The 113,851-nt window shown below is 61.8% G+C and carries 104 protein-coding genes, 4 tRNA genes, 1 pseudogene and 1 riboswitch (2 of these 110 cut by a window edge); of the genes and pseudogenes, 49 read left to right on the top strand and 60 right to left on the bottom strand.

All coding sequences use genetic code 11. From position 1 onward, the window contains the following. The 4 genes from IVB41_RS09415 to IVB41_RS09400 all read right to left on the bottom strand — a co-directional run. Window positions 1-125, bottom strand: partial view of a hypothetical protein gene (locus IVB41_RS09415; RefSeq protein WP_247430143.1) — the 5' portion only. It extends 370 nt beyond the left edge of the window; the window shows 125 of its 495 coding nt (coding positions 1-125); its start codon is at window positions 123-125; its stop codon lies beyond the left edge, outside the window. Window positions 126-259: 134 nt separating this feature from the next. Continuing rightward, a complete protein-coding gene (rlmN, locus tag IVB41_RS09410) occupies window positions 260-1,462 on the bottom strand; it encodes a 23S rRNA (adenine(2503)-C(2))-methyltransferase RlmN (protein WP_035961124.1) in 1,203 nt (400 codons plus the stop codon). Between the two features lie 173 nt (window positions 1,463-1,635). Then, window positions 1,636-2,298: an invasion associated locus B family protein gene (locus tag IVB41_RS09405; protein ID WP_247430139.1), complete on the bottom strand. Its 663-nt coding sequence runs from the start codon at window positions 2,296-2,298 to the stop codon at window positions 1,636-1,638. Between the two features lie 117 nt (window positions 2,299-2,415). Beyond that, on the bottom strand, window positions 2,416-3,255 hold the full coding sequence (locus IVB41_RS09400; RefSeq protein ID WP_247430137.1) for an SDR family oxidoreductase: 840 nt from the start codon (window positions 3,253-3,255) through the stop codon (window positions 2,416-2,418). A 232-nt stretch (window positions 3,256-3,487) separates the two neighbouring features. Between IVB41_RS09400 and IVB41_RS09395 the strand changes: the two genes are divergently transcribed. Then, entirely contained in the window at window positions 3,488-4,462 is a 975-nt protein-coding gene (locus tag IVB41_RS09395) for an NADPH:quinone oxidoreductase family protein (protein WP_247430134.1), read from the top strand. A gap of 169 nt (window positions 4,463-4,631) precedes the next feature. Here IVB41_RS09395 and IVB41_RS09390 read toward each other — a convergent pair whose 3' ends face one another. Continuing rightward, on the bottom strand, window positions 4,632-5,021 hold the full coding sequence (locus IVB41_RS09390; protein ID WP_247357298.1) for a YkvA family protein: 390 nt from the start codon (window positions 5,019-5,021) through the stop codon (window positions 4,632-4,634). A gap of 91 nt (window positions 5,022-5,112) precedes the next feature. Further along, complete coding sequence (locus tag IVB41_RS09385) at window positions 5,113-5,415, bottom strand: 4a-hydroxytetrahydrobiopterin dehydratase (protein ID WP_247284967.1); 303 nt, start codon at window positions 5,413-5,415, stop codon at window positions 5,113-5,115. A 152-nt stretch (window positions 5,416-5,567) separates the two neighbouring features. Here IVB41_RS09385 and IVB41_RS09380 point away from each other — a divergent pair, with 152 nt between their 5' ends. Further along, window positions 5,568-7,013, top strand: a complete 1,446-nt coding sequence (locus tag IVB41_RS09380) for a TAXI family TRAP transporter solute-binding subunit (protein ID WP_027566335.1) — start codon at window positions 5,568-5,570, stop codon at window positions 7,011-7,013. A gap of 104 nt (window positions 7,014-7,117) precedes the next feature. Then, complete coding sequence (locus IVB41_RS09375) at window positions 7,118-8,659, top strand: alkaline phosphatase (RefSeq protein WP_247430131.1); 1,542 nt, start codon at window positions 7,118-7,120, stop codon at window positions 8,657-8,659. A 10-nt stretch (window positions 8,660-8,669) separates the two neighbouring features. On the opposite strand, the gene IVB41_RS09370 is transcribed toward IVB41_RS09375, so the two are convergent. Further along, window positions 8,670-9,071 carry a response regulator gene (locus IVB41_RS09370; protein WP_027566333.1) on the bottom strand — a complete coding sequence of 134 codons (402 nt, stop codon included), beginning with the start codon at window positions 9,069-9,071 and terminating at the stop codon, window positions 8,670-8,672. A gap of 155 nt (window positions 9,072-9,226) precedes the next feature. Here IVB41_RS09370 and IVB41_RS09365 point away from each other — a divergent pair, with 155 nt between their 5' ends. The 6 genes from IVB41_RS09365 to IVB41_RS09340 all read left to right on the top strand — a co-directional run bounded on the left by IVB41_RS09365 (window position 9,227) and on the right by IVB41_RS09340 (window position 15,968). Then, window positions 9,227-9,991 carry a Crp/Fnr family transcriptional regulator gene (locus IVB41_RS09365; protein WP_247430128.1) on the top strand — a complete coding sequence of 255 codons (765 nt, stop codon included), beginning with the start codon at window positions 9,227-9,229 and terminating at the stop codon, window positions 9,989-9,991. A gap of 79 nt (window positions 9,992-10,070) precedes the next feature. Then, on the top strand, window positions 10,071-10,787 hold the full coding sequence (locus IVB41_RS09360; protein ID WP_247430125.1) for a prolipoprotein diacylglyceryl transferase: 717 nt from the start codon (window positions 10,071-10,073) through the stop codon (window positions 10,785-10,787). After that, window positions 10,768-12,198: a radical SAM protein gene (locus IVB41_RS09355; protein WP_247430121.1), complete on the top strand. Its 1,431-nt coding sequence runs from the start codon at window positions 10,768-10,770 to the stop codon at window positions 12,196-12,198. Before IVB41_RS09360 ends, IVB41_RS09355 begins: the two co-directional genes overlap by 20 nt. Next, window positions 12,195-12,464: a hypothetical protein gene (locus tag IVB41_RS09350; protein WP_247357300.1), complete on the top strand. Its 270-nt coding sequence runs from the start codon at window positions 12,195-12,197 to the stop codon at window positions 12,462-12,464. The genes IVB41_RS09355 and IVB41_RS09350 overlap by 4 nt, the downstream gene beginning before the upstream one ends. Window positions 12,465-12,720: 256 nt before the next feature. Continuing rightward, window positions 12,721-14,547 carry a translational GTPase TypA gene (typA, locus tag IVB41_RS09345; RefSeq protein ID WP_247430118.1) on the top strand — a complete coding sequence of 609 codons (1,827 nt, stop codon included), beginning with the start codon at window positions 12,721-12,723 and terminating at the stop codon, window positions 14,545-14,547. 173 nt (window positions 14,548-14,720) lie between these two features. Next, the gene (locus tag IVB41_RS09340; RefSeq protein ID WP_247430115.1) at window positions 14,721-15,968 is read left to right on the top strand and encodes an NAD(P)/FAD-dependent oxidoreductase; all 1,248 of its coding nucleotides are present in this window, start codon (window positions 14,721-14,723) and stop codon (window positions 15,966-15,968) included. A gap of 91 nt (window positions 15,969-16,059) precedes the next feature. Here the strand turns inward: IVB41_RS09340 and IVB41_RS09335 are convergent, their stop codons facing one another. The 4 genes and pseudogenes from IVB41_RS09335 to IVB41_RS09320 all read right to left on the bottom strand — a co-directional run bounded on the left by IVB41_RS09335 (window position 16,060) and on the right by IVB41_RS09320 (window position 19,159). Next, window positions 16,060-16,467 (bottom strand): thiol-disulfide oxidoreductase DCC family protein, encoded by a 408-nt coding sequence (locus IVB41_RS09335; protein WP_247430112.1) that lies wholly within the window; start codon window positions 16,465-16,467, stop codon window positions 16,060-16,062. After that, a pseudogene (locus tag IVB41_RS09330) lies at window positions 16,467-17,787 on the bottom strand (SDR family oxidoreductase). The gene IVB41_RS09335 and the pseudogene IVB41_RS09330 overlap by 1 nt, the downstream one beginning before the upstream one ends. Window positions 17,788-17,795: 8 nt before the next feature. After that, window positions 17,796-18,263 (bottom strand): DUF2269 domain-containing protein, encoded by a 468-nt coding sequence (locus tag IVB41_RS09325; protein WP_027566326.1) that lies wholly within the window; start codon window positions 18,261-18,263, stop codon window positions 17,796-17,798. Beyond that, the gene (locus IVB41_RS09320; protein ID WP_247430107.1) at window positions 18,260-19,159 is read right to left on the bottom strand and encodes a dienelactone hydrolase family protein; all 900 of its coding nucleotides are present in this window, start codon (window positions 19,157-19,159) and stop codon (window positions 18,260-18,262) included. The genes IVB41_RS09325 and IVB41_RS09320 overlap by 4 nt, the downstream gene beginning before the upstream one ends. 262 nt (window positions 19,160-19,421) lie before the next feature. On the opposite strand from IVB41_RS09320, the gene IVB41_RS09315 reads away from it, so the two are divergent. Next, on the top strand, window positions 19,422-19,931 hold the full coding sequence (locus IVB41_RS09315) for a GNAT family N-acetyltransferase (protein ID WP_007598725.1): 510 nt from the start codon (window positions 19,422-19,424) through the stop codon (window positions 19,929-19,931). Window positions 19,932-20,108: 177 nt separating this feature from the next. Continuing rightward, complete coding sequence (ppa, locus tag IVB41_RS09310; protein WP_027566324.1) at window positions 20,109-20,645, top strand: inorganic diphosphatase; 537 nt, start codon at window positions 20,109-20,111, stop codon at window positions 20,643-20,645. Between the two features lie 122 nt (window positions 20,646-20,767). Here the strand turns inward: ppa and IVB41_RS09305 are convergent, their stop codons facing one another. Genes IVB41_RS09305 through IVB41_RS09295 form a run of 3 tightly spaced genes read right to left on the bottom strand, consistent with a single transcriptional unit; the run spans window position 20,768 to window position 22,318 of the window. Beyond that, complete coding sequence (locus tag IVB41_RS09305) at window positions 20,768-21,652, bottom strand: bifunctional methylenetetrahydrofolate dehydrogenase/methenyltetrahydrofolate cyclohydrolase (RefSeq protein WP_247430103.1); 885 nt, start codon at window positions 21,650-21,652, stop codon at window positions 20,768-20,770. Window positions 21,653-21,662: 10 nt separating this feature from the next. Continuing rightward, window positions 21,663-22,007: a DUF167 domain-containing protein gene (locus IVB41_RS09300; RefSeq protein ID WP_247430100.1), complete on the bottom strand. Its 345-nt coding sequence runs from the start codon at window positions 22,005-22,007 to the stop codon at window positions 21,663-21,665. A 20-nt stretch (window positions 22,008-22,027) separates the two neighbouring features. After that, window positions 22,028-22,318: a YggT family protein gene (locus tag IVB41_RS09295; protein WP_007598721.1), complete on the bottom strand. Its 291-nt coding sequence runs from the start codon at window positions 22,316-22,318 to the stop codon at window positions 22,028-22,030. Between the two features lie 188 nt (window positions 22,319-22,506). On the opposite strand from IVB41_RS09295, the gene IVB41_RS09290 reads away from it, so the two are divergent. After that, a tRNA-Ala gene (locus IVB41_RS09290) sits at window positions 22,507-22,582 on the top strand. Window positions 22,583-22,698: 116 nt separating this feature from the next. Here the strand turns inward: IVB41_RS09290 and IVB41_RS09285 are convergent. The 7 genes from IVB41_RS09285 to IVB41_RS09255 all read right to left on the bottom strand — a co-directional run bounded on the left by IVB41_RS09285 (window position 22,699) and on the right by IVB41_RS09255 (window position 30,533). Further along, window positions 22,699-23,511 (bottom strand): enoyl-CoA hydratase, encoded by an 813-nt coding sequence (locus tag IVB41_RS09285; RefSeq protein ID WP_027566321.1) that lies wholly within the window; start codon window positions 23,509-23,511, stop codon window positions 22,699-22,701. A 97-nt stretch (window positions 23,512-23,608) separates the two neighbouring features. Then, a complete protein-coding gene (locus IVB41_RS09280; RefSeq protein ID WP_247430097.1) occupies window positions 23,609-24,403 on the bottom strand; it encodes a glutamine amidotransferase in 795 nt (264 codons plus the stop codon). A gap of 127 nt (window positions 24,404-24,530) precedes the next feature. Then, entirely contained in the window at window positions 24,531-25,310 is a 780-nt protein-coding gene (locus IVB41_RS09275) for an SDR family oxidoreductase (RefSeq protein WP_247430094.1), read from the bottom strand. A gap of 224 nt (window positions 25,311-25,534) precedes the next feature. Continuing rightward, window positions 25,535-26,023, bottom strand: a complete 489-nt coding sequence (locus IVB41_RS09270; protein WP_027566318.1) for a TerB family tellurite resistance protein — start codon at window positions 26,021-26,023, stop codon at window positions 25,535-25,537. Between the two features lie 280 nt (window positions 26,024-26,303). After that, window positions 26,304-27,713 (bottom strand): adenylate/guanylate cyclase domain-containing protein, encoded by a 1,410-nt coding sequence (locus IVB41_RS09265; RefSeq protein WP_247357308.1) that lies wholly within the window; start codon window positions 27,711-27,713, stop codon window positions 26,304-26,306. Between the two features lie 50 nt (window positions 27,714-27,763). Continuing rightward, window positions 27,764-29,131 carry a cytochrome P450 gene (locus IVB41_RS09260; protein WP_247430091.1) on the bottom strand — a complete coding sequence of 456 codons (1,368 nt, stop codon included), beginning with the start codon at window positions 29,129-29,131 and terminating at the stop codon, window positions 27,764-27,766. A 34-nt stretch (window positions 29,132-29,165) separates the two neighbouring features. Further along, on the bottom strand, window positions 29,166-30,533 hold the full coding sequence (locus IVB41_RS09255) for a hydrolase (RefSeq protein ID WP_247430088.1): 1,368 nt from the start codon (window positions 30,531-30,533) through the stop codon (window positions 29,166-29,168). A 183-nt stretch (window positions 30,534-30,716) separates the two neighbouring features. Here IVB41_RS09255 and IVB41_RS09250 point away from each other — a divergent pair, with 183 nt between their 5' ends. Next, window positions 30,717-32,405: an MFS transporter gene (locus IVB41_RS09250; RefSeq protein WP_027566314.1), complete on the top strand. Its 1,689-nt coding sequence runs from the start codon at window positions 30,717-30,719 to the stop codon at window positions 32,403-32,405. A 25-nt stretch (window positions 32,406-32,430) separates the two neighbouring features. Here the strand turns inward: IVB41_RS09250 and IVB41_RS09245 are convergent, their stop codons facing one another. Both IVB41_RS09245 and IVB41_RS09240 read right to left on the bottom strand, forming a co-directional pair. Continuing rightward, on the bottom strand, window positions 32,431-32,643 hold the full coding sequence (locus IVB41_RS09245) for a hypothetical protein (RefSeq protein WP_247430085.1): 213 nt from the start codon (window positions 32,641-32,643) through the stop codon (window positions 32,431-32,433). Window positions 32,644-32,809: 166 nt separating this feature from the next. Continuing rightward, complete coding sequence (locus IVB41_RS09240; RefSeq protein WP_247430204.1) at window positions 32,810-33,151, bottom strand: hypothetical protein; 342 nt, start codon at window positions 33,149-33,151, stop codon at window positions 32,810-32,812. Between the two features lie 253 nt (window positions 33,152-33,404). On the opposite strand from IVB41_RS09240, the gene IVB41_RS09235 reads away from it, so the two are divergent. Further along, window positions 33,405-34,454, top strand: a complete 1,050-nt coding sequence (locus tag IVB41_RS09235) for a polysaccharide deacetylase family protein (RefSeq protein ID WP_247430082.1) — start codon at window positions 33,405-33,407, stop codon at window positions 34,452-34,454. Window positions 34,455-34,527: 73 nt separating this feature from the next. Here the strand turns inward: IVB41_RS09235 and IVB41_RS09230 are convergent, their stop codons facing one another. Beyond that, window positions 34,528-34,917: a hypothetical protein gene (locus IVB41_RS09230; protein ID WP_247430079.1), complete on the bottom strand. Its 390-nt coding sequence runs from the start codon at window positions 34,915-34,917 to the stop codon at window positions 34,528-34,530. A gap of 103 nt (window positions 34,918-35,020) precedes the next feature. After that, the gene (locus IVB41_RS09225) at window positions 35,021-36,790 is read right to left on the bottom strand and encodes a hypothetical protein (RefSeq protein WP_247430076.1); all 1,770 of its coding nucleotides are present in this window, start codon (window positions 36,788-36,790) and stop codon (window positions 35,021-35,023) included. 177 nt (window positions 36,791-36,967) lie between these two features. Here IVB41_RS09225 and IVB41_RS09220 point away from each other — a divergent pair, with 177 nt between their 5' ends. The 4 genes from IVB41_RS09220 to IVB41_RS09205 all read left to right on the top strand — a co-directional run bounded on the left by IVB41_RS09220 (window position 36,968) and on the right by IVB41_RS09205 (window position 41,972). Then, window positions 36,968-37,465, top strand: coding sequence for a hypothetical protein (locus IVB41_RS09220; protein ID WP_155809507.1), 498 nt, complete (start codon window positions 36,968-36,970; stop codon window positions 37,463-37,465). A gap of 558 nt (window positions 37,466-38,023) precedes the next feature. After that, the gene (locus IVB41_RS09215) at window positions 38,024-39,409 is read left to right on the top strand and encodes a hypothetical protein (RefSeq protein WP_247430073.1); all 1,386 of its coding nucleotides are present in this window, start codon (window positions 38,024-38,026) and stop codon (window positions 39,407-39,409) included. A gap of 248 nt (window positions 39,410-39,657) precedes the next feature. Beyond that, window positions 39,658-39,900, top strand: a complete 243-nt coding sequence (locus IVB41_RS09210; protein ID WP_247430070.1) for a hypothetical protein — start codon at window positions 39,658-39,660, stop codon at window positions 39,898-39,900. Between the two features lie 308 nt (window positions 39,901-40,208). Continuing rightward, on the top strand, window positions 40,209-41,972 hold the full coding sequence (locus tag IVB41_RS09205) for a DUF262 domain-containing protein (RefSeq protein ID WP_247430067.1): 1,764 nt from the start codon (window positions 40,209-40,211) through the stop codon (window positions 41,970-41,972). Between the two features lie 913 nt (window positions 41,973-42,885). Here IVB41_RS09205 and IVB41_RS09200 read toward each other — a convergent pair. Next, window positions 42,886-45,054, bottom strand: a complete 2,169-nt coding sequence (locus IVB41_RS09200; protein ID WP_247430062.1) for a DUF5906 domain-containing protein — start codon at window positions 45,052-45,054, stop codon at window positions 42,886-42,888. A 188-nt stretch (window positions 45,055-45,242) separates the two neighbouring features. On the opposite strand from IVB41_RS09200, the gene IVB41_RS09195 reads away from it, so the two are divergent. After that, entirely contained in the window at window positions 45,243-45,692 is a 450-nt protein-coding gene (locus IVB41_RS09195; RefSeq protein WP_247430059.1) for a hypothetical protein, read from the top strand. 75 nt (window positions 45,693-45,767) lie between these two features. Here IVB41_RS09195 and IVB41_RS09190 read toward each other — a convergent pair whose 3' ends face one another. Further along, complete coding sequence (locus tag IVB41_RS09190) at window positions 45,768-47,069, bottom strand: caspase family protein (protein WP_247430056.1); 1,302 nt, start codon at window positions 47,067-47,069, stop codon at window positions 45,768-45,770. Window positions 47,070-47,336: 267 nt separating this feature from the next. On the opposite strand from IVB41_RS09190, the gene IVB41_RS09185 reads away from it, so the two are divergent. Together IVB41_RS09185 and IVB41_RS09180 are read left to right on the top strand one after the other, a co-directional pair. Beyond that, on the top strand, window positions 47,337-47,564 hold the full coding sequence (locus IVB41_RS09185) for an excisionase family DNA-binding protein (protein ID WP_247430053.1): 228 nt from the start codon (window positions 47,337-47,339) through the stop codon (window positions 47,562-47,564). Between the two features lie 433 nt (window positions 47,565-47,997). After that, window positions 47,998-49,233 (top strand): site-specific integrase, encoded by a 1,236-nt coding sequence (locus tag IVB41_RS09180; protein WP_247430050.1) that lies wholly within the window; start codon window positions 47,998-48,000, stop codon window positions 49,231-49,233. 34 nt (window positions 49,234-49,267) lie between these two features. Here IVB41_RS09180 and IVB41_RS09175 read toward each other — a convergent pair whose 3' ends face one another. Further along, a complete protein-coding gene (locus IVB41_RS09175) occupies window positions 49,268-49,537 on the bottom strand; it encodes a hypothetical protein (RefSeq protein WP_247430046.1) in 270 nt (89 codons plus the stop codon). A gap of 553 nt (window positions 49,538-50,090) precedes the next feature. Beyond that, window positions 50,091-50,600: a GNAT family N-acetyltransferase gene (locus IVB41_RS09170; protein ID WP_247430043.1), complete on the bottom strand. Its 510-nt coding sequence runs from the start codon at window positions 50,598-50,600 to the stop codon at window positions 50,091-50,093. A 230-nt stretch (window positions 50,601-50,830) separates the two neighbouring features. Between IVB41_RS09170 and IVB41_RS09165 the strand changes: the two genes are divergently transcribed. The 3 genes from IVB41_RS09165 to IVB41_RS09155 all read left to right on the top strand — a co-directional run bounded on the left by IVB41_RS09165 (window position 50,831) and on the right by IVB41_RS09155 (window position 52,045). Continuing rightward, a complete protein-coding gene (locus tag IVB41_RS09165; protein ID WP_247430041.1) occupies window positions 50,831-51,151 on the top strand; it encodes a recombinase family protein in 321 nt (106 codons plus the stop codon). A gap of 32 nt (window positions 51,152-51,183) precedes the next feature. After that, a complete protein-coding gene (locus IVB41_RS09160) occupies window positions 51,184-51,603 on the top strand; it encodes a zinc ribbon domain-containing protein (protein WP_247430038.1) in 420 nt (139 codons plus the stop codon). Between the two features lie 214 nt (window positions 51,604-51,817). After that, entirely contained in the window at window positions 51,818-52,045 is a 228-nt protein-coding gene (locus tag IVB41_RS09155) for a hypothetical protein (protein WP_247430034.1), read from the top strand. Between the two features lie 176 nt (window positions 52,046-52,221). Here the strand turns inward: IVB41_RS09155 and IVB41_RS09150 are convergent, their stop codons facing one another. The 9 genes from IVB41_RS09150 to IVB41_RS09110 form a co-directional block, all read right to left on the bottom strand. Continuing rightward, entirely contained in the window at window positions 52,222-55,284 is a 3,063-nt protein-coding gene (locus IVB41_RS09150; RefSeq protein WP_247430031.1) for a type I restriction endonuclease subunit R, read from the bottom strand. After that, window positions 55,281-55,904 (bottom strand): retron system putative HNH endonuclease, encoded by a 624-nt coding sequence (locus IVB41_RS09145; RefSeq protein WP_247430028.1) that lies wholly within the window; start codon window positions 55,902-55,904, stop codon window positions 55,281-55,283. Before IVB41_RS09145 ends, IVB41_RS09150 begins: the two co-directional genes overlap by 4 nt. A gap of 2 nt (window positions 55,905-55,906) precedes the next feature. Further along, the gene (locus tag IVB41_RS09140; protein WP_247429976.1) at window positions 55,907-57,226 is read right to left on the bottom strand and encodes an AAA family ATPase; all 1,320 of its coding nucleotides are present in this window, start codon (window positions 57,224-57,226) and stop codon (window positions 55,907-55,909) included. Next, the gene (locus IVB41_RS09135) at window positions 57,223-58,029 is read right to left on the bottom strand and encodes a restriction endonuclease subunit S (RefSeq protein ID WP_247429973.1); all 807 of its coding nucleotides are present in this window, start codon (window positions 58,027-58,029) and stop codon (window positions 57,223-57,225) included. The genes IVB41_RS09140 and IVB41_RS09135 overlap by 4 nt, the downstream gene beginning before the upstream one ends. Before the next feature lie 440 nt (window positions 58,030-58,469). Then, window positions 58,470-60,473, bottom strand: a complete 2,004-nt coding sequence (locus IVB41_RS09130; protein ID WP_247429969.1) for a class I SAM-dependent DNA methyltransferase — start codon at window positions 60,471-60,473, stop codon at window positions 58,470-58,472. Between the two features lie 749 nt (window positions 60,474-61,222). Beyond that, window positions 61,223-61,298 (bottom strand) — tRNA-Thr (locus IVB41_RS09125). A 100-nt stretch (window positions 61,299-61,398) separates the two neighbouring features. Beyond that, window positions 61,399-63,198 (bottom strand): heme biosynthesis protein HemY, encoded by a 1,800-nt coding sequence (locus IVB41_RS09120; protein WP_247429966.1) that lies wholly within the window; start codon window positions 63,196-63,198, stop codon window positions 61,399-61,401. A gap of 36 nt (window positions 63,199-63,234) precedes the next feature. After that, window positions 63,235-64,506 carry a COG4223 family protein gene (locus IVB41_RS09115; RefSeq protein ID WP_247429963.1) on the bottom strand — a complete coding sequence of 424 codons (1,272 nt, stop codon included), beginning with the start codon at window positions 64,504-64,506 and terminating at the stop codon, window positions 63,235-63,237. A 69-nt stretch (window positions 64,507-64,575) separates the two neighbouring features. Then, complete coding sequence (locus tag IVB41_RS09110; protein WP_247429960.1) at window positions 64,576-65,322, bottom strand: uroporphyrinogen-III synthase; 747 nt, start codon at window positions 65,320-65,322, stop codon at window positions 64,576-64,578. 163 nt (window positions 65,323-65,485) lie between these two features. Here IVB41_RS09110 and tsaD point away from each other — a divergent pair, with 163 nt between their 5' ends. Genes tsaD through IVB41_RS09095 form a run of 3 tightly spaced genes read left to right on the top strand, consistent with a single transcriptional unit; the run spans window position 65,486 to window position 67,958 of the window. After that, window positions 65,486-66,559, top strand: coding sequence for a tRNA (adenosine(37)-N6)-threonylcarbamoyltransferase complex transferase subunit TsaD (tsaD, locus tag IVB41_RS09105; protein WP_247429957.1), 1,074 nt, complete (start codon window positions 65,486-65,488; stop codon window positions 66,557-66,559). A gap of 2 nt (window positions 66,560-66,561) precedes the next feature. Further along, window positions 66,562-67,542 carry an NAD(P)H-dependent glycerol-3-phosphate dehydrogenase gene (locus IVB41_RS09100; RefSeq protein ID WP_247429954.1) on the top strand — a complete coding sequence of 327 codons (981 nt, stop codon included), beginning with the start codon at window positions 66,562-66,564 and terminating at the stop codon, window positions 67,540-67,542. Between the two features lie 2 nt (window positions 67,543-67,544). After that, entirely contained in the window at window positions 67,545-67,958 is a 414-nt protein-coding gene (locus IVB41_RS09095; protein WP_247284989.1) for an EVE domain-containing protein, read from the top strand. An 81-nt stretch (window positions 67,959-68,039) separates the two neighbouring features. On the opposite strand, the gene IVB41_RS09090 is transcribed toward IVB41_RS09095, so the two are convergent. Then, window positions 68,040-69,134, bottom strand: coding sequence for an adenylate/guanylate cyclase domain-containing protein (locus IVB41_RS09090; protein ID WP_247430200.1), 1,095 nt, complete (start codon window positions 69,132-69,134; stop codon window positions 68,040-68,042). 101 nt (window positions 69,135-69,235) lie between these two features. On the opposite strand from IVB41_RS09090, the gene IVB41_RS09085 reads away from it, so the two are divergent. Further along, window positions 69,236-69,691, top strand: a complete 456-nt coding sequence (locus tag IVB41_RS09085) for an SRPBCC domain-containing protein (RefSeq protein WP_247357322.1) — start codon at window positions 69,236-69,238, stop codon at window positions 69,689-69,691. A gap of 10 nt (window positions 69,692-69,701) precedes the next feature. Here the strand turns inward: IVB41_RS09085 and IVB41_RS09080 are convergent, their stop codons facing one another. Continuing rightward, on the bottom strand, window positions 69,702-70,871 hold the full coding sequence (locus tag IVB41_RS09080; protein WP_027514897.1) for a DNA topoisomerase IB: 1,170 nt from the start codon (window positions 70,869-70,871) through the stop codon (window positions 69,702-69,704). Window positions 70,872-71,269: 398 nt separating this feature from the next. Here IVB41_RS09080 and acs point away from each other — a divergent pair, with 398 nt between their 5' ends. Both acs and IVB41_RS09070 read left to right on the top strand, forming a co-directional pair. Then, the gene (gene acs, locus IVB41_RS09075) at window positions 71,270-73,216 is read left to right on the top strand and encodes an acetate--CoA ligase (protein ID WP_247429951.1); all 1,947 of its coding nucleotides are present in this window, start codon (window positions 71,270-71,272) and stop codon (window positions 73,214-73,216) included. Between the two features lie 452 nt (window positions 73,217-73,668). Continuing rightward, window positions 73,669-74,184 (top strand): L,D-transpeptidase, encoded by a 516-nt coding sequence (locus tag IVB41_RS09070; RefSeq protein ID WP_027566299.1) that lies wholly within the window; start codon window positions 73,669-73,671, stop codon window positions 74,182-74,184. Window positions 74,185-74,239: 55 nt separating this feature from the next. Here IVB41_RS09070 and IVB41_RS09065 read toward each other — a convergent pair whose 3' ends face one another. Next, a complete protein-coding gene (locus tag IVB41_RS09065) occupies window positions 74,240-74,830 on the bottom strand; it encodes a thermonuclease family protein (protein WP_027566298.1) in 591 nt (196 codons plus the stop codon). 57 nt (window positions 74,831-74,887) lie between these two features. Then, on the bottom strand, window positions 74,888-75,097 hold the full coding sequence (locus IVB41_RS09060; protein ID WP_027566297.1) for a DUF1674 domain-containing protein: 210 nt from the start codon (window positions 75,095-75,097) through the stop codon (window positions 74,888-74,890). 187 nt (window positions 75,098-75,284) lie between these two features. On the opposite strand from IVB41_RS09060, the gene IVB41_RS09055 reads away from it, so the two are divergent. The 3 genes from IVB41_RS09055 to purH all read left to right on the top strand — a co-directional run bounded on the left by IVB41_RS09055 (window position 75,285) and on the right by purH (window position 80,265). Further along, a complete protein-coding gene (locus tag IVB41_RS09055) occupies window positions 75,285-76,631 on the top strand; it encodes an RsmB/NOP family class I SAM-dependent RNA methyltransferase (RefSeq protein WP_247429933.1) in 1,347 nt (448 codons plus the stop codon). A gap of 156 nt (window positions 76,632-76,787) precedes the next feature. Next, a complete protein-coding gene (locus IVB41_RS09050; protein WP_247285459.1) occupies window positions 76,788-78,506 on the top strand; it encodes a heparinase II/III family protein in 1,719 nt (572 codons plus the stop codon). Window positions 78,507-78,565: 59 nt separating this feature from the next. After that, a riboswitch (ZMP/ZTP riboswitch) is annotated at window positions 78,566-78,647 on the top strand. Between the two features lie 25 nt (window positions 78,648-78,672). Then, complete coding sequence (gene purH, locus IVB41_RS09045; protein ID WP_247429930.1) at window positions 78,673-80,265, top strand: bifunctional phosphoribosylaminoimidazolecarboxamide formyltransferase/IMP cyclohydrolase; 1,593 nt, start codon at window positions 78,673-78,675, stop codon at window positions 80,263-80,265. 139 nt (window positions 80,266-80,404) lie between these two features. Here purH and IVB41_RS09040 read toward each other — a convergent pair whose 3' ends face one another. Then, window positions 80,405-81,790 (bottom strand): MFS transporter, encoded by a 1,386-nt coding sequence (locus tag IVB41_RS09040; protein WP_247429909.1) that lies wholly within the window; start codon window positions 81,788-81,790, stop codon window positions 80,405-80,407. A gap of 99 nt (window positions 81,791-81,889) precedes the next feature. Here IVB41_RS09040 and ggt point away from each other — a divergent pair, with 99 nt between their 5' ends. Together ggt and IVB41_RS09030 are read left to right on the top strand one after the other, a co-directional pair. Beyond that, window positions 81,890-83,641: a gamma-glutamyltransferase gene (ggt, locus tag IVB41_RS09035; protein ID WP_247429906.1), complete on the top strand. Its 1,752-nt coding sequence runs from the start codon at window positions 81,890-81,892 to the stop codon at window positions 83,639-83,641. Between the two features lie 111 nt (window positions 83,642-83,752). After that, on the top strand, window positions 83,753-85,048 hold the full coding sequence (locus tag IVB41_RS09030; RefSeq protein ID WP_247429884.1) for an MFS transporter: 1,296 nt from the start codon (window positions 83,753-83,755) through the stop codon (window positions 85,046-85,048). A gap of 9 nt (window positions 85,049-85,057) precedes the next feature. Here IVB41_RS09030 and IVB41_RS09025 read toward each other — a convergent pair whose 3' ends face one another. After that, window positions 85,058-85,723, bottom strand: coding sequence for a glutathione S-transferase family protein (locus IVB41_RS09025; RefSeq protein ID WP_247429880.1), 666 nt, complete (start codon window positions 85,721-85,723; stop codon window positions 85,058-85,060). 150 nt (window positions 85,724-85,873) lie between these two features. On the opposite strand from IVB41_RS09025, the gene IVB41_RS09020 reads away from it, so the two are divergent. The 4 genes from IVB41_RS09020 (at window position 85,874) to panE (ending at window position 89,736) form a co-directional block, all read left to right on the top strand. Then, entirely contained in the window at window positions 85,874-86,470 is a 597-nt protein-coding gene (locus IVB41_RS09020) for a DUF2239 family protein (protein WP_247429877.1), read from the top strand. A gap of 89 nt (window positions 86,471-86,559) precedes the next feature. Beyond that, window positions 86,560-87,909, top strand: coding sequence for an MATE family efflux transporter (locus IVB41_RS09015; protein WP_247429874.1), 1,350 nt, complete (start codon window positions 86,560-86,562; stop codon window positions 87,907-87,909). Window positions 87,910-87,994: 85 nt separating this feature from the next. After that, a complete protein-coding gene (locus IVB41_RS09010) occupies window positions 87,995-88,609 on the top strand; it encodes a 2-hydroxychromene-2-carboxylate isomerase (protein ID WP_247285460.1) in 615 nt (204 codons plus the stop codon). 203 nt (window positions 88,610-88,812) lie between these two features. After that, window positions 88,813-89,736, top strand: coding sequence for a 2-dehydropantoate 2-reductase (panE, locus tag IVB41_RS09005; protein WP_247429870.1), 924 nt, complete (start codon window positions 88,813-88,815; stop codon window positions 89,734-89,736). Between the two features lie 11 nt (window positions 89,737-89,747). On the opposite strand, the gene IVB41_RS09000 is transcribed toward panE, so the two are convergent. The 4 genes from IVB41_RS09000 to IVB41_RS08985 form a co-directional block, all read right to left on the bottom strand. Beyond that, on the bottom strand, window positions 89,748-90,341 hold the full coding sequence (locus IVB41_RS09000) for a cytochrome c (protein WP_247429866.1): 594 nt from the start codon (window positions 90,339-90,341) through the stop codon (window positions 89,748-89,750). Window positions 90,342-90,524: 183 nt separating this feature from the next. Further along, on the bottom strand, window positions 90,525-91,817 hold the full coding sequence (locus tag IVB41_RS08995; RefSeq protein WP_247429844.1) for a sorbosone dehydrogenase family protein: 1,293 nt from the start codon (window positions 91,815-91,817) through the stop codon (window positions 90,525-90,527). Between the two features lie 378 nt (window positions 91,818-92,195). Continuing rightward, complete coding sequence (locus IVB41_RS08990; protein WP_247429824.1) at window positions 92,196-93,182, bottom strand: NAD(P)-dependent oxidoreductase; 987 nt, start codon at window positions 93,180-93,182, stop codon at window positions 92,196-92,198. 76 nt (window positions 93,183-93,258) lie between these two features. Further along, window positions 93,259-93,353, bottom strand: a tRNA-Ser gene (locus IVB41_RS08985). A gap of 119 nt (window positions 93,354-93,472) precedes the next feature. Between IVB41_RS08985 and IVB41_RS08980 the strand changes: the two genes are divergently transcribed. The 6 genes from IVB41_RS08980 to IVB41_RS08955 all read left to right on the top strand — a co-directional run bounded on the left by IVB41_RS08980 (window position 93,473) and on the right by IVB41_RS08955 (window position 101,091). Continuing rightward, window positions 93,473-94,852, top strand: a complete 1,380-nt coding sequence (locus IVB41_RS08980; protein ID WP_247429821.1) for an integrase arm-type DNA-binding domain-containing protein — start codon at window positions 93,473-93,475, stop codon at window positions 94,850-94,852. 521 nt (window positions 94,853-95,373) lie between these two features. Then, complete coding sequence (locus IVB41_RS08975) at window positions 95,374-95,775, top strand: hypothetical protein (protein ID WP_247429818.1); 402 nt, start codon at window positions 95,374-95,376, stop codon at window positions 95,773-95,775. A gap of 65 nt (window positions 95,776-95,840) precedes the next feature. Then, a complete protein-coding gene (locus IVB41_RS08970) occupies window positions 95,841-96,791 on the top strand; it encodes a hypothetical protein (protein ID WP_247429816.1) in 951 nt (316 codons plus the stop codon). A gap of 229 nt (window positions 96,792-97,020) precedes the next feature. After that, window positions 97,021-97,386 (top strand): hypothetical protein, encoded by a 366-nt coding sequence (locus IVB41_RS08965; RefSeq protein WP_247429814.1) that lies wholly within the window; start codon window positions 97,021-97,023, stop codon window positions 97,384-97,386. A 55-nt stretch (window positions 97,387-97,441) separates the two neighbouring features. After that, window positions 97,442-98,257 carry a hypothetical protein gene (locus tag IVB41_RS08960; protein WP_247429812.1) on the top strand — a complete coding sequence of 272 codons (816 nt, stop codon included), beginning with the start codon at window positions 97,442-97,444 and terminating at the stop codon, window positions 98,255-98,257. Between the two features lie 320 nt (window positions 98,258-98,577). Further along, a complete protein-coding gene (locus tag IVB41_RS08955; RefSeq protein WP_247430197.1) occupies window positions 98,578-101,091 on the top strand; it encodes a bifunctional DNA primase/polymerase in 2,514 nt (837 codons plus the stop codon). 646 nt (window positions 101,092-101,737) lie between these two features. Here IVB41_RS08955 and IVB41_RS08950 read toward each other — a convergent pair. The 5 genes from IVB41_RS08950 to IVB41_RS08930 all read right to left on the bottom strand — a co-directional run bounded on the left by IVB41_RS08950 (window position 101,738) and on the right by IVB41_RS08930 (window position 107,320). Next, entirely contained in the window at window positions 101,738-103,162 is a 1,425-nt protein-coding gene (locus IVB41_RS08950; protein WP_247429810.1) for a hypothetical protein, read from the bottom strand. Window positions 103,163-103,274: 112 nt separating this feature from the next. Continuing rightward, window positions 103,275-104,111 carry a restriction endonuclease subunit S gene (locus IVB41_RS08945; protein ID WP_247429808.1) on the bottom strand — a complete coding sequence of 279 codons (837 nt, stop codon included), beginning with the start codon at window positions 104,109-104,111 and terminating at the stop codon, window positions 103,275-103,277. Further along, a complete protein-coding gene (locus IVB41_RS08940; RefSeq protein ID WP_247429806.1) occupies window positions 104,102-105,952 on the bottom strand; it encodes an N-6 DNA methylase in 1,851 nt (616 codons plus the stop codon). Before IVB41_RS08940 ends, IVB41_RS08945 begins: the two co-directional genes overlap by 10 nt. 272 nt (window positions 105,953-106,224) lie before the next feature. Next, on the bottom strand, window positions 106,225-106,950 hold the full coding sequence (locus tag IVB41_RS08935) for a DUF3800 domain-containing protein (protein WP_247429784.1): 726 nt from the start codon (window positions 106,948-106,950) through the stop codon (window positions 106,225-106,227). A 295-nt stretch (window positions 106,951-107,245) separates the two neighbouring features. Beyond that, window positions 107,246-107,320 (bottom strand) — tRNA-Gly (locus IVB41_RS08930). A 275-nt stretch (window positions 107,321-107,595) separates the two neighbouring features. Here IVB41_RS08930 and trxA point away from each other — a divergent pair. Together trxA and IVB41_RS08920 are read left to right on the top strand one after the other, a co-directional pair. Continuing rightward, window positions 107,596-108,519 carry a thioredoxin gene (trxA, locus tag IVB41_RS08925; RefSeq protein ID WP_027566282.1) on the top strand — a complete coding sequence of 308 codons (924 nt, stop codon included), beginning with the start codon at window positions 107,596-107,598 and terminating at the stop codon, window positions 108,517-108,519. A 68-nt stretch (window positions 108,520-108,587) separates the two neighbouring features. After that, window positions 108,588-109,265, top strand: coding sequence for an LON peptidase substrate-binding domain-containing protein (locus IVB41_RS08920; RefSeq protein ID WP_027514858.1), 678 nt, complete (start codon window positions 108,588-108,590; stop codon window positions 109,263-109,265). Window positions 109,266-109,284: 19 nt separating this feature from the next. Here IVB41_RS08920 and IVB41_RS08915 read toward each other — a convergent pair whose 3' ends face one another. The 6 genes from IVB41_RS08915 to IVB41_RS08890 form a co-directional block, all read right to left on the bottom strand. Further along, window positions 109,285-109,878 (bottom strand): cytochrome b/b6 domain-containing protein, encoded by a 594-nt coding sequence (locus IVB41_RS08915; RefSeq protein ID WP_247429779.1) that lies wholly within the window; start codon window positions 109,876-109,878, stop codon window positions 109,285-109,287. Between the two features lie 63 nt (window positions 109,879-109,941). Next, a complete protein-coding gene (locus IVB41_RS08910; RefSeq protein WP_027566280.1) occupies window positions 109,942-110,220 on the bottom strand; it encodes a PepSY domain-containing protein in 279 nt (92 codons plus the stop codon). 177 nt (window positions 110,221-110,397) lie between these two features. Beyond that, window positions 110,398-111,195, bottom strand: coding sequence for an SDR family oxidoreductase (locus tag IVB41_RS08905; protein WP_247429741.1), 798 nt, complete (start codon window positions 111,193-111,195; stop codon window positions 110,398-110,400). A gap of 3 nt (window positions 111,196-111,198) precedes the next feature. Beyond that, the gene (locus IVB41_RS08900; protein ID WP_247429738.1) at window positions 111,199-111,645 is read right to left on the bottom strand and encodes a PaaI family thioesterase; all 447 of its coding nucleotides are present in this window, start codon (window positions 111,643-111,645) and stop codon (window positions 111,199-111,201) included. Beyond that, the gene (locus IVB41_RS08895) at window positions 111,642-112,445 is read right to left on the bottom strand and encodes a crotonase/enoyl-CoA hydratase family protein (protein ID WP_247429703.1); all 804 of its coding nucleotides are present in this window, start codon (window positions 112,443-112,445) and stop codon (window positions 111,642-111,644) included. Before IVB41_RS08895 ends, IVB41_RS08900 begins: the two co-directional genes overlap by 4 nt. Window positions 112,446-112,485: 40 nt before the next feature. Continuing rightward, window positions 112,486-112,836, bottom strand: a complete 351-nt coding sequence (locus IVB41_RS08890) for a hypothetical protein (RefSeq protein WP_027566276.1) — start codon at window positions 112,834-112,836, stop codon at window positions 112,486-112,488. A gap of 107 nt (window positions 112,837-112,943) precedes the next feature. On the opposite strand from IVB41_RS08890, the gene IVB41_RS08885 reads away from it, so the two are divergent. Continuing rightward, window positions 112,944-113,474, top strand: coding sequence for a TetR/AcrR family transcriptional regulator (locus IVB41_RS08885; RefSeq protein WP_247429700.1), 531 nt, complete (start codon window positions 112,944-112,946; stop codon window positions 113,472-113,474). A 61-nt stretch (window positions 113,475-113,535) separates the two neighbouring features. Further along, window positions 113,536-113,733 (top strand): Trm112 family protein, encoded by a 198-nt coding sequence (locus tag IVB41_RS08880; RefSeq protein WP_027514851.1) that lies wholly within the window; start codon window positions 113,536-113,538, stop codon window positions 113,731-113,733. Window positions 113,734-113,802: 69 nt separating this feature from the next. Here IVB41_RS08880 and IVB41_RS08875 read toward each other — a convergent pair whose 3' ends face one another. Further along, window positions 113,803-113,851: the end of a ubiquinone biosynthesis hydroxylase gene (locus tag IVB41_RS08875; RefSeq protein ID WP_027566274.1), read on the bottom strand. Its footprint extends 1,172 nt past the window's final position; only the last 49 of its 1,221 coding nucleotides appear in the window; its start codon lies off the right edge, out of view; its stop codon occupies window positions 113,803-113,805.

Here is a 113,851-nt window from a genome sequence, read left to right as displayed (position 1 = left end):
ACGGGACCGGCGCCGAGATCGGCGAATTCCGGAAACAACAGCGCGACGACGACGATCATGCCGCCGATGAAGCAGGCGGCGAGAAAGCCGATGAAGATGACGATGAGGCGGCCGATCAGGGACATGCAGAGGAAGCCAACGTTACCGTCATTGCGAGCGAAGCGAAGCAATCCAGAGATGCGTCCGCGGAGGCAGTCTGGATTGCTTCGTCGCTGCGCTCCTCGCAATGACGGGGAAGCAACACAGTGCGCCTACCAAGCTAATCCGTCATCGCCATGGCTCGCAGCGTCTGGCGTTCCCTGGCGGAAAGCTTTTCCGTCTCCGACTTGAGCTGGCCGCAGGCGGCGAGGATGTCGCGTCCACGCGGGGTGCGCACCGGCGAGGAATAGCCGGCGTTGAAGACGTATTCGGAGAACTTTTCGATCTGGTCCCAGTCCGAGCATTCATAGGCGGTTCCGGGCCAGGGGTTGAACGGGATCAGATTGATCTTGGCGTGAATGCCCTTGAGCATCTTCACCAGCAGCTTGGCATCGTCGAGCGAATCGTTGACGCCCTTGAGCATCACGTATTCGAAGGTGATGCGGCGCGCGTTCGAGGCGCCGGGATAATCGCGGCAGGCCTGCAGCAATTCCTTGATCGGATATTTGCGGTTGAGCGGCACCAGCTCGTTACGCAGCTCGTCGCGCACCGCATGCAGCGAGATCGCGAGCATCACGCCAATCTCCTCGCCCGCGCGCACGATGTTCGGCACCACACCCGAGGTCGACAGCGTGATGCGGCGGCGGGAGATGCCGATGCCTTCGTTGTCGCCGACGATCAGCAGCGCATCGCGCACCGCGTCGAAATTGTAGAGCGGCTCGCCCATGCCCATCATCACGATGTTGGTGACACGACGCGTACCGTCTTCGCGATCGGCCCAGTCGTTCAGACGATCCCGCGCGACCATCACCTGTCCCACGATCTCGCCGGCAGTGAGGTTGCGCACCAGGCGCTGCGTGCCGGTGTGACAGAAGGAGCAGTTCAAGGTGCAGCCGACCTGCGAGGAGACACATAGCGTGCCGCGATCGGTTTCGGGGATGTAGACGCACTCGACTTCATGCGCCTTTTCGACATTGTCGCCGCTCGGCAAACGCAGCAGCCATTTGCGGGTGCCGTCGTTGGATATCTGCTCGGCCACGACTTCGGGCCGGTCGACGGTGAAATGTTGCGCGAGTTCGGCGCGAATGCCCTTCGAGACCGACGTCATCTCTTCGAAATTCTGGGCGCCACGGAAATACATCCAGTGCCACAGCTGCTGCACACGCATCTTGCGCTGCGCCGGTGCAACGCCGATCTCGCCGAGACGATCTGCAAGCTCGGTGCGCGACAGGCCGATCAGCGAGGGCCTCGCCGGCGGCACATAGGTTTCGAGCGGAGTCTTCTCCACCAGCGTTGCGTTGTGCGGCTCGGTCATCGGTTGCATTGAATAGACCTGGAATTTGTGTTCGTCGTTCCGGGATGGTCCGAAGGACCGGACCCGGAACCGCGAGATTCCGGGTTCGATGTTGCGCATCGGCCCGGAATGACGGGAGAAAACCTGGAACGCGCCCTATATAGCAACCGGAACCGCCGATTGCGACCTTATCGACCGCAGGCTTAACGCCTGCAATCCTGGGAGATCCGGTCAAGCGCCTGGGCGAGGCCCTTCAGCGAGAAGGTGTCGGTCGTCTCGGTCCCCTTGGACGAGATGCCCTTGACCACGAGATCGGCGGATTTGCGCATGGCCTCGACCATCCGCTCTTCCTCGGCCGCGTTCTTGATCCAGAGCCCGTCGCCCTGCGAGTACATGGCGAACGCGGCGCCGCCGACCTCGACCGAGGATTCAGAGCCCGGCTTCAGCGCGTAGCCGATCATGACCGAAACTTCGTTGTTGACCTTCTCCGCCGGGCGGGTGGAGACGAAGGCATAGGCAGGATCGCGCGGCCGATTCGGCGGGTTGGTCTTCGACGACGACGGCTTGGCCAGCGCGAAGCAGACCTTTTTGCCGTTGGGCGCAGCCGAATATGCGCCCCAGGTGCCGAACTGACCGATCAGGATTGGCTCGGCGCCGCCCGCAACCGCCGCGTGCGGGGCCGCCGGCTTGCTCTCGGGCTTGGCAACCGTCTTTCCGGTGGTATTGGCCACCGGCGCGGCCGGTTTCGGCGCGGGCTCTTTCGGTGCAGCCTTGGGCGCAGGTTGCGCCGTCTGCGCCCGCGCGGAATCGGTGATCCCACAGGCCGCCACGCCCGTCATCAAAGCTAAAATCAGCACCCGCCACATGCTGGAGTGGTTCCCTCAATATTGTGACTGGAAGATGGCCCGGTCGCGCATTGTCCCCGCGGCAGGGATAGCCGGGAAAGTCCAATTTGGGAAGGCAGTTAGCGAAGCTCGCGGCGACTAGGCCCTGGATCGCGCCGCACGCTGCTCCGCCCATTGCGCGTCGGTCCAGCGCAACAAATCCTCGGCGCCGGAGCTGCGCAAATGCGCGCCACCGTCGATCACCATCATCTCGCCGTTGATGTAGCCGGCACGGTCGGAGACCAGGAAGCTGGCGAGGTCGGCAAGCTCGCCGTGCTCGCCGGTGCGACCCATCGGGTTGCGCGCGGCCCATCCTTCGTCGCGACCCTCGGGGCGGAGCTGGCCCGAGGCGCCGGCGGTCGGGAACGGTCCCGGCGCGATCGCGACGGTGCGGATGCCCTTCGGGCCCCATTCCACGGCGAGACTTTTGGTCATCGCCAGCACGGCCGACTTTGCCATCGCCGACGGGACGGTGAAGGCGCGGCCGGTGATGGTCGAGGTCGAGAGGATCGAGAGCACGACGCCGCCATGCTTGGCGTCGATCCAGCGCTTGCCGGCGGCAAGCGTGCAATACATCGCACCATGCAGCGTCGGGGCGAGGATCGCATCCGCGGCGCGGAATGAGAGATGCTCGCTCTGCGCAATGAAAGTCGCAGCCGCGTTGTTGACGAGGATATCGAGCGGCGCCTCGCGCCAGATGGCCTCCATCATGCTCTCGACGGCGGTGCCGTCGCGGATATCGCAGGCGATCGTCGTGACCTTGCCGCCGGTCTCTTCGCGCATCTCGCTCGCCGCCGCCTCGAGCCGATCGACCTTGCGGCCGCAGATCACGAGCTCGGCGCCGAGCGCGAGGAAGCGGCGTCCTATCGCAGCGCCAAGGCCCGAACCGCCACCAGTGATGAGGATGCGCTTGTCCCTGAGCAGGCCTGTTTCAAACATGGTTTGAATCCTCCCTTTTCTTCTTCCGTCATTGCGAGCGAAGCGAACCAGTCCAGGCTATTTCCGCGGCACGGATTCTGGATTGCTTCGCTGCGCTCGCAATGACGAGAGGATAGGCCGGTGCGGTCCAATAGCCAAAGAAACCGGATTGTCGCCCGTCCCTAAATCCGGCAGAACCAGCCCAACTATAATTCTGCCACGAAACGCCAAGTGCTCTCAAGAAGGTGCCGCCATGAAAGCCATCCTCTGCTCGCAATATTGCCAGCCCGACGATCTCGTTCTGGCCGACGTGCCGGATCCGCTGGCCGGTCCCGGCGAAGCCGTGATCGCGATCAAGGCTGCGGCGCTGAATTTTTTCGACATCCTGATGATCCAGGGCAAGTACCAGATCAAGCCGCCGTTCCCGTTCTCGCCGGCCGCCGAAGTGGCTGGCGTGATCGAGAGCATCGGCCCCGGCGTGACCGATCTGAAGGTCGGCGATCGCGTCGTTGCCTCCTGCGGCCACAACGGGGCGCGCGAAAAGATCGCGCTGCCGGCGGCATCGATCGTGAAGATCCCCGACAATCTCGATTATGACCGCGCGGCCGGCATCATCATCATCTACGGCACCGCGCTGCATGCGCTGGAAGATCGCGCGAGCCCGAAGCCGGGCGAGACGCTCGCAGTGCTCGGGGCCGCCGGCGGCACCGGACTTGCCGCGTGCGAGCTCGGCAAGCTGATGGGCCTGAAGGTGATCGCCTGCGCCTCGTCGGACGAGAAGCTCGATTTCGCCAAGGCGCACGGCGCAGAACTCACGCTCAATTACGGCAAGGAAGATTTGAAGGAAGGCTTGCGAAAACTCACCGGCGGCAAGGGCGTCGACATCATCTTCGATCCGGTTGGTGGTACGTATGCCGAGCAGGCGCTGCGCTCGATTGCCTGGGAAGGCCGCTTCCTCGTGATCGGCTTTGCCGCCGGCGACATTCCGAAGATGCCGCTGAACCTCGCGCTGCTGAAGGGCTGCGATATCCGCGGCGTGTTCTGGGGCGCCTGGACCCGGCTCAACCCGGAAAAGAACCGCGCCAATCTCGAGAAGCTCGTGAAGTGGACAGCGGAAGGAAAGATCTCCTCGCATGTCGACCGCGTCTTCCCGCTGGCGCAGACGGCGGATGCGCTCAAGGTGCTCGCGGGGCGTCAGGCCATGGGCAAGGTGATTTTGCGTCCGTGAGGGTGTCGGCGCGTAGAGTGTCGCGACATCGTCACCACACACTCAGCTGTCGTCGCCCGGCTTGACCGGGCGACCCAGTACTCCGTCACGAGTGTTGTTGAATCGATAAGCCGCGGCGTACTGGATTCCCCGCCTTCGCGGGGAATGACAGTGGAGGATGAGGCAACAGCTACTGCGCGGCTTCCGCGTCCACCTCATCCACCCCGCGCTTCAGCGCGGCGCGGGCGGCTTCGCGATGCTCGTTCGTGATGTGGCTGGCGACCATGCGGATCGCGGTGGCGAGCACGGCGGCGTCATCGGTGAAACCGAGAATCGGCATCACGTCGGGAACGAAGTCGAACGGCAGGATGAAATAGGCGATCGCCCCGAGCAGCGACGCCTGGATATGGCGCGGCGTCTGCCGGTCGAAGGCGCAGTAATAGGCGGCGAGCAGATCCTCCGCGAACGGCAGTTGCGCGGCGACACGCTTCAGCTTGCGCCAGAAGCGGCGGCGCACGCTCTCACGATCTTCCGCGAGCCGGTCGGCCGGCTCGAAACCAACGCTGTGTTCGGCAGCCATGGTCGACAAACTCCCCGTTCAGCCAAGGGTGGCAGATCGCCGCATCCCGTGCTGAACACAAGATGGGGAGGCGGCAGCGCCTCGCAAGACGTCAGCCTGGTGTCAGCTTGGCGATGGCGTTCATCGCCGTGGCAAGCTCGATGTCGAGCGCGGTGACGCCGCCGGCATCATGGGTCGCCAGCACCACCTCCACCGTCTTGTAGACGTTGCGCCATTCGGGGTGGTGGTCCATCTTTTCGGCGACCAGCGCGACGCGGGCCATAAAGCCGAACGCCTCGTTGAAATCCTTGAAGACAAAGGTCTTCCCGATTGCGTCGCGTCCTTGAACCACGGTCCAGCCCGGTAGTCCGCCCAGCGCCTGCCTGCGCGCCTCCGCCGAGAGCCGTTCTGCCATCGTCGCCTCCGTCCTTCAGGGGAACTTTACCCTAACACCGTGCTGACGCCCCGGGTTCATACGGGATTTCGTCCATCCGCTAACCATGACGGAGATGTAACCCCGCCGGACAAGAAATTTGCTACACTTGAGGGTGTAAATCGCCGGCCGAGATGAAACTGAGCCTCAAGCGACTGTTCGGGAGATCGATGACCGGGGGATTGGACCTGGCCGAAGCGCCCACCCCGCCTTCGCCGCGATCAGCGGCGCGGAAGACGGCGCTCGTGTCTCTGGCACTCGTGCTTGCGATCGTGGGCACGCTCGCCGGCGGCTATTATTTCGCGATGCGGCCGGTGACGCTGAAGATCGCGGTCGGTCCCGCCAACAGCGATGACCTCAAGGTCGTGCAGGCGCTGACGCAGGCTTTCACTCAGAACAAAAGTCTTGTGCGGCTACGGCCGATCCAGACCGACGGCGCCACAGCCAGCGCCGAGGCGCTCGCGGAGGGCAAGGTTGATCTCGCCATCGTGCGCGGCGACGTCGACGTGCCGAAGAACGCGCAGGCGGTCGCGACCCTGCGCAAGAACGTCGTGGCGCTGTGGTCCGTGCCCGGCAAGGGCAAGAAGAAGGGCGCGAAGATCACCAAGATCGCGCAGCTCGCCGGCCATCGGGTCGGCGTGATCGGCCGCACCCAGGCCAACGTCAATCTGCTCAAGGTGATCCTCCAGCAATACGGCGTCGATCCTGCCAAGGTCGAGGTCATACAGTTCCCCGCCAATGAAGCCGCCGAGGCGATCAAGGCCCAGAAGGCCGATGCCTATCTCGCAGCCGGCCCTGTCAACAGCAAGATCACGTCGGACGCGATCGCCGCCACTGCCAAGGAGGGCGGGACGCCGGTCTTCCTCGCGATCGATTCCGCGGATGCGATCGCGCAGAACCATCCGGTTTATGAAGCCTCGGAGATTCCGGCCGGCACCTATGGCGGCTCACCCGTTCGCCCCGACGACGAGGTCAAGACGATCAGCTTTTCACACCACATCGTGGCGCGCAAAGGCGTATCCGAAACCAACATCGCCGCGTTCACGCGCCAGCTTTTTGCCGTGCGCCAGCAACTGGTGACGGAATTCCCGCTGGCGGCGAAGATCGAAACACCCGACACCGACAAGGACGCGGTGATCCCGGTGCATCCCGGCGCGGCCGCCTTCGTCGACGGCGAGGAAAAGACCTTCCTCGACAGATACAGCGATTACATCTGGTGGACGCTGATGGCGCTCTCGGCCATGGGCTCGATCGGCGCCTGGTTTGCGGGCTATTTGAAGAAGGACGAGCGCGACAACAACAACCATCAGCGTGAACGTCTGCTCGACATGATCGCGGCGGCACGCAAGAGCGAGACGACCGAAGACCTCGACCAGATGCAGACCGAGGCCGACGACATCCTGCGCAATACACTGCGCTGCTTCGATCACGGCGCGATCGAGGAAGCCGCGCTCACCGCCTTCAACATCGCGCTCGACCAGTTCCACGCGGCCGTCGCCGATCGCAAGGCGGTGCTATTCAGCCTGCCGCAGAACCTGCAGCGCGCCGGCGCACAGTTCAGGGCCGCCGGCAGCGCGTAAAAGCTTCCGCGCGTAATCGCGGCGTCACATTGTCTCAATATAGCGTCGGACTTCACCGTGGCGGTCGCCTGAGCGATCGTCTCACGCGATATCGAGTCCGTCCCATGAACATCAAATTCTCCCGTCGCCGTTTCCTGACGACCAGTGCCGGCGCGCTTGGCGCGGTCGCAATGCCGCATCTCTCCCGCGCGGCCGACCGGCCGGCCGTGACCCATGGCGTGCAGTCGGGCGACGTCACCGTCGACGGTGGCGTGGTCTGGGCGCGCGCCGACCGTCCCGCGCAGATGCTGGTCGAAGTGGCGACGACGGAGTCGTTCAGGGATGCTCGCGCGCTGCCGCCGATCGCAGCGCTGCCCGAAAGCGACTTCACCGCGAAGATGCTGATCGAAAACCTGCCGGGCGGACAGGACATCTTTTATCGCGTCCGCTTCCGCGACCTTTCGCACACCGCGGTGGTGGGCGAACCGGTGACCGGCCGCTTCCGCACCGCGCCCGCCGACCGCCGCGACGTCAGCTTCGTCTGGGGCGGCGACGTCGCCGGCCAGGGCTGGGGCATCAACCCCGACGACGGCGGCATGTTCACCTTCTCGGCGATGCGCAAGCACCGTCCCGATTTCTTCCTGCACTCCGGCGACACCATCTATGCCGACGGTCCCATCCAGTCCGAGGTGAAGCTCGCCGACGGCAAGATCTGGAAGAACGTCACGATCCCGGAAAAGGCCAAGGTCGCCGAGACGCTGGACGAGTACCGCGCCGCGCACAAATACAATTTCACTGACGACAATCTTCGCGCCTTCAATGCCGAAGTGCCGATCTTCGTGCAGTGGGACGACCATGAGGTGACCAACAACTGGTCGCTTTCGAAGGAGCTGCCGGCGAGCTACAAGGAGCGCGACATCGCACTGCTTGCGGCCCGCGCAGGCCGTGCCTTCCACGAGATGTATCCGATGCGCGAGGGCATCGTCGAGCCCGGCCGCGTTTATCGCCAGATCTCCTATGGTCCCCATCTCGACGTGTTCGTGCTCGACGAGCGCAGCTATCGCGGCCCGAACGGCCCCAACCTTGAAACCGCTTACGACCCGGCCAGCTATTTCCTCGGCCCTGACCAGATCGCCTGGCTCAAGCGCGGCCTGTTGAATTCGCGCGCGACCTGGAAGGTGATCGCCTCCGACATGCCGCTCAGCCTCGTCGTGTCAGATACGGCAAAGGGTGGATCGGAAGCCATTGCGCAGGGCGACGGCCCGGTGCGCGGCCGCGAGTTCGAGATCGCCGACATCCTGCGCTTCATCAAGATGGCGCCGGTCAGCAACACCGTATGGCTGACGGCGGACGTGCATTACGCCGCCGCGCACTATTACGATCCGAACAAGGCCCAATTCCAGGATTTCGAGCCGTTCTGGGAGTTCGTGTCGGGCCCGCTTCACGCAGGCACGTTCGGTCCGAACGCGCTCGACAATACGTTTGGGCCGGAGGTGCGTTTCGTCAAGGCGCCGGGGAAAGACAACCAGAACCTGCCGCCGTCCGCCGGCATGCAGTTCTTCGGTCACGTCAAGATCGACGGCGCTTCCGGCCAGATGACGGTGACCTTGCGCGACCGCGCCGACGTCGCGCTGTGGTCGACCACGCTCGATCCGAAGCAGGCGTGACGCCGTATCGCTAGTCCGCCGCGCGTACCTGGAGCGCCGCCTCCAGCGCGTCGCTCGAACACGGCTTCTGCAATCGCGGTTGCCCGGCGAATTCCGGCGGGATGCGCGCGTCAGCGCCGTAGCCGGTGACGAAGACGAAGGGAATCTTCAGGGCCGCGAGCCGTTCGGCGACCGCAAAACTGTTCTCGCGACTTAATCCCACGTCGAGCAAGGCGAATTCGGGGGCATGCGCCGCGATTGCGGTCAACGCCTGCGCGACTGAACCTACCGTGCGCACGCTCTTCACACCAAATCCGAGCAGGCGATCCTCGAAGTCGATCGCGATGATCGGATCGTCCTCGACGATGAGGACATCGGCGGGACAGTTTGAACCATCGGAAACAGCGGGTGCCATCATCGTAACTTGGAGCATGAGGTTCTCTGACTGGGATACCGGGTCACGACGCCTGTACCTAGCGCGAAGGGTTCCCGGAACGAAACCACCACATCACAGTTGTCAGGTCTGTCTACTTGTGCACACAGGACCTCGTCGGAACTCGCTAATGTGGAGGCGGATGGGAGTTTAAGATGGACGCGCGGACCAGCAACGCCACCGAGATCGATAGCCGGCCGACCAACAATCTGCTGCGGCGCTTGAGCCACGTCGACTACGCGCTGCTCGCACCGCACATTACCGTCGACACGGCCGGGGCGAGCGAGCTGCTCTACAATCCCGGCGACGACGTCCAGGTCGTCCATTTCCCCTGCGGACCATCGCTCGCGACTTTCCTCGTTCCCAATGAGGACGGCCGTGACGTCGAGACCATCCTGGTGGGCCGCGAAGGCGCAGTGGGCGGTATCGTCAGCGAGGGCTATCTGCCGGCCTATACCCGGATCTGCGTGAAATTCGGCGGACCGTTTGCGCGAATTCACGTCAGCAAGCTGGAGGCCGCCAAGCAGCGATCGTCCTCGTTGCGCCATGTCTTCGCTCGCTACGCCGACTGCATGCTGGCGCAGATCTTCCAGTCCACCGCCTGCAACGCCATTCACTCGATCGAGCAGCGCACTGCCAAATGGATGCTGGCGGCGATGGAGCGGACTGGCGACGAGAGCAGCGTGCCACTGACCCATGAACAGCTCGCGACACTGCTCGGTGTCGGCCGCAGCTATGCCAGCCGCGTGCTCCAGTCGTTCAAGGCGGAAGGTGTGCTCGACACGCGGCGCGGATCGATTCTGGTCCGTAACCGCGAGGGCCTGCGCCTGCGCGCCTGCCGGTGCAACGAGGCCGTGAAGATGCACTTCGAGGAAGTGCTGCGCGGCGTCTATCCGACCGAGGAGCGGCAAGCCGGCTAGCCGCCCGCCTCGCTCCTCTTCGGGGATAAGAAGGGGCCGCACTATCCCGCCGGACGGGAACCTGGGCTAATGTCCCCGCATGAGCGGGGCTTTCCTTCACACTCTCTTCGACGTGGCAGCATGGCTGGCTGCGGCCGTGGCGCTCTACTGGCTGTCGCGACAGGGCTTGCAGTTTCCGACGCAATCCTTCGAACGGTCCTACCTCGCCGCTTTGGTGTTCGGTGCAGGCCTCGGCGCCTATCTGTTCGGCTCCGCCAATCTGTGCCTGTCAGGCCAGAGCGGCATCGCGCGCTCCGTGGAAGGTGCGCTCGCCGGCGGCATCGTGGCGATCGAGCTCTACAAATGGTCCGCAGGGATCACCGTCCGAACGGGCGCCCGTTTTGCGCTGCCGCTAGCGATCGGCATCGCGATCGGCCGGCTCGGCTGCTATTTCGCGGGCCTCGACGATTTCACCTACGGCACGCCCACGGCATGGCCCTGGGGCCACGATTTCGGCGACGGCATCCTTAGGCATCCCGTGCAGCTCTACGAAAGCGTCGCTATGGGGGTGTTCGCGCTGCTCTACGTGCTGGCGGTCTTGAACCGGAGCGCGTTTGTGATCACCAATGGTTTCTACCTCGTCCTCGCCTACTATGGTGCACAGCGCTTTCTGTGGGAATTTCTCAAGCCCTACGGCACGCTGATCGGCCCCTTCACGCTGTTTCACCTGCTGTCGCTGTCCATCCTGCTCTACGCCGTCGTCATGCTGGCGACGGCGCCCAAAGCGAGACCCATGCATGAACGCGCCGTTGCGTAAGTCGCGCCCCTACATCTTCTGGGGCCAGACCCAATCTCTCTGCGAGACCTGCCTGAAGCTGGTGCCGGCCAAGATCCAGATCCTCGACAACGAGGTCTGGTACGAGAAGCGCTGCAAGGAGCATGGCGTCCAGTCCACGCTTGTGTCGACGGACGCAGCCTATTGGCGCCTGTGCAAGGATTTCATCAAGCCCGGCGACCGGCCGCTCGCCTTTCAACGGCACACCGAATTCGGCTGCCCCTATGATTGCGGCCTGTGCCCCGACCACGAGCAGCATTCCTGCCTGGCGCTGATCGAGATCACCGAGCATTGCAATCTGACCTGCCCGGTGTGCTTTGCCGATTCCTCGCCGGCGCGGACCAGCTTCACGCCGCTGCCCAAGATCGAGCGAATGCTGGACGCGCTGGTCGCGAGCGAGGGCGAGCCTGACCTGGTGCAGATCTCCGGCGGCGAGCCGACGCTGCATCCGGATTTCTTCGCGATCCTCGATGCGGTGCGCGCCCGCCCGATCCGCCATGTCATGATCAACACCAACGGCCTGCGTATCGCCCGCGAAAAGGATTTCGTGGCGCGGCTCGCCGAGAACAAGCGCGGGCTCGAGGTCTATCTCCAGTTCGACTCGCTCGAACGCGACGCTTTGATCAATTTGCGCGGCGCGGATTTGCGCAAGATTCGTCAGCAGGCGCTGGAAAATCTCGAGCATTACGGCGTGTCGACCACGCTGGTGGCGACCATCAAGCGCGGCGTCAACGATGCCGAGATCGGCGACATCGTTCGCCACGCGCTGACCTGGAGATGCGTGCGCGGCGTCACGCTGCAGCCGGTGCAGGATGCCGGCCGCAACGAGAATTTCGACAAGAACACCGACCGCATCACGCTGTCGGAGATTCGGAAACGCGTGGTCGAAACCGGCGTATTCGGCGACAAGGACATGATCCCGCTGCCCTGCAACCCCGAAAGCATCTCGATCGGTTACGGCCTGCGCAACGGCGAGAAAGTGCTGCCGCTGACCTCGCTGATCCCACAGGAGCAGCTCGTCGCATTGTTGCCCAATACGATAAGCCCGGAGAAGCATCCGGCGCTGAGAGAGAAATTCATCGATCTGTTTTCGCTGTCCTCGGGACCGCTGAACACGAGCGAGCGCGTCTGCGAATTGCTGTGCTGCCTGCCGAGCTTCGAGGTGCCGCAGGGCATCACTTACGAGAACGTATTCCGCGTCACCATCGTGCAGTTTCTCGACCGCTTCAATTTCTGCGTCGGCAACGTCAAGCGCAGCTGCATCCATTTCGTCACCGAGAACGGCGCGATCATCCCGTTCGACACCTACAATCTGTTCTACCGAAACGGAAAGATCGACGGCATCCGCGCCGAACTGGCGGCGCAGTCAACGGAAGGAGCCCTGCAGGCATGAGCATCAGCGACACGCCGCCGCCAGCCCCACCGGGACCGCCTCCTGCTCCGCCGAACAAGCGCAGCGGCTGCCTGACCGCGCTCATGGCGATCTTCGGGATCATCCTGCTGCTGCCCGGCGCCTGTGCACTCCTGTTCGGCGGAATATCCATATCCGACAGAGGCCGGATCGATTCCGACGTCGCGCCCCTGGTGTTCCTGGGCCTGGTCGTGGGGCTGGGCGGGGTCGCCCTGATCTGGGCCGCCATCAAGGGCCGGCGCGGCTGAGCCCGGCTTTTCGCCTAACCCCCGGGAATCCCCGGACAAAATTCAATCAACCAACGGCCAAAGAACACATTGTTTTTTGGCCGTTTTTGCCTATATTGCGCCGCAACGCGTAGGGTGCCCGGTCGATATGCCGGGCTTTCCCTTTTGGGCGGAAAGCGCCCCGTTTCCAGTCTTCAAGCGTTGTTTCGAGAAGAGGTCCCGGTCTGACCGGCGAGATCGCGCTTAACCCATTGTCCGACCGCAAAGAAGCCCACTCATGAACCTTCGCAACATCGCCATCATCGCCCACGTCGACCACGGCAAGACAACGCTCGTCGACCGCCTTCTCCAGCAATCCGGCACCTATCGCGAGAACCAGAAGGTGACCGAGCGCGCCATGGACTCCAACGATCTGGAGCGCGAGCGCGGCATCACCATTCTGGCCAAGGCGGCCTCGGTGCAGTGGAAGGACACCCGCATCAACATCGTCGACACCCCCGGCCACGCCGATTTCGGCGGCGAGGTCGAGCGCATTCTCAACATGGTGGACGGCGCGCTGGTGCTGGTCGACGCCGCCGAAGGCCCGCTGCCGCAGACCAAATTCGTGGTCTCCAAGGCGCTCAAGGTCGGTTTGAAGCCGATCGTCGTGATCAACAAGGTTGACCGTCCCGACGCGCGGGCGACCGAAGTCATCAACGAGGTGTTCGACCTGTTCGCGGCGCTCGACGCCAGCGAGGAGCAGCTCGACTTCCCGATCCTCTACGGGTCGGCGAAGCAAGGCTGGATGGCCGAGAGCCCGGACGGGTCGCACGAAGCCGGCATGCAGCCGCTGTTCGACCTGATCGTGCGCCATGTCGCGCCGCCGACGGTCGAGGAAGGCCCGTTCCGCATGATCGGCACCATTCTGGAAGCCAATCCCTATCTCGGCCGCATCATCACCGGCCGTATCACTTCGGGTTCGATCAAGCCGAACCAGGCCGTGAAGGTGCTGGGCGCCGACGGCAAGACCATCGAGACCGGCCGCATCACCAAGATCCTTGCCTTCCGCGGCATCGAGCGCACCCCGCTCGACGAAGCCGAGGCAGGCGACATCGTCGCGATCGCCGGCCTGACCAAGGGCACCGTCGCCGACACCTTCTGCGATCCGTCGGTCGACACCCCGCTGGTGGCGCAGCCGATCGACCCACCGACCGTGTCGATGTCCTTCATCGTCAACAACTCGCCGCTCGCCGGCACCGAAGGCGACAAGGTGACCAGCCGCATGATCCGCGACCGCCTGCTGCGCGAGTCCGAAGGCAACGTCGCGCTGCGGGTCGTCGAAGCCTCGGACAAGGACGCGATGGAAGTCTCGGGCCGCGGTGAATTGCAGCTCGCGATCCTGATCGAGACCATGCGCCGCGAAGGCTTCGAGCTTTCGGTGTCGCGTCCGCGCGTCGTGCTGCAGAAGGACGAGGCCACCGGCGCCACCCTGGAGCCGATCGAGGAAGTCGTCATCGACGTCGACGAGGAGCATTCCGGCGTCGTCGTGCAGAAGATGAGCGAGCGCAAGTCCGAGCTGATCGAGATGAAGCCGTCCGGCGGCAACCGTTTGCGCCTGGTGTTCTACGCGCCGACCCGAGGCCTGATCGGCTACCAGGGCGAACTGCTCACCGACACGCGGGGCACCGCGATCATGAACCGTCTGTTCCACGGCTACGCGCCGTACAAGGGCGAGATCCAGGGCCGCCGCAACGGCGTGCTGATCTCCAACGACCAGGGCGAAGCCGTGGCTTACGCCATGTTCAAGCTGGAAGATCGCGGCCCGATGATGATCGAGCCGGGCTGGAAGGTCTACAAGGGCATGATCGTCGGCGAGCATACCCGCGACAACGACCTCGAGATCAACGTGCTCAAGGGCAAGCAGCTCACCAACATCCGAACCACGTCGAAGGATGAAGCGGTGCGCCTGACTCCGCCGATCCGCATGACGCTGGAAAAGGCGCTGGCCTATATCGAGGACGACGAGCTGGTGGAGATCACGCCGAAGTCGATCCGCCTGCGCAAGCGGCATCTCGATCCGAACGAGCGCAAGCGCGCGGAAAAGTCCAAGGAAGCGGTGGCTTAAGCTACCGCTCGCAACTCTGTCATGCCCCGGCTCGACCGGGGCATCCAGTACGCCGCGGCTCATCGGTTCGACCACAAATGTCTCTGGAATACTGGATCACCCGCCTGCGCGGGTGATGACAGCTGTGCTTGAGGCGGCTTCAGCACTCTTCGCGAACGTGCTAGAGCCCGCGCATGAGTTCCCTTCCCTCCTCCGTTGACGTCGCGATCATCGGTGCGGGCGCCGCCGGCCTCGGCGCGGCGCATGCGCTGGCAGGATCCGGCCTCTCCGTGGTCGTGCTCGAGGCGCGTAACCGGCTCGGCGGGCGGGCCTGGACGGTGCAGGCCTCGCCCGACGTCACCTTCGACGTCGGCTGCGGCTGGCTGCACTCGGCAGACAACAACTCCTTTGTCGCGGTTGCGAAACAGCTCGATTTCGAGGTCAACAAGGACCTCCCGCCCTGGCGCGAGCGCGCCTATGGCAATGCGTTTCCGAAAGCCGAGCGCGATGATTTCATGCACGCGATGGACGCCTTCTATCAGCGGCTGTGGAAGGTCGCCCTGAAGGGCCAGGATGTCCCCGCGAGCTTGAGCCTGGAGCCCGGCAATCGCTGGAATCCCATGATCGACGCGATCTCGACCTACATCAACGGTTGCGAACTGAAGGACATGTCGACGCTGGACTGGGACGCCTATGAGGACAGTGACCTCAACTGGCGCGTCCGCCGCGGCTACGGCGCTCTGATCGCGGCCTATGGCGCGCCATGCCCGATTGCGCTGAACTGCAACGTCACGCTGATCGATCATTCGGACAAGCGCAACCGCATCGAGACATCGCAGGGCACGCTGACCGCGGACAAGGTGATCGTCACCGTGCCGACCAATCTTATCGCCAATGAGGCCATCCGCTTCTCGCCACCTCTCCCCGCCAAGGTCGATGCCGCGGCCGGCCTGCCGCTCGGGGTCGACGACAAGGTGACGTTGGCGCTCGAGGACGCCGAAGCCTTCCCGAAGGAAGGTAATTTGCGCGGCGCCACGATGCGCACCGACATGGGCACCTATCATATCCGCCCGTTCGGCCAGCCCTGCATCGAAGGCTTTTTCGGCGGCAGCTTTGCACGCGAACTGGAAGACGCGGGCGACGGCGCCATTGCCGCGCAAAGCATCGAGGAGATCGCAGGCTTGCTCGGCAACGACATCAGGCGAAAGCTGAAGCCGCTCTGCGAGTCGCGCTGGGCGCATGATCCGTTTGCGCGAGGCTCCTACTCGCACGCGCTGCCGGGCCACGGCGGTGACCGCGCCGTGCTGGCGGCGCCGGTGGACGGACGGCTATTTTTTGCGGGAGAAGCGACGTCGCCGAATTTTTTCTCGACGGCGCACGGGGCAAGGGATTCAGGGGAGCGGGCGGCGAGGGAGGTGCTGGGCGTTCTGGGCAAACCGTAACCGCACGCTCGTCATCGCGAGCGCAGCGAAGCAATCCAGAATCTTTCCGCAGCGGCAGCCCGGATTGCTTCGCTGCGCTCGCAAAGACGAATTACTCGATCACCCGCGCCCGCAAGTCGGCATCCGGTACGAAGCACGAACCATACTTGCCGAAGATGCGGTAGCGGTTGCGCGCGACGAGGTTGTACATCGGGTCGCGCAACGCTTTCGGCACAGCGAATAGCATGCCCACCCAGATCCAGCCAGGGAGCTGCGACAGCACCGTCAGCGCAGCGTCCGACTTCATGAACACCTCGCCACCACGAATCACAGCATTGGTGTCGGGATCATCCGGATCGATACCGAACGTGCGTGCGAGCCGGGCGCCATAGTCGGACTGGATCGGCGTGAAGCGAAACCTCTTCCCCGTATCGCGCACGGCGACGAAGCGGACCCAGCGCGAGCAAAAAATGCAGACGCCGTCGAACAGGATCACGTCGTCGTCAGGCCATTTTAGCATCAGCGATTGTCCAGCATCAAAAGCGCGACAAGCATCAGCACGATCGCCGGCCCAGTCTTCACCAATGCGCCGAGCGGCTCGATCCAGAGGTCCGGCGTCAGGATCGCGGCACCAAACATATAGCCCAGCGAAGCCAGGATGCCCCCAACGAGTCCGATCGCAGCGGTGCGACGGACGGCAATCAGCACGCCAAGGCTCATATCCATCAGGCTGGTGCCGATGGTGATGGGATCGACCAGCGCCGACGGAAAGTTGTGCGCAGTCAGGATCCCAGCGGCCGCGCGATAGGACACGAACAACGCGATGAAGCCGGATACGATCCAGAACGCGACCAAACTGGCGAAGATCAGCGCCTTGACTAAGAACAGCCGCGCGAACCATTTGTCCTGGATGGTGGCGGGATGGCGCCCCATCGCCTCCGTCAACGTCTTCGGCACGATGCCCGTGGCGGCGATCCATGCCGAAGGATCGCCGCTCACGCCGCGGCGCAGCTCGGCGATGGCCGTGGAGCGCATCGGGCGGCATCCAGCCAAGATAGTTGGCGACGTCGCCGCCTTTCGCACCGAGATCGAGCATGAAGGACGGCATCGCGACGCGCAACCAGCCGGCCGTGCCGAACGCGATACGAAACTGCTCGATGACGCCAGCCATTGTGATCGGTTCGACCTGCATCAGGTCCCAGTTCACGGCCTTCACCGATGCGTCATCGATATCGCGCGCGGCAAGCCAGGCAATGGTGGCGGAAATATCCTCGACAGCAACGGGCTGGAACGGCGTCGCCATCTCCTTCTCCGGCAGGTCGAGCGGAAAGGCCGCAAGCGCGCGGAGCATCGCGCTGCCGCCATAGGCCGACGGCGCGACCACGAAACCGGGCCTCAGGATGGCGTGGGGAATGCCGGAAGCCGCGATCAAACGTTCGGCCTCACGCTTTGTCGTTGCAAACGCGGTTCGATCCTCGCCCGCGGTCCCGGGAATCGAGATGTGCACCAACCGGATCGCACGGCCGCTGCCGCCAATCGCCTGAAGCAATCGTGCGACGAGATCCCGATGCACCGCGTTGGTGTCGCTGCCGGGTCCGTCCTGGAGCACACCGAGGCAGTTCACGACGACATCGACCGCGTGCTCACCGAGGAGGTGCGTCAGCGCGGCTACCTCGAGCGAGAGGATCGGCAGCTCGATGTCCAGCGCGCTCATCTTCTGGGCGGGCGACAGGCTGCGCGCCACCCCGACGACGCGAAATCCCTGCGCGCGAAGATCGTCGGTGACGTAGCGGCCGATCAGGCCGGAGGCGCCGAGCACGAGAATGGTTCGCTGGCTCATGACGTTCCTCAAAACGGTTTTGCGATCATCAGCCAGAGAATCAGCATCGTGGCGCCAAAGCCGGGAAAGCCGAATGCGAACCAGCGGCGGAACAGAACAAAATAGCGCTCCGGAAGCGCGCCACGCTGCTCGGCGGCCTTACGCGCGAGGTCGCGCATCTCGATCTGCATGAAGATCACGGGGATCCAGAACAAGCCAGCAATTGCATAGAGCGCAAGGGAGGCGAGCAGCCAGCGCTCGGCGACCGACGTTGCCGAGAGCATCATCAGCAGGCCGCCCGTGACCGGCTGGAGGATCACGGCGGACAATGTGAAGATCGCGTCGGCGATCACGACTACCGAAGCGGTGCGCGCGATGAACGCCACGTCGTTCGTGCGATGTGCCATCAGCATGAAGAAGGCAATACCGGTTCCGGTGCCGAGGATGACGATAGCTCCGAGCACATGCAGATATTTGATGAGGAAATACAGCGTCATGGCTTCTTGGTCACCACGGGCTTGGGCAGGTTCAACCCACGCGCAAGCTCGGCACTCGCGGCTTTGACGCCGGCCTCGGTTTCGATCATCCAGTGGCCCTCGCTACCGACGGCCGGCGTCGTGCGGAAGTCGACCTTGCCACCGCCACCGCGAAACGCATCGACCAACGCAAGCGAAAATGCCGGTGCAAAGTAGCTGTCATTGGCGGCAACGAGCCACGTGATGGGGATGCGCGCGGCCTTGCCGAATTCAGCCGCCGCGGCGAGAAGCGTATGCGGCGCGCAGATCCGGTTCGGCTCGTCGTTGGCATGGCCGCCGCGGCCCGGCGCAATGGCGATGATGGCGGAGATCGCCTTCGGATCGGCATTCGCGAGCGCCAGCGCGCCCCAACCGCCGGCGGAATGTCCGATCACGATCGCGGCGTCGTTGCGGATAAAATCCTGCTTTCGCACATAGTCCAGCGCGAGCGCGATTTCGTCGGCCGTTGCGCGGCCCGAGCGCACATAGTCCGCCTCGTCGCAGCCACCCTGGTCCTCGACATAACGGCCGCCTGTTACGCCATGGCCGAGCCGTTCCGGCACCAGCACGGCGAAGCCGCGCGCGATGAGGAACGCAGCGAGCGCGCGGTATTCCGGCTGAGACATTTGCGCGCGCCGCAACCCATTTTGCGTCGAAGCATGCGCGATCACCGCAAGCCGGAACGGGCCGGCACCCGGCGGGCGAAACAGCAAGGCATGAGCGGCGATGTCGGTATCCGGCGACGGCACGCGCCATTGCTGACGGCGAAACGGATCGTCCTCCGCTCCGGACGAACCAAAAATGACCTGAGCGCACACAGGCCGCGCAGTCAGCAAGGCCAACAGAGCCAGGAGCACGAGAATGTTGAGGAGCCGCATGAATGGCCGGAGGCGAGAACAGCGACAGTTAGACTAGTAGGAACGAATCAATATCGGCAGACTTTCTGCGTTGCCATTGCCGTTCATTCGTTGCCGCAAAGCAGTTTTGCACCGACGCAGAGCACCCCGGTGCCGTTCGAATCGGCGTCTTGTCTTTTTTCGGTACAACATGGTTCAAATACTGATGCAGAAAGTCCACAGGTTAACCGATAATTAAGGATAGGTCTTGCCGCCGGCGCGGCGACTTGGTTTGATCACGTCCATGAGCACAACCCTGATCGAGGTCCGGCCGGCCAAAGCCGCAGATGCAACTGCGGTGGCGTCCACCCATGACGAAGCCTGGCGCTCCGCCTATCAGGGCATCATTCCCGGCGCCGAACTGGAAAAGCTGATCAACCGCCGCGGTCCGCAATGGTGGGACAGCGCGATCCGCAAGGGCAGCCGCGTCAGCGTGCTGGTGTTCGGCGACAAGATCGCGGGCTACGCCAATTACGGCCGCAACCGCGCCCGCAGCCTGCATTTCGACGGCGAGGTCTACGAGCTCTATCTGCGTCCCGAATTCCAGGGGCTGGGCTTCGGCCGCCGCCTGTTCACCGCGGCTCGCCGCGACCTGATGCAGAGCGGCCTGAAGAGCATGGTGGTGTGGGCGCTCTCGGACAACGATCCGGCCACCGAGTTCTACCGCGCCTTGGGCGGCCGCATGGTGGCACGCTCCTCGGAGCGTTTCGGGCCGAAGTCGCTCGACAAGGTTGCCTTCGCTTGGACCAATTGAGCTGCTGAAGTCCGGCCGGCAGCATTTCCCTTCCGTCGATACCGCTGCCTTTTGAGCCGGTGATCGCCGGATGCATTATTTCACAAAAACGCGATGGATCAGCGGGCCAAGCCCGCGTATGACAGCGCCAAAATCGCTGCCGGGTGCGATTTAACCTCGGCAACAACGGAGCCTTGAATGCGTATCGATGCGATCTCGATCGGGAAAAACGTCCCCCACGACATCAACGTCATCATCGAAGTCCCCGTGGGCGGCGAACCGATCAAATACGAGATGGACAAGGAAGCCGGCACGCTGGTGGTCGACCGCTTCCTCTACACTCCGATGCGTTACCCCGGAAACTACGGCTTCATCCCGCACACGCTGTCCGATGACGGCGATCCCTGCGACGTCCTCATCATCAACACCCGCGCCATTATCCCAGGCGCGGTCATGAGCGTGCGCCCGGTCGGCGTGCTGTTCATGGAAGACGAAGCCGGTGGCGACGAGAAGATCTTGGCGGTGCCCTCGTCCAAGCTCACCCAGCGCTACGACAAGGTGAAATCGTATTCCGACCTGCCGGACATCACGCTCCAGCAGATCCAGCACTTCTTCGAGCACTACAAGGATCTCGAACCCGGCAAGTGGGTGAAGATCCTGCGCTGGGGCGGCCCCGAGGATGCGCACAAGCTGATCCTCGAAGGCATCGATCGCGAGAAGAAGAAGAACGGGTAGGTCTTGTGTCCCGGACGCGGCGCGGCATGAAATGACGCGACGCTGAGCCGGGATCATGGCGCCACCGTACTGGGCCCCGGCTCAGCATCGCACTGCGCTGCGTCCGGGACACGAGAGTGGCGTTACACCGCCGGCTTCGGCAGCCCTGCAATCGCGCAGGCCGCGCGCAACGTGTTCACGAGCAGGCAGGCGACTGTCAACTGACCGACGCCGCCAGGCACCGGCGTGATCGCGCCAGCCACTGCGAGCGCTTCCTGATAGGCAACGTCGCCGACGAGACGCGTCCTTCCGTCGTCCTTCGGGATCCGGTTGATGCCGACGTCGATCACGGTCGCCCCCGGCTTCAGCCAGTCGCCGCGCACCATCTCGGACTTTCCGACCGCGGCGTAGACGAGGTCTGCGCGCTTGACGAGCCCGGGCAGGTCGCGCGAGCGCGAATGCGCGATGGTCACCGTGGCGTTCTCGTTCAGCAACAGCTGCACCAGCGGGCGGCCGACGAGGTTGGATCGGCCGATGACGATGGCGTTCATGCCTTCGAGCGAAGCATGCACGCTCTTGGTCAAAATGATGCAGCCGAGCGGCGTGCAGGGCGACAGCGCCTCGAAACCGCCGGCGAGGCGGCCGGCATTGTTCGGATGCAGCCCATCGACATCCTTGGCGGGATCGATGGCATTGACGACGGCCTCGGTGTTGAGGCCCTTGGGCAGCGGCAATTGCACCAGAATACCGTGCACGGCGGGATCGCGGTTGAGTTTTGCGACCAGCGCCAGGAGATCTGCTTGCGAGACGTCGGCCGGCAGCTTGTGCTCGAACGAGGCCATGCCGGCGGCCTGGGTCTGGGTATGTTTCGAGCGGACATAGACCTCGCTCGCCGGGTCGCTTCCGACCAGGACCACCGCAAGGCCCGGTACCAGATTGTGCTCGCGTTTGACGCGTGCGACCTCGTCCGCGACGCGGGCGCGAAGTTCCGCGGCGATGACTTTTCCGTCGATGATCTTGGCGGTCATGTCAGTTCCCTCAGTCCGTCGATTTGGCTGATGCGAGCTGGCGCAGGGCTTCGCCGAGCCGCGCCGGATCGCCGTCGACCGAGATCTGCTTTAGCCGCGAGGTCGCTCCCGACAGGAGTTTGACGCTGGCCTTGGGCACGCCCAGCGATTTCGCCAGCAGCACCAGAACGGCCTTGTTGGCCTCGCCGCCATCGGCGATGGCGCGCACCCGCACCTTGAGCACGCTGCGGCCATCGGAGAGCTGCTCGATCCCGTCGATGTCGTCGCGGCCGCCGCGCGGCGTCACCCGCAGCGCGATGCTGATTCCTGCGGCCCCGTAACGCCAAGGTTCCTTGATGACAAGGTTCTTTGGCAATCCAGGGCGCTCCAGCCTGCTTAGATCACGTTCGGGTAGATGTAATACAGGATCACCCGCTCGATGAACATGATGAGCAGGATCAGGATGATCGGCGAGATGTCGAGGCCGCCGAGGCTGGGCAGGAAATTGCGAATCGGCGCCAGGACCGGCTCCGTGATTCGGTACAGGAACTCCGCCACCGCCGACACGAACTGGTTGCGGGTATTTACGACGTTGAAGGCGATCAGCCAGGACAGGATCGCGGACGCGATCAGCAGCCAGACGTAGAGGTCGAGCACGATGATGACGATGTCGAGAACGGCACGCATGGCTTTTAAAAACTCTGGCTTCGGTCGGGATTGACGCCTTTTGCTAGATATCGGTTCCCCCCGGCCCAAACAAGGGAAGTCGGTGCCGGGATGGCTAAAACCGGGTTACAGCCGTCCTTGACTTGACCTTGGCGGGGACTTAAATGGCGCCCGGTTGTCGGCCGCATTGACCAGAGCGGCCTACAAAAGGGGCCATAGCTCAGCTGGGAGAGCGCGTCGTTCGCAATGACGAGGTCGGCGGTTCGATCCCGCCTGGCTCCACCAGCCTTCGCTCGCTTCGCGAGCTACGGCTCGGCAAGCCCGGAAGGTCTCTGGCAGCGAAGTAAGCGAAGGCTGCCGCGGCGCAGCCCGAAGGGCGAAGCCGGGCTCCATCCGCCCCCCTACTTCCCCGTAAATCTCGGCGGCCGCTTCTCCATGAAGCTTGCGACCCCCTCCCGGAAATCGCTGCCGTTCAGCGCCACCATCATGTCCCGGTTGGCCGCGATCGTCGCCTCCGCCAGCGTCTGGAACGGCACCTCGTAGAGCTGCCGCTTGATCACGGCCATCGCGCTCGGCGAGACGAAATCGGCGAGGTCGCGCGCATAGGCATAGGTCTCCTCGCGGAGTTTTTCCGGCGAGCAGAGCCGGTTGACCAGCCCGATCCGCAGCGCCTCGTCACTCGAAACGCGCCGCGCCGAGAGCAACAGATCCATCGCGTTGGCGTGGCCCACGATTCGCGGCAGCATCCAGCTGATGCCGTGCTCTGCGATCAATCCGCGCCGCGCGAAGGCTGTCGTGAACACCGTGTTGTCGACGGCAAAGCGCAGGTCGCAATAGAGCGCGTGGACGAGGCCGATGCCGGCGGTCGCGCCGTTGAGCATGGCGATGACGGGCTTTCCGATCGACGGATAGAAGCCATAGCGCGTCTGCCAGTCGGGCCGCCGGTTCATGTCGAAGGGCGGCAGGTTCGACGCGCGCCTGACATCATCGGGATCGAGCCCCTTCAATGCGTCCATGTCGGCACCGGCGCAGAAGGCGCGGCCCGCGCCGGTGATCACGATGACGCGGACATTGTCATCGGCGCTCGATGCTTCCATCGCATGGCGCACGTCGCGCTCCATGATCGGCGTCCACGCATTCATGCGGTCGGGGCGGTTGAGCGTGATGGTCGCGACCTTGTCGCTGACCTCATAGAGAATGTGCTCGTAGGCCATGGCGCTCTCCCTTTGCTTGCCGGCACGCGTTCGCGCGCGCTCGTTGACAATGAGCCTAGCATACAAACGGATGAGAAGAGCTTGCGCTAAGGCGCGATCACTCGGCTGCTTGCGCCAGAACCGGTCGGCGCGTCAGCCAGCCGTCGATGAAGTGATCGAGCCAGGCGCGTTCGGCGGCATCGTAGACGGCACGATCCGCGAAATGATGATGCCGCTGCCGCGCGCCGGGCGCGCTGAGGCCGTCATAGCCGCGCGTGGTCCAACGATGCATCATCGCGTAGGTCACGTCAGGATGAAACTGCACGCCGAAAGCGTTGCCGGTGCGGAACGCCTGCACCGGAAAATCATCGCCTTCCGCAAGCAGTTCAGTGCCGACCGGCAACTCGAAACCTTCGCGATGCCAGTGATAGACCCGCGCCGGCCAATTCGGGCAGAGCCGGTGTCCCGCTTCTGTCGGGCGGATCGGGTAGTAGCCGATCTGGGTCAGCGCATCGGCATGCGGCGCAACGCGAGCTCCTAACTGCTTCGCCAGCATCTGCGCGCCGAGGCAGATGCCGAGGAACGGCCGCTGTTCGCGGAGCGGAATTTCGATCCAGTCGATCTCGCGGCGGATGTAGTCGTCCGGATCGTTGGCGCTCATGGGACCGCCGAAGACCACCGCGCCGGCATGCTGGTCGAGGGTCTCGGGCAGCGGATCGCCGAAGCGGGGACGGCGGATGTCGAGGCGATGGCCGAGCGCGCGCAGCGCATTGCCGACGCGGCCGGGTGTCGAGGATTCCTGATGCAGGATGATCAGAACCGGCAACCGGGTTTCGGAGGCGGCGACGTTCGGCGTCCTTCTGGGGAAGGGCACCACTTCTGCGCCACCAAACCTGTTCGTCCGGAACGACATGGTCTCTGCGAGTGCTATCGGTTCAGACCGCCAGCATAACTAAGCGATCGTTAATTTCGTGTGAGTTTGCGCACACACACGCCCGATAGAAAGCAAGCTCCGGGCCACGACCGACCGAGAGCTCTCTTTAGTGTCTTTGCCTCTGAAACCGGCTGGTAGCCGACAGGATGAAGCCGCGCGGGAAGAAGCGCAGCGCAAATGGCACGATCTTGATGCCCAGACCAGGGAGCACTGCCCGCTTGTTGGCCATCAGGCCGCGATAGGCCTGCCGTGCGACATCGGCGGCAGGAACATTGAGAAGGGCCGTATCATGGCCGAACCCAACGCCGGCGCGCGCCTGGAATTCGGTGGGCACCGGGCCCGGGCAAAGGACGGTGACGCGAACGCCGTGCGGTGCAAGCTCCGCCCGCAAGGCCTCGGTGAAGGAAAGGACATAGGCCTTGGACGCGTAGTAGACGGCCATGCCGGGTCCGGGCAGAAAGCCGGCGACCGATCCGACGTTGAGAAGACCGCCCTTGTTCTTGATCAGCTGATCGGCAAAGCGCAGCGACAGATCCGTCAGGGCCCGGACATTGACATCGACGATGCCGAGCTGCTCGACGCGGTCGCGCTCGATTGCGTCACCGAATACGCCGAAGCCGGCATTGTTGACGAGATTGTCGAGCTCGACGCCTTCAGCGGCAAGTGCGGCCGCGATCTTCTCGCCGGCATCCGCGTCCTCGAGATCGCAGGCGATCACGATCGGCTTCTTGCCGCCCTTGGCGGCGAGCTCGTTCGCGAGCGCCTCGAGCCGGTCCACGCGACGCGCCGTCAGCGCAAGACGATGTCCGTTCGCGGCGAACACACGCGCCAGCTCCGTGCCGATGCCCGCCGAGGCACCGGTGATCAACGTTACCCGCTCAGTCACGATCGAGATCTCTTCAATTGAAGTTTTTTGGCCCCGCAATGCTGGAACGAGAGCATAGGCCGAGCGCGACAGGCAAGCGGCGCTGGCAGCATGGCCACTTGAGCCGGTGACAGGGGCGCAAAACCCCGGGATTTTACGGACGAATCCGGAGTCGAGACGGCCGGGGGCTACATTAAAGTTTCGTCATGTGTCGCCACAACCGCCAATTGGTTGTGCTGGCGAGATTACCCACCGAGTGCGCTGTCCTTGACCTGACCACCGGCACGATCTGCGACCGCGTGCTTCAGGTCGATCCGGTCGCGCTGGGCGATCCCGAGCAGGTCGGAGGCGCGCCAGACCACATTATCCTCGAACTCGGTGACCTGGCCGTCGGCGTAGACCAGCTCCCACATCATCTGGACGACCCGCTTGCGGCCCTCTTCGTCGAGCGAGCGCATCATGATGCTGGTGAAGTGATAGAGGTCGACCGCCTCGCCCTCGACCTCCGTCGCATCCGCGATCAGACGATCGGCAGTGCCGCGATCGAGCCCGAAGTGGCTTTCGATCAGGCTATGCAATTTGCGCTGCTCGGCAGCCGTCGGCTGGCCGTCCAGCGAGATCACGTGAACCAGCAGCGCGGTCGCCGCCAGCCGGTAGTCACTGTCACCGAATGCGCGGTCCTGGGCATGGGGAGCAACAATGTCGGCGATGAATTGGCGCAGGCCGTCGAGCATAAGGTCCTACCGAATCGATGAAGCCGCGGAGCGCGGCCGCTACCAGCATTATATGAGCAGGAAACTCAACCGGCGCAACGTGCGTCAGTTCCGCGCGACGCATTACGTTTCGGCAATCTGGAGCGTTTGCCGGGCTGACGACAGAGGTTTGGCGCAAATTGCCTCCACAACGTCATTGCGAGCGCAGCGAAGCAATCCAGGATCTTTCCGCGATGACAGTCTGGATTGCTTCGTCGCAAGTGCTCCTCGCAATGACGCAGACCATGGTGACCGCCGCCCCTCACGGTATCTCGTACACCACCATCTTGTCGGCGATGCCGCGCAGTGCGGCCTGCTTCTGGATCGGCCTGATCTCGCGCTGCTTGAGGACTTCGGCGACCGCCGGTGCATCCAGCACCGGGCCGGTGATGTGGATCTCCTGCGCGGTCGAGAGGCTCTGCACGCGGGCGGCGATGTTGACGGTCTGGCCGAAATAATCCTGCCGCTCGTTCAGCATCACCGCGAGACACGGACCCTCGTGGATGCCGATCTTGACGATCAGATCGGCAGTGCCGCGCTTTTTGTTGAGCTCGTCCATCGCCGCGCGCATCCGCAAACCCGCTGCGATCGCATGCTCGGGACGGACGAAGGTCGCCATCACGGCGTCGCCGATGGTCTTCACCACCGCGCCTTTCTCGGAGGAGATGATCTCGAGCAGCGCATGGAAATGCGCGCGCACGAGGTCGAAGGCGGCGAGATCGCCGACACGCTCATAGAGCGCGGTCGAGCCCTTCAGATCGGTGAACAGGAAGGTCAGCGAGGTGATCTGGAGCCGCTGGTCGAGACTGAGATTGTCCGCCTTGAAGACGTCGCGAAACGTCTGGTTCGACAGCATCCGCTTGGCGGTAAGAAACGGTTTGCGCTTGCCGATGAGGTGATGGAGTGCCTCGGCCGCGATGAACACCGACGGCAGCACGCGCACGCCGGCCTGGTTTTCCAGCGACAGCCGCAGCGGGCCCGGCCGCATGGTCGTGGTTCCCGTCGGCGCCTGCACCTTGTTGTACATGATGGCGAGCTGCTGACGGTCCTTGGTCGGCTCGCCCTGCACGTCGATGAAATGGGCGGCGTGCGTCACCGGTTCGAAGATGATGATGAAATCGTTCGGCAGTTGCAGCGACATGGTCGCCTTCTCGCCCGCCGGCAGCTCCATCGTATCCAGCGTCACCTCGTTGGCGAGCGTCGCAAACGATTCCTTGTTGAAGTCGACGCCGGAGCTCCAGAACACCTGCTTGAAATACTCCCACACCGGCAGCGTATCGGGATCATGCGCCGCAATGCGCCGGACACGTGAATTGACGGTGAAGGAGACTTCGACCTGATCGTCGACCGAGGTCTTGTAGCCGCAGGCGCAGAGCGCGCAGTGATACTCATCTGGCTTGAGCGCCTTGAGGGTCGAATGCGCGCCCAGCACGCCGCCGCAGCCCGGGCACAACACGTTCCAACCGAGATCGAACAGGCCGAGCCGCGCCGAATGCAGGAACGCCGAGATCACGCGCTCTTCGTCGAGATTGTGCTCTCTGGAGAAGTCCAGGACATTGACGCGGTTGAGCTCATGATCCTCACCGTCTTCGATGAGGCGCGTGATCGCGTCGACCACTTTCGCATCGGCGGTCTGCTTCAGAACGGAAAACTGGGCCTGGATGTCGCTCATGGCGTAACTCTATCTGGTGTGGATCACGCCGTCGGCCAGGCGAATGCCTGTCACCGACGCGTGATGCGGAACAGCGGTGAACGGTCCGGCTGGGTCGTGACGACGCCGAGCGGAATGACAGGGCTGGTATCGGCAAGCTCGACACGGAACGCGCCGATCAGCCGGGCCAGCGCCAGCACGGATTCGGCTTGCGCGAATGGTGCGCCGATGCACACGCGCGGACCCGCGCCAAAGGGCAGATAGGCAAACCGATCGGGCGCTTCCGTCGACATGAAGCGTTTTGGAATGAAAGCGTTCGGCTGATCCCACAGCTTCTCGTGCCGGTGCAGCAGCCACGGCGCGATCATGATGATGTCGCCCTTGCCGATCTCGACGCCGGCCGCGTTGTCCTTCTCGCGCGCGGCCCGGGCGATCAGGAAGGCCGGCGGATAAAGCCGCATTGTTTCTTCGATCGCGGCCCGAGTGAACTTCTGGCGATCGATGTCGGCCATGCTGTCGAGGTGTTCGCCACGGGTCTCGGAGGCGATTTCTTCCTGCGTGTCCGGGTCGAGCGCGAGCAGATAGAGCGCCCAGAATAGCGCGGTCGCCGTGGTCTCGTGGCCCGCGAGGATCATGGTCGCGACTTCGTCGACGAGTTGCTCGTCCGAAAAGCCCTTGCCGGTCTCAGGATCGCGCGCCTCGTCCATGAGATCGAACAGATCGCGCGGCGGCGCGCCGTCCTTTTTGCCCATCTCACGCCGCTCGGCGATCAGCATCGCGACGAATTCGGTCCAGCGCTTGCGGAAACGGGCGCGGGCAAAATCCATCGGGCTCGGCCAAGACAGGGGCAGCACCATGTCGAGCAAGTACGGCCGTCCGAGTCGGGCTCCATACTCCATGACGAAGTTGCGCAAGGTCGGACCATGACGGTCCATGCCGAACGAGAACATGGTGCGTCCGGCGATCTCCAGCGTCATCCGCTGCATGATCTCGCGCAGATCGACCGGCTCGCTCGTTTGCGCGTCGAGCTTCGCGATGGTCTCGTCGAGCACCGCCGTCATGTGCGGAACGAGATTTGCGGTCGCACGCGGCGTGAACGCCGGCGCGAGGGTGCGGCGCTGAAACGTCCACGAATGGCCTTCCGCAATCAGAAGACCGTCGCCGAGCACGGGACGAAGCATGCGGATGCCCGCCGGGGTGCGCGAATAATTCTCGTAATTGCTGAGCAGGACATGCCGGATCGCATCCGGCCGGTTCAGGATAAAACTGTTGCGGAAGAAAAAGCGGCCCTCGATGACGTCTTCCTCGTAGGCGCGCTGCCCCCAGGTCGCGATCATGTTCCGCTTGATCACGGCAAGCCGGCCGAGGAACGACATGTCGTCGGGCGCACGCGGCGGGGTCGGAGGGACGATGGGCCGACGCACGCTGGCGATGTTCATGGCTCGCTCCCGCAGAGGTGACGCAGGCAATTAGCTAATAAGTCAGCTCGGCAATCGCAATCCTGTTCTCGGAGGCAGGCCAGGCGCGTGCCACAATTCGTTCTTCGCTAAATTGGGCCACGATGTTACGCCCGACCTCGCCGGCCGAAAGGCGCAGTGTTGCTGTCGAATCCGTGGGCACACCCGATTTGACGTCCGACGGCTCCTTGCCGTCGAGCAGCACCACGTCCCGCGGCAGGCCGAAATAACCGCGCGGGCGCGACATGATCACGACAGCCCCGGCGTCCTTGTCCGCGGGCCCGAGCGGACGCGCAGCGCGCAGGTGAACGACGTCGGACGAGCGCGGGAAGGGCGAGCGGTAGATGTGCGTCGTCGGCGCATCCGGCGCTGCGAGGGCAAATTCGAGCGACCAGGAAGGTTCGACCTGCGCCGGTCCCCAGCGGCCGTCGGCGCCGGTCTTCGCGCTGTACACGGCGCTACCCTTGCGCTCCCCGGTTTCAGGATCGACGCGAAAGACATCGACGGTTGCACCCGCCACCGGGCGATTGGTCGACACGCCGCCCGGTGTGCCCGTCACGAGGCCGCTCAGCCTGACGCTCTGCTCCGGCGCGATCGCGATGCGCGCGGGCTCGCGGCCGGCGATGAACTTATAGATCTCGCGGAAGGCCCGGGGGTGAAACGCCACCTCGCGATGATCGAGGGCGCCGAGCACGAGGTTGGTGGCCCCCTTCAACTCCGGACCTTCGACGCTGACGCCGGTTGGCGTACCGGGCTTGCCGATGAAACGGCCATCGGCCTGCGCGTATTTGTCCATGCCGTCACTGCGCAAGGTGAGGAAGGCAACACCCGGTGTCACTTCGCTCTCGCCATCGTTCAGGCTGCGCAGGAACGCGCCGCGACCGTTGAACTCGCTGTTGGGCTGGTCGTCGGTCGCGAACACGCCGTGATTGGGCGTGCCGCACAGCACGGCATGGCTGACATCGCCGGCGCCGCCGTTCTTGATCGCGTTTCGGATCGCGTAGCCGCCGCGCGAGCTGCCGACCAGTGCCACGCGGGCCGCGCCGGTGCGGCGCTTCAGTTCGGCTATGGCGGCGGCGAGCTCGCGGCGCTGGTCCTCGGTCGAGGAGCGGCCTGCCTGTTCGACCTTGTCGTCACTTCGTGCATTGGGATCGGTGAAATTGATCGCCGCCATGCGGTCGCGCGCGATACCGTTGGATTCCATCCGCCACAAGGTCGTCATCCAGAGCGCGTCGTAGTCGCCATTGCCCTGCACGAACAGGGTCGGAGGCACCTCGCCCGGCCCGGCAGGTGAAGGCTGAGCCAATGCGCCCGTCCGCAGGCTCGCAACTGCGAAGGGCAAGCTGCCGGCCCCTTGCAAGATCATCCGTCGTGACAGCTTCATCTGTTCCTCCCCGGCAAAACCATCTCTTTGCACCGCTTATACCGGCCTAACCACTGGACAGCGAAGGACTTTCGCAGGCATCACTGAACTTGCCGGAATCGCCCGAAGACCGCTCCAAGACAACTTCAAGACAACTCCAAGACAACTCCAAGACCACTTCTGCCAGCCCATTTGGAAGGGGACATGACCGAGCAGACGAACCGCCAGAAAATTGCGGCCGACGGCATCATGGCGCCGCTGCGGTACACCGTGTTCCGGCGCATCTGGCTCGCCAGCCTGCTCTCCAATCTCGGCCTGCTGATCCAAGGCGTGGGCGCCGCCTGGGCCATGACGCAGATGGCGGCCTCGGCGGACAAGGTGGCTCTGGTGCAGACCGCTCTGATGCTGCCGATCATGCTTATCTCGATGCCGGCCGGCGCCATCGCCGACATGTATGACCGCCGCATCGTGACACTGATCGCACTCATGATCGCGCTGACTGGCGCGACCGCGCTCACGGTCCTGGCCTGGCTCAACTACATTTCCCCGGAAACGCTGCTCGTCTTCTGCTTCGTCGTCGGCAGCGGCAACGCACTGTTCGGTCCGGCCTGGCAGTCCTCAGTCAGCGAGCAGGTGCCGCCCGATGCCCTGCCATCGGCCGTTGCGCTGAACGGCATCAGCTACAACATTGCGCGCAGCTTCGGTCCGGCGGTCGGTGGTGTCATCGTCGCCGCGCTCGGTGCGGTGGCGGCGTTTGCGTGCAATGCGATCCTCTATTTGCCGTTGCTGGTGGTGCTGCTGCTCTGGCGGCGCAACACCGAACCCTCGCGCCTGCCGCGGGAGAAGCTCAACCGCGCCATGGTGTCGGGCTTCCGCTACATCACCAATTCGCCGCCGATCAAGATCGTGCTGTTGCGCACGTTGGTGATGGGCCTGATTGGCGGCGCCATCATGGCGCTGATGCCGCTGGTCGCGCGCGATCTGCTGCATGGCGGCGCGCAGACCTACGGCATCATGCTCGGTGCCTTCGGGATGGGCGCCGTGGTCGGTGCGCTCAACATCCACGAATTGCGCAAGCGCATGAGCGGCGAAGCTGCGATCCGCGCCTGCACCATCTCGATGGCGTTTGCGATGGCCGCTCTTGCCGTGAGCACCGAGCCGGTGCTGACCGCGGCTGCACTGGTGCTCGCCGGCGCGGTCTGGATGGCCGCCATTGCGCTGTTCAATATCGGCGTGCAGCTTTCGGCGCCGCGCTGGGTCGCGGGCCGCTCGCTCGCGGCGTTCCAGGCCTCGATTTCCGGCGGCATCGCGATCGGCGCCTGGGGCTGGGGCCATCTCACGGACTATGCCGGGGTCGAGGTCGCGCTGCTGACGGCCGCCGGCCTGATGCTGATCTCGCCGGTGCTCGGGATCTGGCTCACGATGCCGCGCGTCGGCGCCCGCAACGAAGACGCCGACGTGCTGGCCGATCCGGAAGTCAAGCTGTCGCTCACGGCACGCAGCGGGCCGCTGGTGGTCGAGATCGAATACCGCGTCGCCCAAGAGAACGCCCGCGCCTTTCACAACGTGATGCAGGACGTGCAGCTCTCTCGGCAGCGCAACGGCGCCTATGGATGGTCGATCGCGCGCGACATCGCCGATCCCGAATTGTGGACCGAGCGCTACCACTGTCCGACCTGGCTCGACTATCTACGCCAGCGCAACCGTTCAACCCAGTCCGAACGCGCGCTGCATCAGGAGGCGATCGATTTCCACGTCGGCCCCGATCCGGTGCGGATCCGCCGCATGCTCGAGCGTCCGTTCGGCTCGGTGCGCTGGAAAGAGGAGACGCCGGACCAGGCAGCAAGTGAGGTGCTGCCCGTGGTCGCCACTGCGGCGGGAAGCAGCACGTAGGATTTTGCGAGTCCGTAACGACGTCTTATTGCCCGTGATCCGTCAGCACCTTGTCGCAGCCTTTGGTGAGCCGCGTACGGTTCTGCTTGAGGCAGGCGAGCACAGCCTGATCGCCATTGTTCATCACCGGGCGGCAGAAGCGCGTGACGTCGCGTGCGCAGGCGTCGTGACCGGGCTGCTGCGCTGACGCAGCCGATGCAAACAGGATCAATGGAATGATGAAAGGAAATCTGGTCATCGCGTAATGCCTCTTACCCGGAAGATGTGCGGGCGAAGCTAGAGCGACGATCCCGAGGCCGCAACGGCTTTATTGACAGGCGGGCCTGCGCCGCCGCGTGGCTCCGGCATTCACGCCGGGGCACATCGCGAGGGGAGCGAACCGACGCAACGAGCGATCGTTGCTGTTACTGACTGTCCTGGGCGTCAGCGACCTTGCGTGACGCGCCGCCCTTGGCGAGTTCCTTGTCCATCACGGTGCGGCAACCGGCGCTCAGATCCGAACGATGCTTCATCATGCACGCCGTGATCTTCGGGATGTTCGGGATTTCCGACGAACACAGGCGGAAGGCGTCGCCCGTGCACTGCTGCTGCGCTTCGGACGAGAAGGCGAAGCTGGAGCCGGTCGAGGCGATCGAGAGGATGGCGGCAAAGCCCAGAGCAAGGCTGGTGTCGCGGATCTTGCTACTCAAGGACCTGGTGTTCAGAGACTTGGTGTTCAGAGACTTGGTGTTCAGCGAGTTGGTCATTTGAAGCTCCCATTGGCACCGCTGGAAGCGGGCCCGTTGTTGATGGGATCGACCATGCTCCAGCAAAACAGTTTCCACTGTGATGACGGTCACGGGAGGCCCACCCTCTGTGACTATGGTCACGTTGGCGCACCTCCCTGAAATTCCTTCATATCCGCTGCCGTGTTGGTGTCACGTTAACTGTTCCTTCGCATTAATGGCTCGGCGAGCGGGAAATTCCGCCGGTTTGGTTGCGTAATTGGAAAGAATGGCGATGCGTAATGCGTTGGGCCTGATGCTGGCCAGTGTAGTTGCGGCGGTCGTGATTGCCGCTGGCGGTTGGTTTTATTATTCCTCGCGCGCCGACCAGGCCGCTCCCAAGACAATTGCCGCCCGTGCCGCCGATCCATTGCCGGCACAGGCGAAGCTCGCCGCCAAGGACGACGTCGCGACCACGGCGGCGATTGCGGCCAAGCCGGCAGCCGCCCCGGCGCCCGCACCCGCACCCGCACCGATGCCGGTGCAGCAAAAATCGACCTGCGCCAATCCCAACGCGCTCGGCGTCTCCCGGGTGGTCGAGATCGACACCACCGGCGGTCCGGGCTTCGGCTTCGATCATTTCAAGCAGTTCGACTTCCTCACCGACAAAGAGGTCGTGCTGACCTTCGATGACGGCCCCTGGCCGGTCAACACGCCCGCCGTCCTGAAGGCGCTCGCGGATGAATGCACCAAGGGCCTATTCTTCTCGGTCGGCAAGCATGCGACCTACCATCCGGAAATCCTGCGTCAGGTGCTGGCCCAGGGCCACACGGTCGGCGCGCACACCTGGTCGCACGTTAATCTGAACGGCAAGAAGATGACGGAGCAAATGGCCAAGGACGAGGTCGAGAAGGGCTTTAGCGCAGTGAGATTCGCGCTCGGCACCAACCCCGCACCGTTCTTCCGTTTCCCGCAGCTTCAGCACAATCCGGCGATCGTGAGCTATTTCGGCACGCGCAACGTCGCGATGTTCTCGACCGACATCGACTCCTTCGACTTCAGGAAGGGCGCGACGCCGGAGAAGATCATCGAGACCGTGATGACCAGGCTCGACAAGCTCGGCAAGGGCATCATCCTGATGCACGACTTCCAGAAGCACACCGGCGAAGCCATGCCGGCGCTGCTCGCGCGTCTCAAGGCCGGCGGCTACAAGATCGTGCAGATGAAGGCCAAGACGACCTTCCAGACGCTGCCGGAATATGACGAGGCGCTGCTGAAGGACCTGAAGGTGCCGACCTCGAGCTCGCGTCCGATCGGGAGCGTGGTGCAGACGGTTTCGCAGTAACGCGTCAGTCCGATCCAAACTCTTGCGTCATGGCCGGGCTTGTCCCGGCCATATGCTTTTTGAGAGCAGGCACTTACCAGTAGATGCCGTGGCGATGCAGCTCGCTGATGATGCGGCCTTCGGTCCAGCTGCGCTTGTGCTTCCGCTTGTCTGCCTTGGCCGTCGTCGTCGCGGCGGGTTGGGTCGTCGTCGCGGGCGCTGAGGCCGTGGTGGTCGTCGGTGTGGGTGTGGCGGCCGCCGCAGGCGGAGTGAGCGAAACCGCCGGCGGGCGATCGAGATATTTCGGAGCTTCGGCGGCTGGCGCTGCTTCGCTCACCTGCGTCGGCGCGGCAGCAAGCGCCGGCGCCGTTTGCTGAACCGAAGCCGGCTCGCTCACCGCGGACAGCGACAGGCTGCGCGGACCTCCAGCCTGGGCAGAGGCAGAGACCAGCACCATGGCGGCCACCAGAATGATCTTGCGCATATGAAATCTCCCCGTGTTTGGCGTGAGCTGGACACTAGGAGAGCCGCGCTCGGGGTAATGTGATGCGAATCACGCCGGCGGCATCCCTCGCATCTGTCATTGGCTACCGGCGAACGCTCAGCTCCCGGATCGCAAAACCGAGGTCGCGGGGATCGCCCGGAAAATGCGTGACGGCATTGGTGTCCAATTCGATCACGAGCGTCTCCTCGCTTGCGAATCGATCCAACGGAAATGACAACGGGCCTGCGGGCACGACGCCTTTGTAGATCTCACGTCCATTGATCTTGACCAGGAATTCGTTTCCGGAGATCGGCATGGGCCACAATTCGAGCTTCAACGTGCGCGCCGGCATCAACGGCTTGTTCGGAATCTCGAGGCGCGCGTTCGGCGATGCCCATTGAAGCGCACCGCCAGGGGTCATTTCCTTGCCGAAAAGGCCGCGCGTTGCGATCCCCGGCGGAGCTTCTGCGCCGACCTCAAGCACATTGCGTTGCCCATCCATGAATTCGCGCGAAGACCGGTCTGTGGCCACGGATATCAGCCGCTGCCCCGGATTGGCCGTGAGCCGTCCGGACGCCACCAGACAGTCGAACTTTTCAAAGCCTTCGGGAAAATACGGCCGCCCCGCCCTGTCGGGCCAGGACATGATTCGCGGCGCCGCCCAAGGCACACGAAGCTCCGCTGCGAGCCGGCGCAACAAATTGTGCATCATCGGATTCGCAACATCGATGACAAGTCCGTTGCAGCTCTTGATGTCCGCCGACAGGCGATTGTAGTCCCAGTCGAGAGACGTCGCCTTTTGCGCGTTGACCTGCGCGGCGGCGGTCGGAAGACCCGGAAGACCCGCGCCCACCACTTGCATCACCAGCAGCGGCCGCAATATGCCGAGGCCGAGGTGAACAGCCACGACGACGGCAACGGCGGCAACGGCGCCTGGATTCCACCGCTTCGCAGCCAAGGGAGCCAAGGGAGCAACGACAAGAGTGAAGAGCATCGGCATCGCCATGGCCAGGCCCTTGCCCGCGGCCCAACCATGACCGGCCGCGAGGATGGCAATGGGTACGAGGCATCCGGCAAGGCTGCCTGCCAGGAGTCGAGCAGCGCTTCCGTCCGGATCGGCGCGCCAGATCGTCCACGCTGTTCTTGCAATCCCCCTCAACAGCACGAACAGAAAGCCATAGAGCAGCAATTTCCACGCGACCGCCGCGGCGACGGGCCAACCCGCCGACGGCAGCACCGCATAGAGGCCGAGACCCGCAAGCGCGGATTCGACGGGCAATGAGAACCAGGCGTTCGCCAGTTCTCCGATACGACTGTCGGGACTGGTGATGACAGCGAGAAAGTTCGCGTCGCTGCCAAATAGGTAACGCTGATAGTACTTCCACCAGTCGGGCGGGTTGATCGCTGCATGACTCAGCTGGCGGACGACATAGGCAACCGTGCCGGACCAGAGCGGGATGCACGCGAGCAGCGATATTCCCACACCCGCCGCCAAGCCTGACGCAGCCACGGGCAAGGCCTTGCGCGAGGCGCGTTGCCAGCAGCCCATCGCGGCCGCAACCGCCGCGGCGGGACCGTAGATCGTCAGCGATTCCGGGTAGAGAAAGAACGCGCCTGTCATCAAGGCCGCAAAGACCGCTCCCAACCGCATGATCGAGCCGGGCATCTGCCCAAAGCGATTGTGGTCGAAGGCGAAAGCCACGAATGCGAGCAGCAGCAGGAAGATCGGCTGCGTCGCAAGTTGCGACCATGCGTTGATGTCGAAGACGTACTGCTCGAAGAATCCGATCGTAAGCGCCGCGGCGCACGCAAACCCCAGCCAGCGCCGCATCGAGAGCGCATTGACAAAGACGAACAGCGCCGCAAACAGCATGTTGAGCTGCATGCCGACCATATACGGATAGGCGCAATCGACGACATCGCCGCGACTGATGGCGGCGATTGCCGCATGGATCATCGACACGGCGCCGCGATAGTCGACGAACTTCAGCGCCATCACTGAAATTGGATTGGAGTTCGTCTCGTCGGCGCTCTGGACTGCCAGGGTTGCGTGGTCGAGCACCCGATACGAAACCGAGGAGCCCACGTACAGCATGTGATCGTAGACGTTGGCCTGGAAAACGCGGAAGCGCGCGCCTCCGGTCCAGCCGGGAGCAAGACACACCATCGCAATCGCCGCGACCGCTATCGCCATCGCAAGCCGGCGTCCGAACGATGGCTCGGGCCGCCGACGCAGCGCCGGAAAGCGCATTGCGGCGGCAATGACAAGACCGGCGATTGCCATCGCAAGCAACGTCACCCATGGAGCGACGCCGGAGAGATACAGGACCGCGGTTCCTGCGGCGAGAAGGCCGAAGCCAAGCGGCGGCGCGAGCGCCCAGCGCACAGCAAACTGGTCCGACGGCAGAAGCAGGGAGAACGGAAGACCAATGGCGCCGCTCGTGAGCGCGACGAGCCCAACCACCAGGATATCGTGCATGCTGCCTCGCGCCGCCGCATTGCCTTTAGTTTCGGCCGTCCGGACGCGCTGTCAATCCAAGGCAAATGACCAAAGCGCGCAGCACGCGGGCCGCGAAGCATTGTCAGCTTCATGCATGATTTGGGATATTTCGACCTGGAGCAGAAAACCCTGCAACGTCTCGACTTAGGTCCGTTCCGTCACCAAAATCTTCGGGCCGGACGCTGGGGCGCTGGTGCCGCAAGAGGGATTCGAACCCCCGACCCCGTCATTACGAAGCCCGAATTCGCAGTGTCCCAGACGTGGCCTCAAATTCACGCCAATGCACAATGATTGCGTCTCCGGACGCGTCCGAAAGGGATTCACATATACGTCCCGAATGAACGCGGCGACATTGTAGGGATGACAACGGAATAGGAGCAAACTGAAGAAACAGCAACCGCCCTGTAACCTAGCAATGATCTGCGTAAGCTAGGGAAGGGGGCATCTAAGCTTGCATGACGTAAGTGCATCTCTTGGGCCGCCAAGCGTCGCTCGAAAGCTGGTCGAGCTTCGAGTTCCGGCGATCTCCGTTGCTCAATTTGAGCGGCTGCAGAAAGCGCTTGCCGGGCAATTGTGAATGGCGGACTTCCCGCTTTTGCCTATAATGTGGACGACGACACTGCGCCCCCTATCCTCCCAGCTCGCCACCTGATCCAGCGACAAAAATTTGTTGGCAAAGATGGTGACGTGACTCGCCTAGTTTGGGCCTACCCCGTTGATGGCGACGCGGGACTGGAGTGGCGCAACGAAATCCGGATCGGCGGCTTTGCAGATGTTTGTGCGGTCGAGCACCTGATTTCAATCAATTCGGTGGACTACACGATCATTCCAGCCCAGGTGCTGCTAGGATCTCCCGGAGTAATTCGGCGTCTTTGTTCCGAACATGACGTTCGGATCGGAGAAATGAACCTCACCGCCAAGTCTTACGAACTTGGGACGGCCAACGTGCACGATTTCGTCGAATTTCTTCAAAGTCCCGAGCGTCGCCTCCCTGTTGTTCTCGTTTCACCTTACGTAAATGGCGATCCCTCTCCGCTTGATCGGAATGCCATGGCCCAACGTCTTGCCGGCGTGGCAGTAGTGGTTCATTTCAAAGATCCGGAAGCCACGTGGGATGTAGCTGATGCGGTTGGCAGGAGCATGTCCTGCTTTGATGGAGCAGCTCGCCTTTATTGGCCGGGATTCTCGCCGGACCAAGACCCTCGAAGACATCGTCTCTACTTGGGGGCAAGAATGCGCGAGACAGGAGGGCCTTTGATCGCGCGATCGATCGAACGATCCATCTTCGCCGTAGCTGCCTTTCGGTTTGTCCCTGATCCGCGCCTAAACGACATCGTCCGAGAAGCGGAGCAAAACGAACGTCACCAGCGACTTGAGGTTCAGAAAGCTTCGAGTGGCATCGATTGGGAAGACATCTCTATACACTTAGACGAGGATCTTGCTAACGCCACTCAGAAGATCAGCGATTTGGAATCGGAAATAAGAAATCTCAAGGTCAATCAGCAGATTCTATTCTCTGAACGACTTGAAGAACCCGCGGAAATCGATGCAGCACCTGAACAGGTGGGAGCGCCGACTTCGGTGGAAGAGGCCTGCACTAGAGCGAAGGACTTTATGCACCTCATTGTCTTAGACGCCGCGATCGACGCGGCGCGAAGCAGCCCCTACAAGCGTCCAGCAGACATCTTGGAGGCGCTAATCAGTCTGGACGAAATCGCCGCAGGCGGCATCGGAGGCAACCTCCTTCAGAAATTGAAGGATCGTGGCTGGGGAAAGCGTAGCAGCATGCATATCTCTGCTACCACTAAGGCAAATTACGGCAAGTACTATCAATTCGAGTACGCCGGCAAGAAGCATTACTTTGAGCCGCATATCACCCTCGGTTCGGGTGACGCCAACTCCTGCGCATCCATTCATTTCATCGGAGATCACAAGGTCGGAAAATTCGTCATCGGCCATGTCGGGAGGCATTTGCCAAATACAAACACATGATGCCGAAGCATTGCCGAGCTAATGGCAAGGAGAGCCGAAGCAGCGCCGCAGCGAAGCCATTAGTCCTTCAGCCGGTTCCGCAACGGTCTCGTCCGGCCGTATCGACCAACGGGACAATCCTTACGCCCTTCCGACCCTCAAAGCTCTGGGACCGAACGGACGACTCAGCGTATTGATGAGACTCGCCCGCCTAGCATGATCTCCTAGCGCGGCTTTAGAAATTTCTCGTTCCTTGACGATCCAACTCGATGTTGCTGCGCGACCCGAGCGCAGGAGAAGCTGAGGGCGCGCTCTCGGCGATACGACAACAGGTCAGCACCGACCTCCATCCCCGGTCAGAGCGCGGACTAGTGCAGGATTACCTGACCAAATGGCGTGCCGCTTACGATTATCGTGGCAAAGGCTCCACTTTCGACCGAGCGCAGGAAATTAGTTCAATCTATGAACAGGGAGCTCCAATCGCATCGACGGTGGACGGCCGTTTCAGCTGAATTCATACTGGAAATGCGCAAAATTGTTTCATAATGCAATTATTTCGCACGGCGGTCGGCTAAAGGCTTAAAATCTGGTTGAAACTTTCCTTCAGCGAGTGCGGAGACTTTGGGGAGCACGACTCATCGTGCAAAATGACCGCGTCGTGACCGCCTATCGGCGTTCTGAAAAGCAAGCCGGCAAACTGTTGCGGCACCGATACGCTAAATGCGCCGATGAGAACTAGGAGACCACCCTTTTTTATCTAGTCACGAATTAGACAGATGGCTTTTGCGACAAAGAGCAACCTCTTTTATAGGCGGATACAATGTATAAACCTGGCGGAACGATTGCGGCGGCTCTCAGCCGTATTCAACAAACCGTTTACGTTTTGCCTGCCATCCAACGCGAATTCGTCTGGAAGCCAGACCAGATCGAACGCTTATTCGACAGTTTAATGCAGGGGTATCCATTCGGTACCTTTCTGTTTTGGAAGGTCGATGCGTCGACGAGCGGAAAGTTTAAGTTCTACGATTTCGTTCTCAACTATCATCAGCGCGACGCTGCCCACTGCCCTGAACTACCAGCGCTCCACAATCAGGCAGTGACCGCTGTCTTGGACGGTCAGCAACGGTTGACCGCCCTTAATATCGGCCTTCGAGGCTCGATGGCGATAAAGCAACCCAATAAGTGGTGGACAAATCCTGATGCGTTCCCGAAGAGGACGTTAAGGCTCAACCTTCTTTCATCGGGCCAGCCGGATGAGGACGGGATCATCTTTGATTTCCGGTTTCTGGACGACCTGCAGGCTACCCGAAGCGCTGACGCCTTTTGGTTCAAGGTCCCTGATATACTCGGAATGAGCAGCGGTCCGGCAATGCTGGAGGCCCTAATGGCGCAACAACTCGCCGGAGCTGAACTTCAACGCGCCTACAAGGCGGTTGATCGACTACATCGCGTAATTCATACCGAACCTCTAATCCACTACTATGAAGAAGAAGCACAAGATGTTGAGCGCGTCCTGAACATCTTCATCCGCTTAAATTCAGGCGGGACGGTTCTCTCTTATTCTGATCTTCTCCTGAGCATTGCAGTAGCGCAGTGGGATACGGTCGATGCGCGAGCAGCGATTCACAAGCTGGTCGATGAACTGAATAGGATTGGAACGGGATTTGATCTAAGCCAGGACTTCGTGTTGAAGGCAGGTCTCATGCTCGCCGACATCGCCAGTGTCGGATTTAAAGTTGAGAACTTCACGCGGGCCAATATGGCCACGCTTGAAGCAAATTGGCCGGCTATTCGAACTGCCCTGGTCAGAACTGTAGAACTTGCCGCGAGCTTCGGCCTGAATGGTCAGACTCTTCGCGCGGATAGCGCTCTGCTGCCAGTCGCTTACTACCTTTATTCCCGGTCTGCTCCTGAGAATTACGTTACGCACGGACAATTCGCGAATGACCGGGAGACGATCAGACAATGGCTAGTTCGTTCGCTTTTGAAAGCATCAGGGATCTGGGGCAGCGGCCTCGACACCCTGCTAACGGCCTTGCGCGACGTGATAAAGAACAATTCTAAAACTTCGTTTCCGGCGCGCGCTCTTATGGACGCAATGGAGGCACGCGGCAAGTCTCTCTCATTTGCTCCTGCTGAAATTGAAGATATCCTTTCTATGGAATATGGCGACAAGCGTCTATTTGGACTGCTATCTCTGATGTTCACTTTCGTCGATCTGCGAAACCAGTTCCACATTGATCACATCTTTCCCATATCCCGCTTCACGGCGACACGCCTGAGAAGAGTCGGCATTCCAGAAGCCGACATTGAGCAAATCGCATCATTGGCGAATGAGCTGCCCAATCTCCAACTTTTGGAAGGATCTGCTAATGTTGAAAAGCGGGCTGCCATGCCGACCGACTGGTTGAACGCACGTTTCCCGACCGACGGGGATCGCGACCATTACCGAGCAATTCATCTTCTGGGAACTGTGCCCAGTGAGATTCAAGGATGCGAAGCATTCTGGTCCGCACGCAAAGAGCAGCTTCGTAAAAAGATCTCTGACGTCCTCAATCAACAGCCAGGCGCAGATGCATCCTAATGTACAGATTCATTTCCGTCAGAAAGTTGCTCCCGCCTGAGGAAACGATTTTAGACCGTTCGTGCTATCATAGCTACCGCAGGCGTTTGACCTAGCAATGAAGCACAAGCAACCACAAGGTCGCTACAAGAAGGAGAAGCGACAAACCACCTCGGCAACATTTGCCTGAAAGCGGTCTACTCGGCGCAAAGGGCAACTTCGGGCAGCAGAACAAAAGACAAAATTCAACGATATCAGTAAAGGCGATATACCCGATTCATTCATGTTCCGAGACGCTCGACGGCCCACACCGAAATTGTGGAAGCGGGTGTTTGCCGGCGGATGCAGTTGCCTCCCGAACACGTTCTGGTCAGCTGATAGCGGCTATGCTCATGTGTGCTCCACTCATTCGCGTGCGAGGGATAGCAATCAGCGCGGACAGAATGGGGTATTCTTCATGAGGCACATTCCCGACAGGGAGATCCGCAATCGCACGGGCGCCTCGGACGGTTTGATGAGGCCGGCCGGGGTGCGCGGGGCCGACCGTGCTGCGTCGACAAATCGGAGAGGGGTCGTCTGCCCAGGAAGAGGCGTTCGGAACGGGCTAAGGCCCCTCAAATGCTCCGGGTGGTCGCATGGTCACCCTGGCGGATTGACGTATTTGTTCCGGTTCCCAAAACACCTTGTCACCAACTGCGTCACAGCTCCTCAAGCCGGGTCCAACCGGCTTTCTCCTCTCTCTTACTTCCTCTTCTGACGGGGTGTGACGGAGTGACGGAGCAAGCGGCGGCGGCGAAAGAAGACGCAGCTATCCGCCGTCCTGGTCCGGCACACGCCTCCGACCCCGTCAAGCCCGTCACACTTCGTCAGAATGTCGGTCGGACGGGTTCAGCGGCCCTGTCAGAATCCCACCTCTCCGTCCCCGTCTACGATTTTAGTACTTGCGCTGCGGGTGAGTGTTGAAGCTGGTGTTATCATCATCCTGCCACTCGGACAGTTCTGGGTATTGCCACTTCCATCCCGGGTACTTTTCCTCCCACCGCGCGCGACACTCGGCCAAAGGCGGAAACTGCCAGCCTCGAACCTGACTGTTCCGCCAGGGCGTACACCCCCATTGCTTGAGATGGCTGGCCAAGACCTGCTCATCCAAATGTCGCAGGGCCGTCTGCTCGCGCGCGATGTCGTACAGACCATTTCGCGGATTGCGGCCATCAACGTCCGGTTTGGAGCGCGACAGTGCTCGACTCGGATGATCTACACCGAATCCCTCCGGCAAAAGACCATCTTCGAAAAACTTAAGCAACCAAGCGTCAAGCGGCTTGATGCTGCGCTCCTGTTGCTTACGCAGGGCCTCGGTCATCGGAATGTTGCGTGGGTGCCATCCTCCCACGTCAAGCCGGAGCAGATCGTACAGCAAAGCCGCGTATCCTCCATTTTCCATTTGCTCATACAGCGGCTCGAACCAAGACTTGTCTTGCCGCTTGCCCTCTGACACTTGGAATATGGCATAACGCCGCTCGTGCTCCCCGGCCGGAACTACCCAATCCTCATTCGAAGCCATCAAAACGTGGAGCATGTTTGGAACGGTAACGCCGTCCCGTCCTTTTGCTTCAATAAATAAGGTTGGCTCCGTTATGAGCCGCTTTAGATTCCCTTCTGCGGCCTTGTCACCCGGCCAGTAGGCTTCGTCAGCAAAAAGGAAGCAGACGTCGCGTAGATGTGCATTAAAGCGGCCGGCAAGATGATCTGCAGATGAGATGTGTGTCGCATGCTGTCCAAAAATGCGGACTAAGGCGTTCCCAAGGGTACCCTTGCCAACTCCCCGGCCGCCCTTCAGCACCAACGCTACCTCAGCTCGGTCAGCAGGATGCTGTACCGTCCAAGCTAACCAGTTCAGAATGTATGTTTCCGCATTCGGATCACCTGCAGCGATCACCTCGGTGACATGTTGCCGAAGGCGAGACCAGTCTCCTGGTTTTGGCTCCTCACCCCAATTCTGCCAAAGATTAAGTCGGCCATCTACCACCGCCTGACGTAAATCTGGCCGAAACGTCAGTCCCAAATAAGTTCGACGTTCTGGATGGCTGGTCCACCAGTTTCCGAGGGGGACCGGCTTTCCGTCCTCACCAAAAGTATGCTCGTTCTTGAAGTAATTATGAAAGTCGCCGAAAGACAGAAAGGTTGGTACCGAACGTCTGTGAACTACCGTTCCCTGCTTCAGTTGGTCCTGCGGGTCGAAACGCAGTATGCGTGTCTTCCCACCATCTTGCACGACGCAATACTCGGCATTTAGACGCGCGAGCTGATCATCTGCCGACTGGCTCTTTGGCACATTAAGCACCGAGCGAACAACGCCCGCTACTTCCCGGTTTGACAGCCGTCCATCCGCGAAATTTTCGTGCAACCCAACGTTCCCGTCTACATTTGCCGCGTGAATGGCCGCAGCGACCTCCTTATCGGTTTTGCCAAGCGCTTGGAGCCGACAACCCAGCGCGAATAGCGCGCCATTCCGACCTTCTTCTGCCTTGCTTGAGCGCGTACGTTTGAGTCCGCTTAAGCGCTCCAGGAGCCATGTCCAGGCCTCCGGCACAGTCCGGATTTCGGTCGGCAAATCCGGCAATTTTTCACCGGTGACGGTAAAATACCGCTTGTCGACGTACACCTCGATCTGCGGGCGTTTGCCTTCCACTCGATCTCCCGGCATTTTCGCGACATTGCCGCACGCAAGTTGGGACGGAGCGCCAAGAGCAAAGATTTTGACCCCGGTACCGCTAGGGCTAACTTCGCAGTAACTGCCGAATTTTTGGATCACTTCGTTAGCCCAATTGGTCAACCTGCCGGTTCTTACGTCGCGGCACGCATCAAGATCTATTCCGCCAAGGCCATCTCCTGTGAAGACGATCCCCCAGGAGCTCTTGCGACACTGGTCAAAGTGCCCCCAAGTTTTAGGGTCACTGGACGACGCCCTTGAGCGTTTACCAGGCGTGTACGGCACCTTCCTTGTGTTTTCGTCGTGCCATTCAACCCAGCGACGCATGTTAATGAAATCGCCAAAGGCATTGGCGATGAGGAGTAGTGCGTTCTCGTCAGCATTCGGATTCATGTGTCCTCCAGAATTGGAGGGGCTATAGTCGTCAAAATGCGATAGCGGCCTTCCGCCGCGATGCTTACGATCTTGGCGGAGCGCCTCGACATCAACCGAAATTCTTCCTGACCGTACCCCTTGCGTCGAGCCAAATCGCGCCTACTCTTCCCCGATCCGAGTTTCGCAATTTTAAAAGGAGGAGCGTGATGAACGGGGATACTAGTTGGGAAGTTCAACGTTGGCAGATCGCGATCGAAAAGGATCGCGCAGGGCTGATCAAGCTTCTGCGTTCAGGTGATGCAATGCCGGAAGTTGCGCGCCAAAGGCTTGCTGACGAGTTTGAAAATAAGAGTAGGCACGTCGAAGCTGCTGCAGACGCAGAGCTCTATCAGGAATTCGTTTCCGATTTTAAGAGCTCGCCTCACCGACTCGCGGGCCCGATTACAAAATCTGAAACCGATCGTGCGGTCAAAGTGATGCAAGAGCGTACGAAAGCCGAGGGAAGGGCGAACGTCAGGCCGGATGGAAGAAAGGCAGCAACAATGCTGCGTGACGAACAAACTCGGGCCTACGCTGCCTACTACGGCCTGAACTTCCGACGCTTCAAAAACGTCATGGATGGCAAGGACGGCTCTGCTAACAGAATGAAACGCTAGGCTCCATCAAGGATGGCACATAACGGCTAAAGAGAACTGATGATAGAGGGTCTGGTCTATCATCAGTGCATCAGCTCATTTAATGCTGCAAGTAGAGGACGTCATTCGCCAGTCTCCATAGAAGGCTTTGCTGCCTAGCTCTGTTGAACGTCCTTCCCATTCAACAAATCCCGGCTTTAAGTCATTCTTCATCGTGGCCCGACAGCGATCGCCTGACACAGCAATCGTCAAAGTTTGTATTCTGTCTTTGAATTCTCTGGTTCTCCGAAGGGTGTTTTCATCGACCAGTTGGAAGGTGCCATCGCCCACGGACCCCAACTGGGTGCCGCGATCTGCAAAGCGACCTTTCTGCTGATATGTGTATTCGATCTTCCCGTTCGGGCGAACCGTCATAACAACATTCGCCGAGCTATGAGTCCGGATAGGCTTCGGTCGGTTCCGCTGGCTCGAGAACGAGATATTCATTTTGATATGAGCATCCCGATTGGCTGCGGCCGCAAGTGTTAGTCCAGATCGCGTACCTTCGATACTCCCGCCATCGCGAACGTTTGTTTGGACGGAGGATGAAGACGATTGTTTCAACTCGGACTCAGCTGTGCCAAATGCTGGCTTAGCTCGCGGTGATAAATAAATCTCTTCTTTTGAGAGCGATCCATATACGAACGGCTGCTGCTCGCGCTTTGTTGCGGTCATGACGTCGTCGCGAACCCGACGAAAGAGCAACGAGATCTCCAAACCGGGTGTTTCCAGATGGCGCAGAAGCGCCGCAGTGAACGGACTGTTTCTTCCGTCGCCATCACTTGCTGTTGTTCCGTCGCGGGCAGCGTATGCAACAAGAACGTTATCGGTCGGCTCAGTAGCCACCAATCCTCGCGCCACAGCACGAGTGGCTAGCGAGCGCTTCATTTTGGCTGCAAATGGATTGTTACGGCAGGCGTCCAGAATCACTAACCCCAGCTGTCGGGCTTTGCTTACTTGCTGATTAACTGATCGCAGGCTGACAGCTTCACTCTCGATATCTGCGTCACTGCGCAACTCAGCATCTGTTGGGATGAGCCAGTTTTCTCCTCCTACCTCCATCCCGTGGCCGGCGTAGAAAACGAGCGCCATCGACGATCCTTCAGCATTGCGCCCGAATTCAACGATAGCCTTGCGCATGTCAGCAGCGGTCGCGTTGCTTAGCTGGCTAACTCTAAAACCCAGTCGTTCCAAAACTTGACTTATATCCGCGGCGTCTTGAGTTGGATTAGGTAATGCGGGCACACGTTTGTAGCCACCATTGCCGATCACCAGAGCCACGCGCTCGGCGCTAATCGCGGGGCTCGTCGTGAAAGTCAATGCGAATGCGAATATCCAAAAACTGAACCGTCCCCGCATCTTAGCCCTCACAAACATCGTTCCGAACAGTAGAGAGACAGCGCAGCATAGTTACCATGCCCGGCTCATAGCAGCCAGCGGTAGGCCCTTCTACACTGCACTCCCTTACCCCGGCCAAGACCTTCCTCACCGGAGGAGACAAAATTCGTGGCACGTACGTCGTGTCTGCACTGCTCCTTCCGCCCCGCCCGATTGGAATATGGCGGAAGGGCGGTAGCGTTTTTCGACTTAGCTTCCGCAAGACGCGATCGCCAGGAGCTATTTCTCATGTCCGCAAAAGTATTCACAACCGCGACCAAATCCGAGCAGGTGTCTGAGACACTTCTGACGCTCAATGAAGCCGCCGAGCGGCTGGGCTTACCCTACTGGCAACTGCAACGGGCGGTGCGGCGCGGAACGGTCCCGAGCTACGCTCCCTTCAACAGACGCCGCCTGGTTTATCTGTCCGAACTGAAAGCCTTCGTTGCTGCGAGCCGGCAAGGGGGCTCATTATGAGCGATCTCCGAACCCCCCCACCGCCAGGTGACGATCCAATGGAGGAATTCGATCTCCACGATCTCGCCTCGGCCGCTCTCTCGTTTCTTCCAGATCATCGCCGCTCGTATCCTTGGGTGCTTCAGCTGCCAGGGCAGGTCGTGCTCATCAACAGTTGCTGCTGTTGCGGCGATAGTACGTGCCTAGAAATACACTTCTGTCGGTGAGCGCATTCGTGCGCACACCAAGATCCTCATGGGGTCCGAGTTCGTCAACGGTATAGCGACCCCATCATCAATGGTGATGGGGCACAACCGTCCTCACGGCCATCGGAGCGCCGAGCCGTTCTCTTGGTTACATCGGCGGTTGCAATGGAAAGCGGCTCAACAATTTCGAATTAGTTGTAGCGAGCCCGTCTCCGGATTTTTCTCTGGTTTGGAATGGAGAAAGCAACTTGAGTAGGTCCGTTAACATCACTCGCCGCGAGAGAAGGCGGAAGCTGACCTCGGGCGCAATCGTGGTGCAGACCCGCTGGGTCCTCAACTACCGGGAACCTCGGTCAGGCCAACGGCGTCAACTCTTTTTCGAGAGGCAGAAAGACGCTCAAGCTCGGCGAAATCAGATCATCGCCGAAATCGAGACGAGCTCTTATTCCGAGGAGAGATCCCGAGCCGTCACGATCCGGGAGATCGTCCAACGCTGGCTTGAGAGCCGAGAAGGTGAGGTGAAGCCAGGCACGCTGGACGGCTACCGGCGGGCCGCCGCTAACATCGTCGGCCCGCTCTTGGTGGGTTCGTCGCAGCAGCGGACGCGGTTCAAGCTGACCGGGAAGCAGCCTGAAGGAACGAAGATCATCCCGCTGCTCGGACGTGTTCGGGCCCGTGAGCTCACGACGAGCGACATCCGATCGTGGCACAAGGTATTGACGACGCATGTCGGCGCCTATTCAGCGAACCGTGCGAAGATGTTTCTGGTGAGCGTCCTTTCGCTCGCTGCGGAGGATCTGAACATCCGCCCGCCCGCTATGCCTACCAACCTGGGCCGCGGGAGGACCAAGCTAAAGAAGTCCCTTCTGAGCACGGCGCAAGTGTCCGAAATCATCGAGCACGCGCGGCGAGATCGTGAACGCGGACTATACGCCGCGTTCCCATTCTTGTCAGGCACTCGACCGAGCGAGCAGCTCGGGCTGTTGTGGGAGGACGTGGATTTCGAGGCAAATGTGATCCACATCCGGCGCATGCAAGAGCGTGACGGTTCAATCACGAACTTTACTAAAACCATGGCTGGCGCCCGGGACGTCCCGATGGGGACGGTGCTGCGAGGCCTGCTGCTCGAATGGAAGCTGAGCTGTCCTCGGCGTGATGGCGCGCTCCATCGTGTCTTCCCCGGACTGGGCAATCTTCAACCCTGGCCACTGCCTCGGATTGGTGGCGGGGGTCCGCTGCTCTACTGGAATTTTCGTCGGCGGTTTTGGGCTTCCACCCTCAAGAAGCTGGGTCTACCGCCGGTCACACCACACAGCGCCCGCCACTGGTTCATCTCAGCGCTTCAGGCCCAGGGAATCGAGGTCGGATTAGTTGCCAAGATCGCGGGTCACGCAAACGCAAATGTAACGCTCGGGCACTACACACACGCTGTCAGAGGCGCGGAGAGCGCCGCCGCTGCAATCGAACGAGCGTTTGTCCCATAGATTGCGGAGTTCATGAGGTCCGGCACTGAAAAACCTACTTCGAACTCGCGTCGATTAGCCTAGCAATCAGATCGGCAAGATCGAAATCAATTAGCTCCACCGCGATGTCTTCGAGAAGCGTAGCACTCTCGCCTGATCTTCGGCCCTCGGGCTCGAGTTTTAGTTCGGGCGGCATTGTTTCGAAATATTCTCGTTCAAAGCTGGCTGCCTCCTCGATGATCAACTGAGCTTCATCGAATGCGCGTTTGACGGCAGTCAACAAGTTGACGGCTGTTGATAGCGGCCGGTCTTGGTCCTTCAGCATTGCTGCCCCGGGTGCACCATTGATCGGAAACGATGAAAGCACGACTTCGGTTTAAACGCAATTTTCTGAGACTTTTGATCTACAATCTATTTTGCGAATCGAGACCTACGCTGCAGGCAGAACTCAGACCGCGACGATATACACTCGTGGCCGGGCTTGGTCCGGGACATCAAGTCATCTGGGCCATGCGCCAGCGTCACCGCCGACAGCCGCGACGCTTCGCCTAGATCGTAAGCGTTCCTTTAAAGTCCGACTTCTTCTTCGCGATCTTTTCCCGGATGATGGCGTCGATGCGCAAGGACGGCTGCGTGGTTGCTGGCGCAGTCGTCTCCGACTGGCTGGATTTTCAAGCTCGGCGATAGCGCCAATCACGCGGTGCGCTGGATGCCCGGCGCATCCATCGCATGAAAGCGGCTTTGGAAAAAATGGGTGGCCGGCTCAAGCCATACTGAAAGCGGGCGGAGCCTGTTATCGAGCCGCCTTTGCGCGGACCCCATTGGCGCTTTTCGCGAGATTTGACGAGCCAAACGAAAATGGGCGTTTCAAGCCTAGCTCAGTTGGTCCAGGCGAAAGCGACCTTGTCCAGGGACTTCGGCCCGAACTTTTCGGAGGAGCGGGCGACCATGCGGCCACCGAGCGCGCGATAGAATTCCGTTGCCGGATCATTGTCGGAGAGCGCCCAGATCACCATGCTCTTGAGGCCGCTCTGCAGGAGATCGCGGCGGGCGGCGGTGAAGAGGCGGCGGCCGAAGCCGAGGCCCTGGAATTCCGGGCGCAGATAGAGCTCGTAGATCTCGCCTTCGAAGTGCAGGCTGCGGGCGCGGTTGCGGCCGTAATTGGCGTAGCCCGCGACCTTGTCGCCGAACACAAGCACGCTGACGCGGCTGCCTTTGCGGATCGCGCTGTCCCACCATTGCGGGCCGCGACGGTTGATCAGCTTCTCAAGCTCGGCGCCGGGAATGATGCCCTGATAGGCTGAGCGCCAGGCTTCGTCATGGGTAGACGCCACCGCGATTGCATCCGCAGATTTGGCCGGCCGAACCTCGATCAGGGTTGTGCTCATGCTCCGATCAAAGCAAGTCAGCGCGCGGTCTTCAAGGTCCATCGTTAATTATCAGTTAACCTGTGGTTTTTCGGTATCAGTTTTTGCCGGACAGGGCGCTGGGGTGCCCGCGCGCGGCTTGCCGTCAACTTTCATTGTCCTGAGCTGGACCAATCGGGTCGGATGAGGCGCAAAATCCGTGCGACCTGCACTGGGCGCCGCTCGGCTATGAAGTTCGCGACCGCAAACTGTTGGTTCACGAAGCCGATGCCGAACGAGTCAGAGCGATTTTTTGCCGCTTCGCGCGGCTCAAATCCGCGACCTTGCTAGCGCGGGAACTCGTCGCAGCCAACGAACGCAACCGGTATGGCCACGTGCTGGACAAGGGTGTGCTGTACCGGATCCTCAACAACCGGGTCTACCTGGGAGAGGCGGTTCACAAAGGCACCTCCTACCCTGGTGAGCACAAGGCGATCATCGACCGCAAACTCTGGGATCAAGTCCATGCCATTTTGAAGGTGAGCCCGCGCAAACGCGCCGGCAATGCTCGGCCCAGACCCCCGCTCTGCTAAGAGGCCTTCTCTTCGGACCCGACGGTGCCGCGATGTCTCCAACCCATGCCCGAAAGTCTGGCCGTCTCTACCGCTACTACATCAGTCAGACCGCCATGAAGCAGGGCAGATCAAACTGCCCCGTCAAGCTGGTGCCCGCCGCCGAGCTAGAGCGAATCATCATCGATCAGGTCCGCCTGCTCCTTCGAACCCCTGAAGTCATCGTGCAAACCTGGCGCGCTCTACCTAGGCAATCGGCGGGGGTTAGCGAGGCCGAGGTGCGGAGCGCGTTGATCGGCATTGACGAGCTCTGGGATGAGCTGTTTCCCGCCGAACAGGCGCGCATTGTCGAGCTACTGGTCGAGCGCATCGACATGCATGCAGAGCGATTGGACATCATATTGAAGATCCGGGGCCTAACCTCGCTGACCTCGGAATTGCAACCGAAGCCATTCCAGCAGGCCGCCGAATGAGCCGACCGACCACCCTCACCCTCGGCCCCCTTGGTCGACCGAAGCTCAGTCGCGACGGCAGAACAATGGTCGTCAGCATTCCGATCTCGTTCCGCCGGCAGGGTGGGCGCAAGCGCGTGGTCACGCCCGAAAATGCGGAAACCTGGTCGCCGCCGAAGCCGCAAGTCGACAACACGTTAGTCAAGGCCGTGGTGCGGCCCATCGCTGGCGCAATATGCTTGAATCGAACCTCTTTAGTTCAGTGCGAGAGCTCGCCAAGGCCGAGAAGATCAACGAGTCCTATCTGTGTCGGGTGCTTCGGCTCACGCTACTCTCGCCGGCCATCACCGAAGCCATCCTCAACGGACTGCAGCCCGAAGGGCTTGAGCTAGCGCATCTGTTGAAATCCATCCCAGCCGAATGGGACGAGCAAGAAGCTATGCTTCGCCGGCGACAGCATTAGGCCTACCTGTTCCTGAGAGGACAGGTAGGCTTTGCCCGGCCGGATGCAGACCAAGGGCTCGGATTCGTCCATCGAATGTTATGGAATATTGCACATCCCAGAACGCGATAACAGAGCTGCACAGCCTGGCTTGGCCATTGACAGCCAGGCCCGGGAAGAAAAAGCTACAGTGCTATTCACAAATCTATGCTCTCCGACTCGCTCCTACCGGTAGGAGTTTGACGCGGCACACGAAGTTTCTTGTAGGCTTCTGACGATAGCCACTCGGTCACGACCTTCTGGAATGACTTGTCGTTCATGAAGCGCGCGAAGATTTCTTCGTTTTGGTCTATCCGCTCGACAAACAGCGCCTCAAGGAGATTCTTAAACACGAGTTCGAATCTGTCCCCGGGATTGACGGCCGCTGCCTGCTTCAGCATTGCATCAGAGATAGCGGCTTCCACGATCTGATCAAAGAAAAGCTGATCGGCTTGATTGAAGTCAGTACCAAACCGGTCGTTGACGACATCGATGAGCCGAGAAAGAGCAACCGCCTCCTCATGCGGGACACCGGTTCCGACCTCGGATGGGCCATCGAGGCGGTTGGCCTGGCCATCGCTCAGGCTGATGGAGCCTTCGCTGATCTTCTGCAGGCGGTAGTATTCGAGACGCAGCTCGTCGTCGAACTGGTAAGACTGCCTGGCGCCGCGCTTCGGCAGCTTGGTCGCGAGGTGCCGAAGGAACACGTAAAGGCGTTCGAGGTCCGTATCCTGGTAGGGAATGATCTGACTGAGGAAGCCATAGAGGCTGCAGAAGGCCATCAGTTTACCGCGCCACAGCTCGACTTCGTCAGGCTTTTCCTGCTGAAGCTCTCTGAAACGGGCCACACACGGGTCAAGCGCCGCATTCATCAACTGATGATCGTTCGGACTTTGGCGCTGGCGCGGCTTGAAATAGACTGCGCAGAAGCGCTCAACGTCGGCAGCCACATAGATGCCGTCGGTATCGAGTTCGCTTTTGATCTCATACATTCGGGCCGGGTCGACGTCCTCGCCAACCTCCGCGCCTTCATAGTAGGTCTTGAAGGCCTCGCGGATCTCATCGCGGTCGTTGACAAAATCGAGGACAAAGGTGTCCTCCTTCAGCGGATGGATGCGGTTCAGGCGTGAAAGCGTCTGAACCGCCTGGATGCCGGCAAGCCGCCGGTCGACATACATCGTATGGAGCAAGGGCTGGTCGAATCCGGTCTGGTATTTCTCGGCGACGAGCAGCACCTGATACTCTTGGGTGGCGAAGACTTCCGGCAGTTCCTTCTCGCGGATGCCGAGATTCATGCCTTCCTCGGTGTAGGTGACATCCTTCAGCTTGTCGTCCGTCACGACGCCGGAGAAGGCCACCAGCGACTTGATGGCGTAGCCCTTCTCCTTGATGTAGCGGTCGAAGCTCTGCTTGTAGCGCACTGCTTCGAGGCGCGAGCTTGTGATCACCATCGCTTTGGCCCGACCACCGATCTTGTGCTGGGTCGCGGCGTGGAAATGCTCGATCATCACCTCCGTCTTCTGGGAAATGTTGTGAGGATGCAGCTTGAGGAAACGGGCGAGTGCACGCGCAGCCTTCTTACGCTCGACGTTCGGGTCATCTTCGCTCGCCTTCAGTAGACGGAAGTAAGTGGCGTAGGTCGTGTAGTGCTTCAGGACGTCGAGGATGAAGCCTTCTTCGACGGCTTGACGCATGGTGTAGCGATGGGCAGGCTTGTCTTCGCGTCCGAACACCTTGAAGGTCTTGTGCTTCGGCGTTGCGGTGAAAGCAAAGAAGCTCAAATTCGCCTGCCGCCCGCGCTTCGCCATTGAACGGTAGAGTTCTTCGACATCCTCTTCGTCGTCCTCGGCCATGTATTTCGCGGCTTCCTCGCGAAGGCCTTGGCCGCCGAGAACCTCCTTGAGGTCGGTCGCGGCTTCGCCGCCCTGGGAACTGTGCGCCTCGTCGATGATCACTGCGCAGTGGCGAGACTTCAGCGTACCGCCATCCGCTTCCCCGCGCTCTTCCGCCATTTTGGCGAGCTGGCGCGAGACGAAGGGAAACTTCTGCAAGGTGGTAATAATAATCGGCACGGCGCTTTCAAGCGCTTCAGCAAGTTGACGCGAACTCTCGTCGATCTTCTGCACCACGCCGTGCTTGTGCTCGAACTGATAGATCGTGTCCTGCAACTGCTTGTCCAGCACCACGCGATCGGTGATCACTATCACACTGTCAAAGACGCGGTTGTTCCTCTCGTCATGCAAGGATGCCAACCGGTGTGTTAGCCAGCCGATAGTGTTGCTTTTGCCGCTGCCGGCCGAATGCTCGATCAGATAGTTGTTGCCCACACCCTCCCGCTGCGCCTGGCGCACCAGCGAGCGAACAGCTTCGAGCTGGTGATAGCGGGGAAATATCATCGTCTCTTTCTTGACCTTCCGACCCTGATCGTCGCGCTTCTCCTCAATCTGCAGGTGGATGAAGCGCGCGAGCAGATCGAGCAGGCTGTCCCGCTGCAACACCTCCTCCCAGAGATAGGCCGTGCGATAGCTGCGCCCCTTTGGATCGGGCGCATTGCCCCCGCCGCCGTTGTGGCCCGTGTTAAACGGTAGAAAGTGGGTGGCCTGTCCCGCCAATCGCGTGGTCATGAACACGGTGTCGGTGTCTGCTGCGAAATGCACGAGCATGCGCCGCTTGAATTCGAAGATCGACTCGCGCGGATCACGATCGATGCGGTACTGGCGCAAGGCATGCTCGACCGTCTGTCCGGTCATCGGGTTCTTGAGTTCGACCGATACGACCGGAATGCCGTTGACGCTGAGTGCCACGTCCAACGACTTCTCCGACACCTTTGAGAAATGCAGCTGCCGTGTGATGCCGACGCGGTTTGCGGCGTAACGCGTCTCAAGCTCGGGATTGAGTCCATGCGCCGCCTTGAAGAAAGCGACCCGCAAGGTCTTTCCATAGCACTTGAAGCCGTGGCGCAAGGTGGCGAGAGAGCCTTCGCGGTCCATCCATTTGGCCAAGTCGGTCAGGATCTGCGCGCCGGTCTTTTCCCCGTGCAGCGCTTCGAGCGCTTTCCACTCCTTGGGCTGAGTGGCGCGGATGAACGCCAGGACGGTCTCCGGAAAGATCGCCCGCTCGCGGTCGAACCCCGCTGCCGGTTCCGGCGCGGCGCCATTGGCCAGCATCGTCGTCTCAATGACGGTCTCGAAAGTGCCTTCTGAATGCCGGGCGTGATTCATGCCGTTGCGCCTCCCAGCTTCTGTCGAAGAAACCAAACCGCCACCGGGCTAAACGGTTGATGCTCTGCCGCATTTGTGCGGTGATCGATCTGCTGCTGAACCTTTTGGCGCGCATTTGGTGTAGAGCGCCACCAATTCAGCACAGAGTCCAACACCGCCTTTCGGCTGCTCTTCAAATAACTCAGATTCAGGCCCAGAACGTCATTGATTTGGATGTTGAATTCTGCGTCAGCGCTTTCAACTGCCCCATTGGAGAGATAGCGCACTCTGCTTTCGATGACATGAGCTATGTTTGCCGGGTTCCACTTGAGGTCGCGACTGCCCTTTCTGGTATCGCAATGTCGCTCGGCAGGAGACTTCCCGTCGCCGCCGAGGCATGCGCCAAGCAGATTTCCATAGACAAGTTGCTGCTGAGGATAGGTGGCCTGACATTGCCAATGCTCGATCTTCATCGCGGCTGATTCCGCGCGAATGCGCCCGGTGCAGTAACAGCACAATCCCTTCTGCTCGCCGACGAGCGCAGCGCGGAGTTCATCTTTTTGCGCATAGTTGTTGTAGTCGCTGTGCGCTTGCTTCCGGTGCTGCGTGAGCCTGTTCGGCTCGGCACCCTTGATGATCATCCTCACGTGTCCCCCTCCATGAAGTCGAGAAGGGTTTTGGCGCGGGTGATCTCGGGGTCGTCCTCTCCGATCTCTTCGGATAACGTCTTGATTGCGGCCCTGGCTTCGTTGCCTTTGCCGTCGGCGATCAGCTTGGCGATTCTGCTGATTGTGTCCTCGACCTCTGGGTTGCGCGACTCTGTGTCCATCACCTCTTCCAGGACACGGCTTGAATCGATGCCGAAAGAGCGCGACGGCGAATAGACCTTGCCGTCCTTGATCATCTGAATCTTGTTGTGCGGCACTTCGCCAATCACCTGCGGCGAATGCGTGGTGGCGATGAACTGGCACTTGGGGAACGTCTTTTCGAGACTGCTCACGATCTTTCGCTGCCATTGTGGATGAAGATGAAGGTCGATCTCGTCGATGAGAATGACAGCTTCACCGCTCTCCAGAGGATCATCCAGTCGAGGATTAGCCTGCGAGAGACGCTTCGCAATATCAAGGACGAGGGCCAGCACGCTACGCTCGCCATCCGACAGCTGGCGGACATTTAGCGACATACCGTTATGATCGATCAAGACTGTAGATGAGCCGTCTTCGGCTGGGCGGAGATGCGAATAACCAGGGAGAAATACAGCGATGGCTTTATCCATCCAAGCGACGAGGTTAGCAGATATTTGTCTCTCCCTGGACAACGCCTGCTGCGCTCGCAGCCATTCTGCAACAAGTCTCAGATTCAGCGTGCTTGATGTGAGAGCTTCAAAGTATGCGGCCTGACCTGGAGAGCTGGCCGCCGTACGCTCCTTGCGATCGCGATAATAGGATCGAGACGTTGAGTAGTGGACCAACAGCGGCGCGCTTCGCTTTCGCTTTGCCCTGGCTTTTAGCTCTTGTTCTGAGGGGTAAAAATACACCGGATCGGCTGGCGACAACGTATCTTGCAACTCGCGGAGCTGGTTTCGCAGACGGTCTCTGGGACGCGCTGTTTCGAGGATTTCACGGCGCAGGCGCTCAACGTTCTCTCCTGACTCGGAGAGGACTTGTCCCCGCCATTCGCGCAAGCGTATGAAGGCGTCAGCGTCATCATCAAAGCGGATGTGAAGCGCAGCTTCGGCGAGAGGTGCATCGCCATGAATATCGTCGATACCAAAGCCAAAGGGCTTGAACGGCATCTTTTGAATGGCGGGCATCAGATGCGAGGCGCAAAATCGAATAGTGTCCAGGGCAGTGCTCTTGCCCGCCCCATTGATGCCAATAATCAGATTGAAGCCATCGTTGAAGGTGAACTCGGCTTCTTTGAAAGCTCGCACATTGTCGAGCGACAAGCGCGTGATTTTCATGCCGCCTCCGGGATGTCGATCTGGCCAATGACGGCGGCGGCGATCAGCGCGCCGCGCCGTTCCTTGAGGAGCGCGATGGAGTGCTTAGTGGCGGCGCGCAGACGATCGATCTTGGCGATTTCGGTTGCGATGTAGCGGACGATCTCGTGCTGTTCCTCGATCGGAGGAACGGGCCAGTAGCTCTCAAAAAAGCCTTCTGGATAAAGCCGTAGGCGCGACGACCAGACGCCCTTTGAATAGCGCGTCACTTCTTGTGCAAAGACCGGAATACGGACAAGGGCGTCGATATAATCGGGAATGAGGCGCGGGCCGGGTGCGTAGACATTGTAAGCGGGGCTCACGATGCCATCAACGCGCGCAGTCCCCATTGCTCCCATCCATGCCCAGAGTGTGTTGATAACCAAGTCGCCGGCGAAGCAAAGCTTGTAGCCGGTCGTCGACTCCGCCTCGAACATATTGACGTCTTTCTCGGAACGAGGCGTGACGCCCGTCAGATGGGAAACGGTCAGCATCTCCTCTTCGCCGGTCTCGGAGCGTTCGTCGCGCTCCTGGAACAGCCAGCGTGATCGCTCCACTTCCCAATGAGCGGGGATATTACCGAGCCAGCCGATGCCGGAGGGTCGCAGCGCGACGGCGGGGTCGAGACCGCGCATGACAGCCTCAGCGACAATCGCGCGCCGCTTCTCTGCCAGTAAATCCAGCAGCCGCTGCTTGGCGACGATCAGGGCGTCGATATCGGCGGTTTCCCGGTCAAGAAAGCGGGCGATATTCGACTGCTGTTGCTTGCTCGGAAAGGGAATCATTAGGTTTCCAATGAAGTCCCAATCTGCGCGCGGCATCTTCGACCCGAAGGTAGATGCGTCGACAGCATCGATGAATTGCCGTGCAAGCACCACGTATAGGCCAAAACGTGGGTCCAGCTTTTCTGGATGGAGAGGCAGTAGCTCAGTGCTACACCGGCCGTCAAACTCCGCTATCCAAGCCTTCGCGAGATACGGACGCAGCTTTCCGAATAATATATCGCCGGAGTGAAACACGGCAGACAGCGACTCTCCGCCGGCGAGAGGCACTTCCCCTTCCACCCCTTGCGGACTTGCCGTTGAAATTAATCTCCCAGTCCCACTCTCGATGTTTTCGAGCCCCACATAAGGCAAATCACTATTGCTCCCTTCGATGCGATCCCGTCGGAGCTCAACTGCATACTTTAGCTTTAGCACTGGCTGATCAGAACGCGCGCCCCCGCTCATTCCGTCACCTCCCGCAACAGCCGAAGGATTTCGTCTTCCGCCTTCTTCAGGTCCGCATCGATCTCGGACAGCTTGCGCGGTGGCGTGAAGGCGTAGAAGTGACGGTTGAAGTTGATTTCGTAGCCGACCTTGTCCTTGGCGCGATCCATCCAGGCATCCGGCACATGCGGCAACACCTCGCGCTTGAAGTAGGCGTCGATATCCTCCTTCAGCCGCACGTTCTCGAAGTCGCGGAGATCGGCATCGGCCTCGAAGCTGGAACCTTTCTTCACGGGCGCACCCTTCGGGTCTTTCACGGTGAAGACAGTTCGGAACAGCTTCTCCTCTGACGTCTTCCAGCCCGAGCCGCACTTCTTGAGGAGCTTCTCGATGCTGGCCCAGACTACGTTCCAATTGAGCTGCGGCTCGCGGCCAAGCGCCTTGTCGATGGCCTGAATGTCGTCCAGCAGGTGGGGCGCGGCGTCGAGGAAGCGCGCCTTGTTCTCGACGCTCATCTGGTAGCGCAGCTTCAGGGGCCGCTCGATCGTGACGCGGGTGTAGCCGAAGTCTTCATTGTCGAAGATTTTGGCCTTTTCGCTCGACGCAAAGTCACCATAGAGGCAGACGATATCCGCAATCTGATCTGGTTCGTCGGGACGGTCGTCACCCTCCAACGCTGGACCTTCGCCGATCTTGCGGCGCTTGTCGCCCTGGCTACGGCGCATGGGCATCCAGGTGCCGCGAGCGTCGACGAGTTGGATTTTGCCCTTGCGGCACCTTGCCTTCCGGTTCGTGACAATCCAGATGTAGGTACCGATGCCGGTGTTGTAAAACATCTGCTCCGGCAGCGCGACGATGGCCTCAAGCATGTCACGCTCGATAATCCATCTGCGGATCTCGCTTTCTCCGCCACCCGCACCACCAGTAAACAGAGGGGATCCCGAAAAGACGATCGCCGCGCGGGAGCCATACTTCTGCGCCTTCGAGTGGACATGTTCGAACTTCGAGATCATGTGCTGAAGGAACAGCAGCGAACCATCATTTACCCGCGGCAGGCCGGCGCTCCACGGGCTATCTTTTGGAGCTTTCTCGTGCCGCCGGACGATCTCCTTCTGCTGCTTCTTCCAATCCACCCCGAAGGGCGGATTGGCAATGAAATAGTCAAATGTCTGCTGTTCAAACTTATCGTCGAGAAAGCTATCTCCAAATTGAACGTTCTCGCCGCCACCGTTGTGGTCGACTTCCTTCATGAGCATGTCTGATGCGGCGGTCGCAAAAGCCCGCTTGTTATAGTCCTGACCATAGACATAGAGCTTCGCATCGGCGTGATGATCGCGCATATATTTCTGCGCGCCGGCGAGCATTCCACCCGTGCCGCAGGCAGGGTCAAGCATCCGCATTGCAATGCCCGGCTTGCTGAGAAGATCGTCAGCATCGAGAAAAAGAAGATCGATCATCAATGTTATGACTTCGCGTGGAGTGAAGTGATCGCCGGCCGTCTCGTTCGCGAGTTCGTTGAAGCGACGGATCAGATTCTCGAAAACCAGACCCATATCCTGGTTTGTTACCTTTCGGGGATGCAGATCGACATCGCAAAACTCCTTGATGACAAGATAGAGGATGTTCGCTTCCTGCATCCGCTCGATTTCGTTTTCGAACTCGAAGTATTCGAAAATGCGTTGAACGTTGGCTGAAAAGCCTTTGATGTAGCTTACGAGGTGCTTGTTTAGATTATCGGGGTCGCCCTTCAATTTCTGAAAGTCGAGTTCGGAGCGATTGTGAAAACGGTGGCCGGATGAGTTATTCAGGGTGCGGTCGAGTGCGTCGTCCGTGAGCTTGCCACCCCTGCGACGCTGGTAATCGGCAAGCACCTTCTGCTTAGTGTCGGCGAGCACACAATCAAAACGACGCAGCACGACGAGCGGCAGCATTACCCGCTCGTACTGCGGTGGCCGATAGGGCCCTCGCAGAAGGTCCGCAATTTGCCAGATCAGGTTTGCGAGGTCGGAATGGCTAGCCATGCTATGCCCGCCTAGGCGCCGGGTTGCCGGGCCTGTTGTTCTGCTCAATCACTTGTTCGTTCCAGGACGTTTGGTTGGGTTGGGCTGACACGTAGTTTTCCTGTCTCGTCGGTCAACCATTCGGATTTCCTAACCGGAATCCGACGACAGACCTGCCTTGTTTTTCGATGGCAACCGACTCCACCTCGCCAGATCGGTTGGCGGCCGCCCCTCAGCGACGCCTAAAAACGGCAGATAAAGTGAATTCCCCCTCGATGGAGCCACCTTAGCTGCCGTTTGTCGGATCAAAAAGAGACGCTTTGCGCAGCGCTGGTGAAAGCGGAGGGGCGTTAGGGCGAAATTTCTGACTTGGAATGGTAAACAGGTCGGTTGAGCGAGCGAGATTCAAACCTCGACCCAACTAAGCGCTTGGTTTTCCGGGAAAGTCCGTACTGGACCGATTTTGCGTGTTCTAAGATTCGGAGAAAATTCGGTTCTCCAGACCTATCCGGCACCAACGTGAATGGGTGAGCGGACCTGTCGGTCGGCAAAAAAGCAGGAAAACAGCCGGATCTCTGGCCTCTCTCCAGATCAAAGTACGAGATCATGTTGGTGGGATGGCGGAGGGAGAATGATTCGAACTGTAGGTACGAAAGACGGGCTTCCCGACTGGTAACCCGCGCGTAACCACGATCCCTGACAAGCCCTCCGGGATCGAACAAAGGCGGTTGTATGATGGGGTCGAGAAGGCGGAACGCCCACGGAGGTGCTGGTGCCGCAAGAGGGATTCGAACCCCCGACCCCGTCATTACGAATGACGTGCTCTACCAACTGAGCTATTGCGGCGAACCTTGCCGGGGCCCGCGCGAGGCCGGTCCCGTTACGCGCGCTCCTGATATCGGGCATGGCCCGAATTGGCAAGGTGGAGCCGGCTCCCAAATGCCGCTCACCCGCCCCAGCGAGACCAGAATCCGCGCCAGCCGCCGGCCTGGGCCTTTGCGTGGTCCCTGGGCGTGCCGATTTGTTCCGTAAATTCGTCGCTCGGACCCTCGTCGTCGATCCCTGGATCATCAGGGGCGCGGACGATCGGGATAACGGCGGGAATAGGTGCTGGTGTGGGCTTGCCGAGGTCGGCGCGGGTCCGGAACACCGGCGTTGCCGCCGCCGGCAATGATTCGACGATCTCGGGGGCCTGTTGGACCGGCTCGGCGGGCGTGACGACCGGCTCTTCCTTGGCTGTTTCCTTGACAGTTTCCCCGGCGATTTCCTTTGAGATTTCCTTGTCCTCAAGGGGCGGCGAATTGTCCTGCGGGGCAGGCACCGGATCCGGCGCCGTGACAACCGGTTCCGCCGGGCCTTCGCTCGGGGCCGCCGTCACCCGCTTCGGCGGCGGAGCCGCCAGCATGGCTTCCTCGAAGGCTGAGGATTCGATCATCGCGCCCCTGTCGGAAGGAAGACTAGCGACCGGCGTCTGCCACTGGAACGCGTCAAGCCGGCCGGTGACCGGGGACACCGGACGCCAGCGGTCGCTGACATAACCGTCCGCGGTCCAGGCCGGATCATGGCGGGCGCGCACCGCGCGCAAGGTCCAGGCGCGGGCCCGGCCGCCGTCACCATGCTCGGTACGCTCGATCTCGGCCATCAGCAGCGCCACGCGCTGGGTCGGATCGTTGACGTAAGGCGCCAGCACCGCGCGCGCACGGGCGAACTCGGACGCATCGATCGCGGCGCGCGCGATCGCCAGCTGGCCCTCGACATAACCAGCCTTGTCGGCAGGAATCTTGGCCGCAAGCGTCTCGACCCGCTGCAACCGCTGCCGCGCGGAATCCCCGAGCTTCACATGCGCATAGGCATCCGCGAGATCAGGATGCGGATTGGCGAGCCAGGCGGTTTCCACCAGCTTCATGGCGCGGCGCACCTGGTGCGCCTCGCTCTCGAATTTTGCGGCGAGCACTGCGGCCGGGACCAGGGTCGGCGCGAGCTTGACCGCCTGCATCACGCTCTCGCGCGCGACGTCGCGGTCCATCGTTTCCAATTCCAGCGCGCGGGCGGCGAGCAGCACGCCGCGCTGGCGGCGATAGGCCTGCTTGTCGATCAGGCCCGCGGACAAATTCGAATCGAGGATCGCGAGCGCGCCGCTCCAGTCGCCGCGCGCGCAGCGGAAGCCGAGCACCGCATGCGAGGCCCAGGTCGAGGACGGCGACAGCTTGATCGCTTCCTCGGCGATCATCACCGCGCCGACCGCGTCGTCGGCGCGCTGCGCCTCGATGAACAGGCCGCGCAGGCCGAGCAGGCGCGTGTCCTCGCGCTCGGCCATGGCGCGGAAGACGCGCTGGGCCTCGTCGCGATTGCCCTCGAGCTGCGCCGATTGCGCATGCAAGAGAAGCGCGAGCGGATCGTTTGCGGCCAGCCGCCGCGCGGTATCGGCGTGACGACGGGCAAGCGCGGTGTCGCCATGGCCGATCGCAAGCAGGCCGTGGGTGATGGCGTGGCGACCGCGAGCATGACGCTTTTCGTGACGACGGCGGCGCAGACGCCCCGGAGCGCGCCAGGCCATCGTCAGCAGACTCCAGACCAGCACGACTGCCGCGGCAAAGAGGCCAAGCAAGAACACGAATCTGGGAAGCGTCGTCGTGGCGCGGAAACTGCCTGCGGTCAGGACGAGATCGCCGGGCTGATCGGCAACCCAGGCCGCGCCGGCCGCCGCCAGCGCGATCAGGACGAGGAAGAGGACGATGCGAAGCATGACGATCCCTATACGCGCTGATTGTTGCGCGAACCTTTATTGACCAGGCTTGACGAGATCCGCCATGGCGGCGTCGGCGAATTTGCGTGAGGCGGCGAGCGCGGCGTCACGGGCATCGGCCTTGTCGAGCCAGGCTTGCGCCGGTGCACGATCGGCCTCGGGCAGCGTCTTCAACTCGCGCCGTGCCTCGACGAAATCGTTGCGCAGCGTAGCCGCCGTCACCCGCGCGACGATGGCGCCGCGATCATTGCCGACCCCGTCGGTACGCTCGATGCGGACGAGTTTCGACGCCCCCGCCTGAAGACGCTCGACGATTCCGGTGCCACTGGCCGGGGCTTCCGCCGGCGGCGACAATTTCGGCACGATGTTGAGGAGCTCGCGACTGAGCGCGACCGGCGTCGGAATGCCTGACGATGCAAAAGTGTCGAGCGGCTTCAGCACGTCCGGCTTTGCGGCCAGCGACCGCGCGGCGGCGAGCTGCGATTCGTAGGCGTCGCCGTGGCGAACGGCGACGTCGAGCAGGGCCGCCGCCACCACGTGGCGCAGCGGCTTGTCGTCCATCGTCTTCGCTTCGACGATCTTCTCGCTTTGCTGCGCGAGTTCCGCACGTTCGGTCTTGCTGGCACGCTCGAGCTGCGCGAGGCGGTCGTTGAGAGCGGCAAGATCGGGCGCGGCAGCGCGCGGCGCCGATGTCGCGTCGTTCAGGGCGCTCGCAGTCTTGTCGGATTGTGCGCGCAGATTGGCGATGTCGCTGCGCAGGATCGTTGCCGATTTCTCCAGCGCATCGATCCGCGCCACCATGGCCGGATCGGCGGCAGGCTTGCTCGCCTTGGCTTCGACCGCGGCCACGCGCCCGCTCAGCGCCTCGACGGTTGCGCCCGTCACTTGTGGAGCAGCCGGCGGCGCCTGCACCGCAGGCCAGCCCAGCATCCAGCCGACCGCGATCACAATGGCGGCTGCCACGGCGCCGGAGAACGGAGCGATAATCCAGGGTGAAATTGACGGCGATACCGACGCGGACGCAACGGAAGATTCTTCCTGGGCAAGCTCGGGCTTCGGCTCGGCATGAGCTTCTTCGGACTTTGCCTCTTGAGACTTTTCCTCCTGAGACTTTTCCTCCTGAGACTTGCCCTCTTCAGATTTGGCCTGCTCATGCGCGGCCTGTTCGGTCGCTGCCTCAGGCTCGCCCGCCACCTCCTGCGGCTGGGTCGAGACCTCGGTCGCCTGGAGGTCGATGGTGGGCGGGATGCGCTTGGCGCGGCCGGACTCGGGAGCCAATCCTGCGTCTTCAGGCTTGTCGTCGGCCATCGTGACGGTTCCTCACACTTACATGCCCTGAACGAACGGATCCGATTGCGTCGGATTCGGCCCGACCTCTTACGCCAAACGGGTGCGCAAAGCACGCTCCAAGGTGTCAAATAGGGCATTTTCGTCCGGCGTCGCCGCCACCAGAACCTGCGAGGCACCCGCCTCGCGCAGCACGCCCGCGACCGTCTCGGACAGGCAGCATTGCGGGATCGCCAGAGCCGAGATTTCGACACCTTCGGAGCGCGCGGCCTCCAGGAAAGCCCGCGCGCTGCGCCGGGAGTAATGCAGCACCGCCTCGATCCCATGGGCGGCAAAGCCCTCACAGACATCGCGCGGCAACAGCTTGACCGGCGCCATGCGATAGGTCGTCTGCGTGACGACGTTGAAGCCTTCGGCGCCCAGCTCACCGCCGAGGTCGCGCGACAGGTCCGCGCCCGCGAGATAGAGCAACGTGCTCTTTTTCTTCAGCCGCTTGTCGCGCGCGCTCTGCATCACCTTGTCGCGCAGGGCCGCGGCGTCGCCGCCGGCGACGATCACCTCGGCAAAGCCAGCATCGCGCCCGGCGGCGGCCGTGTGCTCGCCGACGGCGAACAGCGGCAGCTGCAGGAGACCAAGGTCCGGTAATTGTGACGCGACGGCGCGGATCGCATTGGCCGATGTGACAATGACGGCGCTGTAGCTCGTTTCACTCTCGTCATGGAAGGCGACCGGCTCGAACTTGAGCACCGGCGCGAGCAGCACCACATGACCCCGCGCACGCAGATTTTCCGACGTCGCCTCATTGTCGGGATGCGGCCGTGTGACAAGAATGGACATCGCTTGTGTTCCCGAACCACGTGGCGGTGGCACTTTCACGAGGGACGGCCGCGCGTGACGATTGCGTTGGCCGACCCCGGAATGCTACCGGACGTACCAGAACTCTGCTTTGCGGATGAGCGCAAGGGGCGAGAGAAGGCGCAAATTGGATAACAATTCGCCAATGCTGGTACTGGGCATCGAAACCACCTGCGACGAGACCGCCGCGGCGGTAATTGAGCGTGCGCCTGACGGCAGCGGCAAGATCCTGTCCAATATCGTGTGGTCGCAGGTCGAGGAGCATGCCCGTTTCGGCGGCGTGGTACCGGAGATCGCGGCCCGCGCCCATGTCGACCTGCTCGACGGCATCATCGACCGCGCCATGGCTGAGGCCGGCATTGACTTCGCCCAGCTCGACGGTGTCGCGGCCGCCGCAGGACCGGGACTGATCGGCGGCGTCATCGTCGGGCTCACCACCGCGAAGGCGATCGCGATGGTGCACGACACGCCGCTGGTCGCGGTGAACCATCTGGAAGCGCATGCGCTGACACCGCGCCTGACCGACGCACTCGAATTTCCCTATTGCCTGTTTCTCGCCTCTGGCGGCCATACCCAGATCGTTGCCGTCACCGGCGTCGGCCAGTATGTGCGGCTCGGCACCACCGTCGACGATGCGATCGGCGAGGCCTTCGACAAGGTCGCGAAAATGCTGGGCCTGCCCTATCCGGGCGGGCCGCAGGTCGAGCGCGCGGCAGCCAACGGCGATCCGGCGCGATTTGCGTTTCCGCGGCCGCTGCAGGGACGCCCCGACGCCAACTTCTCACTATCGGGATTGAAGACTGCGGTGCGCAACGAAGCAAGTCGGTTGGCCGAGATCACACCGCAGGACGTCAGCGATCTCTGCGCGAGCTTCCAGGCCGCCGTGCTCGACTCCACCGCCGACCGGTTGAGCGTCGGTCTGAAACTCTTCCGCGAGCAGTTCGGTGCGCCACGTGCGCTGGTGGCGGCCGGCGGCGTTGCCGCCAATCAGGCGATCCGCGGCGCCTTGCATGAGGTTGCGAGCAAAGCCGGTACACAATTGATCATGCCGCCGCCGGCGCTCTGCACCGACAACGGCGCGATGATCGCCTGGGCCGGCGCCGAACGTCTCGCGCTCGGCATGATCGACACGATGGAAGCACAGCCTCGCGCGCGCTGGCTGCTCGATGCGAACGCGACGGCACCGGCCGGATACGGCAAGACACGCGCGGGATTCTAGCAATGACTGCGTTCCGATCTGTCGCGGTGATCGGCGCGGGCGCCTGGGGCACGGCGCTGGCGATGGTGGCGGCGCGGGCCGGACGGAACGTGACGCTGTGGGCGCGCAATCCCGAGCACGCGACGCGGATCGCATCGAGCCGCGACAATCCGCGACTGCCCGGCGTGCGGCTTGCTCCGGAGATCATCGTCACGAGCGACCTGGCGCTCGCCGCGCGCGCGGATATGCTGCTGATCGCAGTGCCCGCGCAGCATCTGCGCGGTGCTGTCAACATGCTCGCCTCGCATCTGGCTAGACCGGTGCCGATCATTGCCTGCGCCAAGGGCATCGAGCACGGCACCCATAAATTCATGACCGACGTGATCGTCGAGGCCGCGCCTCACGCGCAGCCGGCGATCCTGTCGGGCCCGAGCTTTGCCGACGATGTCGCGCGTGGCCTGCCGACCGCGGTCACGCTGGCGGCGAGGGAAGAAACGCTGGCCAACCATCTGGTGCAGGCGCTGGGCTCGCCGACGTTCCGGCCCTATCACTCCACCGATGTCCGCGGCGTCGAGATCGGCGGCGCCGCCAAGAACGTGCTCGCGATCGCGGTCGGCATCGCGGTCGGGCGCAAGCTCGGCGCTTCCGCCCAGGCCGCACTCACCACCCGCGCCTTTGCCGAGCTGACACGCCTCGGCCGCGCGCTCGGCGCACGCAGCGAAACACTCACGGGCTTGTCTGGCCTCGGCGATCTGATCCTGACCTGCTCGAGCCCACAATCGCGCAATTTCGCGCTCGGCCTGGCGCTTGGCCGCAGCGAGCAGCCGCCCGCCGGCAAGCTTGCCGAAGGCGAATTCACCGCGCCGGTACTGATCGAACTCGCGGCTTCGCAAAACATCGAAATGCCGGTATCGGAAGCCGTCGCATCGATTCTGACCGGCAGAAGCACGATCGACGCCGCGATCTCGGGGCTCATGACGCGACCTTTCAAGGCAGAGGAATGAACATGGCGTACTGGCTGGTGAAATCCGAGCCATCGGTGTGGTCCTGGGACCAGCAGGTGGCGAAAGGCGCCAAGGGCGAAGCCTGGACCGGCGTGCGCAATTACACCGCGCGTCAGAATCTCGTCGCCATGAAGAAGGGCGACAAGGCGTTCTTCTATCATTCCAACGAGGGCAAGGAAGTCGTCGGCATCGCGGAGATCGTCAAGGAAGCCTATCCAGATCCGACCGACAAGACCGAAAAATTCGTCTGCGTCGACATCAAGGCCGACAAACCGTTGAAGAGTCCGGTGACGATGGCCGCGATCAAGGCCGAGAAGAAGCTCGCCGACATGGCGCTGGTGAAATATTCGCGCCTGTCGGTGCAGCCGGTGACAGCGGAGGAATGGAAGCTCGTCTGCAAGATGGGCGGGATGTAGGCTTAGGTGCTGTAGCCCGGATGAGCGAAGCGATATCCGGGACTCCTGCTGCGATCCCGCATGGCGCTACGCTCATGCGGGCTACGATATCCGGGTTTGTTTCTCCGGCAGCGCAAACACCTTGCATGGCGCGGCAATGCCGCGCAGCAAATGCGATCCGAGCGCAACAAGAGGCATCTCCGTCTCCGCGGCGAGCGCGCCCGACACCAGCACGTTTCTGCCGAGCGGCTTGCACAATCCCTCGAGCCGGCTGGCGAGATTGACGGCGGGGCCGATCGCCGTGAAGTCGAGCCGATTGGCCGCGCCGATATTGCCCCATAGCATCTCGCCAAGATGCAGCGCCGCGCCGAACGCGAGCGGCGGCAGATTTTGGGCACGGCGCTCCGCGTTGAGATACGTCATTCCGGCTTCGGCTGCGCTCGCGGCGCGCAGAGCCGCATCGCATGCGTGGCGCGGTGAGGCCCCGACCACTGGAAAGATCGCGAGCACGCCGTCGCCGATGAATTTCAGCACCTCGCCGCCGAAAGCGTGAACCGCGCCGGCGATGCGATCGAACCAGGCATCGAGAGCCGCGATCACGCCGGCAGGCGGCGTGGTTTCCGACAGGAGCGTGAAGTTGCGCAGATCGGCATAGAGCAGCGCGGCCTGAATGGTCTCGCCGAGATCGCGCCGAAGGGGTGCCGCCAGCACCCGCTCCGCGCTGCGCTTGCCAAGATATGCATCCAGCGTCGCGCGCAAGGTTGCACGCGCGGCAAGCACCGCAAGAGGTGTCGCGGCAAAGCGCGCGGCCTGGCGCAATTGCTCAGTCTCGTCCGCGGTGAACGTACGCGGCCCAATCCAACCGAGCAACGGCCCGTCGGGCCGTCCGACCAAATCTTCGTGCACCTCACCGCCCGCGATGTCACGCAGCCAGCGGCGGCCGGCATCGTTGGGCGGGTCGGGCGCGAGGCCGCCTGGTGCGAAGCCGAGCGCCTCGATCACCCGGCCGTTCTCCGCGCGCCACAACCATGTCCGCTTCGCGATCAGCGGATGTGGCACCTCGAGCGTCAGGCTGCCTGCCGCAAGCGGCACGCCGTCAGCGACCAGTTGTGCACCGAGATCCGCGAGCAGGCGGTCGGCTCCGGTGCTATCGGCAGCGGCATCGACAAGCCAGGCGAGCGTCGGCGAGAGGTGCATGGCCCGATCATGACGAACGCAGGCGGTCTTTGTCACGGGCAATCCTTGACGGGCCGCTCGAGCGCCGCCATGTCCCAGTGTCAGCCCAGGGATGATCGCCGATGACCGAACCGTTCATAGTGCGACGCGAGACCCAGATCGCCGCCCCACGCGCCACCGTTTTCGCTTACCTGACCGACCCCGAGAAGATTTTGAGCTGGATGGGTTCCGACGCGACCACGGAGCCACATCCCGGCGGGCTGTATCTACTCAAAGGCATCGGCCCCCGCGGCGGCGTTGCCCGCGGCGCGTTCCGCGAAGTCGTGCCGGTGCATCGTCTCGCCTACACGTTTGGATGGGAGGGCGGCCAGGAAGTGCCGCCCGGCTCGAGCCTGATCGAGATCGACCTGATCGAACACGACGGCGGCACATTGCTGCGCATGACCCATAGCGGGCTGCCGACCGAGGAACAGGCTGCCGCACACGCGACGGGATGGGCGCATTATCTGGGACGACTCACGACCGCAGCCGCGGGAAGCAATCCCGGTCCCGACAACGGCGTTCCCACCAAGGCGTAACGACGCCAGGTCAGACCGCCGCGGTCGCCACCACCTGCTGCAAAAGTTGCTCGCGCCTGGCCTGCGAGCGCTGGCCCTTCATGGTCGCGGCGAAGCGTTCGAGGATGCCGTCCTCGAACGCGGTGACGATGGTGTCGTGAACATAGCTCTTGCGGCAGATCGCCGGCGTGTTGGAGAGCTGATCGGCCGCGCCGCGGATCGCCTCCAGCACCTGCTTCTTGCGGCCGCGCTGGCTGGTCGCCGGCGTGATCCGCGACAGCGATTCCACGACGACGGCAGAGGCCATCAGCGTGCGGAAATCCTTCAGCGAGATCTTGATGCCGGCGATCTCGCGCAGAAACGCGTTCACCTGCGTGGTGCTGACCGCGCGCACGATGCCGTAGGGATCGCGATACTGGAACATGCGCTTGCCGGGAACGCCCTGCAAAATCCCGATGGCACGCACGAGCTTGGCCGCGTCGCACTCCTTGCGCACCGCCTTGCCGCCCTTCGCCTTGAAGGTCAGCACGAAGCTGTCGTCTTCCAGCGAGACGTTGGACTTCAGGAGCGTGGTGGCGCCGCGGGTGCCGTTGAGACGGGCATAGGATTCGTTGCCGGGGCGGATCGCGGTGCGCGCAATCAGTTCGATGACGGCGGAGAGCGCGAACTCGCGGGTCGGCTCGTCGCCCGACAGGAACGCCGAGACCTTGCGCCGGATCTTGGGCAGCGCGCCGACGAGCTTCTCCAGGCGATGCGCCTTGCGTTGCTCGCGGACCTTCTCCCAATCGGCGTGATAGCGATATTGCAGCCGGCCCGCGGCATCGCGTCCCACCGCCTGGAGATGCGTGCTCGGATCGGCCGAGTAGCGCACCTCGCGATACGCCGGCGGCACTGCCATCGAATGCAGCCGCCGAATGGTGCGGGCATCGCGGATGTGGACGCCGTTGGGCCGCACGAAGGAATAGCCCTTGCCGCGCCTGATGCGACGAATGGTCAACTCGTTCTGGTCGCCGAGCCGCAGGCCCAGTTCCTTGGCGAGGGCCTCGACCGTCGCCGCAGGCGCCGTGTCGAACGCTTTTTTCGGGCTGGGACGGCCGGAACCGGCCGGTTTCGGCCATTGTCCGAGGGCTTTGGCCAGCGCAATGGCTGCAGGATCGGCTGAAGCGGGCCGCAAAGTCCCGAGATTCTGCTGATCCATCATAGTCTTATGCCTTAGCCCTGTCTCTTATCGGTCAATGCCGCTGTTCTGATTTTTGTTCCAAGGGGTCTCGTTGGGCCCGGGTTGGCCATTTAGGGTGTTCCGAACCGCATTGCGAGTCCCGAATCAGTGAGGGCGGTTTCTAAATACCGCTGCCGGGAGCATGGCGCTCTGCGCCGGCCCATTCCGAGGATCTCGGTAAAGACCCGAAAGCCCCCGTCGCCCTGTTTCAAAACTGCGACAGTCGCACGAAGCGGCTTGATCCTCCGCATGGCCGGCTGCTCGCCGAAGGTCCAGCTTGTGCACCTTGTCGGGTCCGGTTAGCCCGACGCATAATCGGTTCAACGATCAAGTCGGCTCGCCCGTGGTCTGTGCTCGGCTTGCCGTATGTGGAGGGAAACATGTCCGAGAAGATCTACGACGTCCCCGCGGAATGGGCGAAGCGCGCCTGGATCGACCAGGCCAAGTACAAGGACATGTACGCCCGCTCGATCTCGGACCCGAACGGTTTCTGGGCGGAGCAGGCCAAGCGCATCGACTGGATGCACGCTCCGACCAAAATCGAGAACGTCTCCTTCGCGCCCGGCAACATCTCGATCAAATGGTTCGAGGACGGCATCCTCAACGTCGCCCATAATTGCATCGACCGGCATCTCCACAGCCGCGCCAACCAGACCGCGATCATCTGGGAAGGCGACGATCCCTCACAATCCCGGCACATCACCTACAAGGAGCTGCACGACGAGGTCTGCCGGATGGCCAACATCCTGCGCACCCGGAACGTCAAGAAGGGCGACCGTGTCACCATCTACCTGCCGATGATTCCGGAGGCGGCCTACGCAATGCTGGCCTGCGCGCGGATCGGCGCGATTCACTCCGTGGTGTTCGCCGGCTTCTCGCCCGACAGTCTCGCCCAGCGCATCAACGACTGCCAGTCCAAGGTGATCATCACCGCGGATGAGGGCCTGCGCGGCGGCAAGAAGGTGCCGCTGAAGGCCAATGTCGACGCGGCGCTCGCCAAGGCAGACGGCGTCGACTGGGTCGTCGTGGTCAAGCGCACCGGCGGCGCGGTCGAAATGAATCCCTCGCGCGACCTCTGGTACCACGACGCCGCCAAAATGGTGACGACGGAATGCCCGGTCGAGCACATGCACGCCGAGGATCCGCTGTTCATCCTCTACACCTCGGGCTCGACAGGCCAACCCAAGGGCGTGCTGCACACATCCGCCGGCTATCTCGTGTTCGCCGCGATGACGCATCAATACGTCTTCGACTATCACGACGGCGACATCTACTGGTGCACCGCCGACGTCGGCTGGGTCACCGGCCACAGCTACATTCTCTACGGACCGCTCGCCAACGGCGCGACCACGCTGATGTTCGAAGGCGTGCCGAATTACCCGGATAATTCGCGGTTCTGGAACGTCATCGACAAGCACAAGGTCAACATCTTCTACACCGCGCCGACCGCGATCCGCGCGCTGATGCAGAGCGGCGACGCGCCCGTGAAGAAGACCTCGCGCGCCAGCTTGCGCCTGCTCGGCTCTGTCGGCGAGCCGATCAATCCGGAAGCGTGGGAGTGGTATCACCGCGTCGTCGGCGACGACCGTTGCCCGATCGTCGACACCTGGTGGCAGACCGAGACCGGCGGCATTTTGATCACGCCGCTACCCGGCGCCACCAAGCTCAAGCCAGGCTCGGCGACGCAGCCGTTCTTCGGCGTGGTGCCTGAGATCGTCGACGCCGACGGCAACGTGCTGGACGGCGAGACATCAGGCAATCTGTGCCTGACGCGGTCATGGCCGGGCCAGATGCGCACGGTTTATGGCGACCACGCCCGCTTCGAGCAGACTTATTTCTCGACGTACAAGGGCAAGTACTTCACGGGCGACGGCTGCCGGCGCGATGCGGACGGTTATTACTGGATCACCGGCCGCGTCGACGACGTCATCAACGTCTCCGGCCACCGCATGGGTACCGCCGAAGTCGAAAGCGCGCTGGTGGCGCATGAGAAGGTCTCGGAAGCCGCCGTGGTCGGTTACCCGCACGACATCAAGGGTCAGGGCATTTACGCCTATGTGACCCTGATGGCCGGCATCGAGCCAACCGAGGATCTGCGCAAGGAGCTCGTCACCTGGGTGCGCAAGGAGATCGGCCCGATCGCTGCGCCCGACCAGATCCAATTCTCGCCCGGCCTGCCCAAGACCCGCTCCGGCAAGATCATGCGCCGCATCCTGCGCAAGATCGCCGAGGACGAGCCGGGCAGCCTGGGCGACACCTCGACCTTGGCCGATCCCGGCGTGGTCGACGACCTCGTCAAGAACCGGCAGAACAAGAAGTCGGCGTAAGGCAGTCTCGTGCCCCCGGACGCAGCGCAGCGCTCTTTAGCGGTGCGCTGCTGAGCCGCGGCCCACGCAACAGCAGACTCTGTGGCGTCCTGGATCCTGGCTCTGCGTCGCACCTCTTCGCGCTGCGCCGCGTCCGGGACACGAGACCGCATCGCCGCGTTAGCGTCTCCGGCATCAACCGCCGTTCACATCCTCACGCACTTGTCAGGCCGCGACCCGGCGCCCGGGCATCTTTCCGGCTGAGTGTTGTTTTCAGGTCATTTACTTTGTTTCGAACATTTCCTTTGTTCCCCCTGCTGGCCGGCCCTTGGCGGCCGTGCGTGGAAACCATCCGGTTAACAGGCGCGGTTAAGAATGTTCCCTGACAAGGACCTGTAACAAGGACTTGGCGGGCCGGCGATTGCCGGTTTTGCGTAATTTTGGACGGTCCGTTCGGGGCAAGGGGAAAATCGATGTCGATGAGGATTGCTGTGGCGCTGGCCGCCACCGTCGGGGCTGGGGTCTTGATGTCGACGGCGGCGCAGGCACGGCCGGAAATGGTGGGGACGCACCTGGCTGACTATTCGCCGGGCACCATCGTGGTCAAAACCAACGAGCGTCGGCTCTATCTCGTCCTCGATAACGGCCACGCCGTGCGCTACCCGGTCGGCGTCGGCAAGTCCGGCAAGCAGTGGGCCGGCACCACCCGCATCGACGGCAAGTACCGCAATCCGGCCTGGGCGCCGCCTGCCGAAGTGAAGCGCGACAAGCCGAGCATCCCGGACGTCATCCCGGGCGGCTCGCCGCGCAACCCGATGGGCGTCGCGGCGATGACGCTGTCCGGCGGTGAATATGCCATCCACGGAACCAACGTGCCGGGCTCGATCGGCGGCTTCGTCTCCTATGGCTGCATCCGCATGCTCAACGACGACATCACGGATCTCTACAGCCGCGTCTCGGTCGGCACGACGGTGGTCGTGACGCGCTGATCGCCGGCATCAGGGCGAGACGGCAAGAGCCGCGTCTTTCGACGCGGCTTTTTCGTCACCAGAAGCGCCAGCTCCGCGCGCACCAGCCGTCGCGATGGCCGCCATTGTAGCTCCGCGCGTAACCGCCGGCGAGCAACGCCGCCGAAACGTTGTCGGTTCGACTGGTCGCGACGTCGGCAAGAACGCGTCCGTATTTGTCAGGTCCGAGATTGGTGATCGTCACGCCACCCTGGCCGAGCAGGTCGCGGAGCGCGGCGGCGGCGGCTTCAGCCTTGTCGAGTTCTTCCTGGCAGGAGGCTTTCATCTCAGGTGCATCGATGCCGCGCAGGCGAACGCGCGCGACGAGGTCGCGGCCATCGCGTTGATGCACGCGCGCCAGGAAGGTGTCGCCGTCGATAGTCCGGATGACGTCGACCGGCTCGCGACGATCGGGATGGCCGGCCTGCCGGAGCACGATCTCGGCATCGCCGGTGCGACCGTCGTCTACGTGCGGGACAAGCCAGTTCGTTCCGTCGCGGAAGGTGAGCACAATCGCCGCGACAACACCGACCACGAACATCCACGGCAACAGCCCCGAGAAACGGCGACCGAACGGCGAGCCGCTGTATGAAGGCCGATATGGGTGGCTTGGATCGAAACGCGACATCCGCGCACGCTAGGGCTGAGTCGGGCAATCCGGCAAGCGAGCCTCAAAAGACAAGCTTCAGAAGTCGGAAGCGATGCCCTTGCGCTCCCAATCGCCATAGCGGGTCGGCTCGGGTCCTTTTGGCCCCTGCAACTCCTTTGGCGCCGCCTGGGCGTCGTTTTTGGCTCGGACTGCCGCAGCCTGCCGGCGCGCTTCGGCCTCGGCCAGCGCACGCTGGGCGGCCGGCGTGAGCTGCTTGCGGTCGGGAACGGAAGGCTGGTCACTCATCGTCGGCTTTCTAGCGCGGGGCGGCCCGCGACGCGACGCCCAATAACGCATTCCTGAAATGGCTCTGAAAGGGCTGAAAAACCCGGAAGCGATTCTTACATTTGGCATATTCGCGTGCCAGAGATCACCTCCTCAAGGCATGCGCCCATTACGGCGAACTGCCGCTCGCTCAGAACCTTGTTTCCGCATGCCTTCTCAACGTTTCGCTCCTCCATCCGAAGTGCCCGGTCTCGCGGCGCGGCGGATTGCCGCCGACATCGTCGACGGCGTGCTGCAAAAGCACCGCACGCTTGACGAGCAGCTCGACGGCAGCGGCGCCCATCCCGGACTGAAGACGCTCCCCGACCGCGACCGCGCGCTGATGCGCCGCCTGGTCGCCACCGTGCTGCGCCGGCTCGGCACGCTCGGCCATGTGCTGTCCCGCCTACTCGACAAGGGCATTCCCTCCGACGCGCCGCGCGCGCAGAGCGCGCTGTTGATCGGCGCCGCCCAGATCCTCTGGATGGACGTGCCCGATCACGCGGCCGTCGATCTCTCCGTTCGCCTCGTGCAATCCGACCGGCGCGCCGCGCGCTATGCCGGCCTCGTCAACGCCGTGCTGCGCCGTTGCGCCCGCGAGGGCAAAGCGCTGGTGGACGAGGTTGCCGCACAATCGCTGGACCTGCCGCCCTGGATGGTCGCGCGCTGGAGCACGCACTACGGCGAAACAGTCGCAAGAGACATGGCGCTCGCGCTCAGCCACGATCCTTCGCTGGATCTGACTGTGAAGTCGGACGCCGCGCAATGGGCGAGCCGCCTCCATGGCGAAGTCCTGCCGACCGGATCGGTGCGTACGGTGCTGCACGGCGCAGTGACCATGCTTCCCGGCTTCGCCGAAGGACAATGGTGGGTGCAGGACGCCGCCGCTGCGCTGCCGGCCCGGCTGTTCGGCGACATCAAGGGCAAATCCATCGCCGATCTCTGCGCCGCTCCCGGCGGCAAGACCGCGCAACTGGCGCAGGCCGGCGCGCATGTCACGGCCATCGACCGCTCGCCGGCCCGGGTGGCGCGCCTACGCGAGAATCTGACGCGGTTGTCGCTCCAGGCCGAGACCGTCGTCGCCGACGCCGCGGAATGGTCCGGCCCTGCCGATGGCTTCGACGGCATCCTCATTGATGCGCCTTGCACATCGACCGGGACGATCCGCCGCCATCCCGACGTATCCTGGCTTCGGCAGGAATCCGACATCGCCGCAATGACCGCGCTCCAGCGGCGGCTGCTGCAAAAATCGGTCTCGCTGCTCAAGCCCGGCGGAACGCTGGTCTACTGTACCTGCTCGCTGGAACCCGAAGAGGGCGAGCATGCGGTCGCCGCGCTGCTGGCCGCAGAGCCTGGGCTTCGCCGGGTTCCGATCGATGCGTCCGAGGTGTCGGGACTCAGCGAGATCGTCACCGCCGAGGGCGATCTGCGCACTCTGCCCAGCCATCTGCCAAACGCTGATCCCAAGCTCGGCGGGCTCGACGGATTTTTCGCGGCCCGGCTCGTTAAATCCTGATTTTGCACTGGATTTTGCAACCACGGCGCTGATTCGCGTCGTTCAAGGTGGTGTCGGCCGTCCGATTTTGGGATTAATAAGGATTCGTCGGAATCCTCTCCCCCATCAAGGCAAGGCGTGTCGGTCGCTCAACGCAGACGTATCTCGACGCTGGTGATGAACCGCTTCGCGCGGAACATGCTCGCGCGCGCGAGCGGCGGTTCCGTCGCCCTGTCGCGGGTCTGGCCCGGCCGCGCCGACCGGTTAATCATCGCGCCGCATGATCTGCGCACCGCGGATGCGACCCGCGCCGCCGAGATCTATGCCGGCCGCTTCGTCTTCGCCGGCAAGATCGTCAATTGCCACGGCCGCTCGATCTTCGATCTCGAGCCGCCGTCGGAGGATTGGGAGGTTGCGCTGCTCGGCTTCGGCTGGCTGCGCCATTTGCGCGCCGCCGACACCGCGCTGACGCGCGCGAATGCGCGCTCGCTGATCGAGGACTGGATCGGCAACCCGGCCAGCAAGCGCCGTCCCGTCGCGCGACGCGCCGACGTGCTGGCGCGACGCGTGATCTCCCTGCTGTCGCAGGCGCCGCTGGTGCTCAATGATACCGATAACAAATTCTACCGTCGCTATCTGCGCGCGCTGGCACGCGAGATCCGCTTGCTGCGCTACACCATGGTCAACATTCCCGACGGTGTGCCGAAGCTCCAAGTGCTGATCGCGCTGTGCTATGCGGCGCTGTGCCTCGCCAACCAGGCAAGTCACATCCGCAGCACCTCGAAAAAGCTCTCGGATGAATTGCAGCGGCAGATCCTGCCCGACGGCGGGCATGTCTCGCGCAACCCCGGCGCGCTGATCGAGCTGTTGATCGACCTGTTGCCGCTGCGGCAGACCTTTGCCGCGCGCAACATCGCGCCGCCGCCCGCGCTGCTCAATGCGATCGACCGCATGATGCCGATGCTCCGCTTCTTCCGCCACGGCGACGGCAATTTCGCGCTGTTCAACGGCATGAGCGCGACGCCCTCGGACCTGCTCGCGACGCTGCTTGCCTATGACGACACCCACGGCGCGCCGATGTCGAACATGCCGCATACCGGTTTCCAGCGCCTTGATGCCGGCCAGACCACTTTGATCATCGACACCGGCCCGCCGCCGGCGGCCGGCGTCAGTCACGACGCCCATGCCGGCTGCCTGTCGTTCGAACTATCCTCCGGCATCAGCCGCATCGTCACCAATTGCGGCATGCCGACCACGGGCCGCGACAATTGGCGGCCGTTCGCACGCGGCACGGCGGCGCATTCGACGCTGACCTATCACGACACCTCGTCATGCCAGTTCGTGGAGATGTCGGCGATGAAGCGGCTGTTGCACGGTGCTCCGGTCACCAGCGGCCCCGTCGAAGTCGAGAGCTATCGCGAAATCGTGCAGAACGGCACGCTGCTCACGACGTCGCATGACGGCTACCTCACAAAATTCGGCGCGATCCACCGCCGCGTGCTGATGATCGCCAATGACGGCGCACGCATCGACGGCGAGGACACGCTGTCGCCGCCGCAAGGCGGACGCTTCAAGGGTCCGGATGCCGATTTCGCGCTGCGATTCCATCTGCACCCGGCGGTGAAGGCGAGCCGGCTGTCCGACGCCCGCGGCGTCATGCTGGTGCTGCCGAACCGCGACGTCTGGACATTCGAGGCGCTCGACGACAAGGTCGAGCTGGAGGACAGCGTATCCCTGGCCGGCAATGACGGCCCGCGCCGCACCGCGCAGATCGTGATCCGTCAGGATGCGCGGCAGGCGCCCTCGATCCGCTGGAGTTTTGTCCGCTCCACCGCCTCGCCGGCGATCACGAATGCCCGCAGAAATGCGCGGCGGGAGCCGGAACTTCCGCTGTAGACGCATGTGATTCGGCCCGATCTGAACGTTGTGAAAGCGACCGAAAACTGCTATCGAGCCCTCGCTCGCGCGACTGGCGACCTTGGATGGAGCACCATCGGGAAGCGCGGGACTGAGAAGCCGCGCGCCTGGGCATAGACACTCCTTCAGACAGAGGATCTTGCTCATGACTGACCATCCCCGCCGCGTCACCCGCGCCCTTCTCTCCGTTTCCGACAAGACTGGCCTGATCGAATTCGCGAAGGCGCTTGCCGCGCACGACGTCGAGCTGGTCTCGACCGGCGGCACCGCGAAGGCGATCGCCGCGGCCGGCCTCAAGGTGAAGGACGTCTCCGAACTGACCGGCTTCCCGGAAATGATGGATGGCCGGGTCAAGACGCTGCATCCGAAGGTGCATGGCGGCCTGCTCGCGATCCGCGACAACAAGGACCATGCGGACGCGATGACGGCGCATGGCATCGCGCCGATCGATCTCCTCGTCGTCAATCTCTATCCGTTCGAGGCGACCGTCGACAAAGGCGCGGGCTTCGAGGATTGCATCGAGAACATCGATATCGGCGGCCCCGCGATGATCCGCGCCGCTGCGAAGAATCATGACGACGTCGCCGTCGTGGTCGAGGCGCAGGACTATCAGGCCGTGCTCGACGAGCTCGCCGCCAACAAAGGTGCGACCACGCTGAAGTTGCGGCGGCGCCTTGCCGCCAAGGCTTACGCGCGCACTGCCGCCTATGACGCCGCGATCTCGAACTGGTTCAACCGCCAGCTCGAGATCGACGCGCCCGATTTCCGCGCCTTCGGCGGCCGGCTGATCCAGTCGCTGCGCTATGGCGAGAATCCGCACCAGACCGCGGCGTTCTATGCGACCCCCGACAAGCGGCCGGGCGTCTCGACCGCGCGGCAGCTCCAGGGCAAGGAGCTCTCCTACAACAACATCAACGACACCGATGCAGCCTATGAATGCATCGGCGAGTTCGACGCCAAGCGCACCGCGGCCTGCGTCATCGTCAAGCATGCCAATCCCTGCGGCGTCGCGGAGGGCTCCGACCTGGTCAGTGCCTATCGCAAGGCGCTGGCCTGCGATTCCACCTCGGCGTTCGGCGGCATCATCGCGATGAACCGGGCACTCGATGCCGACACCGCGCGCGAGATCACGAAAATCTTCACCGAGGTGATCATCGCGCCGGACGCAAGCGAGGAAGCGGTCGCCATCATCGGTGCGCGCAAGAACCTGCGCCTGCTGCTCGCCGGCAGCCTGCCCGATCCGCGCGCGCCGGGCCTCACCGCCAAGACGGTGGCGGGCGGTCTCCTCGTGCAGAGCCGCGACAACGCCGTGGTCGACGACATGACCTTCAAGGTCGTGACCAGGCGTGCGCCAACGGATGCCGAGATGCACGACCTGAAGTTTGCTTTCCGTGTCGCAAAACACGTCAAGTCCAACACCATCATCTACGCCAAGGATCTCGCCACCGTCGGCATCGGCGCCGGCCAGATGAGCCGGGTCGATTCAGCGCGGATCGCGGCACGCAAGGCTCAGGATGCGGCCGCCGAGCTGAAGCTCGCCGAACCGCTCACCAAGGGCTCGGTGGTGGCGTCGGATGCGTTCTTCCCGTTCGCCGACGGCATGCTCGCCTGCATCGAGGCCGGCGCCACCGCCGTGGTGCAGCCCGGCGGCTCCATGCGCGACGACGAGGTCATAAAGGCCGCCGACGAGCACGGCATTGCCATGGTGTTCACGGGCACGCGGCACTTCAGGCACTGATGGATTGGCGTACGGGCCATTCGATCGAATTCGTCATTGCGAGCGCAGCGAAGCAATCCAGAACCTTTCCGCGGAGAAAACCTGGATTGCTTCGTCGCTTCGCGCCTCGCAATGACGGGAATGAATCGCGGTAGCGTGGCTATTCCCGCACCCGCATCAACAGCGCCAGCCCCGCGACGAAGAACACCACCAGCACGGCCATGCCGGCCTTCTGGCTCGCCGTCACCGCGGTGATCACGCCGATCAGCAGCGGGCCGATGAAGGACGTCACTTTCCCCGTCAGTGCGAACAGACCGAAATACTGCGCGATGCGGTCCTTCGGTGCGAGACGGACCAGGAGCGTGCGTGAGGCGGCTTGCAGCGGGCCGCCGGCTGCACCGATCAAGCAGCCCAGCACCAGATAAGCGCGCTCAGCCGCAGCGGCGAACAATGCACCGCCGGGCGCGGGCGGCGCGACCTTGATGAAGAAGATCGAATCCTTGTCGACCAGCAGGATCGCCGCCAGCGCCAGCAGCAGGATCAGCATGCTGCCGGCGATCACGCGCTTCGGCCCGAAGCGATCGTCCAGCTTGCCGCCAAACCAGGCGCCAAACGCGCCGGCGATCGCGAGCATGATCCCGAACGTGCCGATCTGGATCGTGTGCCAGCCGAACGTGCCAGCCGCATAGATGCCGCCGAAGGCAAACAGCGACACCAGACCGTCGGTGTAGATCATGTTGGCGAGCAGAAACGCGGCAAGCGATTTCTGCTGCGGCAGCCCCTTGATCGATTGCTTCAGCTCCGACAGGCCTTCGTGCAGCGCCTCGCGCACCGGGCGCTTCGCCGGATAGTCGGGTGTGAACAGGAACATCGGCGTCACGAAAATGATGAACCAAAGCCCGGTCAACGGTCCGGCGGCGCGGTCGCCCTGATGGCTGACGGGATCGAGCCCGAACAGAGGCGTGAGACCGAGCAGCGTGCGGCCGGTCTCGGGATTGGCTGCGAGCAGGCCGAGCACGATGATCAGGCTGACGATGCCGCCGACATAACCCGTCGCCCAGCCGGTGCCGGAGAGCCGGCCGATCCGCTCCGGCGGCACCAGCGTCGGCATCATCGCATTGTTGAAGAGAGTGGCGAATTCCGCGCCGACGCTGGCGAGCGCGACCGCGGTGAGCAGTGGCGGAATGATCGAGGGATCGCCGGGCTTGCCGATCCACAGCGTGCAGGATGCCAGCACCAGCACTGCACCGAATCCGGCGATCCATGGCTTCCTGCGGCCCGAAGCATCGGCGATAGCCCCCAACACCGGCGACATCAGCGCGATCGCGAGGCCCGCGGCAGCCATCGCAAAGCCCCACAGCGATTGCCCGGTGGCGGGATTCGGCGCAATGCCGGTGGCGAAATAGGGCGCGAACACGAAGGTCGTGATCAGGGTGAAATAAGGCTGCGCGGCCCAGTCGAAGAAGATCCAGCTGACCACGGCGCCGCGCGGCGGATAGGTCCGCTGCGCGCCGGCGATGCGCGCATCCGGGGCGATCGTCGTCACTCCATAATCCTCATCACGAACAGTTTTGCCTCTGTCGGGGCAAACCGTATAGCATTGCCGCGCTGCATGTGAACTGCCCATGGCCATTGCGGAAGTTTGATGATGTCGTCTTTCTCGACACGGCGGACATTTTTCGCCTTCCTTGCCACTCTGGCGTTCGGACTTCCGGCCGCGACTGCGCAGGATGCGCGGCGGGCCTATGTGCCGCCCGCGCTCGACACGGTGCATGCCGTTCCCGCCGAACACGGCATGGTGGTGGCGCAGGAGAAAATCTCCGCGCAGGTCGGCGCCGACATCCTGCGGCGCGGCGGCAACGCCGTCGATGCCGCGGTCGCGACCGGCTTTGCGATGGCCGTGACCTATCCGCGCGCCGGCAATATCGGCGGCGGCGGCTTCATGGTGATTCATTCGAGCGAGCGCAACGAAGACATCACGATCGATTATCGCGAGACCGCGCCGGCTGCGACCACGCCGCAGATTTTCCTCGGCGCCGACGGCAAGCCCGATGCGGCGAAGTCGCGGGATTCCGCGCTCGGCGTCGGCGTGCCCGGCACCGTCGCGGGTCTTGCGCTGGCCCTGGAAAAATATGGCTCGGGCCGGTTCACGCTGGCGCAACTGCTCGAGCCCGCGATCGGGCTCGCCCGCGATGGCTTCCTCGTCGGCGACGACATTGCCGACACGCTGCCGGGCTGGCACAAGCGGCTGGTGCGTTGGCCCTCCTCGGCCAGGATCTTCTCGCGGCCCGATGGCACGCCGCTCGGCGAAGGCGACAGGCTGGTGCAGAGCGATCTCGCCGAAACGCTGTCGGCCGTCGCCGCACAGGGCCCGCGCGGTTTCTATGAGGGGCCGGTCGCGGAAAAACTCGCCAAGGCCGTGACTGACGCGGGCGGCATCATGACGCCGGCCGATTTGAAATCCTATCAGGCGGTCATCCGCGCACCGGTGCGCGGCACTTATCGCGGCTATGACATCGTGTCGATGCCGTTGCCGTCGTCGGGCGGCGTGGTGCTGGTGGAGACGCTCAATATTCTCGAAGGTTTTCAGCTCGCTGATCTGAAGCAGGGGTCGCCGGCCTCGCTGCATCTGCTGATCGAGGCCATGAAGCGCGCTTATGCGGACCGGGCGCGCTATCTCGGCGATCCCGCCTTCGTCAACGCGCCGATCGGGACGCTCACCGCCAAAGACTACGCCGCGAAGCTGCGGGCAACCATCTCCGCCGATCGCGCCACGCCGTCGAAACAGCTCGTTTCCACCGCGACCTCACCGCATGAGGGCAGCAACACCACGCATTTTTCCGTCGTCGACGGCAGCGGCAACGCCGTCAGCAACACCTATACGCTGAACTTCAGCTACGGCGTCGGCCTCGTCGCCGACGGCACCGGCGTGCTGCTCAACAACGAGCTTGACGATTTCACAGCGGCGGTCGGCGCTTCCAATGCCTATGGCCTTGTCGGCTTCGAGGCCAATTTGCCCGGGCCGGGCAAGCGGCCGCTGTCCTCGATGTCGCCGACCATCGTCCTGAAGGACGGCAAGCCGGTTCTGGTGACGGGCTCGCCGGGCGGCAGCCGGATCATCTCGACCGTGCTCCAGGTGATCGTCAACGTCCTCGATTACAAAATGGACGTCGCGGCTGCCGTGGCCGCACCGCGGCTGCATCACCAATGGTTGCCCGACGAGGTCCGGGTCGAGGGCGGCTTCCCCGATCATGTGCTGCTCGAGCTGAAGGCGATGGATCATCTCATCGTCGCGCCGATGGGGCAGACATCGGCGAATTCGATCGCGGTGACCGCCAATGGTCCGCTCGGCGCGCCTGATCCGCGTAGCCGAGGTGCGGAAGCAGCGGGGCAGTAACTCTGTCCTTGCATGGCGCGAAGGCCGGCGGCCGGCTTGCGCGCGCCGCCGCGCGTGCTACCACCGCGAGGCCAAAGAAACTACGAAAGAAAACACTGTCGGGAAACGCACATGACCACAGTTGATCCGAACCAGCGCATCGAACGCGCCGAGATCGAGGACACCAGCCTTCTTGCCTTCTACCGCGACATGAACGCGCCGGAGCGGCGGACGTTCTGGGCCTGCGCCGCAGGCTGGGCGCTCGACGGCATGGACTTCATGATCTATCCGCTGGTGATCGGCACCATCATCGCGCTGTGGAAGGTCGATGCGGGATCGGCCGGGCTCGCCGGCACCGTGACGCTGCTGGCCTCCGCCATCGGCGGCTGGCTCGGCGGCTATCTCTCCGACCATATCGGCCGGGTCAGAACGCTCCAGATCACCATCATCTGGTTCTCGTTGTTCTCGCTGGTCTGCGCGGTCGTGCAGAATTTCGAACAGCTCCTGATCGCGCGCGCGGTGCTGGGCCTCGGCTTCGGCGGAGAGTGGGCGGCGGGCGCCGTGCTGATGGGTGAAGCGATCCGGCCGCAATATCGCGGGCGTGCGGTCGGCTCAGTGCAGTCGGGCTGGGCCGTCGGCTGGGGCCTCGCAGTGCTGTCGCAGGCGATCCTGTTCTCGGCTTTGCCGGCGGAGACAGCGTGGCGCTGGATGTTCGTGATCGGCGCGCTGCCGGCGCTGCTGGTGTTCTACATCCGCCGCTCCGTGACCGAGCCGGAGATCGCGGCTGAAGCCCGCGCCAAGCAGGCCGCGAGCGGCAATCGTCCGGCGCTCTGGGAAATTTTCTCGGGCCCGATCCTGAAGACCACGATCCTGGCGTCGCTGATGGCGACGGGCTGCCAGGGCGGCTACTACGCCGTCACCTTCTGGGTGCCGCAGTTTTTGACCAGGGAGCGGCATCTGTCGATCGTCGGCTCGACCGGCTATCTCTCGACGCTGATCATCGGCTCCTTCATCGGCTATCTCACCGGCGCCTGGCTCGCCGACCGGATCGGACGGCGCAATCTGTTCCTGACCTTCTCGATCGGCGCGATCGCGGTTGTGCTGCTTTACACGCAGCTGCCGCTCACCAACGAGGTCCTGTGGGTGCTCGGCTTCCCGCTCGGCTTTTTCGCCTCGGGCTATTTCTCCGGCGTCGGTGCGTTCCTGACCGAGCTTTATCCAACGCGACTGCGCGGCTCTGGCCAGGGGTTCTGCTACAATTTCGGCCGCGGCATCGGCGCGCTGTTTCCGTTCCTGGTCGGAGCGCTATCGGCGACGACGTCGCTTGCGAATGCGATCGCGATGTTCGCGGTGGTGGCTTACGCGCTGTTCTTCATCGCCGCCTTCGCGCTGCCGGAGACGCGCGGGCGCGTGCTGCACGCGGACTGATGCAGGCAGCTATCGTCCGACCTGATACGGCCCGCCCTTTTCGAGGGCGCGGCTGTACGCTGGCCGCGCGTGAATGCGCTCCAGGAACGCCATCGCCTTGGGATGGCCGAGTTCGAGCCCGCCGCGCGCCTGGGCTGCTTCGAGCGGAAAGCTCATCTGGATGTCGGCGGCGGTGAACTCGTTGCCGGCGAACCACTCGCTCTTCGCAAGCTCGCCTTCCCAATAGTCCATGTGCTGCTTGAGCTGCGGATTGACCAACGCGGTGAGCGCCTGGTTCGAAACCTTGCGCACCAGCGGGCGGAGCAACGCCGGCGCACGCTTCGGCATCAGGGTGAACAGCAGCTTGAGCAGCAGCGGCTGCATCGCCGAGCCCTCCGCATAGTGCAGCCAATAGGTGAAGCGCAGCCGCTCCGGCGTGTTCGGCGGCGGGACCAGCCGGCCGCTGCCGTAGGTGGCGATGAGATATTCGATGATCGCGCCTGACTCGGCGATAGTGTTGCCGTTGTCGGTGATGACGGGCGACTTGCCGAGCGGATGGATGGCGCGGAGCTCCTTCGGCGCGCGCATGTCAGGCTGGCGCTCGTAGCGCACGATCTCGTAGGGCACGCCCAACTCCTCGAGCAGCCACAGCACGCGCTGCGAGCGGGAATTGTTGAGGTGGTGAACGGTCAGCATCGCGTGGTCCCCGGGGCTAGGCATGGTCGATCGGCCGCGCGTTCGTGCCAGCCCGGGAACACAATGTCGAGCCATCCGGTCAGATATTTTTATCCGGGTATATTGATCTTTGTAATTCACCCGGGTATTAAAATCGCCACCGTGACCAATATGGCAATGATTCCAATGCAGAAGACTTTCACCGCTTTCCAAGGGCATCGCCGTCTGGTCTCCGGGCCGGCCGGAGAGGTCGCGCTGGTCATCAAGCGGATGGCTGAGCGGCCGGACGACCCCATCGTCATCTTCGAGGACGCCACGGGCCGATCGATCGACTTCGATCTGCGCGGCGGAGACCGCGAGGTGCTGGCGCGGCTGGCGAAGCTTGTCCCGCCCCCGGTTGAGGAGACCCCATCGCCGAGCGAGCCACGCGGTCGCGGCCGGCCGAGGCTCGGCGTGGTCGCGCGCGAGGTGACGCTGCTGCCGCGGCACTGGGAGTGGCTCAGCGCGCAGCCAGGCGGCGCTTCGGTCGCGCTGCGGAAACTCGTCGAAGAGGCGCGGCGCGCCAGCGGCGCCAAGGACCGCGAGCGGCAGGCGCGCGATGCGGCCTATCACTTCATGTCGACCATGGCCGGCAATCTGCCGCAGTTCGAGGAGGCATCGCGCGCGTTGTTTGCGGATGACCGGCGGCGTTTCACCGGACTGATCGCAGATTGGCCCGCCGACATCCGCGACCACATCGTCAAGCTCGCCTATAGTGATCGCGCTTAGGCGCGCGCCTTCTCCCAACCCCATCGACGGCCAAGCCACGCGCACTTCGCGTGGCGACGGTTTCGCACGCCCTGATGAAAGGCTAATCCATGTCCGCCGACAAGCCGCTCTGGAAAAGTTTTCTGCGCTTCCTCGCACCGTTGATGCTGAGCAACGCGCTGCAATCGCTATTCGGCACCGTCAGCAACGTCTATCTCGGCCAGATGATCGGGATCGACGCGCTCGCATCGGTCTCGGTGTTCTTTCCGGTGATGTTCTTCCTGTTCGCCTTCGTCATGGGGCTGAGCACCGGCGCCACGGTGCTGATCGGCCAGGCCTATGGTGCTGGCGAGCAGGGCCGGATCAAGCTCATCGTGGGCACGACGCTCGCGATCGGCCTGCTGCTCTCGATTGCAATTGCACTGATCGGCGGGATCTTCAGCCGCCAATTGATGACGATGCTCGCAACGCCTCCGGACATTCTCGACCGGGCCAGCGCCTATGCCCGCGTCATGCTGCTCACCATGCCGCTCGGCTTCGTCTTCTTGCTGACGACGGCGATGATCCGCGGCGTCGGCGACGCGCTGACGCCGCTGCTGGCGCTGGCCTTGTCGACTGCGATCGGCTTGATTCTGACGCCGATTCTGATCCGCGGGTCGTTCGGATTGCCGGCGGCCGGCATCACCAGCCCGGCCTGGGCCGCGGCGATCGCCAACGTTCTGACGCTGATCGCGCTGGCGGCCTATCTGCTGCGAAGAAAACATGCGTTGGCACCGGACGCTGCACTGCTGCGCCATCTGCGGCTCAATCGTGTGGTGCTGGGACAAGTCCTCGGCATTGGACTGCCGAGCGCGATCGGTATGGTGGTGATGGCGATCGCCGAGCTGGTGCTGCTCGGCCTCGTCAACGGCTTCGGCTCGAACGCAACCGCAGCCTATGGCGCGGTCAACCAGGTGATGGGCTATACGCAGTTCACGGCGATGTCGATTTCAATCGCGGTCTCGATACTCGGTGCCCAAGCGGTCGGCCGCGGCGACAGAGCGGGGCTCGACGGCATCGTGCGCACCGGACTGGCGTTCAACATCGTCCTGACGGGCGGGCTGGTGGCGCTGATCTATCTCGCGCCGCGCGCCGTGCTGGGCATCTTCATCACTGATGATACCGTGCTCGATCTGGCGAAGGGCTTGCTCAACATCGCACTGTGGAGCTCGGTGCCGTTCGGCCTGGCGACGGTGTTTTCCGGCGCGATGCGCGCTGCCGGCGTGGCACTGACGCCAATGCTGCTCGCGATCTTCGCCATCGGAGCAATCGAACTACCGTCCGCGGTGATCCTGAGCCGCACGATCGGCCTTGAGGGTGTGTGGGCCGCCTATCCGATCGTGTTCTGCGCCATGTTCCTGTTGCAGATGGGCTATTACCTTCTGGTGTGGCGCAAGCGGACGATCCGGCGTCTGTCCTGACGACATCAAGAGATTATGACCGTCATTAAAAGGTGGACCCGCGGGCCGCGCTACGCCACAATGCGAAAAAGCGACGTCAGGGAGGATGATTTTGACCCGCACAGCCCCGCAATTCCTGTTCGATTTCGGCAGCCCGAACGCCTATCTCAGTCATCTCGCGATTCCGGCGATCGAGCAGCGCATCGGCGTCAAATTCGAGTACGTGCCGATCCTGCTCGGCGGCATCTTCAAGTCGACCAACAACAAGTCGCCGGCCGAGACGCTTGCCGGCGTCAAGAACAAGCGGGAATTCCAGGCGGTCGAGACCGAGCGCTTCGTCAAGCGCTTCAAGGTGCAGCCCTATGTCTGGAATCCGTTCTTCCCGGTCAACACACTGAACCTGATGCGCGCGGCAATCGCGGCGCAGCTCGAAGGCGTGTTCGAAACATACGTCGAGGCCGCCTTCCATCACATGTGGCGCGAGCCGAAGAAGATGGACGATCCGGAAATCGCGGCGAAGGCGCTGGCGTCCTCCGGCCTCGACGCGCAAAAGCTGTTCACCCGGGCCGGGGAACCCGAGGTGAAGGGCAGACTGATCAAGAACACCGAGGAGGCCGTCGCGCGCGGTGCGTTCGGCTCGCCGACCTTCTTTGTCGGCGACGAGATGTTCTTCGGCAAGGAGCAGTTGCGCGAGGTCGAGGAGATGGTGTCGGGGAAGTGATTTTCGTATGATGGACAGATCGAGCCATCATCTCCGATGTCGTCCTGGCGAAAGCCAGGACCCATAACCACCGAAGGCTATGGCTGTGACGTGCTGGGCCTCCAACTTGCCCGACAATACACAGTCGGGGTAATGGGTTCTGGCTTTCGCCAGGACGACGGCAAGAAACAACGACGACGGCAAGAAACAATAAGGACGATCCCATGCGTATCCTCGTGGTCGGCGCTGGCGCCATCGGCGGCTATTTTGGTGGCAGGCTGTTGCAGGCCGGCCGCGACGTCACCTTCCTGGTCCGGCCGCGGCGCGCCAGCGAGCTCGCGAGCGCCGGCCTCGTCATCAAGAGCCCGAACGGCGACGTGACCTTGAAAAATCCGCCGACTGTTCAGGCCGCCGCGCTCAAGGACAAGTTCGACGTCGTGCTGCTCAGCTGCAAGGCCTTTGACCTCGACGACGCAATCAAGTCGTTCGCGGCAGCAGTCGGGCCGAATACGGCGATCATCCCGATGCTCAACGGCATGAAGCATCTCGACATCCTCGACGACAAGTTCGGCAAGGAGCGCGTGCTCGGTGGCCTCTGCGCCATCGCCGCAACGCTCGACGAGAAGCGCGAGGTGGTGCAGCTCCAGCCGATGCAGTCGATCAATTACGGCGAGCGCGATGGCAAGCTGTCGGATCGGGTCAAGGCGATCGACGAGGCCTTCAAGAGCGGCATCAATGGTGCCACGGCCAGCCAGAACATCATGCAGGACATGTGGGAGAAGTGGGTGTTCCTCTCCTCGCTGGCGGCGTCCACCAGCCTGATGCGCACCTCTGTCGGCAACATCCTCGCCGCTCCCGGCGGCAGGGATTTCCTGCTCGGCATGCTGGACGAGACCAGCGCGATCGCCGCCGCGTCTGGCTACACGCCGGGCGGGCCGTTCTTCGAGCGCGTGAAGGGCAACCTCACCACCGAGGGTTCACCCATGACGGCCTCGATGTTTCGCGACGTCAAGGCGGGTCTGCCGGTCGAGGCCGATCACGTCATCGGCGACCTCATCGCGCGCGCCGACGCCGCCAAGGTGCCGGTCCCGAAGCTGCGCATCGCCTACACGCATTTGAAGGCGTATGAGAAGCAGCGGGCTAGCTGACCGCAGCTTCGCTATTTGAAATACGCGAGATAGTGCGAGACGGCGGTGATTTCCTCATCACTCATGTGATAGGCGACATCGGCCATCGCAGCGCCTCCACCGCCGACGCGCTGGCTGCTCTTGTAGTCGTGCAGCGCCTTGACCAGGTATTCCTCGCGCTGGCCCGCGAGCCGCGCGACGGCCTTGGTGCCGGCAAAATTATCCGTATGACATGAGGCGCAGCGGCGGCCGACGGCCACTTGCGCGCCTTTTTTCGACAAGTCCGGATCCTTGTCCTCCGGCGCTATCGGCGGCGTCAGCGCGGCGAAATAGGCGCCGAGATTGCGGACGTCCTCGTTGGTAATCTCCTCGGCGATCGGCTGCATCTGGTCGTTCTTGCGCGAGCCGGCGCGAAAAAAGACGAGCTGCCATTGCAGGAATTGATCGGGCTGGCCGGCCAGCGAGGGAATGTTCTCGGTCTGCGAGATGCCGTTCTCGCCGTGACAGCCGGCGCAGACGGCGGCCTTCTCCTTGATCGCGGCATTGTCCGCGGCGCTTGTCGGGAGAGAACCGAGCGCGAGAAGCGCAACCGCGCTGATTGCGTGCGAGATGAACTGCCGGCGCATGATTGGAATTTCCGATCTGTCGAACGCTCATTCCGGGGCGGCGAAGCGCGTGCCCGGAGTTCGATAACCCCCGTTCGTCACTATGGGTTCCGGACTTCTACGTAAGCAGGAACGACAGCGTGCGAAATTGAAATGAGAAAGGCTGCGGCGCCCCTCGGCACCGCAGCCTCGTGTCGTCTTAGGCTACTTCTTGCTGTAGCTGATGCGGTAGATCGCGCCGGCCCAATCGTCGGCGACGAGGATCGAGCCGTCCTTGGCGAGGATGATGTCGTCGGGACGGCCGAGATAGCCCTGGTCGCCCTCGATCCAGCCGGAGGCGAACACCTCCTGCTTGGCGTTCTTGCCGTCGGGACCGACGATCACGCGCATGATGCGGCCGCCCTGGTACTTGTGACGATTCCAGGAGCCGTGCTCGGCGATCAGGATGTTGTTCTTGTACTCGGCCGGGAATTGGTCGCCGGTATAGAACTTCATGCCGAGCGGAGCGACGTGAGCGCCGAGGTTCAGCACGGGCGGCGTGAACTCGGAGCATTTGTGGCCCATCGCGAACTTGGTATCCGGCAGGTCGCCCTGGTGGCAGTAGGGATAGCCGAAGTGCTCGCCGATCTTGCTGATCATGTTCAGCTTGTCCGAGGGCAGATCGTCGCTGATCCAGTCGCGGGCGTTCTCGGTGAACCAGAACTTGCCGGTGCGCGGATCGACGTCGCCGCCGACCGAGTTGCGAACGCCGAGCGCGTAGATTTCCGCATTGCCGGTCTTGGGATCGACGCGGCGGATCTGCGACACGCTGGTCGGGGGCACGCCGATGTTGAAGGGCGGTCCGAACGGAATGTAGAACCAGCCTTCCTTGTCGACCGCGATGTACTTCCAGCCATGCGCGGCATAGGACGGCATGTCGTCATAGACGACCTTGCCCTCGCCGGGATTGTCGAGCTTGTTTTCGATGTCGTCGTAGCGGATCAGCTTGTCGACCGCGATGACGTAGAGCGCACCGTCCTTGACGGCCAGACCCGTGGGCATGTTCAGCCCCTTGAGGATGGTCTTGACCTCTTTCTTTCCGTTGTTGTCCTTGATGGCGTAGACGTTGCCGAGGCCGAACGAACCGACGAACAGCGTGCCCTTGTCACCCCAGGCCATCTGCCGCGCGGCCAGCACACCGGAGGCGTAGACCTCCATCTTGAAGCCCGGTGGCAGCTTGACCTTCTTGACGATGTTGGCGAGCTCGGAATCGGACGCGCCGGTCGGCGGACCGGACGGCGGCGCCAGGCCCTTCTGCGCCTCGGTCTCGTCGCCGAGGAACCAGTCGTCCGGCGGATGGGTCCAGAACTCCTTGGTGCCGGATTCGTATTTCTTCAGCGGCTTGTTCTTGTCCTGCTGCTGCGCGTGACCGACGCTTGTCCCCGCGAGAAGGGCAACCGCTGCAAGCGCCAGGACGGATTGAAAGGCGGATTGAAAGACGGATCCATGGAATTTCATCGCGTCACTCCCCTAAGGCAGCCGTCAGGGCTGCACATTTATTTTATTTTGCTGTCGAGAGGCGAAGTTCGGACTCTGTCGAGAGGACAGATGCAGAAGGTTAGCACATCTGCGAGCGGTGAGAAGCGCGCCGCGGGCGCCGCGATAGCGCTCAGTAAAAATTGAGACGTAAAGTCAATGATGGCGAATGCCGCGACGACACCGCTCTCGCTGCAGCGCGGAATCAAGATCACGCGCGGCTAATTTGCAGGCAGCAGGAGGTCCGGAACAAAAAAACGCGAAAACAACCCCATGCACAGTAGAAATGCTCTGGCCGCCTTGCTGCCGGTGACGCCGGGTAGACATTTGACGCGTCGAGCGAATTCGCGAAGGTGGCGGCTAAGGGGCGACGGGGTAGGGACCATCGTCGAAAATCGTCTCATGATAGCCTTTCGAGCCGACATCGCGCGCGAGCGTGCTGCGAAAATCGCGGTCATCGCGAAGACATTTCAGGACATGCGCGAAGTCGAATTCGGGCCGCCAGCCTAGTTCGCGCCGCGCACGCTCATTGACATAGACGCGGTCGATCGCGGGGAATAGCCGCCAGCCGCGCGCAGCAAAGAGCTCCGCACAATCCGGATAGAGCTCGCGCACGACACCGGCCGCGTCACGTGCCAGCGCCGCGAGATGGCGTTGCTCGAACGGGCTCGTGGCCGACAGGATGTAGCGGGCAAACCCGATGTCCGGCGCGCGCTCTGCGGCGAGGAGATGGGCGTTCACCGCGTCCGCGATATCCAGCCGGCGATAGAGCAGCTCGTTGGCCTGCGCGTTCTCCGGCGCGTAAGCCGACCGCATCGCCGGATCGTCATCGTCTTCCGGGAAGAAGCGCGAGGTCCTCAAGACCACGACGGGCAGGCCGCGCTCGCGACAGAACAACTCGCAGAGAGTTTCGGCCATCAGCTTGGTCGTGCCGTAGACGTTCTTCGGGATCGGCGCCAGGTCCTCGGTGACCCACACCGCGGCTTGGCCCGCGTCGGAGCGGAGTTGCGAGCCGAACGCGCTGGTGGTGCTGGTGAAAACAAAACTGCGCACGCCGGCGGCTGCGGCCGCCTCAAGCAGGTTGAGCGTGCCGGTGACATTGGTGTCGATGAAATCTTGCTTGCTGTGGGTCGCCACATGCGGCTTGTGCAGCGTCGCGGTGTGGATCACCGCGGTGACGCCGTCCATCTGGTGCCGCACGAAATCAGGATCGACGATCGAGCCGACAGCGTCGGTGAAGGGCGATGGCTTCAGGTCGATGCCACGTGCAGGCGAACCGCGCCCCCGGAGCGTGCGGAGAAGGGCCTCCCCGAGATGGCCCGCGCTGCCTGCGACCAGAATTGTCATTGCAAACCCAATACAGCCGCCAGCGGCGTGGAAAACCACGTGCCCGTCCGGTCCGGCTGGATGCTTTGGGAAAAATTGGAGCGGGCGAAGGGGCTCGAACCCTCGACCCCGACCTTGGCAAGGTCGTCGGCGACGGGAAGCGTGGGCATATGTTGCCAGCTATTAACCCGCCTTAACGCTGTTTTCATTGACATTTTGCCTATTTGCGGCCGTCGTGGTTCAACGCTTGGCAACGTATGACCTTACCCGATTTGTTGTCCCCATGTTGTCCCCGAGAGGAAATCAGGCCGTTGACCCGCAAGCCTCTGAAGAAGGAAAGCGCCGCCAGCGCCCCCGGCGAGGCGGTGGCCCGGAAGCCCTTGAACAAGGACAGGGCCGCCGGCGCTCGCGGAGAGGCCGCCCGCTATGAGCTACGGGATGAGAAGGTCGTGGGCCTCCGTCTGGTCGTGCAGCCCTCTGGCGTCCGGACTTGGGTGGTGCGGTACAAGCCAGCGGCGTCCGCTGCCCGGCGCTTTACGATCGGCGCCTACACCGAGGCGCTGGGGCTCGACGAAGCCCGGAAGATCGCGGCCAAGGTGAAGCTGGGGGTAGTCCACGGCGACGACCCCGCCGCCGAGCGCAAAGCCATCCGCAAGGCCGCGCCCACGAACACCGTGCTCGCCGCCTTCAAGGCCTATGACCGCGGACACCTGTCATGGGGCAGAGACTACGTTGACGACGAAACCAAGGAAGTGACGCCGGCCGAAAAGGACGCCAGCGGCCGACCGGTGGAACCGAAGATCGGCGCTGAGACGGCCGCCGCAACGCGGTCGTTTTTTGTGCGCCGCGTCCTGCCTGTGTGGGGGAACCGGGCTGTCGGCTCGATCAGCCGGCAAGACTGCGTTGCACTGCTCGACGGGCTGAGCAAATTCAAAGATGCGCACCGCAAGGGTAAAACGCGTCTCTCGCATTTCTTCGGTTGGACGATGGACCGGAACTCGACCGTGAAGGCGAATCCCGCGGCGGGGATACAGACCGAGACGGCCGACTCGCGCGAGCGCATCCTGTCGGACCAAGAGCTTCGCGCTGTGTGGCTGGCCTGCGATCAACTCGGCAACTTCGGCGCATTTGTTCGCACGTTGATCCTGACCATGGCACGCCGCAACGAAGCCGCACGCATGGACCGTGCAGAGCTATCACCGACGCTTTGGTCCTGCGAAGGCGACAGGACAAAGAACGGGCTGGCCATGGACTGGCATCGGACGCCACAGTTGAATGCGGTCATCGATCCGCTTTTGAAGAGATCTAACTCGCCGTTCGTGTTCGAAGGTCGTCACCACAATCGGCCCATGGGCGGTTTCTCCGATCTGAAGGCGAAGCTTGACGCGATCACGGGCGACGCCGTCGCACACTGGACCCTGCACGACCTGCGCCGCACGTCGCGGAGCTTGATGCAGCGTCTTGGCGTTCCGCTTGAGGTTCGGCGCGCTTGCAGCAATCATGCGGCTGGCGGTATCGATGGCGTGTACGATCGTCACGCCTTTGACGTTGAGAAGGCGGAGGCTTTCCAGAAGCTGGCGGATCAGATTGACCGCATCGTTAGCAGACAGTCGTCGAAGGTAGTTCCGCTCACGAGGCCGCCCAACAAAGTAGACGCCAGGGCGTTAACCGAAGCATATGGTAGCGCTTGAAGCCCCGCACGAATGGGCATATGTGGTAGACTAGTTGAACGGCCCGTTTTGGCCTGTCCTCATGCACCCTGCAGCCGAGTGACAACATAAACGGCACCAACGCGCGAAGCGCGGAAGGTTGCCCTATGTTGTCCGATCCACCCCTTCCCCCACTGAAACGATATCTCCGCGTCGCACAAGTTCGCGAGCGCTACGGCAACGCGTCCGACGAATGGATTCGGCGGAAAACGCGCGAAGTCGGATTCCCTAAGCCCTTCTATCTCGACGGCGCCGATAGGTATTGGTCGCTCGAAGACTTGGACGCTTGGGACCTTGCCACGCTGACGCGCGAGCCGACCCGGCCGCGGAAGGTGGTGCGTCATGACTGAGCAACCGCCCCGCACTCTGGAAGACGCTCGGGCCGTCTTTGTTGATGAAGTCTTGCGGCGCGAGCTTGTCCAGCCGGCACACACCGAGCAAGCCGCACTGCGCAGACAGATGGAAGCGGAACGTCGCCGCGCCGCTTTCCATGTGGTGCGGCCATGACCACAAAAGCTCCCCACTTACCCGATTGGCTGGTGCAGCGGATCTTTGAAGCTGGATCGCTTGCACCGCTCGCGGAGTTCGCGCCGGCCCGGCGAAAGCAGCGTCTGCGCTCGACCAAGATCGTCGAGACAAAGGAAAGTGCTCTCATTGACGCCAAACGTGCGAGCACGATCCTACGTGATGAATATAGACATGGTTACGAAGCCCGCCGAAAGTTCATCGTGCGACACTTCCTGAAGGTGGACAACTCGGTCGCGGTAAAGATTGCAAAGGGCGAGGGAGGCGGCGTGGGCGCAGCGATGGCGGACAATGAGGCCGTTGCAGCAATGCGTCGGCACGTTAAGTCCCTGATCGATAACACCGTAATTAGATTGGAGTCTGCCACCAGCGACTCTTGAGTCTCCGGCCTGCGCTTGTAGGCGCTAGGTCTTGGTCATCGACAACGATTGCCCCGGAGATTTCAATGACCGACGCCCCCCGCAACTTCGAGGAGTTTACCCGCCCGTCCGGTATCGGCCCGTTAGAAGGCGAGGAACGGATTCTTGCGCATGCGCCGAAGGCGCATGTCATTCGCTTCAATCTGAGCACGCAGGCCGACGCGGACGCCGACGCGTATCAGACCATGGTGGCAAAGGTCCAAGGCCAGAAGAACGAAAAGTTGGCTCCACTGCTGCGACAACAGCGCGAACTCGAACTCGCGCCGCAGCGCCACGACAATTTAATCGAAGATTGCGAGCAGAGGATTGCGCGCGTCAGATCGCGGATCGCCGCAACTCTCCAAAAATATGAAGAGGACCAGGCTAAACTCGGCGGGACACCGAACACCGCGCTCAACGACTTTTTGCTTCGGCAGCGCGTACCACTCAAGGATGCCGACACAGAGGACAGCGCCATCGACAACCGTTCTCCGTTGGAGATGATGGAGTTTCGCCGTGACGAGGCTGTTCGCGAGCAATACCAGATTGAAGGACTCGCGACATCCGATTGCACGTGGCCTGAAATCGAAGGGCAGACCATCCGCGATGTTCGCAAGCTTGCGAAAAGTCCGAACATGTGGGGAGCAAAACGCTTCAGGCAAATCGGCCTCACCGGGCGCACGGCGCAAGGTCACGTCGAGTTCGCCAAAATCCGCATCGACGGTCGCGATCACATCGACGCAACCGGGCTGCTACTCAGCGTGCCGACGATTCAGAATCTGGTGATTGACCATCTGCTGACATTGGCACGCGCTGACTACAGCGAAGAGTCCGCGATGACGCCGCGGCAGCGTACGGAGGCCGTTGAGACATCGAAGGCAGCTAAGCTTCTCGCCGAGCGCCGCGCTCACTTCTGGCACCGCAAGCTCACAGACGAAGGCACGCGCGTTCCGTTCCCTACCGGGAATCCGTGGGCGATCTTGGACGTCTGCGAGTGATTGGGAATGTCCGGCGCGATGCCGTCATTCCCGTCGCGCCGGGGAAGTCCGTGAGTGGGTTCTTGGTTGAACTTACCACTCAACGGCGGGTCGCACGGCCCCCTATCCCCGTGCGGTCGAGTCGAGTGGTCCGCCATCACCGCCAAAGCGCCGCGAGGCGGGTTTGAATGCAACGGTGAAGGTGGAGCGTCTTGAAAACTGAACGTTCAAGCAAACAGGAGATTCGAAGATGTCTGATGAAGAAAACCCTAAGCTGCCTATCTTGCATGCCCATGCCGCCGCCGTGATGCGCGTCGGCAAGCAAGCTGCCGATGCCGTGCTTGTGAAGTTCGGCGGCCGTGGTGGGGCCGGCGGATACCGTGCGGTGCCGGAAGCGAAGCAGGCGGCGTGCGTCGAAGCCTTGGAGCGACTCGCAGCCGGCCCCGCGAATAGCAAGGAGTCCACAGAGCGCGGCCTCAAGCGCCTGCAACGCTCGGCATTCGCGAACTTTGGCGCGACGGAGACGAAAACGCTACGCGCTCCGAAGAGCTTCGACGACCTCGCGAAGTCCGCTTGGGATCGATTCAAGAATCCGCCCGCGCAGCACAACAAATAAGACCGGGCGCGCCTCCCCACGTCCGGCTCCCCAACCACTTTTGAGGACCACAACCATGACCGCAGAAACCAACTTTGCGAAGGCACCGGGTAAGCAACGGCGGATGTATCTCGCACGTTGCTTCGGCTCAACCGACGGCACTGTACGCGGTGTCGCGGACAAGTGGGACCGCAAGCGCCTTCTCGCACGTTATACCATGGAAGCCGGCTACAGCGCATTGTGGGAGTCCGATGAGCTTCGTTTCTGCGAGACCGCGGCCGACTTAGAAGCCGCGAAGACGAGATCGCACCACAGTCTTTGCGTCTTGGAAGCGTGGCACCGGAAGGCTTTGAAGCGCTCCGCCCTCTTGCATGCCGGCGAAATGAAATCGTTTTTGGAGCCGTTCGGCGAGAATGATCAAATGCCGATGGACCAGTATTGCGCCGTCGGATCAAACCACGAGTCTGCCGTCTCAGCCATGCGGTCGCGTGTGCCCGAATCGCGCGTCCGATACGTGAGCTACCGTGCGTGGTCGCCGGACGAGACGCCGGAGAATGTCCCGGACGAATGGAAGCCGTGGTTTGCTGCCGAGATGGAATACCAGCAACAGGCCTATGAGCAGTCGCTCGAAAATATCTGTCGTCACTACGGAAGCGAGAGCGGAAAACCCGCTGAGATTCCCTCAGCCAATCACCCCGCTGCAGCCTGCTACTGGCGACGTTGGCAGGCGCGGCAGGAAATGAAGGCTCGATTCGAGTACGACCTTTATGTCATCGCGGCTAATGAAATGGCGGCCGAAGGAGCTGCCCAAGCTCTAACGCGAGCGGGCGATGATGCCACAACAGCCGCAGAGCAGGCGGCCGAAGCCGTCCGCGCCCTCGGATTCGGATAGGTGTGACATGACTCCGGAATTCAAGGCGGCAATAATCCGACGGTGTTGCGAAATCTACGCCCATGCGACGCCAAGGCAGCTTTTCGTCTGGGAGTGCCTCCCGTGCGGTGGATTCCTCGCGCGGGAAGCCGCCGAGTGGCCCTTTGACCTGACGCCTGATGAACACAATCAGATTCGCGAAGCAGCGAGCGAGCTATTTGATTGACGTGCAAGGACGTAAGTCGAATCCGGCGGCTTTCTCGCCATCGCCAAGGGAAGCCCGACCGCGCCGGTCCTGTGCGATGGAGTCCGTAGCATTAAATGGAGTGAACGCCGTGAGCATGATCGAGAAGCCCGGTAAACGCAAAAGAACGAAACTCCCGACTCCCTTCATCGGGTACGATACACAGATGTTCGACTTCATCCCCTTGCATAGCCCCAAGGCCCGCAAGACCTACCCCAACGGCAAGACCAAGGAAGTAGGCAAGGCGCCGCTAGACCCGAAGTGGACGACCAAGCAATACGACTCGAAGGCGGTCAAGGCCCGCTGCGAGCGCGAGCAACGCAATGGGGGCATCCGCCTAAGGGCCGATCAGCTAGTAGTCGATATCGACCCACGCAACGGCGGCGAAGACGGATGGCTGATGCTGTGCGCCGATCTTGGCATTGATGACTCGAAATATCCCAAGGTCATCACGGGCAGCGGCGGCGCCCATCTCTACATGGCGAAGCCCGCCGATTTGTTGGTGCGCGAGACGTTGGAGTCGGAGGACTATAAGGGAGTCGAGTTCAAGAGCCTAAAGCGACAGGTCGTCGCCGCGGGCTCAATCCACCCCAACGGCAAGCCGTACAAATGGGACGACAATCACCCCACGCTCGCCGCCGAATTGCCGATGGCGCCGAAGCGTCTACTGAAGGCGATCGAACGGCCGGCGCGATCGGCCGTCACAGGCGGCGGACAATACACGCCTGACAAGATCGCCGCCGCGCTCGCTAAGCTCGACGTCGAAGAGTTCAAGGACCATAGCAAATGGCTTCAGCTTATGTTCGCGTGCCACCATGCGAGCGCAGGCGAGGCACGTAGCGAATTCCTTGAGTGGTGCGCGCAAGACCCACAGTTCGCCAAAGACTCCTATATGACCGGCAAGCGTTGGGACTCGATGCACGCCGACAGGAACGACGGCGTCACCTTCCGCACGCTGAACAAGTTTCTCGGGGACGCGGGCGCGAGCGAGTTCACCGTTGCGGGCGACGTGACAGAGGACGACTTCGACGACGACCCTGACTTCGATAGGGGCGACGCGAACGATGAGTGGCTCGAAGGCAACAAAACGGAACAGCCAAAATCACGCCCGTACGATGAAACGAAGCTACCCGCACTTCTGGATTTCGCCGAGCGCTGCATGATCGACCAAGGCGCCCCTCTCTATGAAATGGGTGGTCGTCTAGTGCATCCGGTGCGTGTCGATAAAGACTCGGGCGACGATGAGGGCATCCGGCGCAAGGCGGGATCGCTGACGATCGGGGACGTCAATCAACATCGGCTTCGCGAGTATGTGATTCAGAATGTGCCCTTCCACAAGCCGGACAGAAAGGGCAAGGCGAGCAAATATGCCGCGCCGCTCGGCTTTGCAACGCATTATCTAGCGCGCGGGGACAAGTGGAAGCTGCCCGTCATCAACGGCGTGATTGAAGCACCGACATTGCGTCGCGACGGCTCAATCATCGACTCCGATGGATACGATGCGAAATCCGGCTTGCTGCTGGACATGGGCGGCGTCGAATTCCCTGCTGTGCCCGAAGAGCCGACACGGGCCGACGCGCTCGCTTCCCTCGCATTGCTGAATAAGCCGTTTGCGAACTTCCCTTTCGTTGCCAATGCCAAGGGCCGCAGCGCGAGCCGGTCGGTGATGCTGTCTGCCGCTTTGACCGCTTTGGTTCGACGCACACTTCATTCTGCGCCGATGCACGGCACCAGCGCTCCAACCATGGGAACGGGCAAGACCCTGGCAATCGACGTCGTCTCTATGATTGCGACCGGACGACTCACGACGGCAATGAGCCAAGGCGCGAATGAGGAGGAAGACGAAAAGCGACTCTTCAGCGTGCTTCTTCAGAACGACCTGATCTTGCTGATCGACAATGTGAAGCGACCAATCGAAGGTGACGCGCTCTGCACAGTCTTGACGCAATCGACTTGGCAATCCCGCGTTCTCGGCGAGAATCGTCGGGTCCAGGTGCCGACGAACGTCCTGATGTTGGCGAGTGGCAATAATCTGACCTACAAAGGCGACATGACCACGCGCTCGCTTCTATGCAAACTGGATGCACAGATGGAGAATCCTGAGACACGACGATTCGACATCGACCTTAAGACATGGGTGCCCCAGCACCGCGCGGAATTGGTCGTTGCTGGATTGACGGTGCTCCGCGCCTTTGTGGTCGCGGGACGTCCGGGGCTCAAAGAGCTAACGCCGTTTGGGCGCTTCGAGGATTGGTCGAATCTTGTTCGGGGGGCTCTGGTGTGGCTCGGAGAACCCGACCCTTGCAAGACGCGCGACTTCATCGCGACGGATGATCCGGAGCGCAATGACCTTGAACAGTTGTTCGCCGCAATCAAGGACAACGCGGGCGATACGCCGTGGTCGGCGGGGGAGTTGATTAGGATGGGAGAAGATTGTTCGGACGGACTCTTGGCAGAGGCTATCGAGAGCGCGGTGCCCGGTCGCTCAAATGCGAAGAGCTTGGGCCAGTATCTGCACGCCCGCAACGGAAAAATTCTCGGTGCCATGCGCCTAGTAGGGAAGTATGACTCCCATGGTAAAATGTGGAAATACACCGTGCGGGACGCTTGAGCGTGTTTGCGGGTATGCGGGTTGTGCGGGGTCATTTCCAGTCCACCCCGATAGAGACCACATCTGACTGGTGAGAATATTTCTCAAACTCAGATCTAGAATGGTCATGGATTATATACCCGCATGGGATGGAAATGACCCCGCACAACCCGCATACCCGCAAATACCCCACCCATATGTACAACTGCCATCACCTCTAACTGCATTCGCGTTTGCTGAATGCATCGCCCCGCCGTCGAGCTCGCGCGCCTGCCACACCGAGATAGTGCACAAGCGGATAGTGCAGCCTCTACCCTGCTCGTCCTTGCTCGGCCCTAATTTTAGCTCGTAGCGAGATGGGCCATTTCTTGCCATTTATTTTATTTATCAAGCGCTTGCTACGAACTATGTAGCGTGTCCTTAGCGTGCTCAACGGACATAACTCGATATATGCAACGTCCTCGACAATACGGCCGTAACCGGGGGACGTGCCCATCATGATCAATGTTGTCGCGCATTGATGAGAGAGAAATATTTGCTGCGTCGCAGGCCTAAAAAATTCTTCGCGGCTCCCTTCCAGCAGATAAACACCATGAGGGAGTCGCTCAGCGCTCACGTTGCCGCTAAGGGCATATAGGAAAACATTCCTTTAGGTAATAGATAACGCTTAGTCTTCCGCGGTCTCTTCATACTCTTTGATAATAGTATCGTTGAGATGAGACAGGTGTTCGATGCCTCGAATAGCAATTACGCCTTCGTATGAGATGAACGTGCAGCTTTTCGACAGGGGTCTACGATCTAGCAGTGAAAACACGGGTCGCCGCATCTCCCGAAAGACTTTATCTCGTCTTTCATCAGGGGCGACAATATGTAGTCTAATGTCCATATTCGGCTGAAGGGCCAACAAATCGGCCATACGCAGCAGCCCTGAGTATACTGCCGTGGTGTGCTCCACCTCGAACGCTCGAACAATTGATCGGCCCTTGAGCCAAATGACGTCTATTTGTTCGATTGTATCCAGCGTGGTCTTCTCATAATTGAGAGGAAGCTCCTCAAGAAATCCGACCTGATCAGTTGCTGGCACAAGCTCACAAATTCGCTTCCTGTCGTTTCTTGGAAGCCATACCTTAAAGCCCATGCGCGCGCCGATTTCAGCGAGCTTCGCCTGTATTTGAAAAGAGGGCCGGAGTTCAGTCGGCGTAATCTCCGTCTCAGTCACTGCGTCATCATCGTCATCGTCATCGTCCATTGGGACAATGACGGTCACCTCTCCATCGGCCGTTTTGATCTTTTGAGCTGTGGACCACTTTGGCTTCAAGGCTGGGCTATAAAAATCAAGATTACCGTCTGCACCTGCCTGCTCTAGTTCACTCCTTAGCTTCAAAAGAGCCTTATCGAGTTGGGCATCGGACCAGTCTTTAGTAAGCTTGCTTGAAGCCACGCCAAAGGCATCAAGGATCTTTCGACGATCGTTGTTCGAGGATATGCGCTCCACCAAGCTAGGGAAGCCGAAATATCGGAGCATGTGCCGAAATTGGCGACTGCCTTTGCGCGGCACGCTATCTATCCAGGTGAGAAATTGATCATACGATCTGAAGATATCAAACCTGGCTTCAGCGCTTTTACGCTTCAAATCTCGAGTCAATGAAAGCAGAAATTGTAATTCGTCGGGTCGATAATTGTTAAAGCCCGGACCACCCGAGCCGATACCAAATAGGATAGCGTCGCTCAGCAGCGGATTACTGTCCGGCAAACTGGCTCCACTCAGTCCCCATATACCTCTTATTTGCTGCCGCTTAGTTGCAGCCTTCATGTTAGAAGGGAAGAGCAAAAGCGCCCATAGCATTTCCGCCATGAGCCTTTGCGCGTCCGCAGAGCTTTTTAACATCTGCCCCTTCAATTTCGTCGAGAAATCGTCACCGCCGAAGTCGGGATGATCCACGAAGGCATGGAAAGCCTCGTCAACGTTGTCTACGGTCCACAATGGACCCGACGAGAACAGCGAGCCATCTTCGCAGAGACACCGCCTTATCCACTGCTCTGCCGCTTCCAGGGTGGGCGTAATGTCACGTTCGTGAGTATAGCGCGCCATCAGAAATTCCTCGCAGGAGCTCGGAGCGACAAGGAATAATTTGCCGCTCACATTTTTCGGGCCACAGAGTGGCTATGGGCCGTTGAAGTTGCCTGAGTCTGCGCACGTAACGTTAGGCAAGTTCGGCAAGCAGGTCTTCCATATCCGGGATTTCACCGATTAAGTTCCCGTCACTTTTCAAAGGGGGAAGTTCTCTCAGAGTCTTTCGGATTTCATGCAACGCCACTGCATCGAAGTTGTCTTCTATCGCCGCGATGGGCTGTTGCGAAGATTTTCCTCCAGAAAGAGTATTTGTGATCTCCGACAGGGTAACGGCCCAACGGGCGTTCGCCTCGCGAATAACTCTCGCCCGCTCCCTGATTGACCCCATCACTTTCAAAGCGATTGCTTCCTGCATAGCCGGCTCGGGAACGGGGATCATAGTTTTTTCTACATCACCATCTAAGATCGCTGGATAACTGGACCCAGTGCTCCATTTTCGAAATTGTTCCAGCGTACTGGGCAGTCGCAACGCATAGTGCAGGTAAAACGGATTGATGTCGTCGTGAGCGCGGACGACCGAAAAAGCCGTAGAAGCGATCTGGTTATGCAGATTAGCTCCTACCACCGCAATGGCCCCTCTCGTCGGTCTACACGTCGAAACCAAAACATCGAAGGCACGAATTACTTTTCGAGCCCTCGAAGGTGCTTCTACTCCCTCTAGATCTTGCGGATTGACAATCGCACCCACCGTAACATCGACGGCAGCGATATCGACGTACTGAAAAACGTGGTCCGGCTCTTTACCCGGATCGCGCTTTTCTTTAGCGACGTGTGCTACCTGATCCACGCGTTTTAGAATTGTCTTCGGGAACTCCTTGATGCCTTCTGCCGGGAGGTGGAAATCAATGTCCCATCGACCGGCACCACGAAGTTCTTTCAAAGTCTTAGTTAAGGTCTTCATGCCCAACCCACTTCCTTATGGAATGCGCTAATAGCAGCGGCCACCTCGCTTCCGCTTTTCGGTTTGCCAGTCGCTTCATAACCAAGGTTTTCGACCTCGCACAAAAACGTTTGTTCGCTGTCAACTGGCTTTGCTGCCTTTTCCTGCTTCTGCAGTATGCACAGGCATGTTTTCACCATCGCGCCGTAAGGCGTAAAGGCTTCTTCTGGGAAGAAGAAAATGGCTTTGATGTGCGCAATTCCATAGAGCCATTTTCTAACGAAGGCTCCGCTCTTGCCCTTCAGAAGATGTTCAGGAAGCACGATAGCAAGCTTTCCTCCGCCTTTGAGGAATTGCAAACTGCGCTCCAATCCAAGGATTTCAAGTGGAAGCGACTTCTTCTTAAAACCCAGGTCGAAACGCCCGAGCATCTGCATAACTTCCTGCTTCATGATACTGCCAAACGGCGGGTTAGTAAGGACGACGTCAAAAACGCTCGGGTCTTGTACGCCGTCATCTCGAAGCGCGATGATGTCTGGGTAATTATCGAAACTCAACAAGGCGTCTTGGTTTCGAATATTTGTGTGACCATCGTCGTGCAACATCATGTCTGTCATTGCGATTCTGACCATGCGGTCGGATTTTTCAATCCCGTGCAAGTGGAAAAATTTGAACTCGTGCAGGTCGTGCTGGGTAATCGCTTCACCTTGATGGTCCACTACGTACTGAAGTGCTTTCGTCAGAAAGTGACCAGACCCGCAGAAGGGGTCGATTATCAAATCTTTAGCCTTCGGCTGAATAACTCCAATAGCGAGATCGACAATCGGATCAGGTGTGAAATATTGCCCCATTCCAGCACGAATAGCTGGCCCAAGCACCTTCTGAAAAGCTCTACCCTTAACGTCGGCCTTACTGTCGATCAGTGAGAACTCCTGCAACCTCTCTACGACTCGATAAAGCGCCGCGTCAGACAACCGAATTTGATTTTTGAAAACGCCGCGAGACCTCTCGTACGCCGGGATTCTTTTAGAATAGAGTTCGAGGTCAGAATTTCTCGCCTCCTCATAAAGGACGCGTATGTTCGATGCTACTTCCGATGAGTTGCTTGCGCCGTATGTTTGAAATCTAAATGGTGTACCTTCAGCTTGTTTTGTAACGCTTCTCTCGTCGAAAATTTTGGCGTATATCACCTTGCAAATTTCATCCAACGCCTCGTCAGCGTGAAGTCCATCAGCGTCCCGCGCGGCGCTGTGACACTCGAACAAGACGCGTTCGTACTCGTCGTTGAAGACTTTCAGGCCGGTGCTTTTTCCATTGCCTCGATCTTCGGGTAATTCACGAACTAACTGGGTTCTAATCCTGGCTTCCAAACCAAAATGAGGAAGATCGGGAATGTATTCGAAATCGTTTGGATCAATTTTTTTTCGAATGGTCTTTACGCGATCGCCGTCTGTTACCAAGCCAATGGTGGCAGTGTGTGTTGACGCTAAATAGGTTTCAAGCTGTCGTTCAGCTTCTGTAAATTCTTCGGCGGAAATGCCTCGCTTCTTAACCTCCACGTAAAGGAAGGTTCTTCTATTGGCATTCTTGATAGAAATATCGGCTTGCTTTTCGGAAGACCCCATCTTCACGGACTCTTCGATTACGATGCGCTCCCCTATCCACTCAGTCGGATATTTGTAAGCCGTCACGATCTGACGAAGCGCCCATTGTCTTACGAATTCTTCAATTTGATATTCGCTTCCTTCGTATGTACTGCGCGAGTCGAAATAGGCTTGGGCACGGCGGCGTGAATCCGCAACATCACCATGGGTTGCAAACAGCCATTCATCGGGAGGGACGTGAAAGAAGTTGTCTATTGCGGCCAAGATGTTTCCCCTACATGCCTACAGTTGCTAGTGGGTGTGTATCGTATGCTCGATGATTTCGACTATTGAACGCCGGGATGCAACACTGACCGGGATTCGCATTTGGCAGCGGCCCAGTTGAGCGCAAGGTAATAAGGCGAGTCGCGCCAACGGCTTAGCAGGGCGTTGAAAAGAGTTGGCCATTTGCTATACTGTATCCGGCGGACCCTACTTCTACGAAGCCCTGAGAGATGTCTCGGAGTGCACCTTAGAGGTGCTAGTGTTGAGGGCCGTCACCTTCTCCACATCGGTCGAACGTTCCAAAGATTGAACTTCATCGCAGTCATGGGGGAGCTGCGCTCCAGCGAGGCCAGGTTGGTTTTTGACACCGCGTACTCAGCCAATTCCTTCTTGGTGGCGTTGGTGATTGGATCGGTGTGGCGATTGTTCTTGTAAGCAGTCAACGCCCCTAAGGTGACATCCAACAACTGAAGCATCGGCTCGTATTTAGAGTCTTTGCATTCGATGTGCTGCACGGACGAATTCTTGTGTCCGTGTTTGACTTTTCCATCGTAGTTGAGGGCGCCAATTAGTTTGGGCAGCTCAGCTGTGCACCCGCCCCCGTCTGGGTGGATGATTATCGAGTTAGACTCCCCGTAGAACCGTAGTGCACGATGAAGCAACAGTTGGTAGTGCATCTTTCCGACCGTAGCTACTCGCTTCTTCTGTCCACTCAACGAGTGATCGTACTCTTTAAATGGCGCAAAACGGACATGCACATGCGCTCGACTTTCTTCGATTAAGCGGAAGAGATAATCGATATACGCCATGTGAGTATTTGCCCTTCTCGATTTGGCATTTTGCCATTTGACCTCAGAGACGACATTGTAGTCGTCATTGATCTGAGCCAATTCATCGAGGATAGACGGAAGGGTTTTTTTGTTCACCGCAAGTCCAGCGACGCCCATGTGATTGTCGAAAAAACTGGATTCGTCGCAGAAATATACGATGGTACCCATGCGCTGTCGGTCTCGATTGCGAATGACCGACGAGGACATCGTTCGACTCGCTGGAGTGTGATTCGTGTGTCGCTACAACTTACGCGACTCGGCTTGACCAACCGCTTCTTTGTTCTCGCTTTGCTGTTTTATGCGCTGATTATCGCTGGCATCGTTCGCAGACGGGTGAGATAGCGTCCAGCCCCGTTCGGCGACAAGGAAACCGCACTGTTGTCCCCTTGTTGTCCCCGAAATATCAGAAACGCAGCCCCGCTCCCCGAAGGGATCGCCAACTACGTGGATATACTGGGGAAATTGGAGCGGGCGAAGGGGCTCGAACCCTCGACCCCGACCTTGGCAAGGTCGTGCTCTACCACTGAGCTACACCCGCATCCTGTGTCGGTCGCATGACTGCGCCGGCAACGGCTGTCGTATGCCAAAAGCGGGAGGGGAATGCAACAGCTACCGGCGGCATAGATTTGCAATCGGAGGCCGGATATGGACCCGAACGCGGCCAAATGACCCAAAAAGGCCCCGGAACCAGCGAATCGGCACGCATGGATTGAAATTCGGCCGTCCCGGCCCAATTTAGGGCCAACAGCGAAGCATATGAATTGGCGGCGTGCTAAAGAGCCGCCAATTCCAGACATCAGACGAGGGGATCCCGTGACGATCATCGACCAGGGTAACGGAGCAGCGGGCCCGGCTGCCGCCGATCTGATCAAGGACACGACCACCCAGACCTTCGTGAAGGACGTCATCGAGGAATCGAAGCACCAGCCGGTGCTGATCGACTTCTGGGCGGAGTGGTGCGGCCCCTGCAAGCAGCTCACGCCCTTGCTGGAAAAAGCGGTCAAGGCCGCCAAGGGCAAGGTCAAGCTGGTCAAGATGAACATCGACCAGCATCCGGCGATCCCGGGCCAGATGGGCATCCAGTCGATTCCGGCGGTGATCGCCTTCGTCAACGGCCAGCCGGCAGACGGCTTCATGGGCGCGGTCCCGGAGAGCCAGCTCAACGCCTTCATCGAGAAGCTGACCAAGGGCGTGACCGCGCCGGGTGAGCCGAATGTCGCGGAAATCCTCCAGGAGGCCGAGGCCGTGCTCGCCGAGGGCGATGCCGCCGCGGCTGCGCAGATCTACGCGGAAGTGCTGCAGCACGAATCGACCAACATCGCCGCCCTTGCCGGGCTCGCGAAATGCTACGCGGTCTCCGGTGCGATGGAGCAGGCCAAGCAGACGCTCGCCATGGTGCCGGAATCCAAGCGCAACGACCCGGCTGTGAAAGCCGTGCAGACCGCGATCGATCTCGCCGAGCAGGCGGAGCAGCTCGGGCCCGTCGCCGAGCTGGAACAGAAAGTCGCCGCAGACCCGCTCGATCATCAGGCCCGATTCGACCTCGCGATCGCGCTCAACGCGCAAGGCAACCGGGCCGCGGCCACCGAGCAGCTGCTCGCGATCGTCAAGCGCGACCGCAAATGGAACGACGACGGCGCCCGCAAGCAGCTGGTGCAGTTCTTCGAGGCCTGGGGCGGCACCGACGATGCAACCGTTGAGGGACGCAAGCGCTTGTCGATCATCCTGTTTTCCTGACGATGATTGATCCATCACGGCCGGCGGAGCGTTAGGCATCATGACTTGATGCGGACAATGGGGACCAGATGCCGATCAACATCGAATATCGCGGGCCCGCCGACCTTCCGGAGATTCTTCCGGTGTTTCCGCTGCCGGGCGCGCTGCTGCTGCCGCGCGGGCAGATGCCGCTCAACATCTTCGAGCCGCGCTACCTCGCGATGATCGACGATGCCTTCCGCGACGGCCATCGCCTGATCGGCATGATCCAGCCCGACATCGCGCATTCGGCCAAGAACTCCGACAAGCCTTCGCTGTTCAGCGTCGGCTGTGTCGGCCGCATCACCCAACTCGCCGAATCCGGTGACGGCCGCTACATCCTCGAGCTCACGGGTGTCTCGCGCTTCAAGGTGCTCGAAGAGCTCGAAGTGCTCACCGCCTACCGGCAGTGCAAGGTGGATTTCTTTGCCTTCGTCGACGACTTCACGCCGCGCATGGGCGAGGACGAGGTCGATCGCGAGGCACTGCTGACGGTGCTGGCGGATTTTTTGAAGGCCAACAACCTCAAGGTCGACTGGGAGGGCGTCGAGACCGCCCCCAACGAAGCGCTCGTCAACGCGCTGGCGATGATGTCGCCCTATGGCGTGGCCGAGAAGCAAGCGATGCTGGAAGCGCCCGACCTGAAGACCCGCGCCGAAATTTTGATCGCGGTGACCGAGATGGACCTCGCGAAGAAGCGCACCAGCGGCGATCCGCCGCTGCAGTGACAGGTGCCTGCGCGCCTGCTCAGGAATGATGCCGGATGCGCTTGCGTCCGGTGATCATCGCGCTGATCAGGTTCTCCCGCTGAAGACGCCCCATCATCAGCACGCCCAAGACGTGCAGCACGACCAGGACGATAACCGCGTCGGATGAATAGTGGTGGGTGTCCTCGACCCACCAGACGCCGAAAAAGGTCACGGTCACCGACATCGCGCCTGATATCGTCGAGACCGCGAGCGAGACCAGCAGCGCCACCAGCATCAACGTGCCGGCGGGATTGAGCCCGATATAGCGGCCGGTGATGCCGCGGCGCAGATTCCAGAGATAATTCGGCGCGGCCCGAAGCCTGACGCCGACCATGCGGAAGCGCGAATAACGGCTTCCCCAAAGACCCCAGACCAGACGGAAGGCAACAAGCCCGAGCACCGTATAACCGATGATGCGGTGAAGTCCGTCATAGATGGTCGGCGTGAACCACGCCGCCAGAACGCAAGCCGCGAGCGCCCAGTGCCAGAGCCGCAGCGGCAGGTCCCAGACCGCGACTGTCGGCGAAGCGGTTCGATCCGCGGGGGTCCGGTTGGACTCCCCGCGTGCGTGCGGCACCGTTTCTTCGATCAAGCGAGGACCACCCTCAGGCATGACTTTGCGCAGACCATTTGCGCGCAGACCATCTGGCGCGGTCTACTTCGCAATCGTGTGCTTCAGGCTGAGATCTTCGGGGCTGTAGAACAGCTCGTAAAGCTTGCCTTCCTTGACGCCGTAGACCTCGTAGCACGAGCCTTCGATCTTGGAGCGCCGCACTTCGTAGCCGAGCGCCTTGGCCTTGGCTTCCGCTTCGCTCGCCGGCTTCCACGACGCCTTGTCGAGCTTGGTGCAGTCCTTGAAACCGTCGGCCGAGGCGGCCGATCCCATCCCAATCCCGATCGTCAATGCAACGGCAACAACACGAATAACCTTCACGAACGTCTCCTCTTCTGTCGTGGGCGCTACGCCCTGGGGCGAAGCGGGACCGAAGGAAGCAAAGCACATGATGAAGTCAATGCGGTTCGCGGCCGGCTCGCTTTAGAGTTATTCTAACGATCCGAAAAAGATCAGCGCTCTCCGTATGCAGCGCGCATTTGAGACGACACTGCGGCCTTACGTCTCACGGTTTGCGCGCAGCCAATCCGACCAAGAGAGACGTCCTCTCACGCCGCGGCTGACGACAAAACCCATGCCCCGCGCCTTCGCGTCCGAAAGGCCGATCGGCAGGATCCTTCGATGCAGTTTCCTCGCATCCTGATATTGGCGGGCGAAGGTAACGAGATCGAGCGCTTCGGGGCCGCCAATCTCCGTGCGCTCGCCGCGCAGCCCGTCGAACGCGCAAGTCACGACATGAGCGGCCACATCGGACGTGTCGACGGGATCGAACGTCGTGGTCGGCACCGGCCAGAGCGGAAGCCAGACGAGGCCCGAGAGGAACTTGTCGAGCAAATAGTAGAACGGCATTGCGCGAACCACGGACCATGACAGGGCCGACGCACGCACCAGCCGCTCGCCGGCCAGCTTGACCCGGGCGTAGGGCAACGTCGCCTCGTCGAGGCCGACGATCGAGACGTGAAGGAAGTGCTGCACCCCGGCCCGCCCGCAGAGCTGCAACAGCCGCTCGGTGCCCTCGACGTCCACGGCAGAGGGCGACCTGTAGAAGTCTATCGGGCGAACGCCGCCACGCCGCGCGATCGGCGAATAGGTCGCCGCATTGATGACCGTGTCGACCTCCCTCAACGCCTCTCGCAGTCCCGCGCCTGTCGCGAGGTCTCCGTTCGCCCATTCCACATCCGGCCGCGCGCCCGGCATTCGCGCAAAAACCCGGACGCGTCGCCTGTCCTGAACGAGACGATCGACGATATCGCGACCGAGATGACCCGTGCCTCCGGTGACCAGCGTGACCGGCATATGTCAGCCCCTGCCAATCTTGCGCGGCGGCTCGCCGGTCGGAATGAGGACGGTCTCGCCCGTTGCTACGAGCGACAGTTCGCCATGCTCATCTGCTGCGAACAGCTCGGCACGGGCGAACGCCTGCCTGCGCCCGGCACGAAGGGTCATTCCCTTGGCGATGAAAAGGCTACCGATGGCCGGTTTGAGGCAGTTCATGGAAAAATGAGACGCGGTGACCGAGCCCGCCAAGGTCGCGGCAGCAAAGCCGCAGGCGGTGTCGAGCAGAGCTGCAATCAGGCCGGCGTGCAGATGCCCGGAATATTGGCTGAAGTCGTCACGCCATGTCATGCGGATGGTCGCTTCGCCGTTGCCGGCCGCAACCACTTCAAAGCCAGCGAGGCGGTTGAACGCCGCGGATGCGTTCACAGCGCCGAGCGTTGGCAGATCAAATCCGAAGCTTTCGCTCACGTCATGCTCCATCGTGGAGTCCGGTTGTCGAGATTGCTCGCCACGGCCTCTAAATGGTTGGCAGATCCGAGCAGGGCTGCCTGCTCGGCGGTCTCCGCCGCAAGCCCCGTCGCCACGTCGGAGGCCGCAGAAAGATTGAGCAGCCGCTTGGCCGCGCGGATCGCAGCGGGGCTGCGGCCGGCAATTTCATGCGCCGTTGCCAGCGCGGCCCCGACAGGATCTTCAGCGAGCTGCGTCGCAAAGCCATACGCAAGCGCCTGTTCGGCCGAGAAGACGCGGCCCGTATAGGTCAGCTCGCGAACAACGTCGTCGCGCGCAAGGTGACGCATCAATTGCGTGCCGCACATATCGGGCACGAGGCCCCATTTCGTCTCGATGATTGCGAGTTTCGTTGCGGGTGCGAGATAGCGGAGGTCTGCACCGAGCGCGAGCTGGAAGCCGCCGCCGAAGGCGACGCCATGAACCGCTGCGATCACAGGCACCGGCAACTCACGCCAGAGCCAGACCAGGTGCTGGGCATAATTGGCGATGCCATGCGTTCGCCGCGTCAGGTCGATCGACGGAATCAGCGCTTCGCCGTTCGCGGTGGCGACGAGCCGATCGAGGTCGAGGCCCGCGCAGAATGCACGCCCTTCGCCGGACAGGACGACGGCGCGGATGTCGTCGCGCGCACCAAGCTGCGTACCGGTCTCGATGATCGCCGCGAACATCGCCGAGTCTAGCGCATTCATCTTGTCGGGGCGATTGAGCCGGACATGGGCGACGCCGTTATCGATGGTCAGCCGGACACGATTTTCCATGACACTGCTCCGGTGGGTCCGTGGCTTGTCGGCGCGTCGCTCAGTAGCCGGCGACCGCCATGACGACGACGGCGCTGAGCGCCATCCATCCAAAATGCCGGCCGCGGGTGGCCCATGCGTTGGCGAGAGCAGAGAAGCCGAACACACCGGCCATGGTGACGACGATCCAGTGGCGCGCCGACTCCGATTGCATCCAGGGCGCCGCGATCAGGAGCACACCGCCGCCAATCCAGGCGACGGTCGAGGCCTGCCAGACCAGGCGGATCAGGGTGCGGAGCCGTTCCGGCTCGATGCGAGCGCGGGCAAAGACCTTGGTCTCGCCGAGAATGCCATGAACGAGGGCCACGGCAATGGTCACGACCCCGGCGCACTGGAGCAAGAGATCACGCATCGTCAAAGCTCCCTGCAAATCTGGCCCATACAGCTCTGTATGGTGAGATAGGCGCTGGCCTGCCGGCTGTCAATACACTAGTGTATGGTTTGCATCCGGAACCCGACATGACCGAACAGCTGACCGCCGACGACTGGATCAAACAGGGCCTGAAGGCGCTCGCGCGAGACGGCTTCACCGCGCTGAAGGCCGATCCGCTGGCGAAAGCCATGGGGGTCTCGCGCGGCAGCTTCTATTGGCATTTCGCCGATCTCGGCGCGTTCCATGCTGCTCTCTTGAAGCGCTGGCGCCAGATCGCGGCCGAGCAGATCATCGCCGATATCGAGACGGACAGCGACGAGCCGCTGAAAGCGCTGCTGCGCAGGACCTTTGGCGCGCGGCTCGACCTCGAGCGCGCGGTGCGGAACTGGGCGGCCTTCGATGCAGCGGCACAATCGGCGGTGCGTGCCATCGACCGGCGCAGGCTCGACTATATCGAGGAGTTGCTGAGGAAGCGCGGGTTCGAGGCGGCGACGGCGCGAGCCCGCGCCCAAATCCTGTACTGGACGTTTCTCGGCTTCGCCCTGTCGGGCCCGGCATTGCCGGCCGCGCGGCTCGAGGGCCTGCTCGACGAGATCCTGCGGATGGTTTCCGCTTGAGGCGACGCGATGGGCTGCCACGATTTTTTATGCTAGAGGCAACCGACCGCCGGAGACCCCCATGAACGCGCCCACCGAACGCCCCGAAGCCAGCGTCGACCCCAAATTGCTGGAGATTCTGGTCTGCCCGCTGACCAAGGGTCCGCTGGAGTTCGATTCTGCAAAGCAGGAGCTGATCTCGCGCAGCGCCAGGCTCGCCTATCCGATCCGCGACGGCATCCCGATCATGCTGCCGGAAGAGGCCCGCAAGATCGATTGAGAGACTTGTGGCCCGTTGAGAGACTTGTAGCCCGGATGGAGCGCAGCGAAATCCGGGCTACCGACAATTCTACAACGCCTCGCCCTTCAACAACCGCGGTATCTCACCGGTCAGACCC

Source organism: Bradyrhizobium sp. 44, from assembly GCF_023073095.1.
Lineage (GTDB): Bacteria > Pseudomonadota > Alphaproteobacteria > Rhizobiales > Xanthobacteraceae > Bradyrhizobium.
This window is presented reverse-complemented; position numbering and strand designations above follow the sequence as displayed.

Bases quoted from the DNA above. Each gene is read 5' to 3' on its own strand.
- rlmN (WP_035961124.1), bottom strand. From the start codon at position 1,462: ATGCAACCGATGACCGAGCCGCACAACGCAACGCTGGTGGAGAAGACT.
- IVB41_RS09405 (WP_247430139.1), bottom strand. From the start codon at position 2,298: ATGTGGCGGGTGCTGATTTTAGCTTTGATGACGGGCGTGGCGGCCTGT.
- IVB41_RS09400 (WP_247430137.1), bottom strand. From the start codon at position 3,255: ATGTTTGAAACAGGCCTGCTCAGGGACAAGCGCATCCTCATCACTGGT.
- IVB41_RS09395 (WP_247430134.1), top strand. From the start codon at position 3,488: ATGAAAGCCATCCTCTGCTCGCAATATTGCCAGCCCGACGATCTCGTT.
- IVB41_RS09390 (WP_247357298.1), bottom strand. From the start codon at position 5,021: ATGGCTGCCGAACACAGCGTTGGTTTCGAGCCGGCCGACCGGCTCGCG.
- IVB41_RS09385 (WP_247284967.1), bottom strand. From the start codon at position 5,415: ATGGCAGAACGGCTCTCGGCGGAGGCGCGCAGGCAGGCGCTGGGCGGA.
- IVB41_RS09380 (WP_027566335.1), top strand. From the start codon at position 5,568: ATGAAACTGAGCCTCAAGCGACTGTTCGGGAGATCGATGACCGGGGGA.
- IVB41_RS09375 (WP_247430131.1), top strand. From the start codon at position 7,118: ATGAACATCAAATTCTCCCGTCGCCGTTTCCTGACGACCAGTGCCGGC.
- IVB41_RS09370 (WP_027566333.1), bottom strand. From the start codon at position 9,071: ATGCTCCAAGTTACGATGATGGCACCCGCTGTTTCCGATGGTTCAAAC.
- IVB41_RS09365 (WP_247430128.1), top strand. From the start codon at position 9,227: ATGGACGCGCGGACCAGCAACGCCACCGAGATCGATAGCCGGCCGACC.
- IVB41_RS09360 (WP_247430125.1), top strand. From the start codon at position 10,071: ATGAGCGGGGCTTTCCTTCACACTCTCTTCGACGTGGCAGCATGGCTG.
- IVB41_RS09355 (WP_247430121.1), top strand. From the start codon at position 10,768: ATGAACGCGCCGTTGCGTAAGTCGCGCCCCTACATCTTCTGGGGCCAG.
- IVB41_RS09350 (WP_247357300.1), top strand. From the start codon at position 12,195: ATGAGCATCAGCGACACGCCGCCGCCAGCCCCACCGGGACCGCCTCCT.
- typA (WP_247430118.1), top strand. From the start codon at position 12,721: ATGAACCTTCGCAACATCGCCATCATCGCCCACGTCGACCACGGCAAG.
- IVB41_RS09340 (WP_247430115.1), top strand. From the start codon at position 14,721: ATGAGTTCCCTTCCCTCCTCCGTTGACGTCGCGATCATCGGTGCGGGC.
- IVB41_RS09335 (WP_247430112.1), bottom strand. From the start codon at position 16,467: ATGCTAAAATGGCCTGACGACGACGTGATCCTGTTCGACGGCGTCTGC.
- IVB41_RS09325 (WP_027566326.1), bottom strand. From the start codon at position 18,263: ATGACGCTGTATTTCCTCATCAAATATCTGCATGTGCTCGGAGCTATC.
- IVB41_RS09320 (WP_247430107.1), bottom strand. From the start codon at position 19,159: ATGCGGCTCCTCAACATTCTCGTGCTCCTGGCTCTGTTGGCCTTGCTG.
- IVB41_RS09315 (WP_007598725.1), top strand. From the start codon at position 19,422: ATGAGCACAACCCTGATCGAGGTCCGGCCGGCCAAAGCCGCAGATGCA.
- ppa (WP_027566324.1), top strand. From the start codon at position 20,109: ATGCGTATCGATGCGATCTCGATCGGGAAAAACGTCCCCCACGACATC.
- IVB41_RS09305 (WP_247430103.1), bottom strand. From the start codon at position 21,652: ATGACCGCCAAGATCATCGACGGAAAAGTCATCGCCGCGGAACTTCGC.
- IVB41_RS09295 (WP_007598721.1), bottom strand. From the start codon at position 22,318: ATGCGTGCCGTTCTCGACATCGTCATCATCGTGCTCGACCTCTACGTC.
- IVB41_RS09285 (WP_027566321.1), bottom strand. From the start codon at position 23,511: ATGGCCTACGAGCACATTCTCTATGAGGTCAGCGACAAGGTCGCGACC.
- IVB41_RS09280 (WP_247430097.1), bottom strand. From the start codon at position 24,403: ATGTCGTTCCGGACGAACAGGTTTGGTGGCGCAGAAGTGGTGCCCTTC.
- IVB41_RS09270 (WP_027566318.1), bottom strand. From the start codon at position 26,023: ATGCTCGACGGCCTGCGCCAATTCATCGCCGACATTGTTGCTCCCCAT.
- IVB41_RS09265 (WP_247357308.1), bottom strand. From the start codon at position 27,713: ATGAGCGACATCCAGGCCCAGTTTTCCGTTCTGAAGCAGACCGCCGAT.
- IVB41_RS09260 (WP_247430091.1), bottom strand. From the start codon at position 29,131: ATGAACATCGCCAGCGTGCGTCGGCCCATCGTCCCTCCGACCCCGCCG.
- IVB41_RS09255 (WP_247430088.1), bottom strand. From the start codon at position 30,533: ATGAAGCTGTCACGACGGATGATCTTGCAAGGGGCCGGCAGCTTGCCC.
- IVB41_RS09250 (WP_027566314.1), top strand. From the start codon at position 30,717: ATGACCGAGCAGACGAACCGCCAGAAAATTGCGGCCGACGGCATCATG.
- IVB41_RS09245 (WP_247430085.1), bottom strand. From the start codon at position 32,643: ATGACCAGATTTCCTTTCATCATTCCATTGATCCTGTTTGCATCGGCT.
- IVB41_RS09240 (WP_247430204.1), bottom strand. From the start codon at position 33,151: ATGACCAACTCGCTGAACACCAAGTCTCTGAACACCAAGTCTCTGAAC.
- IVB41_RS09235 (WP_247430082.1), top strand. From the start codon at position 33,405: ATGCGTAATGCGTTGGGCCTGATGCTGGCCAGTGTAGTTGCGGCGGTC.
- IVB41_RS09230 (WP_247430079.1), bottom strand. From the start codon at position 34,917: ATGCGCAAGATCATTCTGGTGGCCGCCATGGTGCTGGTCTCTGCCTCT.
- IVB41_RS09225 (WP_247430076.1), bottom strand. From the start codon at position 36,790: ATGCTGTTTGCGGCGCTGTTCGTCTTTGTCAATGCGCTCTCGATGCGG.
- IVB41_RS09210 (WP_247430070.1), top strand. From the start codon at position 39,658: ATGTTGCTGCGCGACCCGAGCGCAGGAGAAGCTGAGGGCGCGCTCTCG.
- IVB41_RS09205 (WP_247430067.1), top strand. From the start codon at position 40,209: ATGTATAAACCTGGCGGAACGATTGCGGCGGCTCTCAGCCGTATTCAA.
- IVB41_RS09200 (WP_247430062.1), bottom strand. From the start codon at position 45,054: ATGAATCCGAATGCTGACGAGAACGCACTACTCCTCATCGCCAATGCC.
- IVB41_RS09195 (WP_247430059.1), top strand. From the start codon at position 45,243: ATGAACGGGGATACTAGTTGGGAAGTTCAACGTTGGCAGATCGCGATC.
- IVB41_RS09190 (WP_247430056.1), bottom strand. From the start codon at position 47,069: ATGCGGGGACGGTTCAGTTTTTGGATATTCGCATTCGCATTGACTTTC.
- IVB41_RS09185 (WP_247430053.1), top strand. From the start codon at position 47,337: ATGTCCGCAAAAGTATTCACAACCGCGACCAAATCCGAGCAGGTGTCT.
- IVB41_RS09175 (WP_247430046.1), bottom strand. From the start codon at position 49,537: ATGCTGAAGGACCAAGACCGGCCGCTATCAACAGCCGTCAACTTGTTG.
- IVB41_RS09170 (WP_247430043.1), bottom strand. From the start codon at position 50,600: ATGAGCACAACCCTGATCGAGGTTCGGCCGGCCAAATCTGCGGATGCA.
- IVB41_RS09160 (WP_247430038.1), top strand. From the start codon at position 51,184: ATGTCTCCAACCCATGCCCGAAAGTCTGGCCGTCTCTACCGCTACTAC.
- IVB41_RS09155 (WP_247430034.1), top strand. From the start codon at position 51,818: ATGCTTGAATCGAACCTCTTTAGTTCAGTGCGAGAGCTCGCCAAGGCC.
- IVB41_RS09150 (WP_247430031.1), bottom strand. From the start codon at position 55,284: ATGAATCACGCCCGGCATTCAGAAGGCACTTTCGAGACCGTCATTGAG.
- IVB41_RS09145 (WP_247430028.1), bottom strand. From the start codon at position 55,904: ATGATCATCAAGGGTGCCGAGCCGAACAGGCTCACGCAGCACCGGAAG.
- IVB41_RS09140 (WP_247429976.1), bottom strand. From the start codon at position 57,226: ATGAAAATCACGCGCTTGTCGCTCGACAATGTGCGAGCTTTCAAAGAA.
- IVB41_RS09135 (WP_247429973.1), bottom strand. From the start codon at position 58,029: ATGATTCCCTTTCCGAGCAAGCAACAGCAGTCGAATATCGCCCGCTTT.
- IVB41_RS09130 (WP_247429969.1), bottom strand. From the start codon at position 60,473: ATGGCTAGCCATTCCGACCTCGCAAACCTGATCTGGCAAATTGCGGAC.
- IVB41_RS09120 (WP_247429966.1), bottom strand. From the start codon at position 63,198: ATGCTTCGCATCGTCCTCTTCCTCGTCCTGATCGCGCTGGCGGCGGCC.
- IVB41_RS09115 (WP_247429963.1), bottom strand. From the start codon at position 64,506: ATGGCCGACGACAAGCCTGAAGACGCAGGATTGGCTCCCGAGTCCGGC.
- IVB41_RS09110 (WP_247429960.1), bottom strand. From the start codon at position 65,322: ATGTCCATTCTTGTCACACGGCCGCATCCCGACAATGAGGCGACGTCG.
- tsaD (WP_247429957.1), top strand. From the start codon at position 65,486: ATGCTGGTACTGGGCATCGAAACCACCTGCGACGAGACCGCCGCGGCG.
- IVB41_RS09100 (WP_247429954.1), top strand. From the start codon at position 66,562: ATGACTGCGTTCCGATCTGTCGCGGTGATCGGCGCGGGCGCCTGGGGC.
- IVB41_RS09095 (WP_247284989.1), top strand. From the start codon at position 67,545: ATGGCGTACTGGCTGGTGAAATCCGAGCCATCGGTGTGGTCCTGGGAC.
- IVB41_RS09090 (WP_247430200.1), bottom strand. From the start codon at position 69,134: ATGCACCTCTCGCCGACGCTCGCCTGGCTTGTCGATGCCGCTGCCGAT.
- IVB41_RS09085 (WP_247357322.1), top strand. From the start codon at position 69,236: ATGACCGAACCGTTCATAGTGCGACGCGAGACCCAGATCGCCGCCCCA.
- IVB41_RS09080 (WP_027514897.1), bottom strand. From the start codon at position 70,871: ATGATGGATCAGCAGAATCTCGGGACTTTGCGGCCCGCTTCAGCCGAT.
- acs (WP_247429951.1), top strand. From the start codon at position 71,270: ATGTCCGAGAAGATCTACGACGTCCCCGCGGAATGGGCGAAGCGCGCC.
- IVB41_RS09070 (WP_027566299.1), top strand. From the start codon at position 73,669: ATGTCGATGAGGATTGCTGTGGCGCTGGCCGCCACCGTCGGGGCTGGG.
- IVB41_RS09065 (WP_027566298.1), bottom strand. From the start codon at position 74,830: ATGTCGCGTTTCGATCCAAGCCACCCATATCGGCCTTCATACAGCGGC.
- IVB41_RS09060 (WP_027566297.1), bottom strand. From the start codon at position 75,097: ATGAGTGACCAGCCTTCCGTTCCCGACCGCAAGCAGCTCACGCCGGCC.
- IVB41_RS09055 (WP_247429933.1), top strand. From the start codon at position 75,285: ATGCCTTCTCAACGTTTCGCTCCTCCATCCGAAGTGCCCGGTCTCGCG.
- IVB41_RS09050 (WP_247285459.1), top strand. From the start codon at position 76,788: ATGAACCGCTTCGCGCGGAACATGCTCGCGCGCGCGAGCGGCGGTTCC.
- purH (WP_247429930.1), top strand. From the start codon at position 78,673: ATGACTGACCATCCCCGCCGCGTCACCCGCGCCCTTCTCTCCGTTTCC.
- ggt (WP_247429906.1), top strand. From the start codon at position 81,890: ATGATGTCGTCTTTCTCGACACGGCGGACATTTTTCGCCTTCCTTGCC.
- IVB41_RS09030 (WP_247429884.1), top strand. From the start codon at position 83,753: ATGACCACAGTTGATCCGAACCAGCGCATCGAACGCGCCGAGATCGAG.
- IVB41_RS09025 (WP_247429880.1), bottom strand. From the start codon at position 85,723: ATGCTGACCGTTCACCACCTCAACAATTCCCGCTCGCAGCGCGTGCTG.
- IVB41_RS09020 (WP_247429877.1), top strand. From the start codon at position 85,874: ATGGCAATGATTCCAATGCAGAAGACTTTCACCGCTTTCCAAGGGCAT.
- IVB41_RS09015 (WP_247429874.1), top strand. From the start codon at position 86,560: ATGTCCGCCGACAAGCCGCTCTGGAAAAGTTTTCTGCGCTTCCTCGCA.
- IVB41_RS09010 (WP_247285460.1), top strand. From the start codon at position 87,995: ATGATTTTGACCCGCACAGCCCCGCAATTCCTGTTCGATTTCGGCAGC.
- panE (WP_247429870.1), top strand. From the start codon at position 88,813: ATGCGTATCCTCGTGGTCGGCGCTGGCGCCATCGGCGGCTATTTTGGT.
- IVB41_RS09000 (WP_247429866.1), bottom strand. From the start codon at position 90,341: ATGCGCCGGCAGTTCATCTCGCACGCAATCAGCGCGGTTGCGCTTCTC.
- IVB41_RS08995 (WP_247429844.1), bottom strand. From the start codon at position 91,817: ATGAAATTCCATGGATCCGTCTTTCAATCCGCCTTTCAATCCGTCCTG.
- IVB41_RS08990 (WP_247429824.1), bottom strand. From the start codon at position 93,182: ATGACAATTCTGGTCGCAGGCAGCGCGGGCCATCTCGGGGAGGCCCTT.
- IVB41_RS08975 (WP_247429818.1), top strand. From the start codon at position 95,374: ATGACCACAAAAGCTCCCCACTTACCCGATTGGCTGGTGCAGCGGATC.
- IVB41_RS08970 (WP_247429816.1), top strand. From the start codon at position 95,841: ATGACCGACGCCCCCCGCAACTTCGAGGAGTTTACCCGCCCGTCCGGT.
- IVB41_RS08965 (WP_247429814.1), top strand. From the start codon at position 97,021: ATGTCTGATGAAGAAAACCCTAAGCTGCCTATCTTGCATGCCCATGCC.
- IVB41_RS08960 (WP_247429812.1), top strand. From the start codon at position 97,442: ATGACCGCAGAAACCAACTTTGCGAAGGCACCGGGTAAGCAACGGCGG.
- IVB41_RS08955 (WP_247430197.1), top strand. From the start codon at position 98,578: ATGATCGAGAAGCCCGGTAAACGCAAAAGAACGAAACTCCCGACTCCC.
- IVB41_RS08950 (WP_247429810.1), bottom strand. From the start codon at position 103,162: ATGGCGCGCTATACTCACGAACGTGACATTACGCCCACCCTGGAAGCG.
- IVB41_RS08935 (WP_247429784.1), bottom strand. From the start codon at position 106,950: ATGGGTACCATCGTATATTTCTGCGACGAATCCAGTTTTTTCGACAAT.
- IVB41_RS08920 (WP_027514858.1), top strand. From the start codon at position 108,588: ATGCCGATCAACATCGAATATCGCGGGCCCGCCGACCTTCCGGAGATT.
- IVB41_RS08905 (WP_247429741.1), bottom strand. From the start codon at position 111,195: ATGCCGGTCACGCTGGTCACCGGAGGCACGGGTCATCTCGGTCGCGAT.
- IVB41_RS08895 (WP_247429703.1), bottom strand. From the start codon at position 112,445: ATGGAAAATCGTGTCCGGCTGACCATCGATAACGGCGTCGCCCATGTC.
- IVB41_RS08890 (WP_027566276.1), bottom strand. From the start codon at position 112,836: ATGCGTGATCTCTTGCTCCAGTGCGCCGGGGTCGTGACCATTGCCGTG.
- IVB41_RS08885 (WP_247429700.1), top strand. From the start codon at position 112,944: ATGACCGAACAGCTGACCGCCGACGACTGGATCAAACAGGGCCTGAAG.
- IVB41_RS08880 (WP_027514851.1), top strand. From the start codon at position 113,536: ATGAACGCGCCCACCGAACGCCCCGAAGCCAGCGTCGACCCCAAATTG.